This window comes from Kitasatospora sp. NPDC018058, assembly GCF_044327205.1.
GTDB lineage: Bacteria > Actinomycetota > Actinomycetes > Streptomycetales > Streptomycetaceae > Kitasatospora.
Map to the genome: position 1 here is coordinate 161,853 of NZ_JBIRFA010000004.1, position 115,343 is coordinate 277,195.

Genomic DNA, 115,343 nt, shown 5'->3' on the forward strand with positions numbered 1-115,343 from the left:
GGCTCTGGTCGAAGTACCCGGTCAGCGGGGTCTCCCCGGTGGACCTGAAGATGGGCTGGACCAGGGCGTTCCGGGCCGAGGTGGCCACACCGCAGGGCCCGGTCGCGGTGTACGTCGCGCACCTGCCGTCGGTCCGGCTCAAGGCCGAGAGCGGCTTCACCGTCCACCAGCGGGACGTCAGCGCCCAGGCGCTCGGCGACGCGATCCAGGGCGAGCAGCTGAAGAAGGTCCTGCTGCTCGGCGACCTCAACGGCACCATGAACGACCGCAGTCTGGCGCCGGTCACCTCGCAGATGCGCTCGGCCCAGGGCGCCGCCGGGGACGGCTTCGGCTTCAGCTGGCCGTCCGCCTTCCCGATGGCCCGGATCGACCAGATCATGAGCAAGGGCGGGCTGAAGCCGGTGGACTCCCGCACCCTGTCCCGGGACGGCAGCGACCACCTCGCGGTGGCCGCCACCTACCGGTACTCCTCGTAGGTCAGCCGCGCCGCCAGCGGTTGGTGATCGGCAGGCGGCGGTCCCGGCCGAAGTTCTTGACCGAGATCTTCGGGCCCGGCGGGTACTGCCGCCGCTTGTACTCGGCGGTGTCGACCAGCCGGACCACCCGGTCCACCACGGCCGGGTCGAAGCCGGCGGCGACGATCGCGTCCCGGCCCTCGTCGCCCTCGATGTAGCGGTCCAGCACGCTGTCCAGCAGGTCGTAGTCCGGCAGCGAGTCGGTGTCCACCTGGTCCGGCCGCAGCTCGGCGGACGGCGGCTTGCTGATCGTGTTCTCCGGGATCGGCGGCACCTCGCCGCGCCGCTCGGCCTCCTCGTTGCGCCAGCGCGCCAGGCGGAAGATCAGCGACTTGTAGACGTCCTTGATCGGCCCGAACGCGCCGACCGAGTCGCCGTACAGGGTCGAGTAGCCCACCGCCAGCTCGCTCTTGTTGCCCGGCGCGAGCACGATGTGCCCCTCCTGGTTGGAGATCGCCATCAGCAGGGTGCCGCGCAGCCGGGACTGCAGGTTCTCCTCGGCCAGGCCGGTCAGCTCGGTGGCGCCCAGGTAGGCGTCGAACATCGGGGCGATGGAGACGGTCCGGAAGTGCAGCCCGGTGCGGCGGGCCAGCTCGGCCGCGTCGTCCCGGGAGTGCTGCGAGGAGTAGCGGCTGGGCATCGAGACGCAGTACACGTTCGCAGGCCCGATCGCGTCCACCGCGATCGAGGCCACCAGCGCCGAGTCGATGCCGCCGGAGAGGCCGATCAGCACCGACTCGAAGCCGTTCTTGGCCACGTACGCCCGGGTGCCGGCGACCAGCGCGGCCCAGATCTCGGCCTCGTCGGACAGCCGCTCCGCGACGCCGGCGGCGAGCCTCTGCGCGGGCGCCGCGGCCGGCTCGCCGCTCAGCTCGGTGCGGACCAGGTGCAGCCCGTCGCTCAGCAGCAGGCCGTCGGTGTGGTCGCTGCTGGCGGCTGGCAGGTCGAGGTCCAGCACCAGCAGGTGCTCCTCGAACTGCGGGGAGCGGGCGAGGACCTCACCGTCCGCGCCGACCACGATCGAGTCGCCGTCGAAGACCAGCTCGTCCTGGCCGCCGACCATGTTGACGTACGCCAGGGTGCAGCCCGCCTCGGCCGCGCGCCGCTGGACCAGTTCCAGCCGCTGGTCGTCCTTGTTCCGCTCGTACGGCGAGCCGTTGACCACCAGCAGCAGCCCGGCCTCGGCCTCGCGGGCGGCGGTGACCCGGCCGCCGTCCTGCCAGATGTCCTCGCAGATCGCCAGCGCGACGTCCACCCCGCGCACCCGCAGCACCGGCAGCTGGTCGCCCGGGACGAACCAGCGGTACTCGTCGAAGACGCCGTAGTTGGGCAGGTGGTGCTTGGCGAAGCGGGTGACCACCTCGCCCCGGTGCAGTACCGCGGCGCAGTTCTGCGGCGACCCGGCCGGGCGGCCGAACCGCGGCGACGCGTGCTCGGAGCGCCCGAGGTAGCCGACCACCACCGGAACCTCGCCCAGCCCGTCGGCGGCCAGCCGCCCCGCCAGCTCGACCAGCGCACCGCGGGAGGCCTCGACGAACGAGCGGCGCAGGGCGAGGTCCTCGACCGGGTACCCGGTCAGGGCCATCTCGGGGAACGCGACCAGCTGGGCACCGGCCTCGACGGCCTGCCTGGTCCAGCGCACCACCTCATCGCTGTTGCGGGCGATGTCACCGACCCAGGGGTCGATCTGGCTCAGGGCGAGACGGAGATTGGGCATGCCCCCGAGTGTAATCGTCTAACTGACGCAATGTCCCGCGCGGGGGGTGCCGAACAGGGGGCGGCACTGCCGAGTCGCGCGATGATCGGCCATGATGGGGGCAGTCGCCACGCGAGGTCTCTCGGGGCCGTCCGGGCGTAACACGAGCGTAAAGAGCAGAGGTGAGACTGTCCCCATGGGCAAGCAGCAGCAGTTCGTGCTTCGGACGCTCGAAGAGCGTGACATCCGGTTCGTCCGGCTGTGGTTCACCGATGTGCTCGGGTTCCTGAAGTCGGTCGCGGTGGCGCCGGCCGAGTTGGAGCAGGCCTTCGAGGAGGGCATCGGCTTCGACGGCTCGGCGATCGAGGGCTTCGCCCGGGTCTACGAGTCCGACATGATCGCCAAGCCGGACCCGACCACCTTCCAGATCCTGCCGTGGCGCTCGGAGACCCCCGGGACCGCCCGGATGTTCTGCGACATCCTGATGCCGGACGGCTCGCCCTCCTACGCCGACCCCCGGTTCGTGCTCAAGCGCACCCTGGAGAAGGCCTCCGACCTGGGCTTCACCTTCTACACCCACCCCGAGATCGAGTTCTTCCTGCTGAAGAACCTGCCCGGCGACGGCACCCCGCCGATCCCCGCCGACCAGTCCGGCTACTTCGACCACACCCCGCGCGGGGTGGGCCACGACTTCCGCCGACAGGCGATCACCATGCTGGAGTCGATGGGCATCTCGGTCGAGTTCTCGCACCACGAGGGCGCCCCCGGCCAGCAGGAGATCGACCTGCGCTACGCCGACGCGCTGTCCACCGCCGACAACATCATGACCTTCCGGCTGGTCATGAAGGAGGTCGCGCTGGAGCAGGGCGTGCACGCGAGCTTCATGCCCAAGCCGTTCTCCGAGCACCCCGGCAGCGGCATGCACACCCACGTCTCGCTGTTCGAGGGCGACCGCAACGCCTTCCACGAGTCCGGCGCCGAGTACCAGCTCTCCAAGGTCGGCAGATCCTTCATCGCCGGCCTGCTGAAGCACGCCGCCGAGACCGCCGCCGTCACCAACCAGTGGGTGAACTCCTACAAGCGCATCTGGGGCGGCTCCCAGCGCACCGCCGGCGCCGGCGGCGAGGCCCCCTCGTACATCTGCTGGGGCCACAACAACCGCTCGGCGCTGATCCGGGTGCCGATGTACAAGCCGGGTAAGCAGGGCTCCACCCGGATCGAGGTCCGCTCCCTGGACACCGGCTGCAACCCGTACCTCGCCTACGCCGTCACCCTCGCGGCCGGCCTCAAGGGCATCGAGGAGGGCTACGAGCTCCCGCCCGGCGCCGACGACGACGTGTGGGCGCTGTCCGACTCCGAGCGCCGCGCCCTCGGCATCCAGCCGATGCCGCAGAACCTCGGCGAGGCGATCGACCTGATGCAGCGCAGCGAGCTGGTCGCCGAGACCCTGGGCGAGCACGTCTTCGATTTCTTCCTGCGCAACAAGCGCCAGGAGTGGGAGGAGTACCGCTCCGAGGTGACCCCGTTCGAGCTGCGGAAGAACCTCCAGGTGCTCTGAGCCCGACTCAAACCCCTTCGGGCCCGCCGTCGTCCTTCCGGGTGACGGCGGGCCCGTTGTGCGGTGGGGCGGGGGCGTGGAGAGGGCTCGGTCCACCCGCCGGTCACGCCCGGCGGGTCGGCGCCAGGGCGCGTAATCTGCTGGAGGCGGATGGAGGGGCTGATGGCGGTGGAGGAGCAGCGGGCCGGGAGCCGGGTCAGCCGGCCCGAGATCAGGCTGGTCCGGCGCGGGTTCAGCGACCCCGCGCAGGCGGTGCGGCTGCTGGAGGGCCCCGGACTGGAGGGCCTGGCCGACGACCCGGTGCTGCTGGACGCGCTCGGCGCGACCGCCGACCCCGATCTCGCGCTGCTGGGCCTGGCCCGGCTGCTGGAGGCCGCCGACGAGGCCGAGCGGCACACCCTGCGCGACACCCTCACCACCTCCAAGCCGCTGCGCGACCGGCTGCTCGGCGTGCTCGGCGTCTCCACCGCGCTCGGCGACCACCTGGCCCGGCACCCGCACGACTGGCACGTGCTGGTCACCTTCGAGCTGCGTGACATGCACCCCGGCCCGGAGGACTTCCGCCGGGCCCTCGCCGAGGGCGTCCGGGACGGCGCCCACAGCCCGGCGAACGCGCTGCGGGCCGCCTACCGCCGCTGCCTGCTGGCCATCGCCGCCCGCGACCTCACCGGCACCACCGACCTGGCCCAGACCGCCGCCGAACTCGCCGACCTGGCCGGTGCCACCCTGCAGACCGCCCTGGGCCTCGCCGTCGAGCAGGACCCGGAGGCCGCCGCGGCCTGCCGACTCGCGGTGATCGGCATGGGCAAGTGCGGCGGCCGCGAACTCAACTACGTCTCGGACGTGGACGTCATCTTCGTCGCCGAGCCGCGCGAGGGGGTGGAGGAGCACGAGGCGGTCAAGGCCGCCACCCGGCTGGCCGCGGCGCTCACCCGGCTCTGCTCGGACACCACCGGCGAGGGCACCATCTGGCCGGTGGACGCCAACCTGCGCCCCGAGGGCCGCAACGGCCCGCTGGTGCGCACCCTGGCCAGCCACCTCGCCTACTACCAGCGCTGGGCCAAGACCTGGGAGTTCCAGGCACTGCTCAAGGCCCGCCCGGTCGCCGGGGACGCCGAGCTCGGCGCCGCGTACGTCGAGGCGCTCGCCCCGATGGTCTGGCAGGCCGCCGCCCGGGACAACTTCGTCACCGACGTGCAGCAGATGCGCCGCCGGGTGATCGACTCCATCCCGGCCACCGAGCTGGACCGCCAGCTCAAGCTCGGCCCGGGCGGGCTGCGCGACGTCGAGTTCTCCGTCCAGCTGCTCCAGCTGGTGCACGGCCGCACCGACCCGGCGCTGCGCAGCGGCAACACCCTGGAGGCGCTGGCCGCGCTCTCCCGCGGCGGGTATGTCGGCCGGGCGGACGCCGCCTCGTTGGACGCCGCGTACCGCTTCCTGCGCTCGCTGGAGCACCGCATCCAGCTGTACCGGCTGCGCCGCACCCACCTGATGCCCACCGCCGAGGAGGACCTGCGCCGCCTCGCCCGCTCGCTCGCCGCGCTGATCAACGACGACACCCGCTCCGACCCGGTGGCCGCGCTGCAGCGCGAGTGGAAGCGGCACGCGGTGGAGGTCCGGCGGCTGCACGAGAAGCTGTTCTACCGCCCGCTGCTCGATGCCGTCGCCGAACTGCCGCCGGGAGCGGCCGGGTTGACCCCGGACGCGGCCCGGGCCCGGCTGGAGGCGCTCGGCTACGCGGACCCGGCCGCCGCACTGCGGCACATCAGCGCGCTGGCCTCCGGGGTGAGCCGCAAGGCGGCGATCCAGCGCACCCTGCTGCCGGTCCTGCTCGGTTGGTTCGCCGACTCGGCCGACCCGGACGCCGGGCTGCTCAACTTCCGCCAGGTCTCCGACGCGCTCGGCCGCACCCCCTGGTACCTGCGGCTGCTGCGGGACGAGAGCGCCGCCGCCGAGCAGCTGGCCCGGGTGCTGTCGGCCGGCCGGCTCGCCCCCGACCTGCTGCTGCGCGCCCCCGAGGCGGTGGCCATGCTGGGCGACCCGCAGGGCCTGGTGCCGCGCGGCCGGGCGGCGCTGCAGTCGGAGATACTGGCCGCCGTCGGTCGGGCCGGGTCCACCGCCGCCGCCGTGGCCGCCGCCCGCTCGGTGCGCCGCCGGGAGCTGTTCCGTACGGCCGCCGCGGACGTGCTCGGCCGGCTCGGGGAGGACCCCGCCGAGGCGCTGGACGCCGCGGGGGAGGCGCTGACCGCGCTCAACGCGGCCACCCTGGAGGGCGCGCTGCGCGCCTGCGTGGCCGGCTGGGAGGCCGAGCACGGGGACCTGCCGACCCGGATCGCGGTGATCGCGATGGGCCGCTTCGGCGGCCGCGAGCTGGGCTACGGCTCGGACGCCGACGTGCTCTTCGTCCACGAGCCGCTGCTCGGCTCGCTGGAGCAGGAGGCGGCGAAGGCGGCCCAGGCGGTCTGCAACGAGTTGCGCACCCTGCTGGGCGCGCCGTCCACCGAGCCGCCGCTGCTGGTCGACGCCGACCTACGGCCGGAGGGGCGCAGCGGACCCCTGGTGCGCACCCTGGCCTCGTACGCGGCGTACTACCGGCGCTGGTCGCACGCCTGGGAGAGCCAGGCCCTGCTGCGGGCCGAGCCGGTGGCCGGGGACGAGGAGCTGGGCGCGCGGTTCCGACGGCTGATCGACCCGCTGCGCTACCCGGGCACCGGGGTGCCGGAACGGGACCTGGTGGAGATCCGCCGGATCAAGGCGCGGGTCGAGGCCGAGCGGCTGCCGCGTGGCGCCGACCCGACCACCCACACCAAGATCGGCCGGGGCGGGCTGGCGGACGTGGAGTGGACGGTGCAGCTGCTCCAGCTCCAGCACGGGCACGAGCTGCCGGCCCTGCGCACCACCCGGACCAGGGACGCGCTGGCCGCCGCCGTGGCGGCCGGGCTGGTCGAGCCGGCGGACGCGGAGGTGCTGGACGCGGCCTGGGTGCTGGCCTCCCGGGTGCGCGCGGCGGTGATGCTGGTGCGCGGGCGGCCGGGGGACAGCTTCCCGGGGGAGGCCCGGGAGCTGGCCGGGGTGGCCCGCTACCTGGGCTACGGCGCCGGGCACAGCGGGGAGCTGGTGGACGACTACCGGCGCACGACCCGGCGGGCCCGGGCGGTGGTGGACCGGCTGTTCTACGGGTCGGCGGGCTGAGGTCCCGGGCGCCGAGGGACCCGGGCGCATATGAAAGGGGCCCCTGGTCGGGGCCCCTTGCCGTCTGCTCCGTTACCGCCGTGCGGTGCTGACCGCCGGCTCGCTCCACTGCTCCGGGACGGTGATCGGCTCCTCCGTCGACACCTTCTCCCGGGCGGGTACCCGAGGCAGCTTGTAGACCCACTCGTGGTACAGCCAGCGGGCGGCCAGGAAGCCCAGGGCGAGGCAGACCTCGCCGCCGACGGCGTCCATCCAGAAGTGGTTGGCGGTCGAGACGATGACCAGCAGGGTGGCGGCCGGGTACATCAGGCCGAGCGCCCTGACCCACGTCCGGCGGGCCAGGAAGAAGATCGCCAGGCCGCACCACATCGACCAGCCGATGTGCATCGAGGGCATCGCGGCGTACATGTTGGACACGTGGGCGGCGGGCCCGGAGGCGAACGAGCCCCAGGTGCCGTGGGTCTTCACGGTGTCGATGAAGCCGCCGTCGGTCATCAGCCGGGGCGGGGCCAGCGGGAAGGCGTAGAAGCCGACCAGGGCGATCAGGGTGGTGACGAACAGCACGGTACGGGCCGCGACGTAACGGCCGGGGTGGCTGCGGTAGAGCCACACCAGGACGCCGATCGTGATGATGAAGTGGAGCGTCGCGTAGTAGTAGTTCATCCCGGTGATGAGCCACCCGACGCTGTCCATCGCGTGGTTGATCGAGCGCTCGACCGCGATGCCGAGGTTCTGCTCCAGGTCCCAGATCCAGCGCGCGTGCTTCTGGGCTATCGCTTCCTGTTCCGGGACGGCGTTGCGGACGATCGAGTAGATCCAGTAGCTGATCCCGATCAGGGCCAGCTCGATCCAGATCCGCGGCCGGGCCGGTGAGCGACGCTGGTGGCGGATGCGGCTGCGCAGGGCGGCGGTACGGGACTGGGCGGCACGGGTGGCTCCGTCGGGCAGCCGGGCCGGGGCGGCCGTCGCTGCTTCGGAACCGCCACCGTGGGCCGCGTCGGCGCGCTCGGCGTCGCCTCGCTGGATCTCGGTCGGTTCCCCCATGGGGGGCAAGTCTGCCAGACCGCCCGTAGCCGTCTGCTCATCCTCTGGAAGTGGATTCTTCACCGGCTGTCCCCCCTGAGGGTTAGGGGGCGGATCCCACCGGGGTAGGGGGTGCGATCGGGTCTGGGGCTTACCGGCGGGACGGACATAGCTCCCATTGTCACGCCGACCGTCGTGAGCACGTAACCGGGGTGGCCGGGAGCGCCCGTGGCCTGGATTTTCCCGGCACGAAACGCTTTCTGCATCTTGCTGAAACATATTGCAGGCCGCTAGCTTCCTGGGACATCGATCGCCCTTCCCCTAAGGGAGCCCCTCAGTGGCCGATACGCCGCTCCGCCCCCGACGGAGCACCGCCCGAGAGAGCACCGGCCGACGCAGACCCGGCCGCACGGCCGTGCTGCTCGCCGTCGCGCTGACCGCCGCCACCCTCGGCAGCGCCCCCGCGGCCCTCGCCGCCGCTCCGTCGCCCCCGCCCTCGGACGCCGCGCTGGCGGCCACCGCCGGGCGGCACGACCTCACCCGCGAGCAGTTCTACTTCGTCCTGCCCGACCGCTTCGCCAACGGCGACACCGCCAACGACAGCGGCGGCATCACCGGCGGGCGGCTGGAGAACGGCTTCGACCCCACCGACAAGGGCTTCTACCACGGCGGCGACCTGGCCGGACTGATCCAGAAGCTCGACTACATCCAGAACCTCGGCACCACGGCGATCTGGATGGCCCCGATCTTCAAGAACAAGCCGGTGCAGGGCAGCGGCGCCGACGCCTCGGCCGGCTACCACGGGTACTGGATCACCGACTTCACCCAGGTCGACCCGCACTTCGGCACCAACGAGCAGCTGAAGGAGCTGATAGCCAAGGCGCACGCGCGCGGCATCAAGGTCTTCTTCGACGTCATCACCAACCACACCGCCGATGTCATCGACGACGCCGAGCAGCAGCACGGCTACCGCTCGGTCGGCGCGTACCCGACCCTCGACGCCGACGGCAACCCGGTCGACGAGACCGCGATCGCGGACGCCCCGGCAACCTGGCCGAAGATCACCAAGGACTCCTTCCCCTACACCCCGGTCTTCCGCAGCCCGGCCGACGCCAAGGCCAAGACCCCGTCCTGGCTCAACGACCCGGCGCTGTACCACAACCGGGGCGACTCGACCTTCGTCGGCGAGTCCGCCACCGAGGGCGACTTCAACGGCCTGGACGACCTGGACACCCAGAACCCCCGGGTGGTGAAGGGCTTCGAGCAGGTCTACCAGCAGTGGGTCAAGGACGCCGGTGTGGACGGCTTCCGGATCGACACCGTCAAGCACGTTGACATGGCGTTCTGGCAGCAGTGGGCGCCCGCGCTCAAGGACTTCGCCGCCAAACAGGGCAACAAGAAGTTCTTCATGTTCGGCGAGGTCTACTCCGGCGACCCGGCGGTCACCTCGCCCTACGTCACCAAGGGCAAGCTGCAGGCCACCCTCGACTTCCCGTTCCAGGGCGCGGCCCGCTCCTACGTCTCCCAGGGCGGCTCGGCCAGGAACCTGGCCGATGTCTACGCCCAGGACTACCGCTACACCAGCGCCGACACCGACGCGTACGAGCTGCCGACCTTCCTCGGCAACCACGACATGGGCCGCTTCGGCTCCTTCCTGCTCGCCGACAACCCGGGCGCCGACGACGCGACCCTGCTGAGGAAGGACCGGCTCGGCAACGAGCTGCAGTTCCTCACCCGCGGCCAGCCCGTCGTCTACTACGGCGACGAGCAGGGCTTCACCGGGGCGGGCGGCGACAAGGACGCCCGGCAGGACATGTTCGCCTCCAGGACGCCCTCCTACAACGGCGACCGGGTGCTCGGCGGCGCCTCCGGCCCGGCCGACCGGTACGGGCAGGGCGGCGAGCTCTACCAGGGCATCGCGGGGCTGGCCAAGCTGCGCCGCGACAACCCGGCGCTGGCCGACGGCGCCCAGATCGAGCGCTACGCCGCCGACGGCGCGGGCGTGTACGCCTTCTCCCGGATCGACGCGGGGCAGCAGGTCGAGTACCTGGTGGCGGTCAACAACGCCACCGAGGCGAAGACCGTCACCCTGGACACCTTCTCGGCGGGGATGGGCTTCGACCCGGTCTACCCCGCGGCCGGAGCGCGGATCACCAGCGGCGCGGACCGCAAGGTGACCGTGACCGTGCCCGCGTTGTCCTCCGTGGTGCTCAAGGCGGGCGCCAAGCTGGCCGCGGTGAACGCCGCGCCCCAGCTCTCGATGCGGCCGCCGGCGGACGGCTCCACCGGCCTGGTCACGGTCGGTGCCACGGCGGACGGCGGCGGCTTCAACCGGGTCGGCTTCGCCGCCCAGATCGGCAACGGGCCCTGGCAGACCCTGGGCACCGCCGACACGGGGAAGTCCGGCTCCGACGGCCAAAGACTCTTCGCCGTCACCCAGGATCTGAGCGCGGTCGCGCCCGGCACGGTGGTGCGGTACAAGGCCGTCGTGCAGGACTCCAGCGGCCATCTGCGCTCCGCCACCGCGAGCTTCACCACCGGCACCCCGGCGCCCAAGCCGGTGCCCACCGCCGGCGCCCGCCCGTACGCCGTCGTCCACTACAACCGGCCGGACGGCGACTACGACGGCTGGAACCTCTACGCCTGGGGCGACCTCGCCGACGGCGAGGGCACCCCGTGGCCGACCGGGCACCCGTTCATCGGCCGGGACGCGTACGGCGCCTTCGCGTACGTGCGGCTGAAGCCCGGCGCGTCCGACGTCGGCTTCATCGTCGAGAAGAACGGCGTCAAGGACGTGGACGCCGACCGGCACATCGACGTCGGCGCCACCGGCGAGGTGTGGGTCAAGCAGGGCGACCCGACCGTGCGCACCGCCGACCCCGGTCCCGCGAACAGTCAGCCCGCCGACACCGCCGTCATCCACTACAACCGGGCCGACGGCAACTACGACGGCTGGGGCCTGCACGACTGGACCGGCGCCGCCAACCCCACCGACTGGGGCAAGCCGCTGATGCCGGCGCGCCGGGACGCCTTCGGCGCCGTCTTCGAGGTGCCGCTGGCCCACGGGGCGACCAGCCTCAGCTACATCTTGCACAACGGCAACGACAAGGACCTGCCCGCCGACCAGTCGCTGGACTTCGCCGTCAACGGCAAGGAGGTGTGGATCCTCGGCGGCCGTGAGGGCTACCTGCTGCCGCAGAACCCGGCCGCCTCCTCGCAGTTGGACCTCACCGGCGCCAAGGCCCAGTGGATCGACGCCAGGACCGTCGTCGTCCCGGCGAACTACGGCGCCACCGACCAGGCCCTGGCCGGCGGCACCAGCGCCCAGCTGGTCTACGACCCCGAGGGCGGCATCCGCGCCGACAAGGGCGTGCTGACCAAGCCCGGCAAGTGGCTGCGGCTCAACCCCGTCGCCGGTGGGCTGACCGACGCCCAGAAGGCCAAGTACCCGCACCTGGCGGGCTACCGCGCCTTCACCGTGGACGCTCGGGACACCGCCCGCGTCCCCGCCGCGCTGCGCAGCCAGCTGCTGTTCACCGAACACCTGCCGAGCGGCGCGGTGTTGGCCGGGACGGGTGTCCAGACCCCGGGTGTGCTGGACGACTTGTACGCCCGCCGCACCGGCAAGGTGGACTTCGGCCCGGCGTACTACGACGGCAAGGTCGCCCTCTCGCTGTGGGCGCCCACCGCCCAGGAGGTCTCCGTCCAGGTCTTCGACAGCGCCACCGGGGGCACCCCGAGGACGCTGCCGATGAAGCTGGACGACGAGACCGGGGTATGGGAAGTCGTCCGCGACAAGCCGGAGTTGGACGGCAAGTACTACCTGTACCAGGTGAAGGTCTGGGCCCCCTCGGTGCAGCAGCTGGTGGTCAACACCGTCACCGACCCGTACTCGGTGGCACTGTCCACCGACTCCAAGCGCAGCCTGGTCGCCGACCTGGACGCCAAGGAGCTCAAGCCGCAGGGCTGGGACGACCACCCCCGCCCGCAGGCCGTCCCGCCCGCGCGACAGCAGATCCAGGAGCTGCACGTCCGGGACTTCTCGGTGGAGGACACCACCGTCCCGGCCGCCGAGCGCGGCACCTACCTGGCGTTCACCGAGTCCAACTCGGCCGGGATGCAGCACCTCCGGGACCTCGCCAAGGCCGGGGTGACGACCGTGCACCTGCTGCCGACCTTCGACATCGCCACCATCCACGAGAACCGTGCGGATCAGAAGCTGCCGGCCTGCGACCTCAAGTCCCTTCCGCCGGACAGCCCGAAGCAGCAGGAGTGCGTGGCGGCCGTCGCCGCCGACGACGCCTACAACTGGGGCTACGACCCGCTGCACTACAACGTGCCGGAGGGCTCGTACGCCACCGACCCGAACGGCACCGCCAGGACCGTGCAGTTCCGGCAGATGGTGCAGGCGATGCACGCGGCCGGGCTGCGGGTGGTGCTGGACGTGGTCTACAACCACACCGCCGCCAGTGGCCAGGCCGAGCACTCGGTGCTGGACAAGGTCGTCCCCGGCTACTACCAGCGGCTGGACGCCGACGGCAAGGTGACGGCGGACAGTTGCTGCGCCGACACCGCGCCCGAGCACGCCATGATGAACCGCCTGGTGGTCGACTCGGTGACGCTGTGGGCCCGGGAGTACCAGGTCGACGGCTTCCGTTTCGACCTGATGGGCCTGGACCCGAAGTCCACCATGCTGGACGTGCAGGCCGCGCTGCGGAAGATGACGCCCGAGTCGGACGGCGTCGACGGCAAGAACATCTTCCTCTACGGCGAGGGCTGGAACTTCGGTGTCGTCGCCGACAACGCCCGGTTCGAGCAGGCCACCCAGCGGAACATGGCCGGCACCGGCATCGCCACCTTCGACGACCGGATCCGCGACGCCGCCCGGGGCGGCAACTTCATGCTGAACTCCGCGCCGCGGCAGGGCTTCGCCTCGGGCCTGTACACCGACCCCAACGGCTCGCCCGCGAACGGCGGTCCGGAGGAGCAGAAGGCCAGGCTGCTGCACCAGATGGACCAGCTGAAGGTCGGGCTGACCGGCAACCTGGCCGGCTACTCCTTCACCGACAGCTCGGGGAAGACCGTCACCGGCGCCCAGGTCGACTACAACGGCTCCCCGACCGGATACGCGGCCAAGCCGGGCGAGGCGGTGGAGTACGTGGACGCCCACGACAACACCGACCTGTTCGACGCGCTCGCGTACAAGCTGCCGACCGGCACCGCACCCGCCGACCGGGCCCGGATGCAGGCGCTCGGGCTGTCGCTGACCGCGCTCACCCAGGGCGCGGGCTTCGCCCAGGCCGGCAGCGACCTGCTGCGCTCCAAGTCGCTGGACTCCAACGCCTACGACTCGGGCGACTGGTTCAACGCGATCCACTGGGACCCGGCCCAGGGCAACGGCTGGGGCCGCGGCCTGCCGATGGCGAAGGACAACCAGGAGATGTGGCCGACCGCCGGATCCCTGCTGGCCAACCCGAAGTTGACCGTGGGCGCGGCCGACATCCGGGCGACCTCCGCGCAGTTCCAGGACTTCCTGCGGATCAAGCAGTCCTCGCCGCTGTTCTCGCTGCCCACCCTGGCCGACGTCCAGCAGCGGCTGTCGTACCCGCTCTCCGGTACGTCCGGCGAGACGCCCGGGGTGATCACCCTGCACCTGGACGGCACCGGGCTGCCGGGCGCGGAGAAGGGCATCACCGTGGTCTTCAACGCCACGCCCACCGCGCAGACCCAGGCCGTGCCCGCGCTGAAGGGGACCGGCCAGGCGCTCCACCCCGTCCAGGCGGGCGGGGTGGACCAGGTGGTGAAGCAGTCCGGCTTCGACGCCGCGACCGGGACCTTCACCGTGCCGGGTCGTACCGTGGCGGTGTTCGTCCAGAACTGACCCGACTGATTCCGACTGTCCGGTAACTCCCGGGCCCCGCACCGCTGTTACGGCTGGTGCGGGGCCCGGTTCCGTTTCGGGCGGGGAATGGCCGGAATCCGGTGGTGGCACGGCCGGAACTGTGACGTGTCGCGCCCGTCCGGCGCTGCCGCCTGCCGCGCGGTAGGCGGTGGAGGCCTGAGTGCTGGTCAGTCACCTCCGGCAGTGATCGAACTTCACCGGGACCATGAAAACCGTGTTCAAGACTTGGTCAAGCCGTAACACAACTGACGAACCGTTGTGCATACGGTTTCGGTAATTAATCGGCCAATCAGTGGCATGCATCTGTCATTAACGGCGCGTTTGCTGCCACGATTCCTCCGGCTGCAGACGAGGGGGCCCCACCCCCCGGTGCGGCTGTCCCAGTTGAGGTGCAGCGCGTCCCGACCCTGCAACGAACTCCGCAACACCCGGTGAGCACCGCAACCGCACCCCCGTCGCACCCGCCGGGGGCCCCCACTGCGCCGCAACCCCGCGGCCCAGGTTCTCTCCACCGTGCGCGAACCGGCGCCGGTCGGAAAAGGAGTCCGCATGTCACGTTACGCTCACACCCGGAAGGCGGCAGTCGTCATGGCCGCCACCACGGCGCTGCTGGTCACCGGCATTCCGGTGATCGCGCAGGCGGCCCCGGACGCGCCGGCCGCCGTCGCCGCCCAGCAGACCACCCGGGCCGCGCTGATCACCTCCGCGAACCAGCAGACCGCCTCCCTCGCCCAGGCACTCGGCCTGGACGGCAAGGAGAAGCTGGTCACGAAGGACGTCGTCCAGGACGCCAACGGCGGTCGCCACCTGCGCTACGAGCGCACCTACGCCGGACTCCCGGTCCTCGGCGGCGACCTGATCGTCCACCAGGACGCGGCCGGCGCCACCAAGAGCGTGACCAAGGCCAGTGAGGCCAACCTCGCGGGCGTCGACACCACCCCGGCCCTGGCCGCGCCGAAGGCCCAGGAGGCCGCGCTCGCCGCCGAGCAGGGCTCGGTCGACTCCGCCCCGCGCCTGGTCGTCTGGGCCGCCGACGGCACCCCGAAGCTCGCCTGGGAGACGGTCGTCAACGGCCGCGAGTCCGACGGCACCCCGAGCAAGCTGCACGTCGTCACCGACGCCAAGACCGGCGCGGTGCTCAGCAAGGCCGACGGCATCAAGCGCGGCAGCGGCACCGGCGTCTTCGTCGGCAACGTGCCGCTGACCACCACCCAGAGCGGCTCGCAGTTCCAGCTCAAGGACGGCACCCGCGGTGGCCAGTACACCACGGACATGAACAACGGCACGTCCGGCAACGGCAACCTGTTCACCAACTCGACCGACACCTGGGGCAACGGCCAGGTCGGCAATCGTCAGTCCGCCGCCGTGGACGCCCAGTACGGCGCCGCCGCCACCTGGGACTTCTACAAGAACACCTTCGGTCGCAGCGGCATCAAGAACGACGGCGTCGGCGCCATGAGCCGGGTCCACTACGACACCGGCTACGTCAACGCGTTCTGGGACGACGGCTGCTTCTGCATGACCTACGGCGACGGCACGAGCGACACCCACCCGCTCACCGAACTCGACGTCTCAGGCCACGAGATGAGCCACGGCGTCACCTCGGCCACCGCCAACCTGAACTACTCGGGCGAGTCCGGCGGCCTCAACGAGGCAACCTCCGACATCATGGGCACCGGCGTCGAGTTCTACGCCAACCTGCCCGCCAACCCGCCGAACTACCTGATCGGCGAGCTGATCGACATCAACGGCAACGGCACGCCGCTGCGGTACATGGACAAGCCCTCCAAGGACGGCTCCTCGGCCGACTCCTGGTACTCGGGCGTCGGCAACCTGGACGTGCACTACTCGTCCGGTGTCGCCAACCACTTCTTCTACCTGCTGTCCGAGGGCAGCGGCGCGAAGACCATCAACGGCTTCAGCTACAACAGTCCGACGGTCAACAACATCACCGTCACCGGCATCGGCCGGGACAAGGCGCTGCAGGTCTGGTACAAGGCGCTGACCGCGTACATGACCTCCACCACCGACTACGCCGCCGCCCGCACCGCGACCCTGAACGCGGCCACCGACCTGTACGGCGCCAACAGCACCGAGTACAACCAGGTCGCCACCGCCTGGGCCGCCGTCAACGTCGGCTCGCTGCCCAACCCGGGCGGCGTCACCGTCACCAACCCGGGCAACCAGTCCACCGCGGTGGGCGGCTCGGTCAACCTGCAGATCAAGGCCTCGGGCGGCACCGCGCCGCTGTCCTACTCGGCCACCGGTCTTCCGGCCGGCCTGGCCATCAACGCCAACACCGGCGTGATCACCGGCACCGCGACCACCGCGGGCAACTCCAACGTGACGGTCACGGTGAAGGACTCGGCCGGCAAGACCGGGACCACCAGCTTCACCTGGGCGGTCACCGGTGGTGGCGGCGGTACCTGCACCCCGGCGCAGCTGCTGGGCAACCAGGGCTTCGAGACCGGTTCGGCGGCGCCGTGGACCGCTTCGAGCGGCGTGGTCGACAACAGCTCCTCGCAGGCGGCGCACGGCGGCAGCTGGAAGGCGTGGCTGAACGGCTACGGCAGCACCCACACCGACTCGCTGTCCCAGACGGTGACCATCCCGGCGGGCTGCAAGGCGACGCTGAGCTTCTGGCTGCACATCGACACCGCCGAGACCGGCTCGACCGCGTACGACAAGCTGACCGTGTCGGTCAACGGCACCACGCTGAAGACCTACTCCAACGTGGACGCCGCGGCCGGCTACCAGCAGCGCACCTTCGACCTCTCGTCCTACGCGGGCCAGACGGTCACCCTGAAGTTCAACGGCGTCGAGGACTCCTCGCTGCAGACGAGCTTCGTGATCGACGACACCTCCATCCAGACCGGCTGAGGCCGCACCGGCTCCTGAGGGACCGGTGAACCAGGACAGGTGAGGGGTCCGGCGGCTACGGCCGCCGGACCCTTGTCGTGTGCCCGGGGTGTGCCCGAGGTGTGCCCGGGGTGCGCCCGGGGGCCTTTTGAGTGGGCGTTGCAGAAACGTATCTCCTGGACCCTTGACGGTCCCTCCGGGCCGTCCTAGGTTCAGCGCTGCAAGTTTCCGGCAAGTTACAGAAACTTCCTGCAGGCTTCACCTGCGGCCGCCCCCCACCCGGCCGCAGGCCCCACCCCGGCTGCCACCCCAGCCACCCCCCAGGAGACGACGTGGTCACCACCGCCCCCACCCGCCGGCCCGCCCGCGCGGCCGGTGCGCTCGCCGCCTCGGCGGCGCTCGCGCTCTCGCTCGGCACCGCCCTCGGCACCCCCGCCGCCCAGGCCACCCCGCCCGCGAACAACGGCAAGGACGTCACCGCCACCCTCTTCGAGTGGCGCTTCGACTCGGTCGCCCAGGCCTGCACCTCCACCCTCGGCCCCAAGGGCTACGGCTTCGTCGAGGTCTCGCCGCCCCAGGAGCACATCCAGGGCCCGCAGTGGTGGACCTCGTACCAGCCGGTCAGCTACCAGATCGCCGGACGGCTCGGCGACCGCACCTCCTTCAAGAACATGGTCGCCACCTGCCACGCGGCCGGGGTCAAGGTGATCGCCGACGCGGTGGTCAACCACATGTCGGCCGGTTCCGGGACGGGCACCGGCGGCACGGCGTACACCAAGTACAACTACCCCGGCACCTACCAGGACCAGGACTTCCACACCTGCCGCCAGCCGATCACCGACTACCAGGACCGCACCAACGTGCAGGACTGCGAGCTGGTCAACCTGGCCGACCTGGACACCGGCAGCGCCTACGTCCAGACCACCATCGCGCACTACCTGGACGACCTGGGCTCGCTCGGCGTCGACGGCTACCGGATCGACGCCGCCAAGCACATCGCCGCCACCGACCTCGCCGCGATCAAGGCCAAGATGGCCAACCCCAACGCCTACTGGGTCCAAGAGGTCATCTACGGCGCCGGCGAGCCGATCCAGCCCACCGAGTACACCGGCAACGGCGACGTCGACGAGTTCCGGGTCGGCACCGACCTCAAGCGCATCTTCACCAGCGACAAGCTCGCCAACCTCAGCGGCTGGGGCGCCTCCTGGGGCTACCTGCCGAGCAACCAGGCCCGCAGCTTCATCGACAACTGGGACACCGAGCGCAACGGCTCCACCCTCAACTACACCTACGGCAACACCTACACCCTGGCCAACGTCTTCCTGCTGGCCTCCACCTACGGCTCGCCCAACATCTACTCGGGCTACGGCTTCACCAACAAGGACGACGGCCCGCCGAACGGGGGCACCGTGAACGCCTGCTACCAGGACGGCTGGAACTGCACCCACGCCTGGCGGCAGATCGCCAACATGGTGGGCTTCCGCAACGCGGTCGCGGGCACCGGGGTGACCGACTGGTGGTCCAACGGCAACAACGCGATCGCCTTCGGCCGCGGCAACCGGGGGTACGTCGCGATCAACCACGAGAGCGGCGCGATCACCCAGACCTTCCAGACCGGGCTGCCGGCCGGGACGTACTGCGACGTCCAGCACGGTGACCCCCAGCCGGGCGGCGGCTGCACCGGCCCGACGTACCAGGTGGGCGCCAACGGGCAGTTCACCGCGACGGTCGGCGCGGGCGACGCGGTCGCGCTGTACGTCCAGCCGGGGACGAACGTCTCCGGCGCCTCGTTCAACGTCAACGCGACCACCTCGTACGGTCAGAACATCTACGTGGTCGGCGACGTCCCGGCGCTCGGCGGCTGGGACCCGGCCAAGGCGCTGCCGCTCTCCTCGGCCGGCTACCCGGTCTGGTCGCTGGCGCTCTCGCTGCCGGGTGGCACGTCCTTCCAGTACAAGTACGTCCGCAAGGACGCGAGCGGCGCGGTGACCTGGGAGTCCGGCGCCAACCGGACGGCGACCGCGCCCGCCTCGGGGAACGTCACGCTGAACGACACCTGGCAGTCGTAGCCCCGGGATTCCTGAGGACCCCCGTCGGCCTGGACCGACGGGGGTCCCTCTTCGCGTGGGAGCTCCCGTTCCGACCCGGGATCTCCGGCCTGCGGATCGGGGAGCGCGTCAACGCCACTCGCCCCACGGGTGACGACGGGTGAGGGCGCCGGCCGACGTCCTCAACCCCGCCCGATGTACGGCATCGCCGTCGCCATGACGGTGGCGAACTGCACATTGGCCTCCAGTGGCAGCGCGGCCATGTGTCGGACGGTGCGCGCCACATCGGCCACGTCCATGGTCGGCTCGGGTGCGATCCGTCCGTCCGCCTGTCGCACACCCGCGCTCATCGCGGCCGTCATGTCGGTCGCCGCGTTGCCGATGTCGATCTGCCCGCAGGCGATCCGGTACGGACGGCCGTCCAGCGAGAGCGACTTGGTCAGGCCGGTGACCGCGTGCTTGGTCGCGGTGTAGGCGATCGAGTGCGGGCGCGGGACGTGCGCGGAGATCGAGCCGTTGTTGATGATCCGGCCGCCCTGCGGGTCCTGGGCCCTCATCCGCCGGAACGCGGCCCGGGCACAGAGGAAGGCGCCGGTCAGATTGAGGTCGACCACCGCCCGCCAGTCCTCGACCGCCAGCTCCTCCACCGGGGCGGCCGGGCCGAAGGTGCCGGCGTTGTTGAACAGCAGGTCCACCCGGCCGTGGCGTTCGGCGGCCGTCGCGAACAGCGCGTCCACCGCGACCGGGTCGGTGACGTCGGTCGGCACCACCTCGGCCGGGGTGACGCAGAGCGTGGCCGTCCCGTGCAGCGGCTCGGCCCGGCGCCCGGCCAGCACCACCCGCCAGCCGGCCGCGGCCAGCTCGACCGCGACCGCCCGGCCGATTCCGCTCCCGGCCCCGGTGACGACGGCGACTCCGGGGGCCGCGTCCGTTCCGGCGGTGGCGGTGCCGACGGTGATCTGCTCGGACATGCTGCTCTCCTCGGTGGACTGGTGCCGGTGCGGTCACTCTCCGGGCGTGCTGATGAGATCGTTCCGGATGTGTGGGCCGCCGTCACTGGTCAAAGCACCCAAAAACCGGACGGTCCGGCAGGTCGGCCGCTGTGGCCCCCGTCGTCCGGCCCCCGCCGACCGGCGGGAGCGCTGAAGGGCTTTACCTGATCGCGAACAAACATTGGATTTCCGGTGGCCACCTCGCAACCGGCCCACCCCGGCCCACGTCATAAGATCGCAGGAAGGTGCGCTTCCGTAAGGGACGGCGCGCCCACCACTCCGGGGGTCGCACCAGCGCCGCGCCCCCGGGCCTGTCCGGCCCCACCGGGGGGCCGCCGCCCGGTCAGAGGGACCGGGCGTGACATCGGTCGGAGAGTCCTCACCGTGCTTAGGCAGTCGTCCCGTTCCCGTGCCGTCCTGACCGGCGCCGCCGTCCTCACCCTGGCCGCCTCGCTCGCGGCCTGCGGGAGTTCCGGCGGCGGGAAGGGGAGCACCTCCGCGGACGGCACCCCGGCCGCGACCAGCGCGAGCAGCCCGACCGCCACCGCCTCGGCCGCGCCCATCGCCGAGCAACCCACCCCCGGCAACGGGAAGGTGCAGATGCCGACCGGCCCGGCGCCCAGCTTGAACAAGGTCCGGGACACCGCCGCCGGTCCGATCATGATGACCAAGGTGACCGGCGCCAAGTCCGGCGTCACCGGCCAGGTCTGGGTCTGGCTGCCGCCCGAGTACAACGACCCCAAGTACGCCAAGACCGGCTTCCCGGTGCTCACCCTCTACGCGGGCGGCCAGAGCAACGGCTACAACACCTGGACCGACAACCAGCTGCCGATCCAGGAGGCGGACGAGCAGCTGGTCAAGGAGGGCAAGGCCCACCCGTTCATCATGATCATGCCGGTGCAGAACTTCAACAGCGACGAGAAGAACGCGCTGGACTGCTCCGACATCCCGGGCCAGCCCAAGATGGGCACCTGGATGGCCGAGGACATCCCGGACTGGGTCCGCGCCAACTTCCGCACCCTGAAGGGCCGCGACAGCTGGGGCGTGATGGGCGCCTCCACCGGCGGCTTCTGCAGCGCCAAGATGGCCCTGCAGCACCCGGACGTCTACAAGGTCGCGGTGCCGATCGACGGCTACTTCATCCCGGACTCCGGGCTGTGGAAGGGTCACGACGCCGAGAAGGCGGCCAACAGCCCCAACCAGCTGATCACCCAGGGCAAGGCCGACGTGAAGATGTACGTCACCGCGGGCGGCGCCAACGGCTACGAGAAGGACGTCGTCAAGAGCTGGGTGGCCAAGGCCGTCCCGCCGGTGTCCATCGAGTACTACGAGCAGCCCGGCGGCAAGCACCTCACCTCGGACTTCAAGAAGATGATCCCGGACACCCTGCAGTGGCTCACCAAGAACCTGGCGGGCCCCGCCTCGGACTGAGTCCGGGGGGTGGCACGACGGGAGGGCCTCGGCCCGTGCGCAGGCCCGTGACCTGCGCGTCAATCGGACATTGATTCGCTTCTGATCGACTGCGAGCACCTTGGATGGGGCGGCCTTCACGGGCCGCCCCATCCGTCCTGCCACCCGTCGTGAAGAGAGTGCCATGCCGATCCACCTGCTGCCCCAGCCCGCTCCCTCCGTGCCCGCGCAGGCGGAGTCCGCCGCCGACTCCCGGCGGACGGACGCGTACGGCCGGGCCGCGGACGAGGAGCCGGTCACCGTCCGGTTCGCCGGGCTGCGGCTGGTGCACGCCGCACTGCGCCGGGATCTCGCCCGGCTGCCCAACGCGCTGCGACTGCTCCAGCCCGATGAGGATCACAAGGGCGAGGCGCTGCTGCGGCACTGGACCTTCATGACCGCGATGCTGACCTGCCACCACGAGCAGCAGGACGCCCGGATCTGGCCGATCGTGCGACGCTTCGCGCCCGAGCTGCGGCTGCTGCTCAACTGGCTGGAGGCCGACCACCACAACCTCGACCACTCCTTCACCCGGGTCACCACGCTGGTCCGGATCGCCAGCCGGGACACCGGCAGCGCCTGGCCGGTCGCGTACGCCATGGAGGACCTGGCGGCCCGGCTGGAGACCCATCTGCGGATCGAGGAGCGGCAGTTGCTGCCCCGGATGGAGCGGGTGGTCACCGGCAACTCCCGGCTCGGCGGCCTGGGCGAGCTGCTCGACCTGCTGCGTTCGGCGGACGGCCCGGGCACGGCGGACGCGCTGGCCTGGCTGCTGGACGGTGTGGAGCCGGCGACGGTGGAGCGGCTGCTGGCCGAGTGCGACGACGACGTGGCCCGCAACTGGCCGCACTGGCAGGCGACCTACCAGCGCTGCACGGCGCCGCTGTGGGGGCCGGCGGGCGACCTGGGCGGGGGAGCGGTCGGCGCAGGGCCGGTCGACGGGAACCTCAGCATCTTCGGCGAGGGCCTCGGCGGTGGCCTGGGGAGCGTCGTCGACTGACCCGCGGCTCTCTTCGCAGGCCGTCGATCTACGCGCGTGGCATGGGCCTCCGGCATATGCCGATACCGGTCTTCATGCCCAACTCCCTTTGCCCCCTTGGGGATTCGACCCACTCCTCTCGGTGGTGCGGCGGCTTCGGCCCCGGGGTTCGGACCAGGGGAGGCCTACCGCCGACGGCCGATGGCGGGGCGCTGCCCGCCCCCTACCGTCGAACCCATGACCACGGCCCGCAGCACACCCACCCCGTGCCGCACCCGGACCCGCCCGCTCCCCGCCGTCCGCGTGACGGTCGGTGACGCCGGGAAGACCGTCGACAAGGGCGGCGAGATCACCGTCGGCGAGGTCACGGTGACCCTGCGGAAGGCCGACAGGGGCGACCACTACGCCGAACTCCACGTCAACCGCTGAGTCCCGAAGCGCTCCCCGGCGCGTACTCCGGCGCCTACGGCGGTGCTGGTGCCGGCACCCTCCCCGGTGCCTACTCCGGCAGGCGGTTGAGCCACTCCAGCGGAGCGACCCGGATCGCCGTGTGCGGCGAACCGTCCCACTCCACCGGAAGGCGGACCCCCTCCAACGCGGCCACCACGGCCCGGCCGACCTCCACCGTCCGCCGCTCCGACACCTCCTTCGGCTCGTCCCCGGCGTGGAACCCGCCGTAGCGCAGCATCAGCCCGCGTCCGGCCGCGGCCGCCTCGGTGTCCTGCTGGTGGAAGAAGACGAAGCCGCGCGAATCCTCGTCGGCCTCGTCGCCGATCTCCGCGTAGCCGCAGCCGGCGCAGCAGGTGAAGTCCATCGCCGCGACGATGCCCTGCTCCTCCAGCGCGTCGAAGGCCTCCTCCAGCCGGTCCACGTCCGTGGTCTCCGGCCACTCGGCCTGCTCGGCCAGCCGCTCGGTCCACAGCGGAGCCACGATCCGCTCCGCCTCCTCCTGCGTCAGCCCCTGGTCGTCGAGGACCTCGACCAGGGACTCGGCTATCTCGTCCGGCTCCTGGAAGCCGCACCGGATCAACGCGCGAGCCCGCTCCCGGGCTTCGAGCAGCACATCGGGGGTGAGCGCCGTCTCCTGGGTCATGCCCGCATCCTCGCACCCGCCACTGACAATTCAGGCCCCCGACCCCCGCCGGTGCGCTACCGTCCGCCGATGACCTCTCTGCTCCAACCTCCGCTGATCACCCGACTGCTGGCCGCCGAGCGCATCCTCGTGGCCGGCGCCGGCGGCGGCTTCGACGTGTACGCCGGACTGCCGATCGCCCTCGCCCTGCGCGCCGCGGGCAAGGAGGTGCACCTGGCCAACCTCTCCTTCACCCACCTCTACGGCCTGCCCGGCGAGGTCTGGCAGGAGCCCGACGTGGCCAGGATCGGGCCGGACACCCCCGCACCCGAGGGCTACTTCCCCGAGCGCACCCTGGCCCGCTGGCTGCGCCTGCACGGGATGCCCGACACCGTGTGGGCCTTTCCGACGGTGGGCGTCCGACTCCTGCGCGAGGCCTACCGCAGACTCGTCGCCCACCTGGGCGTCGACGCGATCCTGCTGGTGGACGGCGGCACCGACATCCTGATGCGCGGCGACGAGGCCGGCCTCGGCACCCCGGAGGAGGACATGGCCAGCCTGGCCGCCGTGGCCGGCCTGCCGGAGGTGCCCGAGCGGCTGGTCGCCTGCCTGGGCTTCGGCATCGACGCCCACCACGGCGTCAACCACGCGCTGGTGCTGGAGAACCTCGCCGCGCTCGACCGGGCCGGCGGCTACCTCGGGGCCTTCTCCATCCCGCGCGGCAGTCGGGAGGGCGCGCTCTACCTGGACGCCGTCGAGCACGCCCGGGTCGCCTTCCCGCAGCACCCCAGCATCGTCAACGGCTCGGTGGCGGCGGCGTTGCGCGGCGAGTTCGGCAACGTCCAGTTCACCGAGCGGACGAAGGACGACGAGCTCTTCGTCAATCCGCTGATGACGCTCTACTTCGGTGTCACGGTCGAGGCGCTGGCCGCCGAGCACCGCTACCTGGACCGGCTGGAACACACGGTGCTGACCCGCCAGATCAGCACCGTGATCGAGGAGTTCCGGGACGAACTGCCCCGGCAGCGCCCGCCCCGGCAGTTCCCGCACTGACCGCCGGCGTGGGCGGCCCCGGCAGCCCCTTGAGTCCCACCGGCCGGGGCCTCACTGCGTGGCGAGCCGGAACTCCAGGTTGCCGAACCGCACCTGGTCGCCCGGCCGGACCGGCACCCCGCCCGCTATCCGCCGCCCGTTCACATGGGTGCCGTTGGTCGAGCCGAGGTCGTACAGCACCCAGCCGCCGTTCTCGCGCCGCAGCTCCGCGTGGTGCCGGGAGACCGAAGCGTCGTGCAACCGCAGCCCCGAGCCGGGGATGCGTCCGATCGTCAACTGCCCCGCCCCGGTCTGCGGCAGGCTCAGCCCGGGCAGCCGCTCGGTGCGCCAGGCCCGGTTCAGCCGGTCGCCGAAGGCGGAGACCCGGCCGACCGTCCGCAGCACGAAGCGCTCCACCGGCCCGCCGGTGGGCAGCCCGGCCACCGCCGCGTCCAACTCGGCGTGGCTGGTTGCCTGGAGGACGATCTCCATCCGGCCGAGGAAGGTGTCGTGCGACAGCCGGCCGCTGCCCGCGCCCTCGCGCAGCACCCCGAGTGCCGCTTCCCTCTCGGCGTCGGAGGGCCGGGCTTGGCCGGCGGGAAGCTCAGGCTGCGTCATGGCCTGATTGTCGGATCGACCGGCGCGGACTGTCCAGATCACGCCGTGGTCCGGCGCAGGGTTCGTACGTCACTGAGCGACAGACGCCGCCCCCACCTGCGCGGTTCCAGGGTGCCGAACGGACCGTCAGGCCTTCCGGGCGGCCGCGAGGATCTTCTCCGTGGTGTGCAGGAACCGGGAGGTGACCGACCCCCGGTAGCCCTTGCCGAACATGTCCTTGGTGACCCACTTGCCGTCCTGCAGGTGCACCACGATGTACGCGGCCCCCGGGTCGGCGCCGAGCACCTCGTAGTCGCCCTTCGCCGAGCGGTGCGGGAGGGCGAGTCCGGCCGGCAGCGGTTCGGAGAGGAAGGCGACCACCAGCCGGATGTCCGGCGTCACCTCGACCCCCCGGAACGGCTCGGCGGCGAGCAGCTCGGCCACCTCGTCGACCGTCCGCAGCAGCACCGGCACCGGGTAGCCGAGGGCCTGCTCCAGGTGCTCCTCGATCCGCCGGGTCAACGCGGCGCGGTCCGGTTCGGCGGTGCTGAAGAAGACGTTGCCGCTCTGGATGTACGAGCGGACGTTCCCCAGCCCCAGTTCGGCGAAGAGCGCCCGCAGCCGTTCCATCCTCACCGTCCGGCCGCCGACGTTGATGGCCCGCAGGAACGCGATGTAGTCGGTCGTGGTGGTCACCCCGCCAGTGTGGCACCGGCCGCCGACAACGCCCGGTCCGAACCGCCTGCCGCGCACGGCCGTTCGTGCCCGGCGGTCGTCGGTGTCGGGTGCCACACTGGCGCCATGGCTACCTGGCAGGATTTCGAGCACGAGGCACCCGAACTCGCGGCCCTGGTACGGGCCCGGTTCGACGCGAACAGGCACCACGTCCTGGCGACGCTGCGCAAGGACGGTTCACCCCGGGTGAGCGGGTCGGAGGTCGACTTCGTCGGCGCCGACGCCTGGCTGGGGTTGATGTACCAGGCGGTCAAGGCGCGCGACCTGCAGCGGGACGCCCGCTTCGCGCTGCACGCCCACCCGGGCGACGAGACCATGGCCGGCGGGGACTCCAAGATCTCCGGCCGTGCGGTGGAGGTCACCGACGAGGACGAGATCGCCGCCTTCTCGGCCGAGCTGCCCGAGCCGCCGCCCACCCCGTTCCACCTGTTCCGACTGGACCTCCAGCAGGTGGTGCACACCGCCCTGGAGGGCGACCGCCTGCTGGTCCACAACTGGCACCCGGGCCGGCCGGTACGGACGACCCAGCTCCACTGACCGGCCCCGGTGGGCGACCGGGCTAGGGCAGAACGGACTTGAGCGCCTCGGGAGTCCGGGCCACCACGGCGTGCCCGTCGTCCGCGGTGATGATCGGGCGCTGGATCAGCACGGGGTGCTCGGCCATCGCCGCGATCCAGCGCGTCCGCTCGCCCGCCTCCCGGGGCCACTCCTTCATCCCCAGGTCCTTCGCGACCTGCTCGTCGGTGCGGGTGATGTCCCACGGCTCCAGGCCCAGGCGCTCCAGCACCTGCTCCAGCTCGGCCGCCGTCGGCGGCTCCTCCAGGTAGCGCCGCACGGTGTACTCCACTCCGGCGGCGTTCAGCTCGCCGAGCGCCGTCCGGCACTTGCCGCAGCGCGGGTTGATCCAGATCTCCATACCGACAACCCTATCGAGGCCCGCGGCCGGACCACCCGCACCGGGAACTCCGCGGCGCCCGCCGGTGGTTCACGAACCAGGAATCATCGTCATCGGAGGGGAGCACCGGATGGACGGCGCGGCGATCGTCGAGCAGCTGATGACCACGCAGGTCAGGGCCGACCCGTACCCGCTGTACGCGAGGGCGCACGAGCTCGGCCCGGTCGTCCCGGCCGGGGACGGGATGTACCTGGTGAGCGGCTACGCGGCCGTCAACAAGGTGCTGCGCACCCCCGCCTTCGGCGTCGCGACCGCCGACATGATGGCCGGCCTGGCCCCGGAGTTCGCCGGGCACTCCTCGCTCGCCCTGTTCGGCCGCTCGATCCTCCAGCGCAACGCGCCCGACCAGCCCAGGGTCCGCTCGCTGATCGCCTCGGTGTTCACCGCCCGCCGGGTCGCCGCGCTGCGCCCGGCCGTGGAGGCGGCGGTCGACCGGCTGCTGGACGGGTTGGCCGAGCGGGGCGCCGACGGCTCGCCGGTGGACTTCATGGACGCCTTCGCCTTCCGGCTGCCGGTCGGGGTGATCTGCGAGCTGCTCGGCGTCCCCGAGCAGGACCGCTACCGGTTCCGCGGCCTCGCCTCCGACCTGACCGTCGCGTTGGAGATCATCCAGGACCTGGACGAGCTGGGCGACGCCGACCGGGCCGCCGACGAGCTGTCCCGGTACTTCACCGAACTGGCCGCCGAGCGCCTGGCCCGTCCGCAGGACGACCTGGTCAGCGACCTGGCGCGGATCGCCGCCGAGGACGGCGAGCGGCTCTCCGCCGAGGAACTGCTGGCCAACCTGGTGCTGCTGCTGGTGGCCGGGTTCGAGACCACCACCAACCTGCTCGGCAACGGCCTCGCCCTGCTGTTCCGCCACCCCGAGGTGGCCGCCGGGCTGCGCAGCGGCGTGATCACCCCGGCCGGCTTCACCGACGAGGTGCTGCGCTTCGACTCCCCGGTCCAGGCCACCGCGCGGGTCGCGCTGGAGGAGGGCCTGTCCATCGAGGGACTGCCCGTCCCGCCCGGCAGCACGGTGACCCTGCTGATCGGCGCGGCCCACCACGACCCGGACCGGTACGACCGCCCCGCGGTGTTCGACCCGTCCCGTACCGAGAGCCAGCCGCTGAGCTTCGGCGGCGGCCAGCACTTCTGCCTGGGCTACCAGCTGGCCCGGCTGGAGGCCGAGGTCGCGATGCCCGCCCTGCTGGACCGCTTCCCCCGGCTCGCCCCGGGCGGGGTCCCGACCCGGCGCGACCGGCTGGTGCTGCGCGGCTTCGAGACCCTGCCGGTGACGGTTCGCTGACCTGCACCGGCCCTCTGCTTCCGGGGTCGCCTCCGGGCCCCGTCGGCCCCGGCCCCGGCCCCGGAAGCCGGGGCGTTCGGCCGTTCGTGAGTGGGCCGTTCGTGGCTGGGCCGTTCGTGGGGGAGCATGGAGGGACGAACCGGTCATTCCAGGCCTTTCCTTCTCGGACCGGCCGGACCGGCCAGCCAGGAGGTCCCCGCCGTGTCGGCACCCCGCCCGCCGCAGCTCGCGGTCGCGCAACCGCGGGTGCCGCGCTGGGTGCTCTGGCTGCCGGTCCTGCTGCTGGTCCTCGACCTGATCGCCGAGGCCGTCGTCCCGGACGCGGTCGCCGCCGGCTTCCTGCTGACCGCCCTGCCCGTGGTGGCCGCGTTCAGCTACGGCCCGGTGCTGACCGCCGCCACCACGGGCGGCTCGCTGATGCTGCAAGTGCTGCTGGCCCTGCGCGCGGGCCACATCAACGAGCAGCACCACGTCTGGGTCTACATCGCCACCCTGCTCTCCGGGGCGATGGGCACCGCGCTGTCCTGGCAGCGCACCCGGCAGAACCGCAACCTGCTCCAGGCCCGTACGGTCGCCGAGACCCTCCAGCGCACCGTACTGCGACCGGTCCCCGAGCGGGCCGGCGGCCTGCGGGTGGCCGGGCTCTACCGCCCGGCCCAGGCCGGGGTGCTGGTCGGCGGCGACCTGTACGAGGTGTGCGACACCCGCTTCGGCGTCCGGGTGCTGCTCGGCGACGTCCGCGGCAAGGGCCTCGGCGCGGTCCGCACGGTGGCCGACGTGCTCGGCGCCTTCCGGGCGGCCGCCCACGACACCCCGGGCCTGGTCGAACTCGCCGACCAACTGGACCGGGCGGTCCTGCGGGACGCGGCCGAGCGCGGCGACGACGAGCTCTTCGTCACCGCCGTCCTGCTCCAGTACCGGTCGGGCACCGACTGCGTGGAGATCGTCAACCGCGGCCACACCACCCCGCTGCTGCTCGCCGACGGCACCATCGCCCCGGTGGCCTGCGCCGACGAGCTCCCGCTCGGTCTCGGCCACCTCGGACCCGACGACGAGTCCGTCAAGCCGACCACCGTCGCCCTGCCGCCGGGTCACACCGTCCTGCTCTACACCGACGGCGTCAGCGAGGCCCGCGACACCACCGGTGCCTTCTACCCGCTGGCCCCGCGCCTGGCCGCCCTGGACAGCACCGCCCCCGACCGGGTGGTCTCCTTCCTGGCCCAGGACGTCCACCGGTACGCCGGCCTGCTCGCCGACGACCTCGCCGTCCTCGCCCTCACCCCGCAACCGGGCCCGGCGGGGTAGCGCTCCCGGGGCCCGCCCACTCCCACAGGTTCGCGAACAGCACCGCCTGCTCCCGGGCGTCGTCGAGGGCGATGGGCCCCTCCTGCCCGATGGCGGGCAAGGAGGGAGGGGGTGCGGCAGGTCCGGGAGCAGCTCCGGCGGCATCGACCGCTTCCCGATCCCGGCGAACGGCACCCCCGCCCGCGCCGCGTACAGCCGCCTCCGGATCCGCCCGCCGGAACCCCTCCCCGTCATGCCACCCGGCCACCACCGCCCCGAAGCTCACCATCGAGTACGGCCCCGGGATCGGCCCGTCCGCCTCCACGCCCACCGACACGTACACCGTCGGCGTCACCTTGCCGTTTCTGCTCCCCGTGCCCCCGTCCAGCCCACCCCGGCAAGCGCATTCAGGAGGAGGCGACCAGGAAGGCGGCGATGCCGACGAACAGGACGGCGGACACCCCGGTCACCACGCTCTGGCTGCGGACGCCCAGTCGGCGGCCGGAGCGGGCGACGGCGTAGGCGAAGACGGCCTCCAGCCCGGAGGCGACCACGAACCAGGTGACGGTGAACAGGGCCAGGCCCGGCCATCCGGCCAGGTGCCGGGCCCGCATCATCGTGGGCGTGCCGGTGGCCAGCCAGAACGTCCAGGTGAGCGGGTTGGCCAGGTTGGCGGTGACGCCCTTCCAGAACGCCCAGGACTCGCTCACGGCGGGGACGGCGTCGCCGCGCCAGAGCCGGCGCGCGTCCCGGGCGGCGAGTGCGGCGAGGTAGAGGAAACAGACCGCTCCGGCCAGGCCGACCCAGAGGGACGCCCGGGCGACGGCGGTGATGACCCAGGCGAAGGCCAGGGCGGGTATCAGCAGGATCAGGTCGGCGGTGGCGGAGCCGAGGATGACCCGCAGGGCGGGGGCGAAGCCCCGGGTCGCGGCGGTCTGGAGGATGGTGACGAAGATCGGGCCGACGGACAGCGCGGCGCCGGCGCCGAGCATGAGGCCGAGCCAGAGCACCTGGATCACGACGGGTCCTCCTCCTTGGTCCCGGGCGGCTTGGGGGCGGCGAGGTGCCCGCTCGCGGTCGGTTCCTTGATGGTCTCCAGCGCGATGGACGTCACCGTGCGGCTGACGCCCGGGACGGCCCGGACGCGTGCCAGCAGCTTGCGCAGCGACTGCGGCGAGGCGGTGCGGATCTTCAGGACGTAGCTGTCCTCGCCGTCGACGTCGTGGCACTCCAGGATCTGGGGCTCGTCGCGGACGAAGCTCTCGAAGGGCTCCTGCTCGTCCACGTCGGCGTGGGTCCCCACGCGCATGTAGGCGACGAGGTCCTGCCGGAGCGCGCGGGGGTCGATGAGCGCGGTGTAGCCGCGGATGACGCCCTCGCGTTCCATCCGCCGGATCCGCGAGTACACCGAGGGGCCGGTCAGCCCGACGGTCTTGGCGATGGCGGCCTGGGTCGCCCGCCCGTCCTCCTGGAGGATCGTGAGGATCCGGAGGTCGACGTCGTCCAGCCCACGGGGCATGTCTTCGTTCAAGGTTTCCCACTCCAGCGAACGATGCTTAGAACGTCAGGCTATATCTCCGATTGATTCGTTCGCCAGGTGGTGGAGGTGGCGAAAAGGCGGTCGTGGGTGGAACGCCCCGCCCGAAGGCGTGCGCCCCACCTGCGACCGCCGGGCCGGGGGTTCAGCCCCAGACGTAGTCGATGTCCGTCGGGAACTGTTCGAAGACCGGGGCGAGTCGCTCGGCCGCCCGTCGGCCGGCGGTGAAGGACTCCGCCAGGCTGCCCGGGTCGCGGCGGCCGGCTCCCCACAGGGTCTCGTGCACCAGCCGGGCGTGGTCCGCCAGCACGTCCGCGCTCTTGGCCAGCCACGGGCCGCCGGTGGTGACCGCGTCGAGCCCCTCCTCGGTGAGCCGGCCCAGTTCGATCACGGCGGCCACGCTGTCGCCGAAGCACTGCGGATCCCGCGACAGGTAGCGCAGCAGCTCGGCGGAGTACGCCTCCTCCAGCGGCAGCGGGTCCGGCACCAGCGTGGAGGCCGTCAGCAGGCCGAGGCTGTCCGCGTAGGACTCCTCCAGCGCCATCCGCTCGAACGGCGGGGAGGACGGCTTCCGCCCGGCGGGCCGGGAGTCCTCGTCCAGCCGCCAGAAGTGCCCCAGGTCGTGGCAGCGGAACCAGACCAGCGACGCCTCCAGCAGGCGCTCGTCCGTGCTCTCGGGCTCCCGACCGGCCAGCCGTCGGAACAGCGGCAGCGAGCAGGCGTCGAACCGGGCCTGGTGGACGTTGGTGAAGACCACGGTGAAGTCCTCGCGCAGGACCTCGCCGTCGGGGACCTCCAGCGGGAAGAAGTGGGCGAAGTTCTTGTGCCCGAACGAGGTCTCGCCCCCGGCCAGCAGCAGCCGGACGGTGTTCATCGCGGGCGGTTCGGCGCAGTCGAGCCGGACCTCGCCCCCGAGGGCGTCGGCCGCCGCCCGGCGGACCGTGTCCAGGTGGGTGTCCACGGTGTCCACGTATGCCTGGCGCGCCGGGTCCGGCGCCGCGACCAGCAGGCTGACCGGCACCCGGGTCGCCCGTCGGCCCCAGGTGCCGAGCGGCCCGCAGTACAGCCAGGGCTCGTCGGGGGAGGGCCGGTGGATGGGCGAGGTCGGCCACCGGCCGGTCCGGGCGTAGGCGCCGAGCGTCTGCGCACCCTCGCGGGCGCACACCGCCAGCTCCGGCCGGGCGGCCTCCTCCCGGTCCGCGACCCGCGCCAGCACCTGGGCCGCCTTCCGGGCCAGCAGCTGCTGCGCGTCGTCACCCTCCCTGGCGAACGGGAAGGTCTCCAGCACGGCCATGCCGTCGAGCAGGGACTTCACGGTCAGCAGGCCCTCCCAGGTCTTCGGGAAAGCCTTCCGCAGCAGTTCGAACCCCGGGTCGATCTCCTTCGTCGCCACCCGGGGCTCGGGCCGGTGCCAGAACGGCCGGGAAACGACGTCGATCGGGGGCGTCAAGGACAGCAGGGACATGGAAATCCTCCGGTACGTGAATGCGTTTTCAAGAGCGCAGGGAGAAACCCCGCACCGGGCGCTGTGAATTTCCGGAACCAGTCATTTCGGCTGGCGGGCACTGAACGGTCCGTGAACGGCCGGAAGCCGAAAATCGAATCCGCGCAGCCGAAATTCCCCGAGCCGCGGCCGGCCGGTTTCGCACAGGGCGGGCCGGCCCGTCCGGTCGGAGTGTCGTGGATCGTGGGCGGCGGCGAAGGGCCGCCGGGTGAAGCGCAGGGCCGGTTCGGGCCGGGGTTCAGGTCGTCAAACGATGTCGACGTCCTCGACTGCGCGGAGAGTCGGCGGGCCGCAGCCCCGCCGAGTGAAGGTCGATCGTCCGGATCTCACCGGGGGTGCACGGAATGGCGCAAACGCCACCGTCGCGCACGACTTTCCGAGTGCGACTAACCGATTCGACCGTGCGGTGGATCAGCATCTGATCTGCATGGTGAACACACTAATCCACGGACAATACCGTTTGCAACAAGCTCCGTCCGGAGGTGGCCGCAGCGCTTATCGATCACGTATTCCCGCTGGTGGATCGGGTGGATCGCTTGCCAACGGATCCTTGAATGGCGCCCTGCGGAGCCGCGCACCCGCGGGGGAAACGCCGACGGGGGCGCGGACATGGTGTCCGCGCCCCCGCCGGGTGGGTCCTTCCTACAGGTCGTAGTACAGCTCGAACTCGTGCGGGTGGGGCCGGAGGGCGATCGGGGCGATCTCGTTGGTGCGCTTGAAGTCGATCCAGGTCTCGATCAGGTCCGGGGTGAAGACGTTGCCCGCGAGGAGGTACTCGTGGTCGGCCTCCAGGGCCTCCAGGACGGCCGGGAGGGAGGAGGGGACCTGCGGGACGTTGGCGTGCTCCTCGGGGGCGAGCTCGTAGAGGTCCTTGTCGACGGGCTCCAGCGGCTCGATCTTGTTGCGGATGCCGTCGAGGCCGGCCATCAGCATGGCGGAGAAGGCCAGGTACGGGTTGGAGGACGGGTCCGGCGCGCGGAACTCGATGCGCTTGGCCTTGGCGTTGGAGCCGGTGATCGGGATGCGGATCGCGGCCGAGCGGTTGCGCTGCGAGTAGACCAGGTTGACCGGCGCCTCGAAGCCCGGCACCAGGCGGTGGTAGGAGTTCACCGACGGGTTGGTGAAGGCCAGCAGCGAGGGGGCGTGCCGGAGCAGGCCGCCGATGTAGTAGCGGGCGGTGTCGGACAGGCCGGCGTAGCCCTGCTCGTCGTAGAAGAGCGGCGAGCCCTCGCTCCACAGCGACTGGTGGACGTGCATGCCCGAGCCGTTGTCGCCGAAGATCGGCTTCGGCATGAAGGTGGCGGTCTTGCCGTTCCGCCAGGCGACGTTCTTGATGATGTACTTGAACAGCATCAGGTCGTCGGCCGCGTGCAGCAGGGTGTTGAACTTGTAGTTGATCTCCGCCTGGCCGGCCGTGCCGACCTCGTGGTGCTGGCGCTCGACCTCCAGGCCCGCCTTGGCCAGCTCCAGCGACATCTCGGCGCGCAGGTCGGCGAAGTGGTCCACCGGCGGGACGGGGAAGTAGCCGCCCTTGTACTTGACCTTGTAGCCGCGTACGTCGCCCTCGGCGGCGCCGGTGTTCCAGGCGCCGGCCTCCGAGTCGATGTGGTAGAAGGACGCGTTGGCGCTGGTCTCGAACCGCACCGAGTCGAAGACGTAGAACTCGGCCTCGGGCCCGAAGAAGGCGGTGTCGGCGATGCCGGAGGAGGCGAGGTAGGCCTCGGCCTTCTTGGCGACGTTGCGGGGGTCACGGCTGTAGGCCTCGCCGGTGACCGGGTCCTGGATGAAGAAGTTGATGTTGAGGTGCTTCTCGGCCCGGAAGGGGTCGAGTCGGGCAGTGGCGAGATCCGGCACCAGGGCCATGTCGGACTCGTGGATGGCCTGGAAGCCGCGGATCGACGAACCGTCGAACATCAGGGTCTCGGACGGGTCGAAGGTCGCCGCAGGTACGGAGAAGTGCTGCAGTACGCCCGGCAGGTCGCAGAAGCGGACGTCGACGAACTTCACGTCGTTGTCCTGGATGAACTGCTTCACTTCGGCGGCGTTGTTGAACATCCATCCTCCTCGGCGTGCGAATTGGGTTCACCCTAGGAATGGGTCGTTTCCAGTCGGTGACCATCTCGTTTCCTAGATGTTAACCGCGGCCGCCGAACGGGCGGCAAAGGCGTACGGTACGGGGCAAATCACCCCGCCGACCAGGAGGCTCTTGGGGTAGTGGTCTGGACCACTTGGTAAGTCCGGCGATCGGGATTCACCCGGTCGTGGACGAGTCCGGCACGACGCCCCGCCCGGAGGGGAGCCGGTGCGGGCACTCGGGGTGAGCCCGGTTAGTGTGGATTCGTGGACACCAGAGAAGCGTTGGGATCGTGGATCGACGGCCCTAAGGCGGCCGCCGAGAAGATGGGCGCCGACTTCGGCTACCGCGGCGAGCGCCTCGGTCTGCCCCGGGAGGGCTCCGGATCGCTCGCCGGCCCCGGCCGACGGATCGGCTCCCTGTTCGTGGACGGTTGGCTGGTCGCCCTGGTCTCCTACGGCCTGATCGCCAAGGGCGACCAGGCCGAGGCCAACCTGTGGACCCTCCCGCTCTACTTCCTGGTCGCGGCCGTCCTGCTCGCCACCACCGGCACGACCGTCGGCAAGCGGCTGTTCGGCCTCCGGGTGGTCCGCCTGGACGGCGGCCGCGCGACCATCCCGCAGATCCTGCTGCGCACCGTCCTGCTCTGCCTGGTGGTGCCGGCGCTGGTCTGGGACCGCGACACCCGGGGCCTGCACGACAAGGCGGTCGGCACGGTCGAGGTCCGGATCTGAGGCGGGGTCCGGATCTCCGGATCCGACGAGCGCCGCACGACGGCTGAACGCCGAACGGCCCCGCTGAGGATCAGCGGGGCCGTTCTCGTGTCGTCGGGGGAGGGGGTCAGCGAGCCTGGCCGCCCTTGGGCATCCGGGCGCCCTTGGGCATCGGGCCCTTGGGGATCGGCGCCTTGGAGAGCAGGTCGCCCAGCGCGCGCAGGCGGTCGTTGGTCTCGGTGACCTGGGCGGGGGTGATGGCGCGGGGCAGGCGCATCAGGTGGATCTGCAGCTTCTTCAGCGGGATCTCGCCCTCGCCGTTGCCCACCACGATGTCGTGCACCGGCACGTCGCCGACCACCCGGGCCATCTTCTTCTTCTCGGAGGCCAGCAGCTGGCGCACCCGGTTCGGGTTGCCCTCGCCGATCAGCGCGATGCCCGCCCGGCCCACGGCGCGGTAGACCGCGTCCTGGTTACGGGTGACCGCGACCGGGGTCGAGCTGGAGCTCCAGCCGCGCCGGATGTTGTTCAACACCGCGGCCACAGCGCCCGGCTGTCCCTCCATCTGCCCGAACGCGGCGCGCTCGGCCCGGCGTCCGAAGACGATCGCCATGGCCAGCACGGCCACGATGAAGCCCAGGATGCCCAGGTAGATGGGGTGGTCGATCGCGAAGCCGATGGCGAGGAACACGCCGAAGGTCAGCAGGCCGACGCCGGCGATGATCAGGCCGATCTTGGTGTCGACCTTCTTGGTCATGGTGTACGCCAGGCGGATCTGCTTCAGTCGCCCGGGGTTCTCGGATGTTTCCCTCGCCATAACGCTCATGGTACGTGGCACGGGTACGGGATATCCAAGCCCGGGTACCCGTTCGCCCGAACCGTGACCCGGGTGCCCACGCGCTGTCGCGCACAGCGACGCCCGGCTTATCCGCCGATGAACCGTTTCGCCTGCGGCCGGGCCTCTCACCGCCGTGCGGAGCGCGCCCCCGCCGTGCCCGGCGCCGCGGCCGCCGGCGCGTCGTGCCGGCGGTCCGCCGCGTACCGGCGGTTCTCGCACACGGCGGCCCAGGCATTGAGCCGCGCGTGCCGTTGGCCGGGTGCCAGCAGGACACTCTCGGCGAACCGCAGCGCCGCCCCCACCGACCGGATCCGCATCCGCATCCCGAACAGCTCCTCTCGTGGCTGAGAAGAATCGAACGCTTGCCAGGCGTCCATCATCCCCACTCTGTGTTACCAGTCCGTGACCAGGCAGTCAAAGCGTGGTGAAACCCGGAAGGGCGGAGCCGCAGCTCCGCCCTTCCAATGGCCCAATGGCCGAAACCGTTCCCCGACGCGTCAGACCGCGGCCTGCGCGCGCCGCTCCAGCGCCTGCCGGTACAGGCGCCCGGCCCGGTACGACGAACGCACCAGCGGCCCCGACATGACACCCGCGAAGCCCAGCTCCTCGGCCTCCTGCTGGAGCTCGACGAACTCCTGCGGCTTCACCCAGCGCTCCACCGGGTGGTGGCGCAGCGAGGGGCGCAGGTACTGGGTGATGGTGATCAGCTCGCAGCCGGCCCCGACCAGGTCGGCCAGCGCCTGGCTGACCTCCTCACGGGTCTCGCCCATGCCCAGGATCAGGTTGGACTTGGTCACCAGCCCGGCCGCGCGGGCCTGCGTGATGACGTCCAGCGAGCGCTCGTACCGGAACGCGGGGCGGATCCGCTTGAAGATGCGCGGCACCGTCTCGACGTTGTGCGCGAGCACCTCGGGGCGGGAGGAGAAGACCTCGGCCAGCTGCTCGGGCACCGCGTTGAAGTCGGGGACCAGCAGCTCGACGCCGGTACGGCCGCCCGCGCGGTCGGCGGTCATCGCGTGCACCTGGCGGACGGTCTCGGCGTACAGCCAGGCGCCGCCGTCCTCCAGGTCGTCGCGGGCGACGCCGGTGATGGTGGCGTAGTTGAGGTCCATGGTGAGGATGGACTCGGCGACTCGTCGCGGCTCGTCGCGGTCGAACTCGGCGGGCTTGCCGGTGTCGATCTGGCAGAAGTCGCAGCGGCGGGTGCACTGGTCACCGCCGATGAGGAAGGTCGCCTCGCGGTCCTCCCAGCACTCGAAGATGTTGGGGCAGCCGGCCTCCTGGCAGACCGTGTGCAGCCCCTCCTTCTTCACCAGCGACTGGAGGGCGTTGTACTCCGGGCCCATCTTCGCGCGGGTCTTGATCCACTCGGGCTTCCGCTCGATGGGGGTCTCGCTGTTGCGGACCTCCAGGCGGAGCAGCTTCCTGCCGTCGGGCGCGACAGCGGACACGTGCGACTCCTAGAACTAGACGGGGTACCCCCAGGGTACGCCTGTGGTTGTACGGCCTGTGCCGGGCCTGCCGCCCTGCAATCGCAGGGCAACGCGGCTACCGGCCAGTAGATTCCCAGTGGGTGGGGGCAGCGGCCGGGCGTGGGACGCCGGCGACTGAATGCCGGGGGCTTCAGCGGCTGAGTGCAGGCTCCGGCAGCTCGGCGAAGACGTCCTTCAGGTGCCGCTCGACGGCCGGCAGCGCCTCGCCCACGCCGAAGTCGCGCCCCAGCTCGCCGGCCAGCGAGGCGACGCCCGCGTCCCGGATGCCGCAGGGCACGATCTTGTCGAAGTACGTCATGTCGGGGTCGCAGTTGAGCGCGAAGCCGTGCATGGTCACCCCGCGGGCGACCCGGACGCCGATCGCGGCGAGCTTGCGGTCGCCCCCGCGCTGGCCGGCGTTGGACGGCGCGTACTCGGGCCCGGCCAGCCGCGGGTCGATGCCCAGCGGCAGACCCATCCGCAGGGTCAGCTTGCCGATGTCCACCACCTCGGCCGGGTCCACCACGGCGTCCGGGAGGTTCTCGCCCAGCACCCAGACCCCGCTGCGGCCCTCGACCCGGGTGGTCCCGACGCCGAAGTCGGCGGCGGCGCGGATCAGCGCCTCCTCCAGCCGGCGGACGTACGCGATCACGTCGATCGGGTCGGGCAGCTTGATGATCGGGTAGCCGACCAGCTGGCCGGGGCCGTGCCAGGTGATCTCCCCGCCCCGGTTGACCTCGACCACCGGGGTGCCGTCCAGCGGCAGGTCGGCGGGATTGGTGCGCTTGCCCATGGTGTAGACGGGCGGGTGCTCCAGCAGCAGCACGGTGTCGGGGATCTCGTCCGCGACCCGCAGCGCGTGCAGACGCTGCTGCTCCTCCCACGCCTCCTCGTACGGGACGACGTGCTCGCCTATGCCCATCTGAACGAAACGTACGTTCTCGCTCACCGCTGCCGCTCCTTGCCAGGCGTTCGAGACCAACCTCGCCACTGTACGCCCACGCCCGTACAAGCCGTTCAGCCGCCCGAGAGCAGCTGCAGCCGCAGCGCCAACTGTAGTTCCAGGGAGCGCTCCGGCTGGTTCCAGTCCCGTCCGAGCAGCGCCTCGACCCGGTCCAGCCGCTGCACCACGGTGTTCACGTGGACGTGCAGTTCGTCCTTGGCCCGGGTCAGGCTGCCGCCGCAGTCGAAGTAGGCGCGCAGGGTGCGGACCAGCTCGGTGCCGCGCCGGGCGTCGTAGGCGAGCAGCGGGCCGAGCGTCGCGCCGACGAAGCCGTCCACGTCGTGGCCGTCGCCGAGCAGCACCCCGAGGAAGCCCAGCGCGCCGGCCGAGGCGCCCTCCCCGGCGCGGCCGAGCACCCGCAGGGCGCGCACGCAGCGCAGGCCCTCGGCGTACGAGGCGGCCAGCGCCGGGGGGCCGGCGGCGGGGCGGCCGGCGCCGACGGTGACCGGGAAGCCGGCCAGCCGGGCCAGCCGCTCGGCGGCCTGCCGGGCGGTCTCCTCGGGGTCCTCGGCCGGGCCCGGTTCGAGCGGCACCAGCAGCGCCACCGCCTCGCCGTGCTCGGCGCTGACGCCCCGGGAGCCGAACAGGTACCGCCGGGCGGCGCCCGCCAGCCGTCCCCGTTCGGCGCCGTGGCCGTCCGCCGGTTCCGCGACCAGCACCAGGTGCGGCCGCGCGAGGTCGACCCCGAGCCGGCGGCCGCGCGCGGTGAGCCCGGCCGGGTCGCGTCCGGGGGCGGTGAGCAGGTCGGTGATCAGCTCGCCGCGGATCCGGTTCTCGGTCTCCGCCACCGAGCGGCGCAGCAGCAGGAGCAGCGCGGTCACCACGCTGGCCCGCTCGAACAGCCGTCGGTCGGCGTCGTCGAGGTCGGGCCGTCCGCGCAGCACCATGGTGCCGAGCGCGTCCTGCCCGGCCAGCACCGCGCACACCCACAGCTCGCCGTGCCGGACGGACCGGCCCTCGGTCCGGGACGCGGCCACCGCCCCGGCCAGCTCGGCGGCGGGCGTCGGCCGTCCGGCCAGCGGCTCGCCCTCGGCGTCCAGGACCGCTATCTCCCCGTCCAGCAGGTGTGCGACGGCGGCGGCGACGTCCGGCACCTCGGCGCCGCGCAGGACGAGGTCGGTGAGCCGGTCGTGTGCCTGCTCGGCGCGCTGGACGGCCGCGGAGTGGGCCCGGACCAGCTCGTTGGCGGCGTTCAGCTCGGCGAGCGCGGCCCGGGTGTCGGCCAGCGACTTGGCGGTGTCCAGGGCGATCGCGGCGTGCGCGGCCAGGGAGCAGAGCAGCGCGACCTCGTCGGGGGAGAAGGTGCGCGGCGAGCGGTCGGCGGCGAACAGCACGCCGATGACCTGCCCGCCGAGCAGCAGCGGCACCCCGATGATCGCCACCAGCCCCTCGTCCAGCACGCCCGCGTCGATCGTGCCGGTGTGGTGGAAGCGTTCGTCGGTGCGGTAGTCGGGGGTGGCGTACGGGCGGGCGGTCTGGGCGACCAGCCCGCCCAGGCCGTCGCCGAGGCTGAGCCGCAGGGTCTGGAACAGTACGGAGACGGAGCCGTCGGTGACCCTCATGTAGGTGTCGCCCGCGGTCTCGTCCGGCAGGGTCAGGTACGCGGTGTCGGTGCCGAGCAGCATCCGGGCCCGGCGGACGATCGCCTGCAGCACGGTGTCCAGCTCCCGGGAGGCGGCGAGGTCCCCGGCGGTGTCGAACAGAGCGGTCAACTCGGTCTCGCGACGGCGGTGTTGACGCAGAGTGCGATGAACCCGCAGGGCCTGCCAGGTGGCGTCGTCGATCTCGGCGAGCACGGCCGACGACGCCCCGCGCCGACGGGCGTCGGCCAGCACCTCGGCGAAGTCCTCGGTGGCGGCGCCGGAGGCGAGCAGGTCGAGCAGCCGCCGCAGTGCGGGCGCGGAGCTCTCGTCGGGGTGGTTCATGGTGCGGGCCGCCAATCGGCGTCGGTTCCGACGGTTGCGAGAAGTCGCGATGCTATCGGCTCAACCCTCAGGCCACAGCGGGCCTTTTGGCCTCGGCGCCGTCCGCCGGCCGCTCCTCGACCTCGGTGAGGTCCTGCCCCCTGGTCTCCCGGGCGCACAGCACCGCCAGCACCGTGATCACCGCCGCGAGGGCCACGTACACCGAGACGGGGGTGGCGTCGCCGTAGTCCTTGAGCAGCGCGGTCGCGATCAGCGGGGCGGGCGCCCCGGCCGCCACCGACGCGAACTGGGCGCCGATCGAGGCCCCCGAGTACCGCAGCCGGGTCGCGAACAGCTCGGAGAAGAAGGCCGCCTGCGGTGCGTACATCGCGCTGTGGAACACCAGGCCGACGGTCACCGCGAGCACCAGCGCCCCGAACGACTCGGTGTCCACCATCCCGAAGAACACGAACGCCCAGACCCCGACCCCGGCCGCGCCCACCAGGTACACCGGCTTGCGCCCGACCCGGTCCGACAGCGCCCCGAACAGCGGGATCAGCGCGAACTGGATCGCCGAGGCGATCAGTACGGCGTTCAGCGCGCTCTGCTTGTCGAAGTGGGCGTGGCTGACGGCGTACGTGAGCACAAAGGTCGTCATCACGTAGTACGAGATGTTCTCCGCCATCCGCGCGCCCATGGCCACCAGCACTTCCCGCCAGTGGTTCTTCAACACCCCCACCAGCGGCGCCTGTTCGGCCTCCTTCCGGGCCTGCGCCGCCTTCAGCGCCTGCCGGAACAGCGGCGACTCGTCCACCGCGAGCCGGATCCACAGCCCGACCCCGACCAGCACCGCCGACAGCAGGAACGGCACCCGCCACCCCCACGCCAGGAACGAGCCGTCCGACTGCACCGCCGTCATCAACGACAGCACCCCGGCCGCCAACAGGTTCCCCGCCGGCGCCCCGCCCTGCGGCCACGACGCCCAGAACCCCCGCCGCCGCCGGTCCCCGTGCTCCGACACCAGCAGGACCGCTCCGCCCCACTCCCCGCCGAGCGCGAAGCCCTGCACCAGCCGCAACGCGGTCAACAGCACCGGCGCGGCCACCCCGATCGACCCGTACGTCGGCAGCAACCCGATCGCCGTGGTCGACCCGCCCATCAGCAGCAGGCTCACCACCAGCAGCTTCTTGCGCCCGACCCGGTCCCCGAAGTGCCCGAACACCAACGCCCCGAGCGGCCGTGCCGCGAACCCGATCGCATAGGTCAGGAACGACAGCAGCGTCCCCGTCAGCGGATCGCTGTTCGGGAAGAACACCTTCCCGAACACCAGGGCCGCCGCCGTCCCGTAGAGGAAGTAGTCGTACCACTCGATCGTCGTGCCGATCAGACTCGCGGCCACCACTCGCGGGAGTGAGCCGGTCGCCGCCGAACCACGTGCAGGGTCCTTCATGGGTCACCACTTCCAGGTCCAGGGGGAGCGGACGATGTCGCCACAACGTAGGAATTCCCGGGCCTGCGGCCCATGTCGGCAACCCACATACCTGAGACGGCGAGCATGGGCACCGGGACCACGTGCCTCAAAAGCGTGAGAGTCCTCCAGGCTGCCCTGGAGGACTCTCACGCGGTGCTTCTCCGTGTTACGTGCGGCGCCTGAGGCGCCAGCGTTCGGCGAAGGACGGGCGCTGGGGGGCGGTGGGATCGGGCGTGCGGTCCAGGGCGTCCTCAGGCAGGCCGAGTTGCTCGCGGATCTGCCGCCGGGCCGTGCGGATCCGGGGCACCGGGGAGTGCTCCTGGGCGCCGCGCCTCTGTGCGGGGTCGCGGTCGGGGCGGTCGTCGCCGCCCAGCAGGAGTTCCAGGGCCGCGGTGTAGTGGTCGACGGCCCGGTCGAGGTGGCCGGCGTCGGCCAGGTAGCCGGCGAGCTGCTCGTGGTCGTACGAGCCGCCGGCCGAGCGGATGTGCTCCTCGGCGGCCTCGACCATCGCCCAGGCCTCCTCGGCCCGGCCGACGGTGAACAGCTCGTAGGCGTAGAGCGGGAGCACCCAGTTCTGGTCCGGGTACTCGTGGCGGGCCGCCGCGACTTCGGCGAGGAGTTCCAGGGCCCGGACGTGGTTGCCGTCGTCGGACCAGCACAGGGCGGCCTGCCCGAGGTAGTACAGGCGCTGCTCGCTGCTCTCGGTGGCGGCGGCTTCCTCCAGATCGCGTGCGTCGCGCGCCGGTTCGTAGGTGGGCTTGTCGGACGTCATGTCTTCCTCGGTCTCCAAAAGAATGTCCGTGCTCAAGCGGACCGGGGCGGGGCGCTCGGCGCCCCGCCCCGGTCAGATACTGCTCAACTGTCATCCATGGCAGCGGGGGAGCTGGAGCACCCGCTCACCCCCGGGAATCTTGGTCCGCCTGCCGGACTTCCGCGCTATATGCGTTGAGATCCTCGTCTGAAGATCTCGGATTGCCTGGTCCTCTTGCGTTCATGCCGGAAGACTGCGGCCAGGGATCGGGCGGAAAGCCGCCCGATCCCTGGCCGCGGTATCGCTAGTTACCGGCCACTAGTACCGATATCGCCAGGAGAGGTCCTCCACCTCCTCGGGGATGGTGCTGAACAGAACCCGATAGAGCGGGCCGTCCACCGGCTCGGCGCCCGGGTCGGCAGCGAAGCGGACCGAGTACTCGGCGTCCGCCGCGGAGATCATCGTGAACCCTGCCTCCCGGACCAGCTCGACGATGGCCTGCTCGGTGCCCGCGGTCGGTTCCTCGACCACCTCGACGCTGAGGATGCGGAATCTCCGCGGCCAGCCCCTGGTCACGCGCGTGAGCATGGCGTACGGGCCGACCATGGACAGCTTCAGCTTCCACTCAGCACGGCGCTGGATCAGGCCGTAGTCGAAGCAAGTGTTGTCGTTCAGGTCGGTCATGTCCTCGACCTTGACGATCTCGGCGAGCTTCGCGACCAGATCACGGTAGGGCTGCTCGTTGAAGGCCCTGGCCGTGAAGCTGAAATCAGGGTCTTCCAGAGTGCCGTAGGTGAGGCGGGCACGGTCGAGATAGCCCTCGATGCGGGCCTCCTGGTTGCTATCCCCAGGGCGTGCCATGGATCTTCCCCTTCCCGATCGTCACTCGGACCCTGTGCTGCGGTCGGACCTGACCGAAGTGCGAGGAGCTTGGGTCGATGTTCTTGATCGTTCCCACGGTGAAGCGGCGGGGGAGCCGGAGCACCCGCTCACCTCCGTCGTTACCGGTCTTCCTACCGATCTTCCACGCTACATGCGTCAGGAATTCCGCGCGCTTGTTGCTGACGGTCCAGATCGATGTCGACTGGGGCCCCTTCTTGGAATTGGCGGGCGGATTGATCCGCCGGTTGTGCTCCTTTGTGCCCGCGTAGTGGGCAGCCTGCTCCTGCCGGCTGATCTGCGGCCAGTGCTTGTTCTTGAATTTGTTCTTCGCCTGCCTGATCTGCTTGTTGACCGCGATCTTGACCGGGCGGCCGTAGCGCGTCTTACCGAGCCAGTTCGCGCCGCGCTTGGCGCCAGGGCCGACGTGCTTGGCGAGCTTGCCGAGGACCATGTAGCCGGCGACGTCCTTGAAGGCCTGCTTGTAGTTGCCGTGGTAGACGTCGCTGGCGACGTGGGCTCCGTAGATGACGGTGTTGATGGCACGTGCGCCCTTGCCCACGGTGCTGACGACGCGAGCGGCCTTCGAGGCCATGGATGCTGCGCGCAGCGGGATCGCGGCCTCGCCGACCACCGGGACGTAGGAGGCGACGGCGAGTAGGGCCTGACCGCAGTTGCTCCAGCCGGGGTGGGTCGCGCAGCTGACCACGTCGGCCGCGCCGGACACCTGGTAGACGAAGTTGAGCCCCGTGTTCACGGCATCCATCGGGTGGTGGATGATCTCCGACCCGGCCGATTCGACCTTGTCGACGGCCTTGCCGACGACGTGGCAGGCCGACTTCAGCCACCGGGGGCAGTGCCCGTCGGGGTCGGTGAAGGCCAGCGGGTCACCGTCGGCGTAGGCGTAACGGTCCTGCCCGATGCTCGGGTTGGGGTCCGACCACCACGGGTCCATGCCCTCGGCCGCGTAGCGGTCGGGGAGGTCCGAGACGACGTGGTCGGGGTTGTAGGTGTCGCGCGAGACGAAGTTGCTGGTCGACGGGTCGTACCAGCGGGACAGCATGTTGACCTTGCCCGTGGTCGGGTCCGTGTAGCCGGACTGGAACCCGAGCAGGTGCTTGGCACCGCCGGTGGCGATGGTGTTGCCCAGCGGGTCGTACGCCGCCGAGTCGGCCAGCGCCGTGCCCGCCGCGGTGAAGTCGCCGACCAGGTCTTCGTGCTGGTCGGTCAGGGCGATGGTGTTGGTGCCTCCCTGGGAGATGCCGGTGATCGCGCCATGGGGGTCGCGCGAGTAGGTGGCGGTGCCGTCCGAGGCGACCTCGTTGCCGGTGCCCGAGTAGGCCAGGGTGGTCGTCCCGGTGGTCACCATCCGGTCGAGGGCGTCGTAGTCGTAGCTCTGCGTCCCGTCGGCCTTGAGCCGGTCGAACGCGTCGAACTGCATGACCTCGGTGGCCGTCGAACCGGTCGGGGTCTTGCCGGACATGGTGCCGCGGGCCGTGTAGGCGTAGCTCGCGGTGCCGTCCGAGATCAGCCGGTTGCGGGCGTCGTAGGTCTGTGCCCGCGAGCCGATCTGGGTGCGGTTACCGGACGCGTCGTAGGCGTACGCCGTGTTCGCGGTCCCGTTGTTCCACGAGGTCAGGCGCCCGGTCTGGTCGTAGGTGTAGGTGTTGGTGGCTGCGCCGGCGAAGCCCGTGGTGGTCTTCGACGTCATCTGGTCGTCGAGGTTGTAGGCGTACGCGATGGACGAGACGGTGGCACCACCGGCGGTGGTGACGCTGTCGCCGGTGAGGCGGTGCAGCGGGTCGAAGGAGAGGTTCCTGGTGTTGTTGCCGGCCCCGTAGTTGACGGTGGCGGGCTGGGAGTCCTTGTCGTAGCCGTAGGTGGCCGTGGTCGCGGTGACCGGGTCGGCCAGGGTGGCCAGTCGGCCGGCCTTGTCGTAGGTGTAGGTGGAGGTGCCGGAGGCGTCCGTCCTGGTGGTCGCCTTCCCCGCGCCGTCATAGGCGAAGGAGGAGGTCCCGGAGGGGCCCGCGGCGGACAGCAGCTGCCCGCGGTCGTTGTAGGCGAACGTGTCGTTCGTCGTGGGCGTGGCCGCGGAGGTGACCCGGCCCATCAGGTCGTAGCCGAAGGTGTGGTCCCGGGTGGCGCTCTCGGCGCCGGTGCCGGTCTCCTTGGTCAGCCGTCCGAGCTGGTCGTAGGTGCGGTTGCGGGTGACGTTGCCCGGCTCCGCCAGGGTGACGGGCTGTCCGTCCGCGTCGTAGCCGGTGGTGTAGCTGCGGTCGCCCGCGTTGGGGTAGGCCGTGGTGGCCGGTTCGATCTGGGACTCGGGCAGGTTCCAGCTGTTGTAGGTGGTCAGGAAGTTGTTGCCGCGCCCGTCGGTGTAGCGGGTGCGGTTGCCGGCCGCGTCGTAGCCGACGGAGGTGGTGATGGTCGCGCCGGGCGCGGTCGTCTCCGTCTCGGTCAGCTGGTGGTGGTCGGTGTCGTACGTGTAGGCGACCGTGTAGCCGAGCGCCGAGGTCGCCGAGGTGATGTTGCCTGCGGCGTCGTAGGCGAGGCTGCGCGAGCGCAGGGTCTTGCCGGTGGCGTCGAAGTCGCTCACCGACGTGATCCGGCCGGCCGGGTCCCAGACCGTGTTCTGGCCGGTGCCCGACGGGTCGGTGATCCTCACCTCGCGGCCGACGGCGTCGTACGCGTAGGTGGTGGTGTTGCCGAAGGCGTCGGTCTGGCTCGTCTTCTCGTGGGCCAGGTTGTAGCCGAAGGTGGTCACCACCCCGGTCGGAGAGGTCTCCGAGGTCAGGTCATCGGTGCTGCTGTACGCCAGCGTGGTGGTGTACGCCGCGGCCGACGGGGAGCGCTCGACCAGGGTCTCGGTCAGCTTGCGGCCCATGAAGTCGTACGTGGCCTGCTGCGCCGCACCAGTGGGGTCGGTCTGCGCGAGCTGCTCGCCCACGGCGTCGTAGCTGTAGTGCCACACGCCGCCGGTGGTCGCGCCGCCCACGGCCGGGTCGGTCTTGGTGACCTCGCGGCCCAGCTGGTCGTAGACGTAGCTCGTGGTGTTGCCGAGCGGGTCGGTGTGCGAGACCAGCTGGTCGAGCTTGTCGTAGGTGTTGCTGGTGGTCGGGGTGATCGCGGTCGTGGCGCCGGGTGCCGTGTAGGACGGCTCGATGGTGCCGGTGACCTTGCCCACCGCGTCGTAGGTGGTGTACCAGACGTTGCCCCGCTGGTCGGAGTGCGAGGTCTGCTCACCGAAGGTGTTGTAGCCGAAGGTGACGTACGGCGCGGCGGTCACGGCCGTGCCGCCCACCGCCTCGACCGACCGGGTCGGCTCGGAGGTGTAGGAGTGGCGGCCGACCTCGTCGTTGGCGAAGTCGGTCTCGTCCCCGTTGGGGTCGATCTCCGTCGTCACCAGACCGCGCTTGTCCCGCTTCCACGTGGTGGTCAGGTTGGCGGCGCCGTTGTGCACGACGCTGGTGAGCTCACGTCCCATCGGGTCGAAGGTGTAGTCGGTCTGCTCGGTCAGCGCGCCGGTCGAGTCGGTCCGGCTGACCGACGTCTCGTGGTCGTCCGCGTCGTACGTCATCGCGGTGGTGCGCCAGATCGGCTGGCTGGTCGTGTCCAGGCCGACCTTGACGGCCTCGGAGGTGACCCGGTGGGCGGCGTCGACCGTGTAGTTGGTCAGGGTCTCGCCGTCGGCGAGGTCCGAGAGACGGTCTCCCGCGCCGTCATAGGTGAAGGCGTGCAGCTGGAGCGAGGCACCCGTGGTGTCGGCGCGCTGCTCGGTCTTGATGAGGTTGTTGTCGTAGTAGGTGTAGGAGTTGGTCCGGCCCACCGCGTCGGTGTGCGAGGCGAGTCGGCCGGCCGGGTCGTACGCCTTGGACTCCAGCACCAGATCGGTGGCCGCGGACGGCGCGGTCGGGTCGCCGGTGAAGCCCTTGAGCGTGCTGGTCTGCAGCTCGCCGCGGGGCGAGTAGGCGTAGGCGATGGTGGTGCCGTTGGCGTCGGTCTTGGCGTTCCGGTTGCCGTAGGCGTCGTAGCCGAAGCTCTCGCTGTTGCCGGCCGCGTCGGTGGTGGTGACCACCTGGCCGAGGTTGTTGTAGGTGAACGTCTCGGTCCGCGAGGCGTCCTTGCCGGTGAGGTCGGCCTTGACCTCGGTCAGGACGCGCTCGTCGGCGTCGTAGGTGAAGGTGGTCTGTTCCGTGTGGACCGCGCCGGTGACGCGGTCGGTGACCGCCGGCTCGGTCTGGGTAAGGAACTTGCCGTCGCTGTCGTAGGTCGCCGTGCTGGTCAGGCCGTTCGGGTAGCTCACCGAGTCGTAGGCGGTGTGGCTGGTCATCCGGCCCAGCTGGTCGTAGGCGTACTTGGTCACCAGACCGGCCGGGTCGGTGACCTGGGCCAGGTCGCCGTTGTGGAAGTAGCTGTAGGTCGCCGTCGCACCGCCCGCGGTCGTCTTGCTGGCCAGCAGGCCCGGAGGCACGGTGCCGGAGTCGGCGGCCGCTTCCGTGCCGGCCGTGTAGGTGGTGGTGGACTTGCGGCCGGTGCCATTGGCGTACGGCGGGGTCGTGGTGGCGATCAGGCGTCCGGCTGCGTCCAGATCGTTGTGGGTCCAGTAGGTGTTGTCGGTCGCCGAGGCCGAGCGGCCGTCCCGGGTGTCGGTCACCGCGTCGTTGCGCGGGTCGAGCGGGTTGGCGGGGTTCAGGTAGTAGGTGTGGTAATCGGTCGAGCAGACCTGGTGGTTCTGGTCCTGGCAGGTGGTCTCGCTGACCACGTTGCCCCGGGCGTCGTGACCGTCGGTCTTGGTGTTGCCGTTCGGGTCGGTGACGGTGAGCAGGAAACCACCGGTGTCGTAGGCGTACTTGGTGGTCGCACCGAGCGCGTCGGTGGAGGAGACCATGCGGCCGTTGTTGGTGGGGTCGTAGGACGACGAGACGGTCTTGCCGGTCGGATCGGTCACGGTCGCCGTGGTGGTCAGCGCCGTGGTGCTGTTGGCGTGGGCCTGGAAGTGGCCGGTGACGTCCGCAGCGGTCAACTGGTGGTTGTAGAAGGCGAACTCACTGATGCTGCCCTTGAAGTGCCCGGCCTGGTCGGCCGGGTTGTCGGGCCAGTTGCCGTTGATCAGACCGGCGCCGAGGTAGACGTTGGTCATGCCCCAGCCGGTCTGGCTGACGGCGTTCGCCTTGGAACCGATCTGGTTGCCGTCCAGGTACAGCGCCTGGCTCGCACCGGTGGCGTCGGTGGACATCACCACGTGGTGCCACTTGCCGTCGGCCACCGAGCCGCTGGAGGACATCGCGGTGGCGTTGCCGTCCCAGAACTCGCCCTGCAGCCTGCCGTCCTGGCCCACGTACAGCGCCGGGGTGTAGGACCCCAGCGGACCGTTGGGGTCGTTCACCACCTGGGCGGAGTAGGAGAACAGCGCCCCACCCGGCGTCGAGGTGCTGAACCACAGCTCCAGCGCGGACGGACCGTGGTCCGGCACCAGCCCGGACGGCAGTGCCATCCAGGAGGACGAACCGTCGAAGGAGGCGGCGGTGACGTCACCCGCGGAGTACGGGCCCGGCACACCGAGCGTGGTGCGGTCGTAGCTGCCGTAGCCGGTGCCGTACACGTTGGCCGCGTCGGTGCCGGCGGTGTCGGCCAGCCGCCAGTAGCCCTGCGGGTTCGAGGCCTGCACCGCGGCGCGGTAGACGCCGGAGGAGCCGGTCACCGCGGGGGCGTTCGGCTTCCAGGTGCCGCCGTTGGCATCCGTGACCTGGTTGACCCGGTCGGCCGCGATGTCGTAGCCGACCTGGGCGTGCACGTTGCCGGACGGCAGCGTGACCTTGGTCAGCAGGGCCTGGGCGGCGTTGCGGCCGACCTGGTTGTGGGTCGCCGCGGTGGCCGCGCCGACCGGGTGGTTGTAGACCGCGACGTCGGAGATCTGACCGTTGAAGTACCGGTCGCCGCGTCCCTGGCCGTCCCAGTCCGCGCTGGAGTAGCCCGAACCGACGTAGGTGTAGGGCTGCTTGGAGTTGGAGATGGCGCCGGCCAGGGTGCCGACCTGCTGCCCGTCCAGGTACAGCGTCTGCGTGGTCTGGGCGCCCGAGAGCACCACGTGGTGCCAGTTGCCGTCGTTGACCGGGTTCGCCGAGGTGATCGGCGTCGCCGCGCCCTGCCAGAACTCACCGCGCAGCTTGCCGTCGGTGCCGAGGTACAGCGCCGGCGTCCAGTTGCTCGCCGTGTTGCCCAGCGGGACGTCCTGGTAGGCGACCAGGTTGCCGCCCGTCGTGCTGGTGGTCTTGAACCAGAGCTCGATCGCGAGGTTCGCCGTGGACGAGATCGTGTTGTCCGGCAGGCGGATCGAGGAGTTGGTGCCGTTGAACGACGCCGTGGTCGCCGGCGAGCCGGCGATCGAACCGGCCTGGCCCAGCGTGACGTTGCTGTACGTGGCGTTGTCGTTGCCCTCGTTGGCCGCCACGCTGCTGGCCGCCGCAGTGGCGCCGGCCGGCTCGTTCAGCCGCCAGTAGGACTGCGGGCCGGCGTCCAGGACCGAGGTCCTGTAGTGGGAGCCGGTGGTGTAGGCGTAGTTCGTGCAGGCGGTCGTCGAGGTCGGCGGGCAGACCTTGGTCAGGGTGTCGCCGGTGTAGTAGTAGAGGTAGGTGAGGTCGGTGTTCTGGTCGGTCCCGACGACCGGGTCGGTGAACACCCGGGCCACGTGCGGCGCGGTCGCGCCGGTCGGGGTGCTCCAGCCGAGGTGCAGGGCGCGGCCGCTGGTGCCGCTGGTGATGCTCTGCAGCAGCCCGGAGCCGTCGTAGGACAGGGAGTTGACGCGACCGTCGGAGTCCTTCACCTGCGCCAGCAGGAAGGTGGCCGGGTTCGCGGAGGAGACGTTGAAGGTGTAGGCGGTGCCACCCTTCTCGGTCAGCACGAACGAGGTGATCGCGTTGTTGGCGCCCGTCTGCGCGGTCAGGGTGGCATACATGCCCTGTGGCGGGACGTACGAGGTGCACGGAGCGCCGGCGGCGGTGTTCGGGTTGCAGCCGAAGCGGATCTGACGACCGTCGGCGTTGGTGATCAGGACGTTGTTCGAGCCGTCGTCGTCGATGGTCGCCCGCATGTCCAACGGGGAGATCCAGCTCGCACCGAACATGCCGTTGGTGCGCGGGTCGAGGCTGTTGTAGGTGCGGCGCACCTCCAGTGCCGGACCGGCGGTCGCCACGGTGGAGTCGGTCGACTCGATGCTGTAGTTGCCGCTCAGCGGGTCGAAGCCGCGCGCCGCCGGGTTCTCGGTCAGGTGCGAGGTGATCTGCGGCTGGGCGACCGTCGTGTTGAAGTAGCCCTGGACGAACGGTCCCGCGGTGGCGTTGCCGTCGGATATCCAGACCTGCCAGAAGTACGACTGGCCCCAGGCGAGTTTGCCCGTGGGCACCTGCCAGCTGGTCGAGCCGGCGAGGGCGCCGGAGTCGAAGCAGTTGACCGGCGCGGCCGGGGTGCCGGAGCAGACGCCGAACTTGTAGGTCAGCCCGGTGGCCGGCCAGTTGTCCGGGTCGTGGCCGGACGCGAACAGGGTCGGCGTCAGCGTCGGCGCGGAGGCGTTGTTCGGCGGGTAGGAGGTGTCGATCTGCGGCGCGATGTTGTTGATGGTGTACGACCAGCAGGCGTTGTGCCCGCCGACGTCACTGAACGCGTAGGAGCCGCGCTTCTCCATCTCCCAGCACAGCGTGTACGACCCGGGGGACAGCGCGGGGCTGACCGCCTCCAGCTTCACCGACTGGTTCGGGCCGACGTTGTTGGGCAGCGAGACCGCCGTGCCCCAGCCGACCAGCGAGCCGTCGCTGCGGTAGGTGCGCGAGCCCAGCGCGTACGAGCCGTTGCCGGACCCGGCCGTCCAGGTGTTGGACGAGGTGTTGGTGACGGTGACAGCGATCAGGCCCTGCTGGATGTGCGAGGGGTAGTAGTCCCAGGTGCTCGCGAAGTTGAAGCTCGCGTCGTCCGGGGCGTAGGTGACGTCCAGGAAGGGGATGTTGGAGGAGGCCGCGGCGGAGCTGAACTGCTTCCAGTGGTACACGTCGTTGGCCGACCCGTACAGCAGGAAGCCGTTGTTGGCGCCGCCGTGCGTCCAGGAGGTGACCTGGCTGGCGCCGTCGCTGTTCAGCGGGATCCGCTCCCACTGCGAGCCGCCGCAGCCGGTGCCGGTGCCGCCGGTGAAGGAGGCACGGCCCATGATGTTGCCGCTGTAGCCGACGCCCGGCCACGACTGCGAGCTGTTGAGGTTCCAGCCGCTGGTGATGGCCTTGACGTCGACCTCTTCGGCCGCGGTGCAGTAGCCGGACCAGACGGTGTAGAGGTTGACGCCGCCGCCGATCACCGAGGCGTTCGGGATGGAGGTCTGCACCGGGAACCGGACGTAGCCGGCCGCGGCGTGCGAGCCGTCGTAGTCGCCGACCTTCAGGTTCGCGTTGCTGGAGCTGCTGGGGATGTTGGTCATCCCGGCGACGAGGTTGTACTCGAAGAACGCCGAGGTGTCGGTGTTGGTGTTCGCCGAGGACGGGTCGACCTTCACGGGGAACACCCGCGCGGGGTCGTGGACCCAGGCCGCGTCCGCGGTGACCCGCAGAGCCTTGCCGCCGTGGTCGTCGACGATCGAGTACTTCACGCCGTTGGAGAACGCGCCCTCACCCGAGCGGGGGTCGATGTTGGCGTCCGTCATCGTTCCGGCCGGGACGGTCACCTTCACCGCCCCGGAGGCGTCGGTGAACACCGCATCGCCGTTGGCGGCGATCTTCGGCGTCAGGCCCGAGGACTTGATCGGGAACGTCCACTCCGTCGGCGCGTTGGCGTCGTGGAGGACGATGGTCTCCTTGAAGCCCTCGTTGACGCTCTTCAGCTCCAGGTCGGCGGACGGCCGGACACCGGGGAAGGTCACCTCGCTGCCGGAGACGTGTCCTTGTACGGCTGCGGCGTCCTCAAGGCCGAAGGAGACCCGGTTCTTCCCGTCCCCGCTGATCGACATCAGCTGCGGGTCGGTCGCGGTGGTGGCGAACTCCACGTCCTGGGAGTCGGCCTTCTTGGTCAGCTTCGGGCTGGCCTGCGGCGTGGCCCCGGTGGCGGAGGCCGCCCGGGCGGTGACCACGCTCGGGGCGGCGGCCAGGAACGAGGCGTGGGTCGCGCCCGGAGCGGGAGCCGCGGACGGAGCGGGGGCCGGTACCAGCGTGGGGTCGATGTCCGACCAACTGCCGTCCGGGTTGGGGTAGGAGACCCGGCCCGCGTAGGTCCGTACGGTCTGGGTGCCGTCCGGGTTCTTGAAGACCTTCTCGTGGTCGTTGCGCTTGCCGGTGTCCTCGGTGCTCTTCCCGGCGTCGAAGCCGGTCAGGGCCGGCTTGCCGGGGGCAGCCGTCGGCGAGGCCTTGACCTGGCCGGATCCGTCCACCTGGAACGGGTTGGCCAGGCGGTTCTTCGGGTCGAACGGCGGCAGTTGGCCGGGAGCCGCACCGGGACCGTGGCCGGCGGCCGGCCCCGTGTCGGCCCCGCGGGTGTCAGCCGTCGACGCCTGGTGCGGCCGGTTCGCCGCTGAACCCGAACCCTGCTGCGGCGTGGACACCTTGCCGCTGTCGATCCGCTTGCTCGCCACCGAGGCGACGGCCGTCGCCGGTAGCGGTACCGCACTGGCGGCGTCGGTCACGACACCGAAGCCGACCACCAGTGTCGTCAGTGACGACGTCCACCGCAGCAGACGCCTCCTGCCACCGGCAGGTGGTAGCAACCCTGAACGCGGGCGCACAATTCCCTCCCATTATGAAGATCACATTAAGCGGCGCGGTTCTATCAGCAATGTGATCAATGTGTCCATCTGTCGACATTCCGTCAGGGCGTGTGCGCGTCAACAGGCTGGTCGTGCGTGTGCGCCATGACTGGGCGTGATGGCGTTCGGTGGAGATGGGTGGGCTTTCGTGTGGCTCGCGTGACGAGTCTTGACCACCTCTCCGTGAGGTGAGGTCAGCTCAAATGCGGTCTAACCATGGAAGATTCGGGCAAATCCTGTGCCCGTTGGATGCCCTATGATCAACATCGATCAAGACGAGAACCAGGAGCCATCCGCCATGCGATCGCAGTCAGTCACCCGAGTCGCGGGCACCCTGCTCCTGGCGCTGCTGGCCGGCTGCTCCTCGGCGCACCCGGCCCCCAAGCCGACGGCGACCCAGCCGTTCATCGCCTTCAACGCCTGCCTGATCACCGACACCACCGGTCTCGCGCCCGGTTCGCCCGCCACCCAGGCCTGGGCCGGCACCCAGGCCGCCACCGGCCCGCTGCACGCGCGGGCAGGCTATGTGACCGCCGACCCCGGCAAGGCGGACGGCGCCATCGGCGGCCTGATCCTGAAGAACTGCTCACTCATCATCTCGGCCTCCACCGACGGGCGATTCGCACCGGCCGTCGAAGCCGCCGCCAAGGCCCATCCCGACCAGCACTTCCTGATCGTCGGGACAGCCGGCCCGGCGGCCAATGTGCGCAGCCTCCAGCCGGGGGACGATCTGCAGGAGCGGGTGCGGCAGGCCGTGACGGAAAGCGCCGCTGGGAGCTGAGCTTCGCCCGGGTGAACTCACCGGGCTCCACTCGGTATTCGACCTCTCCCACGGCTCGGTCTGTAGTGCGCCGACCCTCCTCGCCGGAGGAGGGGCGGCGCACTCTTCTCAGCCCCCGAGAAGTGGAGGGAGCTCAGTGCGCCGTCCAGCCGCCGTCGATCGGCAGGCTGGTGCCGGTGATGTAGGAGGCGGGCGGGGTGCAGAGGTAGAGGGCGAGGTGGGCGACCTCGGAGGGGTCGATGAGGCGCTTGACGGCGGTGCGGTCGAGCATGATCCGCTCGACGACCTCGTCCTCGGGGACGCCGTGGGCGAGCGCCTGGGCGGCGATCTGCTTCTCCACCAGGGGAGTTCGGACGTAGCCCGGGTTGAGGCAGTTACTGGTGACGCCGTGGGGGGCGCCTTCGAGGGCGACGGTCTTGCTCAGGCCCTCCAGGGCGTGCTTGGCGGTGACGTACGCGGACTTGAAGGCGCTGGCGCGCAGGCCGTGGACGGAGGAGATGTTGACGATCCGGCCCCACTCCTGTTCGTACATGTGGGGCAGGGTGCGGCGCAGGATGCGGAACGGGGCCTCGACCATGACGCGCTGGATGAGGGTGAAACGGTCGACCGGGAACTCGTGCACGGGCGCGACGTGTTGCAGGCCCGCGTTGTTGACCACGATGTCGGCGTCGTCCGGCAGGGCGTCCACGGCCTCGGGATCGGCGAGGTCGGCGACGATCGCGCGGCCGCCGATCCGCTCCGCGAGCTCCTGGGCCGGGCCGGCCGCGAGGTCGACGACGTAGACCCGGGCGCCGGCCCCGGCGAAGGCCTCGGCACAGGCCCGGCCGATGCCCGAGGCGGCTCCGGTCACCAGGGCCGTACGGCCGGCGAGCGGGCGGGCAGTAGAGGTGTCCATGGCCGAGAACGGTAGGAATCCGACGGCCCGGCTCCCATGTGGCGGTCCACTACAGCATCCGGTTTCCCCGTAGCGGAAACCAACATGACGATCGATCGGCGGTTCGACCCTAGACGGCCAAACCCATCCTGACCTCGCTTCCCCACAATGGGCGCGGATGCTTCACCCGTTCGGAGGATTGCTCGGTCAGATCCACCCATAGCGCCCGAATGCTCGCTACATTCACGCCGATTCCCGACAGGGGGCGCCGCCCCAGGCCGCCGAAGTGCTGGTGGAGCCCGGTGCGACGTCCGAGAGGTGTTGACTGACATGCCCCAACGGCCTGCAACCGACAGCCCGGCGTACGGACCGCTCGACCCGCTCGGCCAGCACCGAGGTCCGGTCGGTCGGACCCTTCCGGACGCCCCCGACGCCCTGGCCCCCAGCGCTCTGACCGGCGACACGCTGACCGCCGACGCCCCGACCGCCGACGAACTGCGGCTGCCCGTGCAGGCAACACCCGACCGGCACGAAGCCGCCGCCGCACCCGCCTCCGCGACCACCAGCGGCCACGGCAGCCACTCCGGCCACTCCGGCCCGACCCCGCAGAACGGCCAGCTCGCCGCGCTGATCGAGGAGGCCGGCTTCTCGCACGCCGGCCTGGCCCGCCGGGTCGACCAGCTCGGCCTGGAACACGGCCTCGACCTGCGCTACGACAAGACCTCGGTCACCCGTTGGCTGCGTGGCCAGCAGCCCCGCGGCGCCACCCCGGCGCTGATCGCCGAGGTCTTCACCCGCCGCCTCGGCCGCCGTCTCACCGCCCAGGACCTCGGCCTGGACGCCTGCGCCCCGGTCTACGCGGGCCTGGAGTTCGCCGAGACCCCGCAGGAGGCGGTGGACATCGTGGCGAGCATGTGGCGCAAGGACAACGGCCCGCAGTCCGAGCTGCGCCGGATCGCCTTCACCCCGGCCGGCCTGGTCGTCCCCAGCCGGGACTGGCTGATCGGCCGCACCGACGAGCGCGTCGCCCGCGACGGCTCCACCATGGTCCGCCCCGACACCGCCGCCGGGCCACCGAGCGCCGCCACCACCGCTCCGGCGCCGAGCATCCCGAGCGCGCCCGGCGCACCCACCACGAGCCCCGCGCGCGGCCCGGCCGTCGGTGCCCTCGGCTCCCGCAGCACCGCCGGAACCACCGGCACCGCCGCCACCATCGGCCGGGTACCCACCCAAAGCCGCCGCCCGCCGACCGCCGTCGAGCCGTCGTACACCGACTCGACCCGCGAGGCGCGCCCCGCCCTGCGCGTCGGCCGCGGCGACATCGCCGCCATCCGCGCCGTCGGCGACCTCTTCCGCGCGCTCGACCAGGCCTACGGCGGCGGCCACGCCCGCCAGGCACTGGTCCGCTACCTGGAGAGCGAGGCCGAGCCGATGCTGCGCGGCCGCTACGGCGAGCAGATCGGCCGGGCCCTGTTCGGCGCGGTCGCCGACCTGACCAGGCTGGCAGGCTGGACGTCCTTCGACATCGCCGCGCACGGCCTCGCCCAGCGCTACTTCGTCCAGGCGCTGCGCCTCTCCCAGGCCGCCGGGGACCGCGCGCTCGGCGGCTACGTCCTGGTGACGATGAGCCAGCAGGCCGTCCACCTCGGCCACGGCCGGGAGGCCGTCCAGCTCGCCCGGGTCGCCCAGCAGGGCGTGGGCACCGCCGTCCCGCCGGTGGTCCAGTCGCTGATGCACGCCGCCGAGGCGCGCGGGCACGGCCTGCTGGGCGACGTCCGCTCCTGCACCACCGCCCTGGTGCGGGCCGAGCGTTCGCTCGCGGCCTCCCGGACGGGCGACGAACTGCCCTCCTGGGCACGGTACTTCGACGAGGCCCAGCTCTCCGACGAGTTCGCCCACTGCTACCGCGACCTCCAGCAGTGGCGCACCTGCGCCCAGCACGCCGAGAAGTCGCTGCGACTGCGCTCACCCGCCTACGCGCGCAGCCGGATCTTCTGCCGGCTGGTGCTGGCCACCGCCCGGCTCGGCATGGGCGACCTCGACGAGGCCTGCACCATGGCCACCGACGCGCTGCGCGCGGCCGGGGAGATGCGCTCGGCCCGCTCGCTGGAGTACGTCCGGGACTTCCACCGCCGCCTCACCCCTTACCGGGGTAGCCCGGTGGCCCGTGCCTTCGAGGAGACGGCCCGCCAGGCGGGGGTGATCTGACCACCCGCACGGAAACGTACGAAAACCGGGCCGGGAACTCAGTGACTCTCGGCCCGGACCCTCGGCAGCCGCGGCCACCGGCCGCTGGGCGCCCCCGCGCACCCGCTGGGCCGCCGACCGGAACAGCGGCACCGACAGCATCCCGGCGCCGACCGGCGCCGCCGCCCTGAAGGACGGCAGGTGCCCGTCGTCCACTGGGCGCGAGCCCGGCGAAGGCGCCGTCCAGCGGGTCCCGGTCGACCGGCGCGTGCTCTCCGAGGGCCACCACGACGGAGACCGGCCACGCGGTGCCCGCCCGTTTCGGCGGGCCACCGCGCAGCTTGCCGAAATCGATCTCGTACCCGGCCAGGAACATCGGCACGGCCAGGCCGAACCGGGAGAGCGCGCCGAATCCCACCGGGCCACCGGGCCACCGGTCGAACGGTGGAAACCATCCGACCGATGTGAGGTCGGAGCAAGTAGAGCGGTGAGAACGGTCATGCCGGCGCCCTGGCACGCAGTCGGTCTGTCACCCCGGCAGACCGCCGGCGTGTCCGGACGCCTGGACAGCGCGGCTCGGGGCGACGGCCTCAGGCCGCCGCCTCGGCCTCCCGCGCGTCCGCCGGCAGCCCGAGGTCGCGCAGCACCGCCCGTGCCGCCCGTCGCCCGGAGACCAGCGCGCCCTGCACGGTGCTGGTGTCCCGATGGTCCCCGGCGACGTACAGCCCGGCCAGCACCCGCACCGGTCGGCGGGGGTTGTGCGGCGGCGGCATCGTGGGCAGCGCGTCCGGGACGTGCCGCACGCTGAGGAACTGCCAGCCCGTCGTCGAGGCGCCGTACAGCTCGGCGAGCCGGGCCCGGACGGCCGGTTCCAGCCCGGCCGGGCCGCCCGCGTCGAAGGAGCGCCGCCCGAGCACGGTGGTGGCGATCAGCGCCTGCCCGGCCGGGGCGAAGGACGGGTGCAGCTCGCTGACCACCAGCGAGTGCGAGACCAGCGGCGGGTGCCCGTCCGGCCGGTCACCGTCGAGCAGCAGCACGGCCTCGTTCAGCGGGGCGCGGTCGGCCGCGTGGAAGAAGGTGGTGACGGGGTGGAAGTCCGGAAGCCGCAGCCCGGGCAGCAGTTCGGCGGCGGAGCCGGCGTCGGTGGCGACCACGACGGCCTGGGCACCGATCCGCCCGTGGGCGAGGGTCTCCACGCCGTCGGCGGAGATCGAGGTGACCTGCACCCCGGTCCGGACGGTGCCGACGGGCAGCGCGGCGGCCAGCTGGGCCGGCACGGCCGCGATCCCGTCGGCGGGCAGGCAGAGCCGGCCGCGGGCGTAGGAGCGCAGCACCAGGTCGGCGATCCGACTGCTGGTACCGAGCGTCGGATCGCTGAGCAGCGCGCTGAGCAGCGGGCGCAGGAAGCCGTCCACGGTGCGCGGGGCGAGGCCGTGGCCGGCCAGTGCGCGGGCGGCGGTGGTCTCCGGGCGGGCCTGCAGCCGGGCGGCCGGGGTGGTGGCGATCCGGCCGAGCCAGCTGCCCAGGCGGGCCTTGTCCAGCGGGCTGCCGAGCGGCGCCCGGGTGGCGGCCTGCCGGGCGGTGGTGAGCTGCGGGTCCCCGGCGCGGTAGCGGCGGCCGGCGCTGTGCACCAGCACGCCGGGCGTGAGCTGGCGCAGGTCCAGGCGGTCGAGGTCGAGCGCCCGGCGTAGCTCGGGGAAGGCGGTGTTCAGCAGGTGGCTGCCGTCGTCGAGCCGGAATCCGTCCAGCTCGCGGGTGGCCATCCGGCCGCCGATCCGGTCGGTGGTCTCCAGGACCTGAACGGCGAGGCCGTGGCCGGCGAGTGCGCGGGCGGCGACCAGGCCCGCGAGTCCGGCGCCGACCACGACGACGTCCGGGTCGGACGGTCGACGGGCGCGGCGGGTGAAGTCGTACGTGGGCACTGGCGTGCTCCCTCCCTGGTCCCGGGGCTCCGGCCGACGCAGGCAGCGGGGTGCCGGGACACGGTCCGAGGAAGGTGATGCCCAGTCAGTGTGACCATCAGACAAGCGCGGCGGACCGGATGCGGGGGGTGGGAGGGGTTGCGCGGCGCCGGGCGGGGGCGCGGTCACGGACAGTGCGCCGTGGCGACCGGGTTACGGGGTCGGCGGGCGCGTACGGTCACCGGGGGAGTGCGACGCGCCCGCAGTGTGCTCCCGTGCGCCCCCTCCCGGAGCCCCGTCCGACCCCCGCCCGGCATATGCCCCTGGCCAGGGTGAATGCCGTAGGAGGCCTACGCGCGACGTGGGAGTCAGAGCGCCGCCCGCACCGCCGAGTCCACGTCCGGGTGCGCGAAGCGGAAGCCCGCGTCCAGCAGGCGCCGCGGCACCACCCGGTGGCTGCCGACCACCTCGACCGCCAGCTCGCCGAGCACCGCCTTGAGTACCGCCTCCGGGACCGGGAACGGCGTCGGCCGCCGCAGTGCCCGCCCGATCGCCCTGGTCAGCTCGCCGTTGGTCACCGGCTCCGGCGCGGTGAGGTTGAAGGCGCCGGAGAGGTCCTCCCGGTCGATCAGGAACCGCAGCGCGGCCACCTCGTCGGCCAGCGAGATGTAGCTCCAGTACTGCCGCCCGCTGCCCAGGCGTCCCCCCAGGCCCAGCTTGAACAGCGGGAACAGCCGTGCGCCCGCCCCGCCGGCGGTGGAGAGCACCATCCCCGTGCGCGGGTGCACGACCCGGATCCCGGCCCGCTCGGCCGGCCGTGCGGCCGCCTCCCACTCCAGGCACACCTCGGCCAGGAAGTCGTCCCCGGCGGGGGAGTCCTCGTCGATCACCCGGTCGCCGGTCTGCCCGTACCAGCCGACCGCGGAGGCGCTGACGAACACCCGCGGCGGCTCCTTGAGTTCGGCCAGCGCGACGGCGAGGGTCTCGGTGCCGTACACCCGGCTCTCCCGGATGTCCCGCTTGTACGCCTCCGTCCAACGGCGGTCGCCGACCCCGGCGCCGGCCAGGTGCACCACCGCCTCGACCCCGGCCAGCCCGTCCCGGTCGACCTGGCCGAGCAGCGGGTTCCAACCGATCGCCGTGCTGCCGTCGGGCTGCGGGCCGGTCCTGGACCGGCGCCGGACCAGCCGGACCACCTCATGGCCGTCCGCCAGCAGGGAGCGGACGAGCGCCGAACCGATCAATCCCGTGGAACCTGTGACAGCGATGCGCATGGGCCCATCCTCGCAGGACTTAACCCCGCCGACCTTCGCATGCGGCTCAGTAGCATGGCGCGTTATGTTCCGTGAGTCCCGCGACAATCTGATCATCCGCTCGGCCCGACCCGAGGACGAGCGCGAACTCGCCGTCCTCAGCCGCGCCTCCTGGTCCACCCTGTCCGACGTCTCCCCGGAGCCGCCCGCCGAGGAGACGGTCTTCGACGAGCGGCACACCCCCGAGCAGTTCCTGCTCGCCGTGCTGGACGGCCGGATCGTCGGCTACATCCGCCAGGTCCCGCCGACCCCGCTGGCCAGCAACCGGCACGTGCGGCAGATCCAGGGCCTCGCCGTGGACGACACGGCCCGGGGCCGGGGCGTCGGGCGGCACCTGGTCGAGGCGGCCTGCGCGGCGGCCCGGGCCGAGGGCGCCCGCAAGATGACCCTGCGGGTGCTCGGCTGGAACGCCCCGGCCCGGCGGCTGTACGAGAGCTGCGGCTTCGTCGTGGAGGGCTCGCTGGCCGAGGAGTTCCTGATCGACGGCCGGTACGTGGACGACATCTGGATGGCCCGCCGCCTGACCGGCTGAGGTCCGCGACCTGACGTCACGTCAGAAGGCAAGGTGCTGCAGAGTCGTGACGTATCCGCCCTGTCTGGAGCGGCGCCCCGCCGGGTACCGTACGGCCGTGAGCAACTCGACGCCTCCCGGGTGGTACCCGGTCCCCGGTGCGGACGGCACCCCCGGTCACGAGCGCTGGTGGGACGGCAACGCATGGACCAGCGAGGTCCGGCCGCTCCAGGGCGGCACCGGGCAGCTCGCCGACGCCCCGACCCAGGTCGGGCAGTCCCCCGCCCCGCAGCCCGGCTACGGCTACCCGGCGCAGGGCGGCTCGCCCGCCGCCGGCTACGGTCGTCCGGTCCAGGACGCCGGCCAGGCCCCGGGCTACGGCGCGCCGACCCCCGGGTACGGCTACCCCGGCCAGGAGGCCCACCAGGGCGGGGGCTACGGCTACCCGGGCCCGGGCTACCCGCCGCCGGGTCCCACGAAGACCAAGCCCGGTGTGATCATCGGCATCGCGGTCGCCGTGCTGGCCGTGGGCGGGATCATCGCCGGGATCGCGCTCAGCCAGGGCGGCGACCCGAAGGCGGGCCCCACCCCGAACCCCACCGTGTCGGTCAGCCGGAGCGACGGTCCCGAGCCGACCCCCAGCCCGACCCCGAGCACGCCCACCGTCGCGACGCCCAAGCCCCTCCCGGTCGTGAAGAGCACCGTCCCGGACCCGCAGCACGCGATCACCGTCCCGGTGTTCGACGGCTGGGACGTGTCGCCCAACCCCGCGCACTCCACGGTCTACCTCGGCAGCGGCCGCTACACCTGCGCGGACGGCAACGCCTGCATCCGCGGCCAGTTCTCGATCGAGAAGGACACCATCCAGGGCGACTCGCCCAAGGCGGCCGCCGACGCGGCGATGCCGGCCTACGCCGGGGGGATCTTCACCGGGATCACCGCGCACACCGACTCCGGCTCCGGCTTCGTCAGCGTCGCCGGCGTGCTCGGCTACGCCGTCCGCTGGCACGTCCGCACCTCGGACGGCACCCAGGGCTACGTCCTGCTGGCCGCCGTCCCGGCCAAGGGCGGCGGCTACGTGGTCTTCGAGGGTGGCGTGGACGACGACCCGGCCGCGCCGGACTCCTCGGTGCTGGACCAGATCCTCAAGGGCATCGAGCAGGACAGCTCCTCGGGCAGCTCGACCTGAGGCCCGGGCCCGTCCCCCGGGCCCCTGCCGGGTCCGACGAAACCCACGGGACAGGCCCTACTCCCCGTACCGCTCCCAGAGCTTGGGGAAGCGCTTCGCCATGACGTCCGGGTCGTCGAAGTCCAGTGCCGCCCCGGCCGGCCGCCCGGCCTGCCGACCGCCCACCTCGGGCAACGGCAGGCCGGTCAGCCGCTCGTACGCTTCGTCGGCCGCGAAGCCGAGGTCCTCGGCCTCGCCGTCCTCCTCCTCGTCGAACTCGGGCAGCAGGTCCGCCAGGTCGTCCGGCTCGGCCAGCCCGCCCTCGAAGACGTCCCGGCCCTGGCCGATCAGCCAGCAGCGGAAGTAGTCGAAGGTGTCCTCGGAGGCGCCGTCCAGCAGCAGGTAGGCCGCGCCCCACAGGTCGTAGCGGAAGGCGCGCTGGAACCGGGCCTCGAACAGCCGGGCGAAGTCGATCACGTCGTCCGGGGTCAGCCGGACGAGGTGCTCCACCAGCCGGTCGGCCTGTTCGTCGGGATCGCCGTCGGCGGCCTCCCGGGTCTCGTCGATGATCTGCCAGAAGTCGGTCTCGTCCATCACCGCTCCAGCATCCCCGCTCGGCCGCCTCCGCGCATGCCACGACGGGCGGAAACACGGCCCGGAAACGGCGGAACCCCGCGCCGTCCGGGGACGACGCGGGGTTCCGTACGACCGGGGTGCCTTACAGGCCGAGCTCGACCTCGAACTCGCCGGCCTCCAGGATCTCCTTGACCGCGACCAGGTAGCGGGCGGCGTCGGCGCCGTCCACCAGACGGTGGTCGTAGGAGAGCGACAGGTAGGTCATGTCACGGATACCGATGGCGGTGCCGCCGTCGGCCTCGATGACCACCGGGCGCTTGACGGTGGCGCCGATGCCCAGGATGGCGACCTGGTTCGGCGGCACGATCACGGTGTCGAACAGCGCACCGCGCGAGCCGGTGTTGCTGATGGTGAAGGTGGCGCCGGACAGCTCGTCCGGGGTGATCTTGCTGTCGCGGACCTTGGCGGCCAGCTCGGCGGTCTTCTTCGAGATGCCGGCGATGTTGAGGTCGCCCGCACCCTTGATGACCGGGGTCATCAGACCCTTCTCGGAGTCCACCGCGATACCGATGTTCTCGGTGTCGAAGTAGGTGACGGTGCCCTCGGCGTCGTTGATCCGGGCGTTGACGACCGCGTGGACCTTCAGCGCCTGGGCGGCGGCCTTGACGAAGAACGGCATCGGGGAGAGCTTGACGCCCTCGCGGGCGAGGAAGCCGTCCTTGGCCTTGGCGCGCAGCGACATGATCTTGGTGACGTCCACCTCGACCACGCTGGTCAGCTGGGCCTGCTCGTGCAGGGCCTTCATCATGTTGTCGCCGATGACCTTGCGCATGCGGGTCATCTTGACCGTCTGGCCGCGCAGGGCGGACGGAGCGGCGGCGGCCTTCGGCGCGACGGCCGGGGCGGCGGCGACCGGGGCCGGGGCGGCCTTGGCGGCCTCCGCGGCGGCGATGACGTCCTGCTTGCGGATGCGGCCGCCGACGCCGGTGCCGGCGACGGAGGACAGCGCCACGCCGTGCTCGGCGGCGAGCTTGCGCACCAGCGGGGTGACGTAGGCGTCACCGGCGTCGGCAGCCGGGGCAGCCGGGGCGGCCGGGGCGGCGACCGGAGCCGGGGCGGCCGGGGCCGGAGCAGCGGCAACCGGAGCCGGGGCGACCGGAGCGGCGACCGGGGCCGGGGCGGCGACCGGAGCCGGGGCGACCGGAGCGGCGACCGGGGCCGGGGCGGCGACCGGAGCCGGGGCGGCGACCGGGGCCGGGGCAGCGGCCGGGGCCGGGGCGGCAGCGACGGCACCCGGGGTGCCGATCAGCGCGAGCTGGGCGCCGACCTCGGCGGTCTCGTCCTCGCCGACCAGGATCTTGACGACGACGCCGGCGACCGGCGACGGGATCTCGGTGTCGACCTTGTCGGTCGACACCTCCAGCAGCGGCTCGTCGATCTCGACCGTCTCACCCTCGGCCTTCAGCCAGCGGGTGACGGTGCCCTCGGTGACCGACTCGCCCAGCGCGGGCAGCAGCACCGGAGTGGCGTCGCCGGCCGGGGCGGCCGGAGCAGCGGCGGGGGCGGCAGCCGGGGCCTCGGCGACCGGGGCCGGGGCGGCGACCGGGGCCGGGGCGGCCGGAGCGGCAGCCTCGGCGACCGGGGCGGCGGCCGCGACCGGGGCGCCGGAACCGTCGTCGATGATCGCCAGCTCGGCGCCGACCTCGACGGTCTCGTCCTCGGCGACCTTGATCGAGGCCAGGATGCCGGCGGCGGGAGCCGGGATCTCGGTGTCGACCTTGTCGGTCGACACCTCCAGCAGCGGCTCGTCGACCTCGACACGCTCACCCTCGGCCTTCAGCCAACGGGTGACGGTGCCCTCGGAAACGCTCTCGCCCAGCGCGGGCAGTGTTACTGAGACCGCCATGGTTTCAGCGACTCCTATCAAGTCTTGCGTACGGGAAGTACTGGAAACGGGGGGTGGTGGGCGCGATCAGTCGTGCGCGTGCAGCGGCTTGCCGGCCAGCGCCAGGTGCGCCTCGCCCAGGGCCTCGGACTGGGTCGGGTGCGCGTGGATCAGCTGCGCGACCTCGGCCGGCAGGGCCTCCCAGTTGTAGATCAGCTGGGCTTCGCCGACCTGCTCGCCCATGCGGGCGCCGACCATGTGGACGCCGACCACGGCGCCGTCCTTGACCTGGACGAGCTTGATCTCGCCGGCGGTCTTCAGGATCTTGCTCTTGCCGTTGCCGGCCAGGTTGTACTTCAGGGTGACGACCTTCTCCTTGCCGTACAGCTCGACGGCCTTGGCCTCGGAGATGCCGACGGAGGCCACCTCGGGGTTGGAGTAGGTGACCCGCGGGACGCCGTCGTAGTCGATCGGCATCGGCTTGAGGCCGGCCAGGCGCTCGGCGACCAGGATGCCCTCGGCGAAGCCGACGTGGGCGAGCTGCAGGGTCGGGGCGAGGTCGCCGACGGCCGAGATGGTGGGCACGTTGGTGCGCATGTACTCGTCGACCAGGACGTAGCCGCGGTCCATCGCGACGCCGTTCTCCTCGTAGCCGAGGCCGGCCGAGACCGGGCCGCGGCCGATGGCGACGAGCAGCAGGTCGGCGTCGATCTGCTTGCCGTTCTCGGTGGAGACGCGGACACCGGTCTCGGTGTACTCCACGCCCGAGAAGCGGGCCTTCAGCTCGAACTTGATGCCGCGCTTGCGGAACGCGCGCTCCAGCAGCTTGGAGGAGTTCTCGTCCTCCAGCGGGACGAGGTGCGGCAGCGCCTCGACGATGGTGACCTCGACGCCGAAGGACTTCCAGACCGAGGCGAACTCGACGCCGATGACGCCACCGCCCAGGATGACGGCCGACTTCGGGATGCGGTCGAGCTTGAGGGCGTGGTCGGAGGAGATCACGCGGTTGCCGTCGATCTCCAGGCCCGGGATCGAGCGCGGCACCGAACCGGTGGCCAGGACGATGTGACGGCCTTCGATGCGCTGGCCGTTGACGTCCACCGAGGTCTGCGAGGAGAGCTTGCCCTCGCCCTGGATGAAGGTCACCTTGCGGGACGCCACCAGGCCCTGCAGACCCTTGTACAGGCCGGCGATGACGTCGTCCTTGTACTTGTGGACGCCGTTGATGTCGATGCCCTGGAAGGTGGCCAGCACGCCGAACTCGGCGGCCTCCTTCGTCTCGTCCGCGATCTCGGCGGCGTGCAGCAGCGCCTTGGTCGGGATGCAGCCGCGGTGCAGGCAGGTGCCGCCCAGCTCACCCTTCTCGACCAGGGCAACGCTCAGACCCAGCTGAGCGGCGCGGAGCGCCGCGGCGTAACCGCCGCTTCCGCCTCCGAGAATGACTACGTCGAAAACGGTGCTGGCGTCGTTCGCCACGTCACGTCCTCCATGCAATGGGGTGGGTCGCCGGGCCGGTCGCGGTCCGGTGGGTCGGAAGCCTTTGTGGGGCGCCCAGTCGTGCCGGAAATACATCTTCGCACTTGTTCGCGGTGGCTGATGTCCGGGTCCACCCCAGGGGTGTCCCACGGAGTGGTCATCAGGGCGGGAACACCCCCGACAGAAGGGCATCATCGCAGCTCAGCGTGGTATTGGCGGCCGCCGGACGGGCGCCTTCCGGGCCGTTCGCCGTCACCGCTTCCGCACTGCGGAACAAAGTTTCGCCCTTGGCGAACAGAGGTGCGCCGGAATGGCGCGGCCTACTCGCAGGTAACCCGCGCGGGGACGCCGACGGGGGCCCGGCGCGTGTGCGCCGGACCCCCGTGGAGGCTCAGGTCGGAAGGATCAGGCCTTGCCGTTGGCCGCGGTCTGCTCGGCGAAGCGGACCAGGGTGCGCACCGCGCTCGCGGTGCCGCCCTTCGGGGTGTAGCCGAACGGCGCGCCCTCGTGGAACGCCGGTCCGGCGATGTCCAGGTGCGCCCAGTCGATGCCCTCGGCCACGAACTCCTTCAGGAACAGACCGGCCACCAGGCCGCCGCCCATCCGCTCGCCCATGTTGGCCAGGTCGGCGATGGTCGACTCGGTGAAGCCCTTGCGCAGCTCGGCCGGCAGCGGCATCGGCCACGACTGCTCGCCGACCTCGCCCGCGACGGCGTGCAGGTTCTCGCGCAGCTCGTCGTTGTTGGACATCACGCCGAAGGTGCGGGTGCCCAGGGCCAGCACCATGGCGCCGGTCAGGGTCGCCACGTCGACGATGACGTCCGGGTTCTCCTCGCCGGCCCGCACGAGCGCGTCGGCCAGCACCAGACGGCCCTCGGCGTCGGTGTTCAGCACCTCGACCGTCTTGCCGCCGTACATGCGCAGCACGTCGCCCGGGCGGGTGGCGGAGCCGGACGGCATGTTCTCGGCCAGCGCCAGCCAGGCGGTGACGTTGACGACCAGGCCCAGGCGCTTGGCGGCCACCACGGCGGCGAACACGGCGGCGGCGCCGGCCATGTCGCACTTCATGGTCTCGTTGTGGCCGGCCGGCTTCAGCGAGATGCCGCCCGAGTCGTAGGTGATGCCCTTGCCGACGAAGGCCAGCGTGGCCTTCGCCTTCGGGTGGGTGTAGGCCAGCTTCACCAGCCGCGGCGGGTTGGCCGAGCCGCCGCCGACGCCCAGCAGGCCGCCGTAGCCGCCCTTGGTCAGCGCCTTCTCGTCCAGCACCTCGACCTTGAGGCCGTGCTCCTTGCCGGCCGCCTGGGCGATCGCGGCGAAGCTCTTCGGGTTCAGGTCGTTCGGCGCGGCGTTGACCAGGTCGCGGGCCCGGTTCATCTCCTCGCCGATCGCGGCGGCGCGCTCCACGGCGGCCTTGGCGTCCTTGCTGCCCTTGCGGGCGGCCAGCACGACCAGCTCGCCGACCGGCTCCTTGCCGTTGCCGTCGCCCTTGTAGGTGCTGAAGGCGTACGAGCCGAGCAGACCGCCCAGCGCGAGCGCCTCGACGTCGTCCGCGGACTCGGTCGGCAGGGCCAGCGCGGCCTTCTTGGTGCCGGCCAGGGCGCGGGCGGCGACACCGGCGGCGCGACGCAGCGCCTCCGACGCGTAACCGTCCTCGGCGGCCTCGCCGAGGCCGACCGCGAGCACGAGCGGGGCCTTCAGGCCGGCGGGGGAGGGCACCTTGACGGTCTCGCCCTCGGCGCCGGTCGCGCCCAGGGTGCCGAGGACCTCGGCCAGCTTGCCGTCGAACGCCTCGTTCACGGCCTCGGCGCCGGGGGCGAGCACAATGCCCTTCGGGCCCTTCGCGGCGCCGACCACCAGGGCGTCCGCGCGCAGCGAGGCGGCGGAGGAGGTGCTCACAGACAATGCAGTCACGTAATGCGTCCTGTTCTTTCGCGGTCCACGGCCGGTCGCGGCGTGGCTGCCGAACCGGCGCAGCCCGTCGTGGCAGGCCGTCCGCCCGCGGGTACGCGGATCCGGGCCCCCTGGTGTGCGCGGCCGCGACCGGCGGACGCGCACACCAGAGGTCCCGGCTCCTCGCATACGCGCCGGCGAGCAGGACCTGCCACGGTGCAGGGCTGCGGTGCTTCACGCATGGTAGTCCGCATGCTGGGATCACGCGCCGCCCGGTGTCAGCCGAGCAGCGCCAGGGCGAACAGCGTGCCGGTGGCCGCGGTCTCGGCCATCGCGCCGAGCACGTCCCCGGTGATTCCGCCGAACCGTCGGACGCAGCGCCCCAGCAGCAGTCGGGCGCAACCGACGCCGAGCGCAACGGCCAGTGGGAGGCGGAGGGCTGACCATCCGTCGAACAGTCCGGTCGCGGCGAGGGCGAGCGCCCCGAGGGCCGTCCCGGCGGCGGCCCCGGCGGGCGTCACGGTGCTCGCCACCATCGCCCCGAGCCCGCCCGGGCGGGCGGCCGGCACCGACCGCAGACAGCCCCAGCCGAGCGCGCACCGGGCGGCCACCGCCGAGGCGAGCACCGCCAGCGCGCCGCGCGGTACGGAATGTCCGAACTGTCCGGCCAGTGCGGCGACCTGGGCCAGCAGCACGAGAACCAGGGTCAGCACGCCGAACGGGCCGATGTCGGACTGCTTCATGATCCGTAGCGCGTCCTCGGCCGGTCTGCCGCTGCCCAGCCCGTCGGCGACGTCCGCCAGACCGTCCAGGTGCAGCCCCCGGGTCAGCGCGGCGAGCACCCCCACCGCCGCCACCGCCCCGAGCAGCCCGCCCGCGCGCCAGGCGACCAGCGCCCCGGCCCCGGCCGCGAGGGCGCCCAGCACCGCCCCGACCACCGGAGCCACCGTCATCGCCCGCGCCCCCGCAGCCCGGTCCCAGCGCTCCACCCGCACCCGCAGCACCGACAGTGTCCCGAACGCGAACCGCAGCCCCTCGCCCCAGCCGGCCCGGTCACCGCTGTCCGCCATCGCTCCCTCTCCTCACCGCACGGCACCGTACAAGCAAAATCCCCGCGCCCCGAGTGGGACGCGGGGAACCGCGTGAAGCGGAAGGCCGGGGCCCACCGCCCGAGTGCTGACGCCCGGTCGCCGGGCCCTACAGCCGCCGCAACAGGTCCGCCGCCGACGGCAGCTTCGGCTGCTCCTTCGGCGCCGCCGGCACGAACGGCCTCGGCGCCTCGTCCGCGAGCGCGTCGCCCGCCGCCTGGAGCAGCGGCAGCGCCAGCACCGCGCCGACGCCCTCGCCCATGGTGATCCCCTGGTCCTGCAGCGGCGTCAGGGTCAGCCGGTCGTACGCCTTCGCCTGGGCCGGCTCGCCGCTGGACTGTCCGGCCCGCCACCACTCCGGCGCCCGGAAGGCGATCCGCTGGGCGACCAACGCGCAGGCCGCCGAGACCACACCGTCCAGCACCACCGGCAGCCGTCGGACCGCGGCCTGCAGCAGGAAGCCGGTGACCGCCGCGAAGTCGGCCCCGCCGGTCGCGCCGAGCAGGGCGATCTGGTCGCCGAGCACCGGCCGGGCCCGCCGCAGCGAGTCCCGGATGGTGGCGCACTTGACCATCCACACCCGGTCGTCGATGCCGGAGCCGCGCCCGCAGACCGCGGCGGCGTCCGTCCCGCACAGCGCGCCGACCAGCACGGCGGCCACCGTGGTGGCGCCGACCCCGAGGTCGCCGAGCAGCACCAGGTCGGTGCCGGAGTCGGCCTCCTCGTCGGCCACGGCCATGCCGGCCCGGAAGGCCCGTACGGTCTCCTCCGGGGTGAGCGCGTCCTCGATGTCGATCCGGCCGGAGCCGCGCCGGATCCGGTGGGTGACCACCTCGTCGGGGAAGTCCGCGGCGTCGGTGTCCACACCGACGTCGACCACCCGCACCTCGGCGCCGTAGCGCGCGGCCAGCCGGGACACCGGCGCGGTGCCGTCGAGCACGGCCCGCACCCGCGCCGCGGTGCCGCCCTGGGCGGGCAGCCGGGAGACCCCGAGCGCGGCCACACCGTGGTCGGCGGCGAACAGCAGCACCTTGGGCGCCGACACCGGCCGCACCGGGGAGTGCCCCTGCACGGACGACAGCCAGCTGCCCAGTTCCTCCAGCCTGCCGAGCCCGCCACGCGGCCGGCCGGCCTCCTGCCAGCGCTCCTCGGCGGCCCGCCGGGCGCTGTCGTCGGGGCGCTCGACGAGCGAGGAGAACGTATCGAGATCCACGGTCGTGTCCATCGTCCGGAAGGCTACACGCCAAAGGTCTTCAGGCTGCGGCTGGCTTGATAGTTACCACCTGTCCCGCCACGACCAGCAGCACACGCTCCGAGGCGTCGGCCACGGCCATGTTGAGCCGGCCCAGGGTGTCGCGGAAGCGTCGGCCCGCGGCGGTGGCCGGGACGACACCCATGCCGACCTCGTTGCTCACCGCGACGACCGTCCGCGAGGTTGCCGCCCAGGCCGAGGCCAGCGCCTCGCAGCGGCGCTGCACCGCGGCCTCGCCGCCGTTCGCCCAGGCCTCGTCGTCCCAGGCGTCGCACTCGTCCATCACCGCGGTCAGCCACAGCGCCAGGCAGTCGATCAGCACCGGAGCCGGGTCGTCGGCGTCGCCGAGCACGGCCGCCAGGTCGCAGGTCTCGGCGGTGCGCCAGCTCGCCGGCCGGCGCTCGCGGTGCAGCTCGATCCGCTGGGCCCACTCGGCGTCGCCGTCCCGGGTGCCGCCGGTGGCCACGTACAGGACGTCCGGCCGGTCGGCGAGCAGCTGCTCGGCGCGGGTGGACTTGCCGGAGCGCGCGCCGCCGAGCAGCAGCGTGCGGGGGAGCGGGAGGTGGGTCGCCATGCCGCTCATCCTGCCCGACCAGGCATACGGAAGATCAGGCCGGGCAGGCTATGGTGCGCACCACAGAGGAAGCGGGCAGCGGGAAGCGGGAGGAGCCGGGCATGGTCTGGACGTGGCGGTACGAGAAGGCGGACGGCAGCGCGGTGACGCCCAGCGGCGGCCAGGAGGAGTTCGCCGGCCAGGGGGACGCCGAGACCTGGATCGGGGAGACCTGGAAGCAGCTCGTCGAGGACGGCGTGGACACCGCGGTCCTGCTGGAGGACGGTCAGCAGGTCTACACGATGAGCCTGCACGAGGAGTAGCCCCGGCCGGTCGGGGCGGGCTACTTCGCCCCGACCACGTGCAGCAGTGCCGCGACCTGCCGGTACGGGTCGGTGCGGCCGGCCCGGTACTCGGCTTCCAGCAGCTGGGCCAGCTGCCGCCCGTCCACCGGCGGGGTCGCGTCGTCGGGCGCGTTGTCGGTGAAGACCCGCACGCCGTACCAGTGCCGGAGCGGCACCGACACCTCGGAGAGGGTGACGGACAGGTCGGCGAGCCGGTCGGCGCGGGCGGCCAGTCCGAGCCGGTTGTAGTACCGGTCGCTCTCGAAGGCGTGCAGGGCGGCTCGCCAGTCCCCGGCGGCGGCGGGCCGCAGCGCGAGCGCGTCGCGGTTGCGGACCAGGAGCGAGAGCAGGCCGCCGGGCGCCAGGAGCCGGGCCAGCGAGGCGATCATCGGGTCCGGGTCGGGCAGGTACATCAGGACGCCGTGGCAGAGCACCACGTCGAAGCTGCGCGGGCCGAACCAGCGCCCGCACTGGTGGCCGTCACCGCTGAGCAGCTGCAGCCGGCCGCGCACCTCGGGCGGCTCCTCGGCCAGCGCCCCCTGGGCGACGCCGAGCGCGACCGGATCGGAGTCGATCCCGGTGACGTAGTGGCCGGCCCTGGCCAGTCGCAAGGCCTGGGTGCCCTGGCCGCAGCCGATGTCGAGGACACGCTGCGCGGTCCGGCCGGTCAGCTGCTCGGCGAGCTGGCGGGAGACGAGCTCCTGGCGGACGAAGTTGCGCAGTCCGCCGAGCCGGTCCAGCCAGGCGCCGGTCCCGCCGGCGAAGGAGCCGCTGCGCGAGGGCAGTCGGCGCTCCTGGCCGAGTCGGTCGTGGCCGCCGTCCCCCTGTCCGGGTAGCGCGTACAGGCCGGGCCCCTCCCAGGACGGCGGGGCCCAGCCGGAGTCCACCGGTTCGGCGGTCAGGGCTTCTCCCCGCGCCGCACCTGCGGCTTGGGCAGGCGCAGCCGGCGCATCTGCAGGGTGCGCATGATCCCGTAGGCGACCGCGCCGCGGGTGTTCTCGCCGGTGAAGCGCTCGCCCAGCTGCTTGCGCAGGCCGAGGCCGAGGCGGATGAAGTCCAGGATCACCAGGATGAAGAAGAGCAGGAACAGCAGCGTGGACAGCAGCTGCAGGGCCTGCACCTTGACGATGCTCAGCACCAGGATGACCACGGCGGCCGGCAGGAAGAACTCGGCCAGCGACCAGCGGGCGTCCACGTAGTCGCGGGCGAACTTGCGCACTGGGCCCTTGTCGCGGGCCGGCAGGTGGCGCTCGTCGCCGTCCATCAGGGCCCGGCGCTGCTTCTCGCGCTCGACGCGCATCCGGTCGCGCGCCTGGCGGGAGGCCTCCTTGCGGTCCTTGGGCACCGTCACCCGGGTGCGCCGGTTGGCCTCGGCCTCACTGCGCTTGGGGGTGGGGCGGCCCTTCTTGGCCTGCGGGTGGCGGGCCTGGGTCGTCTCGTCCTGCTTCTCCAGCACGGTGGCGGAGGCGGCGGCATCATCTGAACGGCGTCGGAACACACCACCAGCGTACGGGGTGCGCGGCGGCGACCACGGGTCCCCTCGGACCCAAACGCATATCGATCCTCCGGTCCGGGCTCCGATCCGGGTTTCCCGGACTCTTCCCGTAGGGGATCAATCGGATGGAGTATGGGCAGGATGAGAGGCGGATCCACCCGGGGGATGAGGAACCGCCGCTGGTCGCTGTAGCAGTCTTGTTGCAGGCAGGTGCACTGCGGCGGAGGGCTCGCTGCACATACACTCGTCGTGTCTGGTAACGAGATATACACCGCAGGCCGGAGAAGGGGGCACCCGAGGCCCATGAGCGACGGAATCATGAAGCGTATGGGGCTGATCTTCCGCTCCAAGGCGAACAAGGCCTTGGACCGGGCGGAGGATCCGCGTGAGACGCTCGACTACTCCTACCAGAAGCAGCTCGAGTTGCTGCAGAAGGTACGGCGTGGTGTCGCGGACGTCGCGACCTCGCGCAAGCGCCTGGAACTCCAGCTGACCCAGCTCCAGCAGCAGTCCGCGAAGTACGAGGACCAGGGCCGCAAGGCGCTGTCCCTCGGCCGCGAGGACCTCGCGCGCGAGGCGCTGACCCGCAAGGCCAACATGCAGTCCCAGATCAACGACCTGGAGACGCAGTACCAGGCCCTGCAGGCCGAGGAGGAGAAGCTCACGCTGGCCTCCCAGCGGCTGCAGGCCAAGGTGGACGCCTTCCGCACCAAGAAGGAGACCATCAAGGCCACCTACACCGCGGCCCAGGCGCAGACCCGCATCGCCGAGTCCTTCTCCGGCATCTCGGAGGAGATGGGCGACGTCGGCCTGGCCATCCAGCGGGCCGAGGACAAGACCGCGCAGATGCAGGCCCGGGCCGGCGCGATCGACGAGCTGCTGGCCTCCGGCGCGCTCGACGACGCCAGCGGTCTCGGCCGCAAGGACGACATCGAGGCCGAGCTGGAGCGGGTGGCCGGCGGCTCCGACGTCGAGCTGGAGCTCGCCCGGATGAAGGCCGAGCTGGCCGGCGGCCCCGCCTCCGGTCCGGCCGCGATCGAGCAGGGCAAGCCGGCCCAGCAGCCGCAGGACGCGCACCCGCAGGACACCCCGCGCATCAACTACAACAAGTGATCTGAGCTCGACCCCACGAACCAGGGAGACGCACGGCATGATCATGAGGGTCATGGGTGAGGGGCAGTTCGAGGTGGGCGAGGACCACCTGAACCTGCTCAACCAGCTCGACGACGAGCTGCTCACCGCAGTGGAGTCGGGCGACGAGGAGAACTTCCGCCAGGCCTACGGCAAGCTGCTCGACGCGGTGATGCGGTACGGCACCCGGCTGCCCGACGACGCGCTGGAGCCGTCCGACCTGATCCTGCCGAGTTCCGAGGCGACGATCAGCGAGGTCCGCGCACTGCTGCTGTCCGAGGGCGAGGGCGTGATCCCGGGGTTCCCCGAGTACGAGTAGCTCTTCGGCTGCTGCCAGACGAAAGGGCGGGCCCCCTCCGGTAGGAGGGGGCCCGCCCTTCGCTGCTATTCGCCCGCTCGCCTCCGGGGCGCTCGGACCCGGTGCCGACGGTCGGCGCTCCGGCGCTCTCACCCAGCCTTCGGCCGGGGGACCCCCATCTCGCTTGTCGCTTCTCCCTTTCGGCACCGGCGCGCCCCTTCGGCTCGGGGCGGGGACGCGCCCGCTCACCTCCGGGCGAGCGGGCGGGTCCCGGGGCCGGACTACGGCAGGGCCAGCATCCGGTCCAGCGCCGCCTTGGCGTACTTCTCGGTCTCCGGGTCGACCGTGATCACGTTCGGGACCCGGCCGTCGACCAGCGACTCCAGCGCCCAGACCAGGTGCGGCAGGTCGATCCGGTTCATGGTCGAGCAGAAGCAGACCGCGCGGTCCAGGAAGACGATCTCCTTGTCCGGGTGCGCCTTGGCCAGGCGGCGGACGAGGTTCAGCTCGGTGCCGATGGCCCACTTGGAGCCGGGCTCGGCGGCGTCCAGGGCCTTGATGATGTACTCGGTCGAGCCCACCATGTCGGCGGCCGCGACGACCTCGTGCTTGCACTCGGGGTGCACCAGGACGTTCACGCCGGGGATCCGCTCGCGGACGTCGTTCACCGAGTCCAGGCTGAAGCGGCCGTGCACCGAGCAGTGGCCGCGCCAGAGGATCATCTTCGCGTCCCGCAGCTGCTCGGCGGTCAGGCCGCCGTTCGGCTTGTGCGGGTTGTAGACGACGCAGTCGTCCAGCGAGAAGCCCATGTCCCGCACCGCGGTGTTGCGGCCGAGGTGCTGGTCGGGCAGGAAGAGCACCTTCTCGCCCTGCTCGAAGGCCCACTCCAGGGCGCGCTTGGCGTTGGAGGAGGTGCAGATGAGGCCGCCGTGCTTGCCGGTGAAGGCCTTGATGTCGGCGGAGGAGTTCATGTACGAGACCGGGACGGTCACGTCGGCTATGCCGGCGTCGGTCAGCACGTCCCAGCACTCGGCGACCTGCTCGGCGGTGGCCATGTCGGCCATCGAGCAGCCGGCCGCGAGGTCGGGGAGGACGACCTGCTGCCTGTCGCTGGTGAGGATGTCCGCCGACTCGGCCATGAAGTGCACGCCGCAGAAGACGATGTACTCGGCCTCGGGGCGGGCCGCCGCGTCGCGCGCCAGCTTGAAGGAGTCGCCGGTGACGTCGGCGAACTCGATCACCTCGTCACGCTGGTAGTGGTGCCCGAGGATGAAGACGCGCTCGCCGAGCGCGGCCTTGGCCGCGCGGGCGCGCTCGACGAGGTCCGGGTCGGAGGCCGGGGGGAGGTCACCGGGGCACTCGACGCCGCGCTCGCTGTTCGGGTCGGCCTCCCGGCCGAGCAGCAGCAGAGCGAGCGGCGTCGGAGTGGGGTCGACGCCGTAGGTCTCGGTGATGGTGGTGGTCACGGGCGGGTGCCCTTCTGTGCGGCCGATCAAGCGGTGAAGCCTTTTCGTCTATCTGACGCTATCTATTCTAACCGGTTAGCGTCAGAGTGACGATGTCCATCCTGTCGATGTGACGAGAACCGCTCGCCAAGAAGGAAGCCCGGCGGAGCCGGATACCCCGATTCGGGGCAGTCCGGCGTGGCCGAATCGATATTTCGAAGCCGCCGGGTATGGCTGAGCCCATGAAGGCAATCGCGATCAACCGCTACGGCGGCCCCGAGGTGGTCGAGTACACCGACCTGCCCGATCCCAAGGTCGGGCCCGACTCGGTCCTGGTGCAGGTGCGGGCGGCCGGGGTGAACCCGGTGGACTGGAAGGTCCGGGACGGCGCCCTGGACGGCGTGCTGGACGTCCACTTCCCGTTGGTCATGGGCTGGGACGCGGCGGGCGTGGTCCGTGCCGTCGGCGGCGGGGTGACGGAGTTCGCCCCCGGCGACGAGGTCTACGGCTACGTCCGCAAGGACGCCGTCGAGCACGGCACCTACGCCGAACTGGTCTCCGCCCCGGTCCGCACCCTCGCCCGCCGGCCCGCCGCGCTGGACTGGGCGCAGTGCGGCGGCCTGCCGCTGGCCGGGCTCACCGCGCTGCAGAGCCTGCGGGCGTTGGAGCTCCGCGAGGGGGAGACCCTGCTGGTGCACGCGGCGGCCGGCGGGGTGGGCCACCTGGCCGTCCAGATCGCCCGCGCCCGCGGCGCCCGGGTGATCGGTACGGCGGGCGAGCGCAACCACGACTACCTGCGCGGCCTGGGCGCCGAACCGGTCACCTACGGCGAGGGCCTGGCCGAGCGGGTCCGCGAGCTCGCCCCCGACGGTGTGGACGCGGCGCTCGACCTGGTCGGCCGCGGCGCCGTCCAGGTCTCGGCCGGGCTGGTGGCCGATCCCGGCCGGATCGCCTCGATCATCGACTTCGGGGTGAAGGCCCTCGGCGGCCACTACGTCTGGGTCCGCCCGGACGCCGCCGACCTGGCCGAACTGGCCGCGCTCGCGGACGACGGCCGGCTGACCGTCACCGTCGCCTCCACCTTCCCGCTGGCCCAGGCAGCCTCGGCGCAGGCGCTCAGTGCCGAGGGCCGGACCAGGGGAAAGATCGTCCTCCTCGTGGACTGACGTCCTCCTCCGCGTCATCCGCCGGCGATGAACTCGTTCAGGTCATCCGCCAGAATGGGTGGCGAACCGTTTCGGCAGCGATGGTGGCCGAGCACCAGCCGCCGCCGGGACGCACCGTCGAACCCCGCACGACCCGTGGAGCCCCGCACCGATGACCAACAGCCGAGCGCACGAGGTGATCGGGGCGGACCTGGACGAGACCGACCGGCAGCTCCTCGCCCGGCTCGGCAGCGACGGCCGCGCCTCCTACGCCGAGATCGGCCTCCAGGTGAACCTCTCCGCCACCGCCGTGCGCCGCCGGATCGACCGGCTCCGGGCGCGCGGCGTGGTGCGGGGCTTCACCGTGGTGCTCGACCCGGCCGTGCTCGGCTGGCAGACCGAGGCCTTCGTCGAGGTCTACTGCCGCGAGCGCACCGCCCCCGAGGAGATCCTCGCCAGCCTGCGCCAGTTCCCCGAGGTGATCGCCGCCTGGACGGTCACCGGCGACCCGGACGCCCTGGTCCACCTCCGGGCCGCCGACATGCGCCATCTGGAGGCCGTCATCGAGCGCATCCGGCGCGAGCCCGGTGTCCAGCGCAGCCGCTCCTCGGTGGTCCTCTCCCAGCTGATCGGCTAGGGCCCGCCCCAGGCCCGTCGGCGCCCGGGAAGCGGGTACGCAGGAATCCTGCGCGGACCCGTCCGAAGACGCTCGAAACCTGCCTGACCAGCCGCGTTCCGACGCGCGGCGAAGCACCCCCACTGCCTACGCTGATCACGTCCGGTCAGCGCGGTGAGGCGTCCCGCGGGCCGGATCCCCCCGACACCCCACAGCCGAGAGGGACAGCCGTGTCCGCAGCACCCGACCGCATGCACCGGCCCGACAACGAACTGGTCGACCTGGTTTTCGACTACATGCGGGAGCGGCTGCAGTACGACCCGGTCCCGCTCGACCACCCCGGTGACGGCGAGCACCTGCGCGCCCAGCTGGCCGGCCTGCTCAACCAGGACGGCAACAACCCGGCCGACGTGCTCAAGCTCTACGACCACGAGCTGTCCCGCGCGGTGATCTCCGCCGACAGCCCGCGCTACCTGTCCTTCATCCCGTGCGCCCCGACCAAGGCCGCGCTGCTGTTCGACATGGTGGTCTCCTGCGCCTCGCTGCAGGGCATCTCCTGGCTGGAGGCGGCCGGCGCGATCGCCGCCGAGAACCAGGTGCTGCGCCTGATAGCCGACCGCGCGGGCCTGCCCCAGACGGCCGGCGGCTGCTTCGTCTCCGGCGGCTCGGCGGGCAACCTGTCCGCCCTGGTCGTCGCCCGCGACACCGCCCGCCGTCGGCTCGCCGATGACGGTCGTCACAGCGGTCCGGAGACGCGGCTGCGGATAGCCGTCGCCGACCAGGTCCACTCCTCGGTCAAGAACACCTTCAACATCATCGGCGTCGAGGCCTTCAAGGTCCCGACCGTGAACCGGCGGTTCACCGGCGAAGCGCTGCGCGCCGCCCTGGCCGCCGACCCGAACCCGGAAACGGTGATCGCCGTCGTCGGCACCGCCGGCACCACCAATGAGGGCATCGTCGACGACCTCAAGGGCCTGGCCGAGGTCGCCCGCGAGCGGGACCTGTGGTTCCACGTGGACGGCGCCTACGGCGGCGCGGGCCTGTTCGCCCCCTCGGTGCGCGAGCGCTACGACGGCATCGAGCACGCCGACTCCTTCGTGGTCGACCCGCACAAGTGGCTGTTCGCCCCCTTCGACTGCGCCGCGCTGATCTACCGCAACCCGCAGCTGGCCCGCGCCGTGCACACCCAGGACGCCTCCTACCTGGACGTCCTGCACACCGAGGGCGACGAGTGGAACCCCACCGACTACGCCTACCACCTGACCCGGCGCGCCCGCGGTCTGCCGCTCTGGTTCTCGCTGGCCGTCCACGGCGTCCAGGCCTACACCGACGCCATCGAGACCGGTCTCGAGCTCGCCCGGGACACCGCCCAGCTGATCCGCGAGACCGAGCACCTGGAGCTGTTGTTCGACCCCCAGCTCTCGGCCGTCTGCTTCAAGCGCAAGGGCTGGACCAACGACGACTACTACCGCTGGTCGCAGCAGCTGCTCGCGGACCAGATCGGCTTCGTCACCCCGACCGGTTGGGACGGCGAGACGGTCGCCCGTTTCGCCTTCCTGCACCCGGGCACGACCATGGAGATGGTCCGGGAGATCCTGGACACCATGGCCTGACCGATGCTCCGCCCGTACGGCCCCACCGGCTCGCCCGGTGGGGCCGTACGCGTGCGCCGGCCCCGGGGCCCGGCTACAGGAACGCCCCGTTCGGCAGGTACGGGCTCGGCGGCCGCATCCCGCGCACCCCGACGAATCCCCTGGTCCGCGGCGTCAGTCCGACCTCCAGCCCGACGTCCAGGGCCCACTCCTGCTCGGCGGTCAGGTAGTCCACCCGCGCCTCGACCCCGTCCGGCACCCGGGCCAGCGCCTCACGCAGCAGCCGGGCGGCGATCCGCTTGCTGGTGGCGGCCAGCAGTCGCACCGTGCCGCCGTCGCGGTAGCAGTAGCCGCTGCCGGCCAGGGCGTCGGCGATCAGCAGCTCCTCGAAGTGCCCGAGCATCAGCTCGTGGTCCGGGCCGTGCGCGGACCCGCGCAGCCGCCGGTCCACCGAGTCCAGCAGGTGCAGGTGGGTGATGTTGCCGCGGTGCACCGGGATGTCCCCCGGGTCGATCAGCCCCTGCCGGTCCACCCGCCCGGTCAGCCGCATCGCCGGGTGCAGGGTGAACCCGGCCAGCCGGTAGCGGCGGGCCGCCGCGGGGGAGGAGGAGGCACAGACCATCCCGCGCAGGCAGCCCCGCGCGTGCGCCGTCGCCCGTTCCAGCAGCAGCCGCCCGACCCCCTTGCCCCGGGCGGACGGGCGGACCGCGAACAGCGAGGGCGTCCACAGGCCCTCGCGGCGCATCGACAGCACCACCCCGACCGCCTGCCCGTCGCTCTCCGCCAGCCAGCAGCCCCCGGGATCGGTGCTCGCCAGGTGCCGGGTCCGGGCCAACTGCAGCGGTGTCGGCTCGGGCGGCGCCGGAGCGGCGGTCGGCTCGGCGAAAGCGGCGGAGGACAGTTCCTGAACGACCTCCGCGTCCTCTGCGGTGTCCCTGACCTGGCGAATGATCATGCCGATCATCCTGGCGTCCGACGGGCGGCCGCGGGGCCGGTTCACCCGGATCCATGACATGGGCGGTGACCTGCGCTCCCCGGTTGTGCGAGCATGGGGAGTGCAGGGGACACGGGTGCAGACCCGGCCCACGGAAGATCTGCCGTCGAAACAGGCCGAGGAAATCCATCGCCGTCCGGGAAATGAAACCGGACGGCCGTTGGTTGGCACTGGCGGTAGACCGTCGTCAAGACCGGGAGAAAGCAGATGACCGTCCAGGACGAGACCACCGTCGAGAGTGGCATCCTCCTCACCGATGCCGCCGCGGCTAAGGTCAAGGCCCTGTTGGAGCAGGAAGGCCGCGACGACCTCGCGCTGCGCGTCGCCGTCCAGCCCGGTGGCTGCTCCGGCCTGCGTTACCAGCTGTTCTTCGACGAGCGCTCGCTCGACGGCGACGTGGTGAAGGACTTCAACGGCGTCAAGGTCGTCACCGACCGCATGAGCGCCCCGTACCTGGGCGGCGCCACCGTCGACTTCGTCGACACCATCGAGAAGCAGGGCTTCACGATCGACAACCCGAACGCCACCGGCTCCTGCGCCTGCGGCGACTCCTTCAGCTAAGCCTGAAGCGCGGCCAAGCCCGCAAGCAGTGAGGCGGCCCCGGGGATCTCCCCGGGGCCGCCTCACGCGTTTCCACGGCGGGGGCCTGTCGCGTGGGTCCGTGCCGGCTCCGCCGAAACCCGAGAGACGGGCTCTACTGGGCCGCGCCGTCCGGGGTCACCGGGTCCGGGCCGGCGTGCGGGTCGCCCTCCAGCGGCACCTCCTGGCCGCTGGTCCTGTCGACCACCGTCCGCCCGGTCAGCGGCGAGCGCAGATCGGCGGAGACCGCCTGGCGCTTGGCCAGCGCGGTGCAGACATGGCCCGGCTGGACGGTCGGCGGGCCGGGCACGACCTCGACGGCCACCGTGCCCGCCTGCGACTCGTCCGCCTTCAGCGCGTACTGGGTGCAGACCCCGCCGAAGAAGTAGACGGTCAGCTTGTTGCCACCGTCCGCCCGGTAGGCGATCGGCGGACGCACCGCCGGACCGGCCCCGGTGCCGGCCGGGTTGGGCTCGCCCGGGGCGATCGCGTTGCCCGGGGGAGTGGCCGCGCCCGACGGCTGCCCCGGGGCGGGCGAGGCCGGGGTGGCGGCCCCGCCGGTCGGCGGCACCTGGCTCGGCTGGCCCGGTGTGCCGGACGCCGTCGCGGCCGGGGTGCCGGAGGGCGTCGGGGCCTGCGGGGCGGCGCTCGCCGAGGCCGAGGCGCTCGCGGTGGCGGACGCGCCGGCCGAGTCCGCCGAGCTCTTGCCGTCCCCGTTGCACCCGGCCACCGTCACCATCGCCGCCAGCGCCACGGCCGCCAGGGCCGCCACGCGCCGACCGCGCCGGGGCATCGTCTCCAGATCCATCTGCACATCCTCCCGAGGGCTCAGCGGCGCCGCCTCCTCGGCCGCTCCGCGCGGATGTGACGTGCCCCGGTCGGATCCGGTTCCGGGACGGATCAGATTCCGTACTCGGCCATTCCGGCGACCAGGCGCTGCGCCCCGGACGGGACCCGGACGCCGACGGGGGCGGGGACGGCCGGCTCCGGGGCCGCCGCCGGCAGCGGCCAGAACCGGCGCAGCCGCCGGGAGGAGCTCACCAGCGCGTCGAGGGTCTCGCCGTCGGTGTCGGCCCGGCGGGTGGACGGCGGGGAGTGCTTGGGCATCATCGGGCATCGCTCCGATCAGGAGCCGCGGCGGCACTGCCACGGTCGACGGGCCCGCCCGGTCCGGCCGGGCCCCTGAGTCCGACCCTAGGCCCGGTCTCCGCACACCCACCAGTGCTACCCGGAGGTAGTACACGTTCGAGGGCAAGGGGTGCCACCATGGCCGGTGGGGGACGGCTTGAGCGGAGCTCTTGCTGCCGCAGGGTGCGGGCCCGGTACCGTGGGTGGGTTCATCCGACCCCGCCCGCTGGCATTGTTGCCATCTTGAGGAGACCCCCGTGCGTATCGCCGTCGCCGGCTCGATCGCCACCGACCACCTGATGACGTTCCCCGGTCGGTTCGCCGACCAGCTCGTCGCCGAGCAGCTGCACACCGTGTCGCTGTCGTTCCTGGTCGACGCCCTGGACATCCGCCGCGGGGGGGTCGCGCCGAACATCGCCTTCGGCATGGGCGTCCTCGGGCTGCGGCCGATCCTGGTCGGCGCCGCCGGTGCGGACTTCGCCGAGTACCGCAGCTGGCTGGAGCGCAACAACGTGGACTGCGAGTCCGTCCACATCTCCGAGACCCGGCACACGGCCCGCTTCATGTGCACCACGGACGAGGACCACAACCAGATCGCCTCGTTCTACACCGGCGCCATGGCCGAGGCCCGCAACATCGAGCTCAAGCCGATCGCCGACCGCGTCGGCGGCCTCGACCTCGTCCTGATCGGCGCCGACGACCCGCAGGGCATGGTCCGCCACACCCAGGAGTGCCGCACCCGCGACTACGCCTTCGCCGCCGACCCGTCCCAGCAGCTGGCCCGCCTGGACGGCGACGACATCCGCGAGCTGGTGGACGGCGCCGCGTACCTGTTCACCAACGAGTACGAGGCCGCGCTGATCGAGAACAAGACCGGCTGGGGCGCCGAGGAGCTGCTCACCCGCGTCGGCACCCGGATCACCACCCTGGGCAGCAAGGGCGTCCGGATCGACCGCAAGGGCGAGGCCCCGATCCTGGTCGGCTGCGCCCAGGAGGAGGCCAAGGTCGACCCGACCGGCGTCGGCGACGCCTTCCGGGCCGGCTTCCTGACCGGCCTGTCCTGGCAGCTGGACCTGGAGCGCGCCGCCCAGGTCGGCTGCATGCTCGCCACCCTGGTGATCGAGACCGTCGGCACCCAGGAGTACGAGCTGCGCCCGAGCGCCTTCCTGCAGCGCTTCGAGGAGAACTACGGTGCCGAGGCCGCCGCGGAGGTCCGCGCGCACCTGGTCAAGTAGTCCCGCTCCCTCAGGAGCGACGCAGGACGAGATAGGCCGAGCCCCGGTCACCGCCGAAGTCGGCGGCCGGGGCCTCACCCGCGTACTCGTGCCCGCGCATCTCGCACCAGGCCGGAATGTCCAGCCGGGCCGCCTCGTCGTCCGCCAGTACGGCGACGGTGCCGCCCACGGGCACCTCGCCGATCCGCTTCGCCAGCTCGATCACCGGCAGCGGGCACCGCTTGCCCAGCGCGTCGACGACCGTGATCCGCCCGCCCGCCCCCGGGCGCTCCGGCCCGGTGCCGACGCTCTTCGCTCCGGCACTGCCTCCTTCGTCGGTCGCTCGTCGCTCATCGCTCTCGGCACCGGCGCGTCCTTCGGCTCGGGGCGCAGCCCCGGTCACCGGCTTCGGCGCGGGCAGGTCCAGCCCGAGCGGGGCCCGGACGCCCGCCACCAGGTCCGGCAGCACGGTGAGGAAGCGCTCCACGTCCGCCTCGGCCGTCCCGTACGGCAGCGAGACCCGGACGTTGCCCTCGGTGAGCACCCCCATCGCGACCAGCACATGGCTCGGCGTCAGGGTGGAGGAGGTGCAGGAGGAGCCGGAGGAGACCGCGAAGCCCGCCCGGTCCAGCTCGGTGAGCAGCACCTCGCCGTCCACGTACATGCAGGAGAAGGTGACGATGTGCGGCAGTCGCCGCACCGGGTCGCCGACCACCTCGACCTCGGGGACCAGCTGCGGTACCCGGGCCCGGATCCGCTCCACCAGCTCGTGCAGCCGGGCGTTCTCCCGCTCGGCCTCGGCCCGTACGGCGCGCAGCGAGGCGGCCGCGGCCACGATCGCCGGGACGTTGACGTAGCCGGGCACCCGGCCGCCCTCGCGTTCGTCGGCCGGCAGCGGCGAGGAGTACCGGACCCCCTTGCGCACGGCAAGGATCCCGACACCGGGCGGCCCGCCCCACTTGTGCGCGCTCGCGGTCAGCAGCGACCAGCCCGCCGGGACGTCCACCCGCCCGACGCTCTGCGCCGCGTCCACCAGCAGCGGGACCCCGGCCTCGGCGCACAGCGCGGCGACCTCGCCGACCGGCTGGACGGTGCCCACCTCGTGGTTGGCGCTCTGCAGCGCGGCCAGTGCGGTGTCCGGGCGCAGCAGGGCGCCGAAGGCCTGCGGGTCGACCCGGCCGGCGCGGTCCACCGGGACCACCGAGACCTCGCCCCCGCCCGCCGATCCCCCAGCCTCCGGCCGGGGGTACCCCCATCGCTCGGCGACGTGCAGCACGCTGGAGTGCTCCACCGCGGAGTGCACCAGGTGCCCGCCGCGCCGCCGGTTCCCGGTCAGGGCGCCCAGCAGGCCGAGTTGGACGGCCTGCGTCCCGCTCGCGGTGAAGGCGATCTCGTCCGGCCGCGCGCCCAGGACGGCGGCCACCGTCTCGCGGGCGGCGTCCAGCAGCATCCGGGCCTGCCGGCCGGAGCGGTACAGCCGGGCCGGATCGGCCCAGCCCTCGTCCAGGGCGGCGGTCAGGGCCTGCCGCGCGACGGGGTGCAGAGGGGCCGTCGAAGCCACGTCGAAGTACACGGTCACATTTAACGACACACCTGGGAGTGTCCCTGCGTCGTTCGCATGGCTCACCGGCCGTCAGTCGATCACCCCGAATGTCCGCTTCGTCCGCGACCGACGGGCCGTCACTCACGTTGTTCGAGGTCATCCCCCGATCGGGGGTAAGGACCTCGAATGCCTACGATGACCTGCGATGCAGCCGCTGCCGGGCCTGATCGGGCGACCGGGCGGCGCGTTACCGGGGGCTGCCCGTCAGGAGCGCATAAGGCTGGAGTAGGGTTTGGCCCGCATAAGCATTCAAACCGTGCCCGTGGACGGGTCGCCGGGGAGGCTCACAATCCGCCTTCGGTGCGACGCGAAGGCGGGCGAGACTTCGGGAAGGCGCTACGTGAGTCCCAACGGCTCCGACCGCTCGCCGCGGCGCACGATGCGGCGGAAGCTGCCTCAGGCGCTGGCACTGGGCCTCGTCATCGCGACCGCCACCGGCTGCTCGGCCAACGACCTCCCCAGGCTTGGCCTCCCGAGCCCGGTCACGAAGGAAGGACCCATGGTCCTCCAGATGTGGCAGGGCTCCTGGATCGCGGCGCTGGTGGTCGGCGTACTGATGTGGGGTCTGATCATCTGGAGCGTGATCTTCCACCGGCGCAAGCGCACCGGTGTGGAGATCCCTCCGCAGACCCGGTACAACGTGCCCATCGAGGCGCTCTACACCGCGGTCCCCATCATCATCGTCTCGGTCCTCTTCTACTTCGTCGCCCGCGACGAGGCGAAGCTGACGTCGGTCTCCGCGAAGCCGCAGCACTACGTCAACGTGGTGGGCTTCCAGTGGAGCTGGGCGTTCAACTACGAGAACACCGAGACCCCCGACCCGGCCAACAAGGACGCCGCGTACGAGGTCGGTACGCCCAAGGACGCTCCGACGCTCTGGCTTCCGGTCAACGAGACGGTGCAGTTCCGGCTCACCTCTCGTGACGTCATCCACGACTTCTGGCCCGTCAACTTCATGATGAAGATGGACGTCGTGCCGGGCGTGGTGAACAAGTTCGAGGTCACTCCGACCGTCAAGGGCGAGTACATGGGCAAGTGTGCCGAGCTCTGCGGCGTCGACCACTCGCGCATGCTGTTCAACGTCAAGGTCGTCGACCGCGCCGACTACGACAAGCACCTGGCCGAGCTTCGCGCCAAGGGCCAGAACGGTGCTGTGCCTTCCGGCCTCATCACCATGGGAAGTGAAGAGAAGTGACCATCCTCAACGAGCCCGCCGCGGCCGGCGGGGGCGCCGAGGCCGTCACGGTCGGGGCGCAGCGGACCCGGAAGCCGGGTTCGACCATCATTAAGTGGTTGACCACCACTGACCACAAGACGATCGGCACCCTGTACCTGGGCACGTCGTTCGCCTTCTTCCTGATCGGTGGCATCCTCGCCCTGGTCATGCGTGCCGAGCTGGCTCGTCCCGGGACCCAGATCCTGTCGAACGAGCAGTTCAACCAGGCGTTCACGATGCACGGCACGATCATGCTGCTGATGTTCGCGACGCCGCTGTTCGCGGGTTTCGCGAACTGGATCATGCCGCTGCAGATCGGCGCCCCGGACGTGGCCTTCCCGCGTCTGAACATGTTCGCCTACTGGCTGTACCTCTTCGGTTCGACCATCGCGGTGGCGGGCTTCGTGACCCCGAACGGCGCCGCCGACTTCGGTTGGTTCGCCTACTCCCCGCTGTCGGACGCGGTGCACTCGCCCGGCGTCGGCGGTGACATGTGGATCATGGGTCTGGCCTTCTCCGGCTTCGGCACGATCCTCGGTGCGGTCAACTTCATCACCACGATCATCTGCATGCGCGCTCCGGGCATGACGATGTTCCGGATGTCGATCTTCGTCTGGAACGTCCTGCTGACCTCGGTGCTGGTCCTGCTTGCCTTCCCGGTGCTGGCCGCCGCGCTGTTCGCCCTGGAGGCCGACCGCAAGTTCGGCGCCCACGTCTTCGACCCGGCCAACGGCGGGGCGATGCTGTGGCAGCACCTGTTCTGGTTCTTCGGCCACCCCGAGGTGTACATCATCGCGCTGCCGTTCTTCGGCATCGTGTCGGAGATCATCCCGGTCTTCAGCCGCAAGCCGATGTTCGGTTACTCCGGTCTGATCGCGGCCACCATCGCGATCGCCGGTCTGTCCGTGACGGTGTGGGCGCACCACATGTACGTCACCGGACAGGTACTGCTGCCGTTCTTCTCGTTCATGACCTTCCTGATCGCGGTCCCGACCGGTGTGAAGTTCTTCAACTGGGTCGGCACCATGTGGAAGGGCTCGCTGAGCTTCGAGACGCCGATGCTGTGGACGGTCGGCTTCCTGGTCACCTTCCTCTTCGGTGGTCTGACCGGTGTCCTGCTGGCCTCGCCGCCGATCGACTTCCACGTCTCGGACTCGTACTTCGTCGTCGCCCACTTCCACTACGTGGTCTTCGGCACCGTCGTCTTCGCGATGTTCGCCGGCTTCCACTTCTGGTGGCCGAAGATGACCGGCAAGATGCTGGACGAGCGCCTCGGCAAGATCACCTTCTGGACGCTGTTCTTCGGCTTCCACACCACCTTCCTGGTGCAGCACTGGCTCGGCGCGGAGGGCATGCCCCGCCGCTACGCCGACTACCTGGCCTCGGACGGCTTCACCACCCTGAACACCGTCTCGACCATCGGCTCCTTCGTGCTCGGCCTGTCGATCCTGCCGTTCCTCTACAACGTCTGGAAGACCGCCAAGTACGGCGAGAAGGTCACCACGGACGACCCGTGGGGCTTCGGCCGCTCGCTGGAGTGGGCGACCTCCTGCCCGCCGCCGCGGCACAACTTCCTCACCCTGCCCCGGATCCGCTCCGAATCCCCGGCCTTCGACCTCCACCACCCGGAGATCGCCGCGCTGGACTACCTGGAGAACCACGGTGAGCCGGCCAAGCACCTCGCCGGTGTGACCCCGGCGAAGTACGACGCCCCGCAGCTGGGCAAGGGCAAGAAGGAGGGCGACGCCTGATGAAGGAACAGGGAAAGATCTTCCTCGGCCTGTCGGTCTTCGTGCTGGCCATGGCCATCACCTACGGCCTGTGGACGAACAACTCGGGCCCGGGTCTGGAGGCCGCCGGTACCACGGCGCTGTTCCTGGCCTTCGCCCTCTGCGCCTTCATCGGGTACTACCTCGCCTTCACCGCCCGCCGGGTGGACAGCGGCGCGGGTGACAACCCCGAGGCCGAGGTCGCGGACGACGCCGGCGAGCTGGGCTTCTTCGCCCCGCACAGCTGGCAGCCGCTCTCGCTGGCGCTCGGTGGCGCGCTCGCCTTCCTGGGCGTGATCTTCGGCTGGTGGCTGATGTTCTGGGCCGCCCCGATCATCCTGATCGGCATCTTCGGATGGGTCTTCGAGTTCTACCGCGGTGAGAACCAGAACCAGTAAGGTTCCGATTCTGCCGACAGGGCCGGTCCCCCGCACGGGGGACCGGCCCTGCTGCGTCGCGGGAGTGACCGCCTCACTCACCCGGGTGAACGGAGGGGCGCTCGGATGTCGTTCGATCCGGGTCGTTCCTACGATCTGATCAATCGTGCGAATTGTGCGAAACCTCGGAGGCGGTCATGGCCGACAGGCGTGGAATCGTGGGTATCGGCGGCATCTCACTGACCCTGGCAGTACTGGCCCCACTGGCCGCCTGCTCGTCCGGCGAGGACGAGTCCAGACCCCACCGGATCGACGCGGCGCGGCTCGTCCACCTCTCGGCCAAGGGCAAGGTCGACCCGTCCCAGCCGGTCACCGTGACGGCCGTGGAGGGCAGCCGGCTGACCGATGTCACCGTGGTCGGCCCGGACGGCCGGGTGGTGGCCGGCAAGCTCGCCGACGACCAGCGCAGCTGGCAGACCACCGGCCGGCTGAAGGCCGACACCGCGTACACCGTCCGGATCTCCGCCGACAACGGCAGGAACGGCCGCGGCGACACCACCGCCGACTTCAGAACCCTGACCGCCCAGCGGGTGCTCACCGCGAAGCTCGGCCCGGACTCCTCCGGCAGCGGCGTCTACGGCGTAGGCCAGCCGCTCACCGTCCAGCTCTCCGAGGCGGTGAAGGACCCGCAGGCCCGCCAGGAGGTCGAACGGGCCCTGACGGTGACCTCCCAGCCCGCCGTCACGGGCGCCTGGTACTGGGTGGACGACAAGAACCTGCACTTCCGCCCGGAGGAGTACTGGCCGGCCGGGACGGCCGTCACCCTGGCCTTCGACGACACCGGCAGCCGGATAGCGGACGGCCTCTACGGCGGCGACCGCAGCTCGCTGCGGCTGCGGATCGGCGCGCGGGTCGAGACGGTGGTCGACGCCGCCGCCCACGAGCTCACCCTCAAGCGCGACGGCGAGGCGATCCGGACCATCCCGGTCACCACCGGCAAGCCCGGCTTCGACACCCGCAACGGCATCAAGGTGGTGCTCAGCCAGGAGCGCTCGGTCCGGATGAACGGCGAGACGATCGGCATCGCGGCCGGCGGCTCGGATTCCTACGACCTGAACGTCCAGTGGGCCACCCGGGTGACCTGGAGCGGCGAGTACGTCCACGCGGCGCCCTGGTCGGTCAGCTCCCAGGGCATCGAGAACGTCAGCCACGGGTGCACCGGCATGAGCACCGAGAACGCCCACTGGTTCTACGACAACACCCGGGTGGGGGACCTGGTGACGGTGGTCAACAGCCGCGGCTCCAGGATGGAGCCCTTCGGCAACGGCTTCGGTGACTGGAACGTCTCCTGGGCGGACTGGGTCAAGCACAGCGCCCTCGGGCAGCCCCTCAGCACCACCGCACCGGACTCCCAGGCCCATGCCTCGGGGATGGTACGGCCGGAGGTCTGAGGCTGTTGCTCCCCCGCTCGCCGCCAGGCGCTCCGACCCGCTGCCGACGTTCTCCCCCAGCCCGGCGGCTGGGAGGTGCCCCCAGGCTCCGGCGCTCTCCCCCGGCCTTCGGCCAGGGGGACCCCCATCTCGCTCGTCGCTCCTCGCCTTCGGCAGCGGCGCGCCCTTCGGCTCGGGGGCGGCTCCGGCTCCGGGCCCCGCTCAGGCCTCGGGGTAGGCCAGCCCCAGCGCGGTGACCACGGCCGCCAGGGCGTCCTGGCGGGACAGGCCCAGGCGGCTCGCCCGCTCGGCGTACTCGCCCGCGGCCACGGCGGCGAGCCGGTGGGCGGTGTCCCCGGTGGCGGCGATCAGGGTGCCGCGGCGGCCGTGGGTCTCCACCACGCCGTCCGCCTCCAGTTCCCGGTACGCCCGGGCCACCGTCCCGGTGGCCAGTCCCAGCTCCTCGGCCAGCGCCCGCACGGTCGGCAGCCGCAGCCCGGTCGGCAGCTCGCCGGTGCGGGCCTGCTCGGCGATCTGGGCGCGGATCTGCTCGTACGGGGGGGTGGCGGCGGCGGGGTCGACGGACAGCTGCACGGGGGCTCCTGGAAGCGGTGCGGGTACGGGAAAGCCCGAGGGCCGCCGACCAGACGAACTCTGGTCAGCGGCCCTCGGGGTGACGCGGGGGTGCGTACGGGATCAGTGGTGGCCGTGGCCGCTGGTGATCTCGTGGTGCTCCTCGGCGGTCGGCTTGGGGATCTGGCTGCCCTCGCCGTAGAAGCCGCGGGAGAGCTTGGCCCGGGTGCGGGTGAGGGCGCCGGCCTTGCGGGCCACACCGTTCTCGTCCGTCTGGGCCGGCAGCTCGACCGGCTGGATCTGCTCGTGCGCCGTGAGCCTGTGCAGGTCCTTCTGCGGCAGCTGGGCGTGGACCTCGACGAACTCACCGTGCGGCAGGCGCTTGATGACACCCGTCTCGCGGCCGTGCAGCACCTTCTCCTTGTCACGGCGCTGCAGGCCGAGGCACCAGCGCTTGGTGACGATGAAGGTGATGACCGGGACCACGAAGAAGCCGACGCGGACGAAGTAGGTGATCGAGTTGATCGACAGGTGCAGGTGGGTGGCGAACAGGTCGTTGCCACCACCGACCAGCAGCACCAGGTACAGGCTGATCCAGGCGGCACCCAGCGCGGTGCGGACCGGGGCGTTGCGCGGGCGGTCCAGGATGTGGTGCTCGCGCTTGTCGCCGGTGATCCAGCCCTCGATGAACGGGTAGACCGCGATCGCGACCAGGACCAGCGGGAAGATCACCATCACCGGGAGGAACACACCCAGGTTCAGGGTGTGGCCCCAGAGGTTGATCTCCCAGCCCGGCATGACGCGGACCAGACCCTCGGAGAAGCCCATGTACCAGTCGGGCTGGGCGTCGGTGGACACCTGGTCCGGACGGTACGGGCCGTAGGCCCAGATCGGGTTGATCGAGGCGACCGCCGAGATGGCGGCGATGATGCCGAACACCAGGAAGAAGAAGCCACCGGCCTTGGCCATGTAGACCGGCATCAGCGGCATGCCGACGACGTTCTTCTCGGTCTTGCCCGGGCCGCCCCACTGGGTGTGCTTGTGGTAGAAGACCAGGATCAGGTGCGCCACCAGCAGGCCGAGCATGATGCCCGGGATCAGCAGCACGTGGATGGTGAAGAACCGCGGCACGATGTCGTGGCCGGGGAACTCGCCCCCGAACAGGAACATCTGGAGGTAGCTGCCGACCAGCGGCGTGGCGAGGATCGCGCCTTCCATGAAGCGGATACCGGTACCCGACAGCAGGTCGTCCGGCAGCGAGTAGCCGAAGAAGCCGTCGAACATGCCCAGGACCAGCAGCAGGAAGCCGAAGACCCAGTTGATCTCACGCGGCTTGCGGAACGCGCCGGTGAAGAACACGCGCATCATGTGCACGAGCATCGCGGCCACGAAGACCAGGGCGGCCCAGTGGTGGATCTGACGGATCAGCAGACCGCCGCGGACCTCGAAGCTGATGTCGAGGGTCGACGCGTACGCCTCGGACATCGAGATGCCCTTGAGCGGGACGTACGAGCCGTTGTAGATGACCTCGCCCATCGAGGGCTTGAAGAACAGCGTCAGGTAGACGCCGGTCAGGATGATGATGACGAACGAGTAGAGGCAGATCTCGCCCAGCATGAAGGACCAGTGGTCCGGGAAGATCTTCCGCAGGTTGGCCTTGGCGAGGGAGTAGATCCCCAGCCGACCGTCCGTCCAGTCAGCCGCGGCTTCCCACTTGTTGGCGGGATTGGCACGCGTGCTGGAGGGCTTGGCGGCACCGGTCGTGGTGCTGCTCGCGCTACTCATCGAGCACGCTCCCAGTAGCTCGGGCCGACAGGCTTCTCGAAGTCGCCGGTGGCGACCAGGTTGCCCTTTTCGTCAGTGGTGATCTTCAGCTGCGGCAGCGGGTGGCCGGCCGGGCCGAAGATGACGCGCGCGCCGTCCGCCAGGTCGAAGGTCGACTGGTGGCAGGGGCAGAGCGCGTGGTGGGTCTGCTGCTCGTAGAGGCTGATCGGGCAGCCGACGTGGGTGCAGATCTTGGAGTAGGCGAGGATGCCCTCGAAGCCCAGCTCCTTGGACTTGTCGTCCTTGATGTCCTCCGGCGCGATGCGCACCAGCATCAGGGCGTCCTTGGCGATCTGCTGCTGGAAGTCCTCGCTGTGGGTGGTCAGACCCTCCGGCATGGCGAAGGTCAGCGAGCCGACGGCGATGTCCTCGGGCCTCATCGGCTGGTTGGTGTTCATGTTGATGAGTGCCAGCGGCTTGGCCGGGGTCGCCTCCTTCCAGCCCGTCTCCTGCAGCTTCTTCTCGGGCAGCGGGCCGAGGTCGCGGAGCAGGACCACACCGGAGAGCGGGACCAGCGCCATCGAGCCGATGAGGGTGTTGCGGAGCATCTTGCGGCGACCGAAACCGGACTCGGCGGCACCGGTCTTGAACTGCTCGATGACGTCCGCGCGAACCTCGTCGGAGGCCTCGATCGGGTGGCGCTCGGACGGCATCTCGACGTCCGACATCAGGGTGCGGGCCCAGTGGACCGCGCCCGCGCCGATCATGAACAGGGCGACGCCCAGGGTCATACCGAGCGCGAAGTTCAGCGCGCTGACCTTCCCGAGCGGGAAGATGTAGACGATCTTGTCCGGGTCGATGGCCACGTACGAGGCGATGAAGCCGACGGTGGCGATCATCGAGACCACGAACATCAGCGAGACCTGGCGCTCGGCGCGCTTGGCGGCCCGCTCGTCGATGTCGGTGCGACGGGGCTCGTGGGCCGGCAGGCCCGGGTCGGCGAAGGGGTTGCCGTGGTCGGCGACCTCGCCGGCGGAGCCGTGCGACTCCGGGAGCTTCTCTTCTGACATGTCGTGGCTCATGACTTCTTGGCCTTGGTGGTGTGGGCGGCGACCCAGATCGCGACCGCGATGAGCGTGCCGAGCCCGAAGATCCAGCCGAACAGACCCTCGGTCACCGGACCGAGGCTGCCCAGCGTGAGACCACCGGGGTTGGGCTCTTCGCTAGTGGTGTGGCGGACGAAGGCCACGATCTGCTTCTTCTGCTCCTCGGGCATGGTGGTGTCCGGGAACGACGGCATGTTCTGCGGGCCGGTCTGCATGGCCTCGTAGATGTGCTTGGCGTCCACGCCCTCCAGCGACGGGGCGTACTTGCCCTTGGTCAGGGCACCGCCCTGGCCGGCGAAGTTGTGGCACTGGGCGCAGTTGGTGCGGAACAGCTCGCCACCCTTGGAGATGTCCTCGGGGTCGGTCGAGGTGTACTGCTTCGGGTCCGGCGTGACCGGGCCGGGGCCGAGGGAGGCGACGAAGGCGGCGAGCTGGTCGATCTCGGCCTGCGAGTAGATGTCCTTCTTGCGCGGGACCTGCGCGCCGGGCTGCTGGGCCGGCATGCGGCCGGTGCCGACCTGGAAGTCGACAGCGGCGGAGCCCACGCCGACCAGGCTCGGACCGTCGCTGCCGCCCTGGCCGTTCAGGCCGTGGCAGGAGGAGCAGCCCACGGCGAAGAGCTTCTTGCCCTCATCGATCGCGAGCGACTGCGCGGCGACGTCGGCCTGCGCCTTGTCGGCGGGCGCGAACGCGGCGTACAGCCCCCCGGTTGCCGCCAGGGCGAGAAGTAGGACGACCAGCGCCGCCAATGGGTGGCGCCGTCGTGCGGAGAGCTTTTTCACGGAATAACCCCGGTGTCAGGATCTGGTCGACTGGTGGGTGCACCCGGCGGCCGGTCTGGCCGGCACGAGGCTGCCTGTTCCAAGGCTGCGCGCGCGGTCGGTCGGTGGGAGCGTCGGCACCGGCAGAAGCGGCCCGTCGCCGATGAGGGCGGGGGCCGCAGCCGGTGGCCAGCGACCTGATCAGCTGGTTACTTGATCAGGTAGATGGTCGCGAACAGGCCGATCCACACGACGTCGACGAAGTGCCAGTAGTACGACACGACGATCGCGGCGGTGGCCTGCTCGTGCGTGAAGCGCTTGGCTGCGTACGTCCGTCCCAGGACCAGCAGGAAGGCGATCAGACCACCCGTCACGTGCAGCCCGTGGAAGCCGGTGGTCAGGTAGAACACCGTGCCGTACGGGTCGGAGGACAGCGAGAGGCCGTCCTTCTTGACCAGCTCGGTGTACTCGTAGACCTGGCCGCCGATGAAGATCGCGCCCATCATGAACGTGATGATGAACCACATGCGGAGCTTCTTCACGTCCCCGCGCTCGGCGGCGAACACACCGAGCTGGCAGGTCAGCGAGGAGAGCACCAGGATGGTCGTGTTGACCGAGGAGAAGCCCACGTTCAGGGCGTGCGCCTTCTCGGTCCAGAACTCGGCTCCCTTGACGGAGCGGAGCGTGAAGTACATCGCGAAGAGGGCCGCGAAGAACATCAACTCGGAACTGAGCCAGACGATCGTTCCGACGCTGACCATGTTCGGTCGGTTGACCGACCCGTGCGCGTGCCCGGTTTCTACTGCTGTTGCTGTCGCCACGACGGACATTATGTCGGTCCCTTATTCCGTCTTCACGCCGGGGGGTGTCCCTCGGAGTGTCCGGTGCGTGCGGTATGCCCGCTTGGCGGCCGACGGGGTGTCCGGACGGGGACTGAGCAGCGGCGTGTCCCTTTTCTGACGGTTCCTCGGAGGGGCCCGCGACCCCGTTGCCCGGCGCGTCGTTGCACGGTCGGCGCAGCGTCCGGTTGTAGGGGACGGGGTGCCCGGTCGGCCGTCCGGGTGGTCCGGGCGGGTCCGGGTGACGGGTTGTCCTCCGGGCGGGTGAGCCGTGGGCGCGGCGACTTGAGGGGGAACGTGCGCGATGGGGGCCCGGGACCGGGGGAAACGGGAGTAGCATCCGGATCAGGTGAACGTGGTCCGGATCACACTTGAGGGAGCAGGGCCCATGGCGTACACGACCGACGAGACGCTCACCGTCCTCGTCTACAGCGACGACCGCAACACCCGCGAGCAGCTGCTGACGGCGCTCGGCCGTCGGCCCGCCGAGGATCTTCCGGAGCTGTCCTACCTGGAGTGCGCGACCACCCCCGCGGTGCTCAAGGCGCTGGAGAAGGGCGGCGTCGACCTCTGCGTCCTGGACGGCGAGGCGGTGCCGGCCGGCGGGCTCGGCCTCGGGCGCCAGCTCAAGGACGAGATCTACGGCTGCCCGCCGGTGCTGGTGCTGATCGGCCGGCCGCAGGACTCCTGGCTCGCCGCCTGGAGCCGGGCCGATGCCGCGATCTCCCGCCCGGTGGACCCGGTCGCGCTGGCCGGGGCGGTGGCCACCCTGCTGCGGGCCCGACTGGCCAAGCGGACCCCGGCCACGCGTTGAGCGGTGTCGTCTCAGCACTAGAGAAGACACCGCCGTAGGAACCCCGCCGCTGGATAGGCTGGCTCCATCCGTACGGACGTCCCCGGTGTAGGGGAACCGACAACAGCTGGAGTCAGCCATGGTGAACGTGAACCCTGCGAACGGTGGTACCGACCCCGCGCAGGTGGTCCGCACCTGGCCGGACCTCCTGGCGGCGCTGTTGAAGGGGGAGGACCTCGACCGCTCGTCCACCGCGTGGGCGATGGACCGGATCATGAGCGGCGAGGCGTCCCCCGTTCAGGTGGCCGGGTTCATGGTGGCGCTGCGGGCCAAGGGCGAGTCGGTCGACGAGATCTCCGGGCTGGTCGACGCGATGTACGAGCACGCCGAGCCGCTGGACATCCCCGGCCCGGCGGTGGACATCGTCGGCACCGGTGGCGACCGGGCGAAGACCGTCAACATCTCCACCATGTCGGCGATCGTCGCGGCGGCCGCCGGGGCCAAGGTGGTCAAGCACGGCAACCGGTCGGCCTCCTCCGCCAGCGGCTCCTCGGACGTGCTGGAGAAGCTCGGGGTGGCGCTCAACCTGTCGGCCCGCCGGGTGGCCGAAGTGGCCGAGGAGGTCGGGCTCACCTTCTGCTTCGCGGCGAAGTTCCACCCCTCGATGCGGCACGCCGCCACCGCGCGGCGCGACCTCGGGGTGCCCACCGCCTTCAACATCCTCGGCCCGCTGACCAACCCGGCCAAGGTCACCTCGCACGCGATCGGCTGCTTCGACACCCGGCTCGCCGGCCTGATCGCCGGGGTGCTCGCCCGGCGCGGGGCGACCGCGCTGGTGTTCCGTGGCGACGACGGGCTGGACGAGCTGACCATCACCACCACCTCGCGGGTGTGGCTGGTGCGCGACGGGGTGGTCACCGAGACCACCTTCGACCCGCGGGACGTCGGCATCGAGCTGGTCGGCATCGAGGCGCTGCGCGGGGCGGACGCCGCGTACAACGCCGAGGTCGCGCGCCGGCTGCTGGCCGGGGAGCGCGGGCCGGTGCGGGACGCCGTGCTGCTGAACACCGCGGCGGCGCTGGTGGCGCTCGACCTGGGCGACACGCCGCTGACCGAGCAGCTCGCGGCGGGCATGGCGCGGGCGGCGGAGGCGATCGACTCGGGCGCGGCGCAGGATCTGCTGCGGCGCTGGGCGGACGTCACCAGCCGTAGCTGAGGCGGCGGTTGAGGGCCCGCGCCGGTTCGCGGTGCGGGCCCTTCGCACACGCCCGAGCCGAAGGGGGCGCCGGGTCCGAGCGCCCCGGAGGCGAGCGGGCGAGGACACCGTCCGGATGGTGGATTCCTGTTTGACCACTCGACGGACCCGACCTAGAGTCCTGGCCAGGTCATGAGTGACAGCGTCAAGCCCCAGCTTGCTGTCCGGCAACCCTCCGTCCGTGGCGGGGTGCCCTGGGTGAGGACCGGGTCGCCCGGCAAGCCGTCCGTGCGACAAGCGCGGACGCCCGACGACTAGCACTCCCGGGGTCCCCACCTCCGAAGGAGTGCATCCTCATGTCCGTCTCCCACCCGTCGCCCGCCGCCACCCTTCTTCCGGGGCTCCCCCGGACTCCGTCCGGGGGGACCCCCATCGCGCGGCCCCTCCCATGCGCCCCGCTCGCCGTCCTCGGCCACGACGTCCAGGTCCCGCTGGCCAGCGGGGAGAAGGTCGGCTACGCGGCGCTCGACTACGCGGCCAGCTCGCCGGCGCTCCAACGGGTGTGGGACGACGTCGCCGCCTACGCGCCCTACTACGGCAGCGTGCACCGGGGTGCCGGGTACCTCTCCCAGCTGTCCACCGACCTGTTCGAGCAGAGCCGCCGCACCGTCGCCGAGTTCCTCGACCTGCGCGAGGGCGACCAGGTGGTCTTCACCCGCGCCACCACCGACTCGCTCAACCTGCTGGCCTCCGCCGTTCCGGCCGGCACCCGGGTGTTCGCCTTCGAGACCGAGCACCACGCCTCGCTGCTGCCCTGGGCGCACGCCGGGCTGGAGGTCGACTACCTGCGGGCGCCGCGCTCGCGGGCCGAGGCGGTGGCCGCGCTGGACGCCGCACTCGCGGGGGCGCCCGAGGGGCCGAAGCTGCTGTGCGTCACCGGGGCCTCCAATGTGACCGGCGAGCTGTGGCCGGTCGCCGAACTGACCGCGACCGCGCACCGGCACGGCGCCCGGGTGGTGCTGGACGCCGCCCAGCTGGCCCCGCACCACCGGGTCTCGGTGCGCGAGCTGGACGTCGACTGGATCGCCTTCTCCGGTCACAAGCTGTACGCGCCGTTCGGCGCCGGGGTGCTGGCCGGGCGGACGGACTGGCTGGACGCGGCCGACCCGTACCTGGCCGGCGGCGGGGCGACCCGGACGGTGGCGCGGGAGGTGGACGGCTCGGTGGCCGTCCAGTGGCACACCGGCCCGGCCCGGCACGAGGCCGGCTCGCCGAACGTCATCGGCGCCTACGCGATCGCCTCGGCCTGTCGGGCGCTGACCGAGGCCGGCTTCGACGCGCTGGAGGCCCGGGAGCGGCAGCTGGTCGAGCGGCTGACGGCGGGGCTGGCGGAGATCCCGCAGGTCAGGGTGCTCAGCCTGTTCGGCGCGACCGGTGACATTCAGAGCGCCGCCCGGGTGGGCGTGCTCTCCTTCGTCGTCCAGGGCTGGAACAGCTCGCACTTCTCGGCCGCGCTGTCCGCCGAGTACGGCATCGGGGTTCGCGACGGACTGTTCTGCGCCCACCCGCTGGTGCGCACCCTGCTCGGGGAGGAGTCCGGGGCCGCGCCCGGTCCGGTCTCCGAGTGCGGGGCGCCCGAGCCCTCGCTGCCGGGCGAGCGCAGCCTGAACGCGATCCGGGTGAGCTTCGGCGCCGGGACGCCGGACGAGCACATCGAGCGCTTCCTGACCGCCGTCCGCGAGCTGGTCACGGACGGCGCGGCCTGGAACTACCGCAACGAGGGTGGCCGTTGCGTCGCCACTGTGCAGATCGACAGGGGCCGTCGCGAGGGGTGAGTCCTACTCGTCCAGGCCGAGGGCGAAAGCCGCTTCCAGGTCGTGCTGGGAGTAGGTGCGGAAGGCGATCTGGGTCTCGGTGTGGGCCACGCCCGGGACCTTGTTGAGCCGGCCCGGGATGACCTCGGCCAGGTCGTCGTGGCGGCGGACCCGGACCATCGCCACCAGGTCGTAGCCGCCGGTCACCGAGTACACCTCGCTGACGCCCTCGATGGCAGCGATGGCCTCGGCGATCTCCGGGATGCGGTCGACACTGGTCTTGATCAGGACGATGGCGGTGATCACTGTTCGGGCTCCTTTGTGGGGTGCGGCCAGGGTATCGGGCCTCAGCCGGGGCGTCTCGGGGGGCGGCCGACGACGGTGCAGGCGTAGAGGAAGCCGGCCGAGAAGCCGATCACGTGGACCAGGTAGGCCACCCCGGGCCCGGCCGAGTGCACCGACCACCACTGCAGGGCGAACCAGAGGCCGAGCACCAGCCAGGCCGGGAAGCGCAGCGGGAGGAAGAGGAGCAGCGGGACCAGGGTGGTCACCCGGGCGCGGGGGTGGAAGCGCAGATAGGCGCCGAGCACGCCGGAGATCGCGCCCGAGGCGCCGATCAGGACCCGGGTGGAGCCCGCCGAGTGCGCCTCGGCGAGCGCGAAGCCGTACGAGGCCAGGCTGCCGGCCGCCAGATAGAAGAGGAGGAACCTGGCCCGGCCGAGTCGACGCTCGACGGTGGGGCCGAAGACATAGAGGAAGAGCAGGTTGCCCAGCAGGTGCAGCCAGCCGGCGTGCAGGAAGAGCCCGGTGAGGGCGGACACCGCCGGGTGCTTGCCGGGGGTGGGGGCGGCCGGGCAGCCGGGGACCGGGTCGGGGGCCTCGGCCAGCTGTTCGGCGGTCAGCGGGTGTCCGGCCAGCAGTTCGGCCGGGACGGCCCCCCAGCGCTGCTCGTACCGCTGTTCGGCACAGAGGCGGGCCTGACCCCTGCTGTACAGCGGGTTGAGCCCGGCTGCCGGGCCGAGCAGGAAGACCAGGGTGTTGACCGCGATCAGGGCGTAGGTGACCGCCGGGGCGGGCACCGTCGGGCGGCCGTCCCGCGCGTCGGTGTGGTCGGGGGCCGCGAGTGCCATGCGGCCAAGCATCCCTCCGGACGCCGCAGGTGACACGGCGGTTTACGGCAGGTGGACTAGCCCTCGGGTTCCGGTAACCGGTGGTCGTGGTGGTTGCCCCAGGCAATAGGCTTGGGGCGGGCATTCCCGCCTCCCGCCGCCGACGCCGGGGCTCCGGGGGGAGCGCCTAGCCCACCCAGGGACCAGCCGAGAGGATCCCCGATGACCGTCCCCGCTCTGACCGCCGAGACGCGCTGGCGCTGCACGCTGTGCGGCAACCTCACCCGCTTCGACGTGACCCGCACCGCGCGGGTGACCGAGTTCCTGCACTTCGACCTGGCCGGCGAGTCCAAGGTCGAGGAGACCGAGGTGCACAGCGAGACGATCGAGTCGGTGCGCTGCCGCTGGTGCAACGCGGTGGACCAGGTCGAGCTGGTGGCCCGTCCGGGCGCCGAGGGCGCGGAGGCCCACGCCGAGCAGGGCTGACCCCCGTCGGTGCGGTGGGCGGTGCGCGACGCGCCCGTCCGCCGCACGGGACAATACAGACAAGACGCACGGAGCGTGACGACAGGGGCGGCCGCGGCCGCACCCGCTGGACCAGGATCGGAGCCGAGGACGTGGTGGACGCAGCGAAGGAGCCCGCCGAAGCGCAGGGGCTTCAGCCCGCTGCGCCGACACCGGAGCCGGGTGCCGAGGCGGCCCCGTCCGAGGCCCCCCTCCCGGAGGGCGTTGACCCGGAGACCGCCGAGTCCGGTGAGTCCGGTGAGTCCGGAGCCCCGGACGCCGTTTCGGAGCGTGTGGTCGAGAAGCTCGACCGGCCGCTGCCCGAGGGGGTGCGTCGGCGCGTGGTCGGGCTGGCCTCGGACGCGCTGGGCGGGCTGCCGTCGACGGAGCTGCCGCAGAGCCTGCGTCAGTACGTCAAGTTCACCCCCGCGCGCCGGGCCAAGTACGCGGCCACGGCGCTGGCGGCGGCGCTGGAGTCCGAGCCGGCCTTCCGGGTGCGCATAGCGGAGCGGCTGCGGCTGGGCCAGCCGGATCTGGTGAAGGCGCTGGAGTCGGGCACCGTTCCCGGCGCCGCCGATCCGATGGACGTCGCAGCCGCCGCCTACCTGGTGCGCTCGGCCGGCTGGAGCCGACTGGTCACCGAGGCCGGCGAGGAGGCCGAGCGGGTCGGCGCCGAGGACGCGGCCGCGGAGGCCGGCCGGCTGGTGGAGAAGCTGCAGGCCGAGCTGGCCGAGGTGCGGGCGGCCGCGCGGGCCGACCTGGACCGGCAGCGCGCGGAGTTCGAGGGCGTCCGGCGGGAGGCCGAGTCGCTGCGCAAGAAGGTGCGCTCGCTGGAGAGCGACACCCGGCGGGCACAGGCCGAGACCCGGCGGGTGGCCCGGGAGCTGGAGGCCGCGAGGGCGCACGCGGCGAGCGAGCGCGGCGCGGCCGAGAGCGAGGCACGCCGGCTGCGGCACCGGGTGTCCGAGCTGGAGAACGTCGCCGAGCAGGGCCGCCGTTCGGCGCGCGAGGGGCGCAGCGTCGAGGACATGCGGCTGCGGCTGCTGCTGGACACCGTGCTGCAGTCGGCGCAGGGGCTGCAGCGGGAGTTGGCGCTGCCGGTCTCCCAGATCCGCCCGGCGGACCTGGTCGAGGCGGTGGTGCCGGGGGCGGCCTCACCGCACGACGTGGCCCGGCGCGGCCTGGCGGAGGACGACCCGGCACTGCTGGACCAGCTGCTGGCGATCCCGCAGGTGCACCTGGTGGTGGACGGCTACAACGTGACCAAGACCGGCTATCCGACGCTGCCGTTGGAGCAGCAGCGGATCCGGCTGCTGGGCGGGTTGGCGATGCTGGCCCAGCGCACCCAGGCGGAGGTCACCTGTGTGTTCGACGGGCAGGACCTGGACGTTCCGGTCATCATGGCGCCGCCGCGCGGGGTTCGGGTACGGTTCAGCCGGACCGGTGAGACTGCGGACGAGCTGATCCGTCGTCTGGTGCGTGCCGAGCCGCAGGGCCGTCCGGTGGTGGTGGTGTCCACCGACCGGGAGGTGGCGGAGGGCGTGCGCAAGGCGGGCGCGCGCCCGGTGGCCTCGGTGCTGCTGCTGAACCGGCTGGCCCGGCCCTGACCTCGGTCCGGGCGGATCGACCCCTGGTCATCGCCCGTTCTGCGAGGCTGTGCGGATCCCGTGAAGTCAGCGTGGGAACCGGACTTCACGCCTTCGGGGGAGTGGCAAAACGGGTAGATCTTCACTAGGGTCTGGCGTCAAACCTATTTTCCGGAATCTCACCCGAACAGGTGAGTCCGTTGGAAGAAGGAGCCGGTCCCTTGGCCTCCCACCGCCGTCCCAAGCAGCCGAGCCGCGCGCGGGTCTCCGTGCTCACCGCTGCCGCTGCGACCGCGGTCGCCCTTTCCGCCCAGGTGGCCGCGCACGCCGCGCCGCAGCCGAGCAAGGCTGACGTCAAGGCTCAGATCGACCAGCTCCAGGAGGAGCAGGAGCAGGCGGCGGAGAAGTACAACGGTGCCAAGGAGCGCGCCGACCAGCTCCGCAAGCAGGCCGACCAGCTGCAGGACCAGGTCGCCCGCAGTCAGGACCAGATGAGCCAGCTGCAGACCGGCCTGGCCCAGGTGGCGGGCGAGCAGTACCGCACCGGCGGCGTCGACCCGTCCGTCCAGCTGATGCTCTCCTCCGACCCGTCCGGCTACCTGGAGAAGGCCTCCAGCGTCCAGCAGGCCAGCGCCAGCCAGACCGAGGCGCTCAAGGGCCTGCTCGACCAGCAGCGCCGGCTGGACCAGGAGAAGGCCGAGGCCGCCGCCGTGCTGGCCTCGCTGGACTCCACCACCAAGGACCTGAACCAGGCCAAGGCGGACGTCAACGCGAAGCTGAAGACCGCCCAGGACCTGCTGAACTCGCTCAGCGCCGCGGACCGCGCCGCGCTGAAGGCCCAGCAGCAGCAGGACGACCGCGCCTCGCGCGGCAGCGCCCGGGTCGACCTCAGCAGCCTGCCGCCGGCCAGCGGCTACGCGGCCGTGGCCGTCGCCAAGGCGATGAGCAAGCAGGGCTCGCCGTACGTCTGGGGCTCCACCGGGCCGAACACCTTCGACTGCTCGGGTCTGATGGTCTGGTCGTACTCCCAGGCCGGCGTCTCGCTGCCGCGGACCTCGCAGGAGCAGGGCGACGTCGGCACCCGGGTGCCCTCGCTGGACCAGGCTCAGCCGGGCGACCTGGTCATCTACGGCAGCGACCGGCACCACGTCGGGATGTACATCGGCAACGGCATGGTGGTCCACGCGCCGCACACCGGGGACGTGGTGAAGGTGATGAAGGCCGACGCGATGCCGATCAACACGATTCGCCGGGTCTGACGACCCGACACGCCCGAGGGGCCGACTCCGGCCCTGTGATCCGCGCCACCCTCCTATCGGGGGTGGCGCTTCGGGTTTGCGGGTGCAGTGTCCGACTGGTGAGAACCGATCAGCTTTGTGTGCAGCAGTGATCACCATCAGTCATTTTCACAAAAGAACATGGGTAATCTTCCGTCTTTTTTCTGACAAGGATTTGAACGGATCACGGTTCAGTTACTAGGGTCGTGCCCCGAACCACCGCAGTGTCGATCACCCAGCCGGGGTGGCGGCGGTGGTTTCCGTCGAGTTCGCGAAACAGCGGGGCAGGTCGAAGCGACTGTCCGACAGGGGAGCCCAGTGGTCGGGGGCGCTGCGGAGCGGAGCCGGGGAACCACGTTCCTCCGGGGTGAATCGGCGCCAGGTCGGCCGGTGGAACGGCCGTGAGGCGTCGTAGGGCATGCTTCCGGCCCGAACCCGTCAGCTCACCCGGTAGGCGGCCGTAGGAAGAAGGAGTCCGCCTTCGTGGCGTCCCATCGTCGTCCCAAGCCCGCCAGCCGCGCCCGTGTCTCGATCCTGACCGGTGTCGCCGCGGCAGCCGTCGCCCTCTCCGCGCAGTCCGGCGCGCACGCCGACCCGCAGCCGACCAAGGAGCAGGTCAAGGAGCAGGTCGACCAGCTCAACGAGCAGGCCGAGCAGGCGACCGAGAAGTACAACGCCGCCCAGGAGAAGCAGCAGGCGCTGGAGAAGCAGGTCTCCGGCCTGCAGGACCAGGTGGCCCGGCAGCAGTCCCAGGTGACCGACCTGCAGGGCGGGCTCGCCGAGATCGCCGGGGAGCAGTACCGCAACGGCGGCATATCCCCGACCGTCCAGCTGATGCTCTCGTCCAAGCCGGACAACTTCCTCAACCAGGCCGGTGCGCTGAACCAGGCCGGTGACACCCAGAAGAACCAGCTGAAGCAGCTCCAGGAGCAGCAGCGCAAGCTCGACCAGGACCGCACCGAGGCCCAGGGCAAGCTCGCCGAACTGGAGTCCACCACCCAGCAGCTGAAGGCCTCCAAGGAGGAGGTCCAGAACAAGCTGAAGGCCGCCCAGGACCTGCTCAACACCCTGACCGAGCAGGAGCGCCAGGCGATCCGCCAGGCCGAGGAGAAGGCCGCCGCCGACGCCAAGGCCCAGGCCGACGCCGCCGCGAAGGCCGCCCAGCAGCAGGCCGCCTCCGACCGCGCCTCGCGCGACAGCGGCCGCACCGACATCGGCTCGGGCTCCTCGTCCTCGCCGGTCGTCAAGCCGGCCGCGCCCGGCAGCTCGCACGGTGCCGCCGCACTGGCCGCCGCCGCCGGCAAGGTCGGCAGCCCGTACGTCTGGGGCGCCACCGGCCCCAGCTCCTTCGACTGCTCCGGCCTGATGGTCTGGGCGTTCAACCAGGTCGGCGTGTCGCTGCCGCGCACCTCGCAGGAGCAGGCCGGCGCCGGCACCCGGATCGGCTCGGACATCTCCCAGGCCCAGCCCGGCGACCTGCTGATCTTCTACAGCGACGCCCACCACGTCGGCATCTACGCGGGCAACGGCCAGGTGCTGCACGCGCCCAAGCCGGGTGCGTCGGTCCGCTACGAGGCGGTCTCCAACATGCCGCTGTCCTCCATCGTGCGGGTCTGATTCCCGCCCAGGCCGTTCCGGGCCCGGTCCTCCGTCACGGAGGGCCGGGCCTGCGGCTTTTCCGGCGGCTCGGGCGAATGTCCGATTAGTGGTCAAATATTCGGGTCGGGAGGGGTTTGGACTCGCTTGCCCGGACTCGCTAACGTCTGCCACCGGACTCCCGCTCGACGGCCGCCCGCTGGGGCGCGGCCGCGGGCCGCGCCGCAGGATTGGAGCCGCTGCCGCCATGCCCGTGCATCGCCGTTCCCGACTGCTCGCCCGTGCGCTGGTACTGACCGCAGCCGCCACCACGGCCCTGGGCGTGGCGACCTGCGGCAGTGCCCAAGCCGCTCCGGGTGGGCCGGACACCCCCGACCGCAAGGACGTCAAGGCACAGGTCGAGCAGCTGTACGACGAGGCTGAGCAGGCGTCCGAGAGGTACAACGCCGCGCAGGAGGCGCAGAAGCGGCTCCAGGGCGAGACCACCACCCTGCAGGGCGAGGTGGCCGCCGCCCAGGACCAGCTCAACCAGTTGCGGGGGGACCTCGCGACCGTGGCGGGGTCCGAGTACCGCGGCGGCGGGATGACCCAGACCGCCCAGCTGATGCTCTCCAGCGACCCCGAGTCCTACCTCGCCCGGGCCCGCACCTTCGGCCAGGCCGCCGAGCGGCAGCAGGAGACCCTGCGCGAGCTGGTCGGCCGTCAGCGCCGGCTCGACCAGCGCCGCACCGAGACCGCGGGCAAGCTCGCCGAGCTGGACCAGGCCCGGCGCTCGCTGGCCGAGAACAAGCAGCAGATCCGGCAGCGGCTGGCCACGGCACAGAAGCTGCTCGACAGCCTGGGCGCGGCCGAGCGGGCCCGGATGGCCGTCCAGGACGCCAAGGACGCCGAACAGCGTGCCACCCGCGGCACCGACCGGCTGGACCTCGGCACCACCCCGCCCGCCTCCGAGCGCGGGGCGGCCGCGCTGGCCGCCGCGGTCCGGATGATCGGCTCGCCGTACGTCTACGGATCAGCCGGGCCCCGCGCCTTCGACTGCTCCGGTCTGATGTACTACAGCTGGCGGCAGGCCGGAGTGACCCTGCCGCGCACCTCGCAGGCCCAGGCGTACGCCGGGCAGCGGGTCAGCCTCTCCGAAGCGCGGCCGGGAGACCTGGTGATCTTCTACCGGGACATGCACCACGTCGGGATGTACGCCGGCGGCGGGGTGATGGTGCACGCCCCCTACCCGGGCGCCAAGGTGCGGTACGAGAGCGTCAACGCGATGCCGGTGTCAGGGGTGGTCCGGCTCTGAGCGCGATGCCCTCCGGCCCGGCCGAGCCCCACCTGATAGACCCGGCCGGCTGCGTGCTGTCCCGGCGCGGTGCGCTGCTGCTGGCGGCCGGCGGGCTGGCCCAGCTGTCGCTGCCCCCGGCCGCCCCGCCGGCACCCGCCGGGCGGGCGGCGGACCAGCGCGCCGAGGTGACGCAGCTGCTGGCGGCGCGGGCGCGCTCACTGCCCGCGTGGTCCGGGCTCACGGGGGCCGAGGCGCTCTACCGCAACCTGGTGCTGTCGTCCGATCAGGGGTCTTCGGCGGTCGACGGGCCGGACCGGCTGACCGCCTCCGCCGAGCTGGCGGTGCGGATCGTCGGGTACGACGAGTACCCGGTGGTGTACCCGCGCCGGATCGCGCTGGTCCGGGACGCGGGCGGCTGGCGGGTCGAGCGGGAGGAGGCCGCGAGCGGGCCCCCGGCGCTGTGGGACCTCGGCCCCGCCCGTACCGCCCCCGGAGAGCACTGCCTGGTGCAAGGCCTGGCCGAAGGGCCCGACCCGGCCGGTCTGGTGGCGGTCGGGGACAAGGCGGTGCCGGCCGTCAGCGCGGTCTGGGGCGGTGGCTGGCCCGGTCGGCTGCTGCTCGAACTGCCCGCCGACGAGACCCAGTTCGCCCGGCTGCTGGAGGCCGACCCAGCAGGCTGGACGGGCATGGCGGCGGTCACCGTGGCCGCCCCCGGCGCGCCCTGGCACACCCCGGCGGACCGGGTGGTGGTCAACCCCGACGCGTTCGGGCGGCTCAGCGACTTCGGCCGGCAGGTGGTGGTCACCCACGAGGCCACCCACGTCGCGACCAGGGCCGACACCCGGGCCTGGACCCCGCTGTGGCTCTCCGAGGGCGTCGCCGACTGGACGGCCTACCGGGACTCCGGCCGCCGCCCCCAGCAGATCGCCCCCGAGCTGACCCGGGACGTCACGGCCGGGAAGCCGCCCACCGCGCTGCCCGCCGACCGGGACTTCACCGCCGGCGCCAGCGGCATCGCCCAGGCCTACGAACAGTCCTGGCTCGCCTGTGACCTGATCGCCCGCCGCTGGGGGCCCGACCGGCTGGTCGCCTTCTACCGGGCGGTCGGCGCGGGCGACGGGCAGGGCGAGGACCGGGACCACCGGATCGACCGGCTGCTGCGTGGTGAGCTGGGCGTCGGGTCGGCCGAGTTCACCGCGCTCTGGCTGACCGAGGTGTCGGCGCTGAAGGGCTAGCGTCCGGGAGACGGGCCCTCGGCGCCCGACCGGGCCCGAGGGTCAACGGCCGGCCGGGTGGTCGATGCCGTCCAGCAGGTCCTGCTCGTACGCGATGCCGGGGCGGACCGGGTAGGAGGAGGCGGGCGGCAGCGCCGGGGTCTCCTCCAGCACCACGGTGGGCGGCAGGGCCGAGGCGCGGGTGGAGCGCCAGAGCCGGATGCCGGAGAGCACGGCGGCGGTCAGCAGCAGCAGGTTGCGCAGGCTCAGCACCGTGATCGCCCAGGGGTCGCTGGCGAGGATCTGGGTGAACATGGTCGGGAACTCGACCAGGGTCAGCGGACAGGCGATCAGGATCAGCAGGGCCACCGGCCGCTGGCTGGTGCCGCGTACGGTCAGGCAGACCGCGGCGACGCCGATCAGCCAGACCAGGTACTGCGGGCTGATCACCCGGCTGGTCACCACGAAGATCAGCAGCGCGCACAGCGCGGCGTCGTACATGGTGGCCGCGTTGCGGCGGTGGGCGGTGAAGCGCCACAGCAGCAGCCAGAGGAAGCCCAGCACGGTGCCGGCCATCATCACCTTGCTGATCACGCTGACCCACGGCCCGAGCATCTCGGGGGAGCCGTAGTTCATGGTGACCCTGCCGTCCCAGGCCCCGGCGATCCGGGCGAAGTGCAGCGGCAGCGCGCCGACGGACTCGACCTCGATGCCGCGGTCCGCCTGGAAGGTCAGGAAGTCGAAGGCGCCGTTCATCCCGGCGGCGAGCAGGAAGCCCACCGAGACGGCGGTGGCGGCGGCCAGCGTCCAGGAGCGGCGGGTGCGGCGGCCGGAGGGGGTGCCGATCAGGCCGATCAGCGGCCAGATCTTGACGATGCCGCCCAGACCCAGCAGCAGCCCGCCGACGGCCGGGCGGCGGACCAGCGCCAGCAGCCCGGCCAGGGCGAGCGCGGTGACCAGGATGTCGAAGCGGTTGTAGATCATCGGGCCGAGCAGCGGCACGCCGACCACCCACATCCAGGCGCCGGTCAGCGCCCGGCCCTTGCGCAGGCCGGTGCGGATCAGCAGCGCGGCCGCGGCGGCGTCGGCGATCCCGCAGATCACCCAGAAGGAGACCAGGTACGACCAGGGCAGCAGGCCCGGCAGCAGGATGATCAGGGCGGCGCCCGGCGGGTACTGCCAGGTCACGTCGTCGAAGGGGAAGGTGCCGGTCTGCAGCACCCCGTACCAGGCGTGGTAGATCATCCACACGTCGGCGGTGACGTCGCCGCCGGGCGCCTTCAGCACGCCGGTCATCAGCAGCACCAGCAGGGTGCGGGTGGCCACCCAGGTCGCCCCGAGGGCGGCGAGCGCCCCGATCGGGCGGCCGAGGCGGCCGCGCGGAGAACCGGGCTCGGTGGCCGGGGCCAATTCCACTGCGCTCCCTCGTTCGTCTCGGACGTCCTCACCGGAGGCGTCGTACTGACGGACGCCCGGGCCGCCGCGTCGCGGCCTAGGTACTAGGACTGACCCGGGGGTCAAACGGTTGCCGTGTGCGGTTCCGTTCCCGGCGGGTCATGGTGTTGACCTATCGTACGGATCACCCAGAGGTACACCGAGCACCCCCCGACCGAGCGAGCCGTGGCCTGATGCACAGAACCTTGATCGTCACCAATGACTTCCCACCCCGCCCGGGCGGCATCCAGGCCTTCGTGCACAACATGGCTGTCCGTCAGCCCGCCGGGAGCGTCGTGGTGTACGCCTCGACCTGGCGGGACGGCAGCGAGGTGCGGCGCTTCGACGCCGAGCAGCCGTTCCCGGTGATCCGGGACCGCACGAAGGTGATGGTTCCCACACCCCGCGTCACCCGGCGGGCCGCCGAGATCCTGCGCGCCGAGAAGTGCGACTCGGTCTGGTTCGGCGCCGCCGCCCCGCTCGGCCTGATGGCGCCCACGCTGCGCCGGGCCGGGGCCGGGCGGCTGCTGGGCATGACCCACGGGCACGAGGCCGCCTGGGCCCAGCTGCCGGTCTCCAGGCAGCTGCTGCGGCGGATCGGCGCGGGCACCGACGTGCTCACCTACCTCGGCGAGTACACCCGCTCGCGGATCGCCGCCGCGGTCGGGCCGCAGGCCGCCGCCCGGATGGTGCAGCTGCCGCCGGGCGTGGACGAGACGACCTTCAACCCCGGGTCCGGGGGGGCGGAGGTGCGCCGCCGGCTCGGGCTGGCGGACCGGCCGGTGGTGGTCTGCGTCTCCCGGCTGGTGCCGCGCAAGGGCCAGGACACCCTGATCGAGGCGATGCCGCAGATCCTGGCGGACGTGCCGGACGCGGTGCTGCTGATCGTCGGCGGCGGCCCGTACCGGGCGGACCTGGAGAAGCTGGCGGACGCCAAGGGCGTACGAACCTCGGTGCGGTTCACCGGCTCGGTGCCGTGGGAGGAGCTGCCCGCCCACTACGGGGCCGGGGACGTCTTCGCGATGCCCTGCCGGACCAGGCGCGGCGGGCTGGACGTGGAGGGCCTGGGGATCGTCTACCTGGAGGCCTCGGCGACCGGCCTGCCGGTGGTCGCGGGGGACTCCGGCGGCGCGCCCGACGCGGTGCTGGAGGGCGAGACCGGGTACGTGGTGCCGGGCGGCTCGGCCGCGGCGGCCGCGGAGCGGATCGTCCGGCTGCTGCGGGACGAGGAGCTGCGGCGGCGGATGGGCGAGGCCGGGCGGCGCTGGGTGGAGCGCTCCTGGCGCTGGGACCTGCTGGCCGGGCGGCTGACCTCGCTGCTGGCGGGCTAGGGCGTGTCGACACGGCGAAGGCACCGCCTCCTGCTCGGGGAGGCGGTGCCTTCGCGCGTTACCGCTGCTTCTCGCTGTGCCTGCTTCTCGCTGTGCTCACTTCTTGTAGAGGGCCTCGACCTCGGCGGCGAAGTCCTTCAGCACCACGTTGCGCTTGAGCTTGAGCGAGGGCGTCAGGTGGCCGCTCTCCTCGGAGAACTCGGTGTCCAGCAGGCGGAACTTCTTGACCGCCTCGGCGTGCGAGACGGCCGCGTTGCCGTCGTCCACCGCGGACTGCAGGGCGGCCAGCAGGTCCGGGTCGTCGGCGAGTCCGGCGACGGTGGCGGCGGCGGGCTTGCCGTTGAGCTCCTTCCACTTGGGGAAGAAGTCCGGGTCGACGGTGATCAGGCAGGCGATGAACGGCTTGCGGTCGCCGACCACCATGACCTCGCCGACCAGGGCGTGGGCCCGGATCCGGTCCTCGATCACGGCCGGGGCGACGTTCTTGCCGCCCGCGGTGACGATGATCTCCTTCTTGCGGCCGGTGATGGTCAGGTAGCCCTCGGAGTCCAGCGAGCCGAGGTCGCCGGTGGCGATCCAGCCGTCCTTGAGGGTGTCGGCGGTGGCCTGCGGGTTGTTCCAGTAGCCGGTGAAGACGTGCGGGCCCTTGAAGAAGACCTCGCCGTCCTCGCCGATCCGGACCGAGGCGCCGGGGACCGGTTGGCCGACCGTACCGATCTTCGGCTTGTCCCACGGGTTGAAGGCGGTGGCCGCGCAGGTCTCGGTCAGGCCGTAGCCCTCCAGGACGGTGAAGCCGATACCCCGGTAGAAGTGGCCCAGCCGCTCGCCGAGCGGGGCGCCGCCGGAGATGGCGTGGGTGGCCCGGCCGCCCAGGGCGGCACGCAGCTTGCTGTAGACCAGCTTGTCGAAGACCGCGTGCTTGATCCGCAGGCCCAGGCCCGCGCCGCCGGCGTCCAGCGCCCGGCTGTAGGCGATCGCCGTCTCGGCGGCCTTGTCGAAGATCTTGCCCTTGCCGTCGGCCTGGGCCTTGGCACGGGCGGTGTTGTAGACCTTCTCGAACACCCTGGGCACGCCCAGGATCAGGGTCGGCCGGAAGGCGGCCAGCTCGGCGGTGACGTCCCTGATGTCGGAGACGTGGCCCAGCTTGATCGGGGCCATCGCCGGGGCGATCTCGGCGATCCGGCCGAGCACGTGGGCCAGCGGCAGGAAGAGCAGGACGGAGCTCTCGCCGGTGCGGAACAGCGGGGTCAGCCGCTCGACGATGTTGCCGCACTCGGAGAGGAAGTTGCCGTGCGTCAGCTGACAGCCCTTCGGGCGGCCGGTGGTGCCCGAGGTGTAGACGATGGTGGCGATCGAGTCGGGGCCGGCGATCGAGCGGCGCTCCTGGACCGTCGCGTCCGGGACGTCCTTGCCGGCCTCGGCCAGCGCGGCGATCGCGCCGCCCTCGATCTGCCAGAGGTGCTTCAGCCCCGGCAGCCGGTCGCGGACCTCCTCGACCACCTCGCGGTGCTGGTCGGTCTCGGCGAGGACGCCCACCGCGCCCGAGTCGCCGAGGATCCACTCGACCTGCTCGGCGGAGGAGGTCTCGTACACCGGCACGGTGATCGCGCCGGCCGTCCAGATCGCGAAGTCCAGCAGCGTCCACTCGTACCGGGTGCGGGACATGATGCCCACCCGGTCGCCCGGCGCGATGCCCGAGGCGATCAGGCCCTTCGCGGCGGCGTGCACCTCGGCGAGGAACTGGACCGCGGTCAACTCCTGCCAGTGGCCGTCCACCTTCCGGCTGAGCACCGCGACATCCGGGTGCTCCTCGGCGTTCCGGTGCACAGGGTCGGAGAGGTTACCGCCGCTCGGTACCTGGTAGAGGGCCGGAAGGCTGAAGTCGAGCAAGACTGCTCCTCGTTCGCGACGCTGCGGGACGGCAGGACGTTACTGCCCGGTAGGCAGCTTCGACCAGAGGGGTCGGCCCCGGTGTTCGAAGTGTCACACCCGGCCGGTCGGACCAGGCGGTGACCGGGTCGTTCGACTGGCACCCTACGGCAGCGCCCCGGTGACCGACCGGTAGCATGCTCCGCCGCCCGGCTCGTCCGGTCCGTGGCCGGTGCCCGTGCGGCCGAGTCGATCGCCGGTCGCGATAGCCTGCTCCGGGCGGATCGGGTCGAGCGCGCCTCGACCGGACCGGCAGGCAGAGGGACGAGGCGGAGGGCCATTCCATGGCGGAGCACACCAGGTCGAGCATCACCATCGACGCGACCCCGGCCACGGTCATGGCCGTGATCGCCGACTTCGCCGCCTACCCGGCCTGGACCGGCGAGGTGAAGGAGATCGAGGTCCTGGAGACGGGTGAGGACGGCCGCGCCGCCCAGGTCCGGCTGCTGCTGGACGCCGGCGCGATCCGCGACGAGCACGTCCTCGCCTACACCTGGGAAGGCGACCGCGAGGTCAGCTGGACCCTCGTCCGCAGCCAGATGCTCCGCTCGCTGGACGGCTCCTACACCCTCGCCCCGCTGGCCGGCGGCCGCACCGAGGTCACCTACCAGCTCGCCGTCGACGTCAAGATCCCGATGCTCGGGATGATCAAGCGCAAGGCCGAGAAGGTCATCATCGACCGCGCCCTGGCCGGTCTGAAGAAGCGCGTCGAGGGCTGACACCACAGAACGGGGGCTGGACGGCATGACGGCGACACGCACCATCCTGGTCAGCGGCGACGCGGGTGCGCCCACCGTGGCCGCCGCCACCGCCCTGCACGCCGCCCGGCGCGGCCAGCGCACCTGGCTGCTGGCCGCCGACGACCCGCACCGCGCCCTGGACTCCGCCCTCGGCACCCGCCTGGAACCCGAACCGCTCCGCTACGCACCGGGCCTGACCGTCTCCCGGATCGACGAGCAGGCCGCCTTCCGCTACGCCGTCGGCGAGCTGACCGGCCGACTCAAGCCCGCCCTCGACCTGCTCGGCGCCGAGCAGCTCGATCCCGAGGAGCTGACCGCCCTCCCCGGCATCGCCCGGCTCGCCCTGCTGCGCGCCCTGCCCGCTGCCGACCAGGACGTCCTGGTGGTGCTCGCCCCGCCGCCCGCCGAGCTGATCGCCACCCTCGCCCTGCCCGAGCAGCTGACCCGCTACCTGGACCGGCTGGTCCCCGAGCAGCGGCAGGCCGCCCGGGCGCTGCGCCCGCTGCTGGCCGGCCTGGCCGGCGTCCCGATGCCCGCCGAGTGGCTGTACGAGGGGCGCACCAAGGCCGCCGCGGTGCTCGCCGAGTCCCGCGCCGCGATCAGCGACCCCGGCACCAGCGTGCGCCTGGTCGTCCCGGCCGACGGCCACCCGTACGAGGGGCTGCGCCGGATCCGGGCCGGGCTCGCGCTGTACGGCCACCGGCCGGACGCGGTCGTGGTGCACGGCGCGCTGCCGCCCGCCGCCCTCGCCTCGCCCGACCCCTGGCTGGCCGAGCTGGCCCGCCGCCGTCGGGAGGAGCTGGACCGGCTCGCCGCCGACACCGACGCCCCGGTGCTGGTCTCCGGCCTGGCCGAGGGCACCCTGGAGGCGGTCGCCGACCACCTGTACGGGGACGGACCAGGCCCCGAGCGGCTCGCCCCCGCGCCCTGGACGGTCGAGGACCGGCTCGCCGAGGAGGGCCTGCTGGTCTGGCACCTCGACCTGCCCGGCGCCGACCGCGCCGAGCTGGACCTGGTCCGCCGGGGCGACGACCTGGTGGTCGGCCTCGGCGCCCACCGCCGGGTGCTCGCCCTGCCGGCCGCGCTGCGCCGCTGCACGGTGGCCGGGGCGGGGCTGCACGAGGGAGCGCTCTCGGTGCGGTTCGCCCCCGACCCTTCGCTCTGGCCGCAGGGCTGACGGACCTTCCGCTCTTTTCGGGCCGCCGGGCCGGTCGGGTAGCGTCGGGCCGGAGGGCCGCGGGGTGCGGCCACGGCTGAGGAGGCGCCCGCGATGACCAGCACCGACGACCGCACCGAGCCCGGCAGCGACCGCACCGAGCCCGGCAATGACCGCACCGAGCCCGGCGCCGACCGCAGCGGGTCGGACGGCGGGCAGTCCCACCCGTTCGGGCCGGAGCTGGGCCCGCTGGTGGACGAGGTGCGCCGGTTCGCCACCGCCCTCGGGGAGAAGGCGCAGGAGACCAGCGCCACCACCCTGATCACCCTCTCCGGGCTGGCCGATCGCCTGCGCACCCAGCAGCCGGAGATCTACTCCCACCTCGCCGCGGCCGGCTCCGGGCTGGCCGCCGCGGGCGCCGAGCTGCTGGCCGCCTACCGCGCCGCCGTGGCCGGGCACGAGCAGCGCTGGACGGCGGGGGAGGGGGCGTCGGTGGAGAAGATCGACCTCGATGCGCCGGGCGGGGCTGAGGGGACCGACGAGGCTGACGGGCGGTCCGCCAAGCAGTGAATCCGTGAATTCCGCAGCGTGATCACGCTGTTCTCGTACGTCACGAAGAAGGAGATTAGATACGACTTTTGAAGCGTCCGGGCCTGCTTCTCCCAAAAATGTCTTCGGATAATGTATGCGAGGTTGTGTACGGGGGGAGGGTTGGGCGGTACCGTTCCGTCCAGCGGGAACGAGTGAATAGCTGAGGGACACATGGCTCTGACCATCGGCGTCGATGTCGGCGGGACCAAGATCGCGGCAGGCGTGGTCGACGATGAGGGTGCGATCCTGGCCCGGACCCGGGTGCCCACCCCGGCCGACCCCCAGTGGGCGGTCGACGCCATCGCGCAGGCCGTGCGCGAGCTCAAGGAGCAGCACCCCGACGTCACCGCGGTCGGCGTCGGCGCCCCGGGCTTCGTCGACAGCAACCGGTCCACGGTGATCTTCGCGCCCAACATCGACTGGGAGAACGAGCCGCTGCGCGGCCGGATCGAGGAGCTCACCGGTCTGTCCACGGTGGTCGAGAACGACGCCAACTGCGCCGCCTGGGCCGAGTTCCGCTTCGGCGCGGCCGCCGACCACCACGACATGGTGCTGATCACCGTCGGCACCGGCATCGGCGGCGGCATCGTCCTGGACGGCCGGCTGCACCGCGGCCGCTTCGGCGTGGCCGGCGAGATCGGCCACCTCAACATGGTCCCGGACGGCCTGCAGTGCGGCTGCGGCGGCAAGGGCTGCTGGGAGCAGTACGGCTCCGGGCGGGCGCTGCGCCGCTACGGCCGGGAGAAGGCGGCGGCCGACCCGGTGCGCGGCCGGCGGATGCTGGAGCTCAACGACGGTGTCGCCGAGACCATCCGCGGCATCCACATCACCGAGGCGGCCGAGCAGGGCGACCCGCTCGCCCTGGAGTGCTACGCCGAGCTGGCGGACTGGCTGGGCCGCGGCATGGCCGACCTCGCCGCGCTGTTCGACCCGGGCGTCTTCGTCCTCGGCGGCGGTGTCTCCGACTCCGGCCGCCTGCTGCTCGACCCGGTCGCCAAGGCCTTCCAACACTACCTGACCGGCGGGGTGCACCGCCCGCGCGCCGAGGTCGTGCTCGCCTCGATGGGCTCCGCGGCCGGCATCGTCGGCGCGGCGGACCTCGCCCGTACCGCCTAGCCGTTACACCCCCTTCGCCGCCGGGGCGCTCGTACCCGATGCCGACGGTCGTCGGGCGCTGCGCTCCCTCCTGCGCCGGGAGCCCGCCCCTCCTCCCCCACGGCACCGGCGCGCCCCTTCGGCTCAGGGGGAGCCTTCGCGCCCGCCGGCGGCGGTGCGACCGGGCCCCGACCAATCCCGGACGCGCCGTCGCCGTCGCACTACCGTCCTCCCCAGTGACATCGCACAGGGGAGGACCATGACCGCCGCACCCGTCGTACCGCCGCCGCCCGGCCCGCGCCGACTGCGCCTGCTCAGCTACAACATCCGCTCACTGCGCGACGACCGCCGGGCGCTGGTGCGGGTGATCCGGGCCTGCGCGCCCGACCTGGTCTGCGTCCAGGAGTCGCCGCGCTACTGGCGGCCCGAGGGCCAGGCCGCCTGGCTGGCCCGGAGCACCGGGACGGTGGTGCTGGCCGGCGGCGGACGCACCGCCGCCGGGCCGCTGCTGCTCGGCCGACCCGGCGCGGTCGAGGTGCTGGGTGTGCACGACCGGCTGCTGCCCAAGACCCGCGGCCTGCACGCGCGCGGCTTCGCCAGCGCTCTGCTGCGGCTTCCCGGCACCGCGCCGTTCACCGTCACCAGCTGCCACCTCAGCCTGGACGCCGGGGAGCGCCACGGGCAGTTCGAGCTGCTGCTCGACCAGCTCGCCATCGCCGAACAGGGCATCGT

General features: G+C 71.9%; 90 protein-coding genes, 1 pseudogene and 2 riboswitches (2 of these 93 cut by a window edge). Of the genes and pseudogenes, 45 read left to right on the forward strand and 46 right to left on the reverse strand.

Annotated elements, in window-relative coordinates; translation table 11 throughout:
• Positions 1-476: the final stretch of an endonuclease/exonuclease/phosphatase family protein gene (locus tag ACH4E7_RS07590; protein ID WP_396248068.1), read on the forward strand. The gene continues 574 nt to the left of window position 1, outside the view; the window shows 476 of its 1,050 coding nt (coding positions 575-1,050); its start codon lies beyond the left edge, outside the window; its stop codon occupies positions 474-476.
• Position 477: 1 nt separating this feature from the next.
• On the opposite strand, the gene ACH4E7_RS07595 is transcribed toward ACH4E7_RS07590, so the two are convergent.
• Positions 478-2,232 carry an NAD+ synthase gene (locus ACH4E7_RS07595; RefSeq protein ID WP_396248069.1) on the reverse strand — a complete coding sequence of 585 codons (1,755 nt, stop codon included), beginning with the start codon at positions 2,230-2,232 and terminating at the stop codon, positions 478-480.
• A gap of 175 nt (positions 2,233-2,407) precedes the next feature.
• Here ACH4E7_RS07595 and glnA (ACH4E7_RS07600) point away from each other — a divergent pair, with 175 nt between their 5' ends.
• Positions 2,408-3,769, forward strand: a complete 1,362-nt coding sequence (gene glnA / locus ACH4E7_RS07600; RefSeq protein ID WP_355675016.1) for a type I glutamate--ammonia ligase — start codon at positions 2,408-2,410, stop codon at positions 3,767-3,769.
• 162 nt (positions 3,770-3,931) lie between these two features.
• Positions 3,932-6,961: a bifunctional [glutamine synthetase] adenylyltransferase/[glutamine synthetase]-adenylyl-L-tyrosine phosphorylase gene (locus ACH4E7_RS07605; RefSeq protein ID WP_396248070.1), complete on the forward strand. Its 3,030-nt coding sequence runs from the start codon at positions 3,932-3,934 to the stop codon at positions 6,959-6,961.
• A gap of 72 nt (positions 6,962-7,033) precedes the next feature.
• Here ACH4E7_RS07605 and ACH4E7_RS07610 read toward each other — a convergent pair whose 3' ends face one another.
• On the reverse strand, positions 7,034-8,005 hold the full coding sequence (locus ACH4E7_RS07610) for a phosphatase PAP2 family protein (protein WP_396248071.1): 972 nt from the start codon (positions 8,003-8,005) through the stop codon (positions 7,034-7,036).
• Positions 8,006-8,321: 316 nt separating this feature from the next.
• Here ACH4E7_RS07610 and pulA point away from each other — a divergent pair, with 316 nt between their 5' ends.
• From pulA to ACH4E7_RS07625, 3 genes are all read left to right on the forward strand, one after another.
• Positions 8,322-13,865, forward strand: coding sequence for a pullulanase-type alpha-1,6-glucosidase (gene pulA / locus ACH4E7_RS07615; protein WP_396248072.1), 5,544 nt, complete (start codon positions 8,322-8,324; stop codon positions 13,863-13,865).
• Between the two features lie 570 nt (positions 13,866-14,435).
• Positions 14,436-16,766 carry a M4 family metallopeptidase gene (locus ACH4E7_RS07620; protein ID WP_396248073.1) on the forward strand — a complete coding sequence of 777 codons (2,331 nt, stop codon included), beginning with the start codon at positions 14,436-14,438 and terminating at the stop codon, positions 16,764-16,766.
• A 311-nt stretch (positions 16,767-17,077) separates the two neighbouring features.
• Complete coding sequence (locus ACH4E7_RS07625) at positions 17,078-18,814, forward strand: carbohydrate-binding module family 20 domain-containing protein (RefSeq protein ID WP_396248074.1); 1,737 nt, start codon at positions 17,078-17,080, stop codon at positions 18,812-18,814.
• Between the two features lie 161 nt (positions 18,815-18,975).
• Here ACH4E7_RS07625 and ACH4E7_RS07630 read toward each other — a convergent pair whose 3' ends face one another.
• The gene (locus tag ACH4E7_RS07630; protein WP_396248075.1) at positions 18,976-19,764 is read right to left on the reverse strand and encodes an SDR family oxidoreductase; all 789 of its coding nucleotides are present in this window, start codon (positions 19,762-19,764) and stop codon (positions 18,976-18,978) included.
• A gap of 405 nt (positions 19,765-20,169) precedes the next feature.
• On the opposite strand from ACH4E7_RS07630, the gene ACH4E7_RS07635 reads away from it, so the two are divergent.
• The 3 genes from ACH4E7_RS07635 to ACH4E7_RS07645 all read left to right on the forward strand — a co-directional run bounded on the left by ACH4E7_RS07635 (position 20,170) and on the right by ACH4E7_RS07645 (position 22,642).
• Entirely contained in the window at positions 20,170-21,216 is a 1,047-nt protein-coding gene (locus ACH4E7_RS07635) for an alpha/beta hydrolase (protein ID WP_396248076.1), read from the forward strand.
• 163 nt (positions 21,217-21,379) lie between these two features.
• The gene (locus tag ACH4E7_RS07640) at positions 21,380-22,234 is read left to right on the forward strand and encodes a hemerythrin domain-containing protein (protein ID WP_396248077.1); all 855 of its coding nucleotides are present in this window, start codon (positions 21,380-21,382) and stop codon (positions 22,232-22,234) included.
• Positions 22,235-22,450: 216 nt separating this feature from the next.
• Positions 22,451-22,642: a hypothetical protein gene (locus tag ACH4E7_RS07645; RefSeq protein WP_396248078.1), complete on the forward strand. Its 192-nt coding sequence runs from the start codon at positions 22,451-22,453 to the stop codon at positions 22,640-22,642.
• A gap of 70 nt (positions 22,643-22,712) precedes the next feature.
• Here the strand turns inward: ACH4E7_RS07645 and ACH4E7_RS07650 are convergent, their stop codons facing one another.
• On the reverse strand, positions 22,713-23,306 hold the full coding sequence (locus ACH4E7_RS07650; RefSeq protein ID WP_396248079.1) for a DUF6891 domain-containing protein: 594 nt from the start codon (positions 23,304-23,306) through the stop codon (positions 22,713-22,715).
• Between the two features lie 69 nt (positions 23,307-23,375).
• Between ACH4E7_RS07650 and ACH4E7_RS07655 the strand changes: the two genes are divergently transcribed.
• Complete coding sequence (locus ACH4E7_RS07655) at positions 23,376-24,338, forward strand: DUF1152 domain-containing protein (RefSeq protein ID WP_396248080.1); 963 nt, start codon at positions 23,376-23,378, stop codon at positions 24,336-24,338.
• Between the two features lie 51 nt (positions 24,339-24,389).
• Here the strand turns inward: ACH4E7_RS07655 and ACH4E7_RS07660 are convergent, their stop codons facing one another.
• Both ACH4E7_RS07660 and ACH4E7_RS07665 read right to left on the reverse strand, forming a co-directional pair.
• A complete protein-coding gene (locus tag ACH4E7_RS07660) occupies positions 24,390-24,935 on the reverse strand; it encodes an FHA domain-containing protein (RefSeq protein ID WP_396248081.1) in 546 nt (181 codons plus the stop codon).
• 126 nt (positions 24,936-25,061) lie between these two features.
• Positions 25,062-25,610 carry a DUF1697 domain-containing protein gene (locus tag ACH4E7_RS07665; protein WP_396248082.1) on the reverse strand — a complete coding sequence of 183 codons (549 nt, stop codon included), beginning with the start codon at positions 25,608-25,610 and terminating at the stop codon, positions 25,062-25,064.
• Positions 25,611-25,715: 105 nt separating this feature from the next.
• Here ACH4E7_RS07665 and ACH4E7_RS07670 point away from each other — a divergent pair, with 105 nt between their 5' ends.
• Positions 25,716-26,186 carry a pyridoxamine 5'-phosphate oxidase family protein gene (locus ACH4E7_RS07670; protein ID WP_396248083.1) on the forward strand — a complete coding sequence of 157 codons (471 nt, stop codon included), beginning with the start codon at positions 25,716-25,718 and terminating at the stop codon, positions 26,184-26,186.
• Positions 26,187-26,208: 22 nt separating this feature from the next.
• On the opposite strand, the gene ACH4E7_RS07675 is transcribed toward ACH4E7_RS07670, so the two are convergent.
• Positions 26,209-26,565 carry an arsenate reductase family protein gene (locus tag ACH4E7_RS07675; protein ID WP_396248084.1) on the reverse strand — a complete coding sequence of 119 codons (357 nt, stop codon included), beginning with the start codon at positions 26,563-26,565 and terminating at the stop codon, positions 26,209-26,211.
• Positions 26,566-26,674: 109 nt separating this feature from the next.
• Between ACH4E7_RS07675 and ACH4E7_RS07680 the strand changes: the two genes are divergently transcribed.
• Both ACH4E7_RS07680 and ACH4E7_RS07685 read left to right on the forward strand, forming a co-directional pair.
• The gene (locus ACH4E7_RS07680; RefSeq protein WP_396248085.1) at positions 26,675-27,892 is read left to right on the forward strand and encodes a cytochrome P450; all 1,218 of its coding nucleotides are present in this window, start codon (positions 26,675-26,677) and stop codon (positions 27,890-27,892) included.
• Positions 27,893-28,093: 201 nt separating this feature from the next.
• Entirely contained in the window at positions 28,094-29,197 is a 1,104-nt protein-coding gene (locus tag ACH4E7_RS07685; protein ID WP_396248086.1) for a PP2C family protein-serine/threonine phosphatase, read from the forward strand.
• A 386-nt stretch (positions 29,198-29,583) separates the two neighbouring features.
• On the opposite strand, the gene ACH4E7_RS07690 is transcribed toward ACH4E7_RS07685, so the two are convergent.
• The 4 genes from ACH4E7_RS07690 to glnA (ACH4E7_RS07705) all read right to left on the reverse strand — a co-directional run bounded on the left by ACH4E7_RS07690 (position 29,584) and on the right by glnA (ACH4E7_RS07705) (position 34,272).
• Positions 29,584-30,195 (reverse strand): LysE family translocator, encoded by a 612-nt coding sequence (locus ACH4E7_RS07690; RefSeq protein ID WP_396248087.1) that lies wholly within the window; start codon positions 30,193-30,195, stop codon positions 29,584-29,586.
• The gene (locus tag ACH4E7_RS07695; protein ID WP_396248088.1) at positions 30,192-30,707 is read right to left on the reverse strand and encodes an Lrp/AsnC family transcriptional regulator; all 516 of its coding nucleotides are present in this window, start codon (positions 30,705-30,707) and stop codon (positions 30,192-30,194) included. Before ACH4E7_RS07695 ends, ACH4E7_RS07690 begins: the two co-directional genes overlap by 4 nt.
• 151 nt (positions 30,708-30,858) lie before the next feature.
• A complete protein-coding gene (locus ACH4E7_RS07700) occupies positions 30,859-32,178 on the reverse strand; it encodes a hypothetical protein (protein WP_396248089.1) in 1,320 nt (439 codons plus the stop codon).
• A 681-nt stretch (positions 32,179-32,859) separates the two neighbouring features.
• On the reverse strand, positions 32,860-34,272 hold the full coding sequence (gene glnA / locus ACH4E7_RS07705; protein ID WP_355675031.1) for a type I glutamate--ammonia ligase: 1,413 nt from the start codon (positions 34,270-34,272) through the stop codon (positions 32,860-32,862).
• 285 nt (positions 34,273-34,557) lie between these two features.
• Here glnA (ACH4E7_RS07705) and ACH4E7_RS07710 point away from each other — a divergent pair, with 285 nt between their 5' ends.
• Positions 34,558-35,025 (forward strand): RDD family protein, encoded by a 468-nt coding sequence (locus ACH4E7_RS07710; protein ID WP_396248090.1) that lies wholly within the window; start codon positions 34,558-34,560, stop codon positions 35,023-35,025.
• Between the two features lie 106 nt (positions 35,026-35,131).
• On the opposite strand, the gene ACH4E7_RS07715 is transcribed toward ACH4E7_RS07710, so the two are convergent.
• From ACH4E7_RS07715 to ACH4E7_RS07755, 9 genes are all read right to left on the reverse strand, one after another.
• A complete protein-coding gene (locus ACH4E7_RS07715) occupies positions 35,132-35,830 on the reverse strand; it encodes a DUF4191 domain-containing protein (protein WP_396248229.1) in 699 nt (232 codons plus the stop codon).
• Between the two features lie 137 nt (positions 35,831-35,967).
• Complete coding sequence (locus ACH4E7_RS07720) at positions 35,968-36,165, reverse strand: hypothetical protein (RefSeq protein ID WP_396248091.1); 198 nt, start codon at positions 36,163-36,165, stop codon at positions 35,968-35,970.
• Between the two features lie 174 nt (positions 36,166-36,339).
• Positions 36,340-37,293: a lipoyl synthase gene (gene lipA, locus ACH4E7_RS07725; protein ID WP_396248092.1), complete on the reverse strand. Its 954-nt coding sequence runs from the start codon at positions 37,291-37,293 to the stop codon at positions 36,340-36,342.
• 172 nt (positions 37,294-37,465) lie between these two features.
• The gene (gene lipB, locus ACH4E7_RS07730) at positions 37,466-38,236 is read right to left on the reverse strand and encodes a lipoyl(octanoyl) transferase LipB (protein ID WP_396248230.1); all 771 of its coding nucleotides are present in this window, start codon (positions 38,234-38,236) and stop codon (positions 37,466-37,468) included.
• Positions 38,237-38,331: 95 nt separating this feature from the next.
• Positions 38,332-40,242 carry a helix-turn-helix domain-containing protein gene (locus ACH4E7_RS07735; protein WP_396248093.1) on the reverse strand — a complete coding sequence of 637 codons (1,911 nt, stop codon included), beginning with the start codon at positions 40,240-40,242 and terminating at the stop codon, positions 38,332-38,334.
• 67 nt (positions 40,243-40,309) lie between these two features.
• Positions 40,310-41,671: an MFS transporter gene (locus tag ACH4E7_RS07740; protein ID WP_396248094.1), complete on the reverse strand. Its 1,362-nt coding sequence runs from the start codon at positions 41,669-41,671 to the stop codon at positions 40,310-40,312.
• A gap of 187 nt (positions 41,672-41,858) precedes the next feature.
• Positions 41,859-42,464 (reverse strand): hypothetical protein, encoded by a 606-nt coding sequence (locus tag ACH4E7_RS07745; protein ID WP_396248095.1) that lies wholly within the window; start codon positions 42,462-42,464, stop codon positions 41,859-41,861.
• 297 nt (positions 42,465-42,761) lie between these two features.
• Positions 42,762-43,304 (reverse strand): hypothetical protein, encoded by a 543-nt coding sequence (locus ACH4E7_RS07750; RefSeq protein ID WP_396248096.1) that lies wholly within the window; start codon positions 43,302-43,304, stop codon positions 42,762-42,764.
• Positions 43,285-52,977, reverse strand: a complete 9,693-nt coding sequence (locus tag ACH4E7_RS07755) for a LamG-like jellyroll fold domain-containing protein (RefSeq protein WP_396248097.1) — start codon at positions 52,975-52,977, stop codon at positions 43,285-43,287. Before ACH4E7_RS07755 ends, ACH4E7_RS07750 begins: the two co-directional genes overlap by 20 nt.
• Positions 52,978-53,395: 418 nt before the next feature.
• Between ACH4E7_RS07755 and ACH4E7_RS07760 the strand changes: the two genes are divergently transcribed.
• Positions 53,396-53,878, forward strand: coding sequence for a hypothetical protein (locus ACH4E7_RS07760; protein WP_396248098.1), 483 nt, complete (start codon positions 53,396-53,398; stop codon positions 53,876-53,878).
• A gap of 133 nt (positions 53,879-54,011) precedes the next feature.
• Here the strand turns inward: ACH4E7_RS07760 and ACH4E7_RS07765 are convergent, their stop codons facing one another.
• On the reverse strand, positions 54,012-54,773 hold the full coding sequence (locus ACH4E7_RS07765; protein WP_396248099.1) for a 3-hydroxybutyrate dehydrogenase: 762 nt from the start codon (positions 54,771-54,773) through the stop codon (positions 54,012-54,014).
• Positions 54,774-55,082: 309 nt separating this feature from the next.
• Here ACH4E7_RS07765 and ACH4E7_RS07770 point away from each other — a divergent pair, with 309 nt between their 5' ends.
• Positions 55,083-56,960 carry a regulator gene (locus tag ACH4E7_RS07770; RefSeq protein ID WP_396248100.1) on the forward strand — a complete coding sequence of 626 codons (1,878 nt, stop codon included), beginning with the start codon at positions 55,083-55,085 and terminating at the stop codon, positions 56,958-56,960.
• A 569-nt stretch (positions 56,961-57,529) separates the two neighbouring features.
• Here ACH4E7_RS07770 and ACH4E7_RS07775 read toward each other — a convergent pair.
• Positions 57,530-58,861, reverse strand: a complete 1,332-nt coding sequence (locus tag ACH4E7_RS07775) for an NAD(P)/FAD-dependent oxidoreductase (RefSeq protein ID WP_396248101.1) — start codon at positions 58,859-58,861, stop codon at positions 57,530-57,532.
• Positions 58,862-59,208: 347 nt separating this feature from the next.
• Complete coding sequence (locus ACH4E7_RS07780) at positions 59,209-60,114, reverse strand: TIGR01777 family oxidoreductase (protein WP_396248102.1); 906 nt, start codon at positions 60,112-60,114, stop codon at positions 59,209-59,211.
• Between the two features lie 64 nt (positions 60,115-60,178).
• On the opposite strand from ACH4E7_RS07780, the gene ACH4E7_RS07785 reads away from it, so the two are divergent.
• Together ACH4E7_RS07785 and ACH4E7_RS07790 are read left to right on the forward strand one after the other, a co-directional pair.
• Entirely contained in the window at positions 60,179-60,685 is a 507-nt protein-coding gene (locus tag ACH4E7_RS07785; RefSeq protein WP_396248103.1) for a GNAT family N-acetyltransferase, read from the forward strand.
• A 97-nt stretch (positions 60,686-60,782) separates the two neighbouring features.
• Complete coding sequence (locus ACH4E7_RS07790; protein WP_396248104.1) at positions 60,783-61,853, forward strand: DUF2510 domain-containing protein; 1,071 nt, start codon at positions 60,783-60,785, stop codon at positions 61,851-61,853.
• A gap of 57 nt (positions 61,854-61,910) precedes the next feature.
• Here ACH4E7_RS07790 and ACH4E7_RS07795 read toward each other — a convergent pair whose 3' ends face one another.
• From ACH4E7_RS07795 to cobU, 7 genes and pseudogenes are all read right to left on the reverse strand, one after another.
• Positions 61,911-62,426 (reverse strand): DUF4240 domain-containing protein, encoded by a 516-nt coding sequence (locus tag ACH4E7_RS07795; RefSeq protein ID WP_396248105.1) that lies wholly within the window; start codon positions 62,424-62,426, stop codon positions 61,911-61,913.
• 124 nt (positions 62,427-62,550) lie between these two features.
• Positions 62,551-64,314 (reverse strand): 2-oxoglutarate dehydrogenase, E2 component, dihydrolipoamide succinyltransferase, encoded by a 1,764-nt coding sequence (gene sucB, locus ACH4E7_RS07800; RefSeq protein WP_396248106.1) that lies wholly within the window; start codon positions 64,312-64,314, stop codon positions 62,551-62,553.
• A 66-nt stretch (positions 64,315-64,380) separates the two neighbouring features.
• The gene (gene lpdA, locus ACH4E7_RS07805) at positions 64,381-65,769 is read right to left on the reverse strand and encodes a dihydrolipoyl dehydrogenase (RefSeq protein ID WP_224284763.1); all 1,389 of its coding nucleotides are present in this window, start codon (positions 65,767-65,769) and stop codon (positions 64,381-64,383) included.
• A 405-nt stretch (positions 65,770-66,174) separates the two neighbouring features.
• The gene (locus ACH4E7_RS07810) at positions 66,175-67,680 is read right to left on the reverse strand and encodes a leucyl aminopeptidase (RefSeq protein WP_396248107.1); all 1,506 of its coding nucleotides are present in this window, start codon (positions 67,678-67,680) and stop codon (positions 66,175-66,177) included.
• Positions 67,681-67,937: 257 nt separating this feature from the next.
• The gene (locus ACH4E7_RS07815; protein WP_396248108.1) at positions 67,938-68,729 is read right to left on the reverse strand and encodes an adenosylcobinamide-GDP ribazoletransferase; all 792 of its coding nucleotides are present in this window, start codon (positions 68,727-68,729) and stop codon (positions 67,938-67,940) included.
• Positions 68,730-68,856: 127 nt separating this feature from the next.
• Positions 68,857-69,972: a nicotinate-nucleotide--dimethylbenzimidazole phosphoribosyltransferase gene (locus tag ACH4E7_RS07820; protein WP_396248109.1), complete on the reverse strand. Its 1,116-nt coding sequence runs from the start codon at positions 69,970-69,972 to the stop codon at positions 68,857-68,859.
• Positions 69,973-70,000: 28 nt separating this feature from the next.
• Positions 70,001-70,549, reverse strand: a pseudogene (gene cobU, locus ACH4E7_RS07825) (bifunctional adenosylcobinamide kinase/adenosylcobinamide-phosphate guanylyltransferase); the annotation flags it as partial.
• A gap of 125 nt (positions 70,550-70,674) precedes the next feature.
• Here cobU and ACH4E7_RS07830 point away from each other — a divergent pair.
• Positions 70,675-70,875: a hypothetical protein gene (locus tag ACH4E7_RS07830; RefSeq protein ID WP_396248110.1), complete on the forward strand. Its 201-nt coding sequence runs from the start codon at positions 70,675-70,677 to the stop codon at positions 70,873-70,875.
• A gap of 20 nt (positions 70,876-70,895) precedes the next feature.
• Here the strand turns inward: ACH4E7_RS07830 and ACH4E7_RS07835 are convergent, their stop codons facing one another.
• Both ACH4E7_RS07835 and ACH4E7_RS07840 read right to left on the reverse strand, forming a co-directional pair.
• On the reverse strand, positions 70,896-71,636 hold the full coding sequence (locus ACH4E7_RS07835) for a class I SAM-dependent methyltransferase (RefSeq protein WP_396248231.1): 741 nt from the start codon (positions 71,634-71,636) through the stop codon (positions 70,896-70,898).
• Between the two features lie 158 nt (positions 71,637-71,794).
• On the reverse strand, positions 71,795-72,394 hold the full coding sequence (locus ACH4E7_RS07840) for a DUF3043 domain-containing protein (RefSeq protein ID WP_396248111.1): 600 nt from the start codon (positions 72,392-72,394) through the stop codon (positions 71,795-71,797).
• A gap of 300 nt (positions 72,395-72,694) precedes the next feature.
• On the opposite strand from ACH4E7_RS07840, the gene ACH4E7_RS07845 reads away from it, so the two are divergent.
• Together ACH4E7_RS07845 and ACH4E7_RS07850 are read left to right on the forward strand one after the other, a co-directional pair.
• Positions 72,695-73,504 (forward strand): PspA/IM30 family protein, encoded by an 810-nt coding sequence (locus ACH4E7_RS07845; protein WP_355673316.1) that lies wholly within the window; start codon positions 72,695-72,697, stop codon positions 73,502-73,504.
• 37 nt (positions 73,505-73,541) lie between these two features.
• The gene (locus ACH4E7_RS07850; RefSeq protein ID WP_355673317.1) at positions 73,542-73,841 is read left to right on the forward strand and encodes a hypothetical protein; all 300 of its coding nucleotides are present in this window, start codon (positions 73,542-73,544) and stop codon (positions 73,839-73,841) included.
• A gap of 260 nt (positions 73,842-74,101) precedes the next feature.
• Here the strand turns inward: ACH4E7_RS07850 and nadA are convergent, their stop codons facing one another.
• A complete protein-coding gene (gene nadA / locus ACH4E7_RS07855) occupies positions 74,102-75,286 on the reverse strand; it encodes a quinolinate synthase NadA (RefSeq protein WP_396248112.1) in 1,185 nt (394 codons plus the stop codon).
• Positions 75,287-75,507: 221 nt separating this feature from the next.
• Between nadA and ACH4E7_RS07860 the strand changes: the two genes are divergently transcribed.
• The 3 genes from ACH4E7_RS07860 (at position 75,508) to ACH4E7_RS07870 (ending at position 78,639) form a co-directional block, all read left to right on the forward strand.
• A complete protein-coding gene (locus ACH4E7_RS07860) occupies positions 75,508-76,431 on the forward strand; it encodes an NADP-dependent oxidoreductase (protein WP_396248113.1) in 924 nt (307 codons plus the stop codon).
• Positions 76,432-76,582: 151 nt separating this feature from the next.
• Positions 76,583-77,047 carry an Lrp/AsnC family transcriptional regulator gene (locus tag ACH4E7_RS07865; protein WP_355673320.1) on the forward strand — a complete coding sequence of 155 codons (465 nt, stop codon included), beginning with the start codon at positions 76,583-76,585 and terminating at the stop codon, positions 77,045-77,047.
• Positions 77,048-77,256: 209 nt separating this feature from the next.
• Positions 77,257-78,639 carry a pyridoxal phosphate-dependent decarboxylase family protein gene (locus tag ACH4E7_RS07870; RefSeq protein ID WP_396248114.1) on the forward strand — a complete coding sequence of 461 codons (1,383 nt, stop codon included), beginning with the start codon at positions 77,257-77,259 and terminating at the stop codon, positions 78,637-78,639.
• 73 nt (positions 78,640-78,712) lie between these two features.
• Here ACH4E7_RS07870 and ACH4E7_RS07875 read toward each other — a convergent pair whose 3' ends face one another.
• Complete coding sequence (locus tag ACH4E7_RS07875) at positions 78,713-79,573, reverse strand: GNAT family N-acetyltransferase (protein WP_396248115.1); 861 nt, start codon at positions 79,571-79,573, stop codon at positions 78,713-78,715.
• 246 nt (positions 79,574-79,819) lie between these two features.
• Between ACH4E7_RS07875 and erpA the strand changes: the two genes are divergently transcribed.
• Positions 79,820-80,173: an iron-sulfur cluster insertion protein ErpA gene (erpA, locus tag ACH4E7_RS07880; RefSeq protein ID WP_355673323.1), complete on the forward strand. Its 354-nt coding sequence runs from the start codon at positions 79,820-79,822 to the stop codon at positions 80,171-80,173.
• A 133-nt stretch (positions 80,174-80,306) separates the two neighbouring features.
• Here the strand turns inward: erpA and ACH4E7_RS07885 are convergent, their stop codons facing one another.
• Positions 80,307-80,999: a hypothetical protein gene (locus ACH4E7_RS07885; protein ID WP_396248116.1), complete on the reverse strand. Its 693-nt coding sequence runs from the start codon at positions 80,997-80,999 to the stop codon at positions 80,307-80,309.
• A 92-nt stretch (positions 81,000-81,091) separates the two neighbouring features.
• A complete protein-coding gene (locus tag ACH4E7_RS07890) occupies positions 81,092-81,301 on the reverse strand; it encodes a hypothetical protein (RefSeq protein ID WP_396248117.1) in 210 nt (69 codons plus the stop codon).
• A 275-nt stretch (positions 81,302-81,576) separates the two neighbouring features.
• Between ACH4E7_RS07890 and ACH4E7_RS07895 the strand changes: the two genes are divergently transcribed.
• Positions 81,577-82,554, forward strand: coding sequence for a carbohydrate kinase family protein (locus ACH4E7_RS07895; protein ID WP_396248118.1), 978 nt, complete (start codon positions 81,577-81,579; stop codon positions 82,552-82,554).
• Positions 82,555-82,564: 10 nt separating this feature from the next.
• Here the strand turns inward: ACH4E7_RS07895 and ACH4E7_RS07900 are convergent, their stop codons facing one another.
• Positions 82,565-84,124 carry a cysteine desulfurase/sulfurtransferase TusA family protein gene (locus ACH4E7_RS07900; protein ID WP_396248119.1) on the reverse strand — a complete coding sequence of 520 codons (1,560 nt, stop codon included), beginning with the start codon at positions 84,122-84,124 and terminating at the stop codon, positions 82,565-82,567.
• A 352-nt stretch (positions 84,125-84,476) separates the two neighbouring features.
• Here ACH4E7_RS07900 and coxB point away from each other — a divergent pair, with 352 nt between their 5' ends.
• From coxB to ACH4E7_RS07920, 4 genes are all read left to right on the forward strand, one after another.
• Entirely contained in the window at positions 84,477-85,331 is an 855-nt protein-coding gene (coxB, locus tag ACH4E7_RS07905; protein ID WP_355673328.1) for a cytochrome c oxidase subunit II, read from the forward strand.
• Positions 85,328-87,103 carry a cytochrome c oxidase subunit I gene (gene ctaD, locus ACH4E7_RS07910; protein WP_396248120.1) on the forward strand — a complete coding sequence of 592 codons (1,776 nt, stop codon included), beginning with the start codon at positions 85,328-85,330 and terminating at the stop codon, positions 87,101-87,103. The genes coxB and ctaD overlap by 4 nt, the downstream gene beginning before the upstream one ends.
• Positions 87,103-87,519, forward strand: a complete 417-nt coding sequence (locus ACH4E7_RS07915; protein ID WP_355673330.1) for a cytochrome c oxidase subunit 4 — start codon at positions 87,103-87,105, stop codon at positions 87,517-87,519. Before ctaD ends, ACH4E7_RS07915 begins: the two co-directional genes overlap by 1 nt.
• 176 nt (positions 87,520-87,695) lie before the next feature.
• Complete coding sequence (locus tag ACH4E7_RS07920; RefSeq protein WP_396248121.1) at positions 87,696-88,949, forward strand: Ig-like domain-containing protein; 1,254 nt, start codon at positions 87,696-87,698, stop codon at positions 88,947-88,949.
• 201 nt (positions 88,950-89,150) lie between these two features.
• Here the strand turns inward: ACH4E7_RS07920 and ACH4E7_RS07925 are convergent, their stop codons facing one another.
• The 5 genes from ACH4E7_RS07925 to ACH4E7_RS07945 all read right to left on the reverse strand — a co-directional run bounded on the left by ACH4E7_RS07925 (position 89,151) and on the right by ACH4E7_RS07945 (position 93,962).
• Positions 89,151-89,522, reverse strand: coding sequence for a GntR family transcriptional regulator (locus ACH4E7_RS07925; RefSeq protein ID WP_396248122.1), 372 nt, complete (start codon positions 89,520-89,522; stop codon positions 89,151-89,153).
• A gap of 102 nt (positions 89,523-89,624) precedes the next feature.
• A complete protein-coding gene (locus tag ACH4E7_RS07930) occupies positions 89,625-91,286 on the reverse strand; it encodes a cytochrome bc complex cytochrome b subunit (RefSeq protein WP_396248123.1) in 1,662 nt (553 codons plus the stop codon).
• On the reverse strand, positions 91,283-92,335 hold the full coding sequence (locus ACH4E7_RS07935; protein ID WP_396248124.1) for a Rieske 2Fe-2S domain-containing protein: 1,053 nt from the start codon (positions 92,333-92,335) through the stop codon (positions 91,283-91,285). The genes ACH4E7_RS07930 and ACH4E7_RS07935 overlap by 4 nt, the downstream gene beginning before the upstream one ends.
• A gap of 8 nt (positions 92,336-92,343) precedes the next feature.
• A complete protein-coding gene (locus ACH4E7_RS07940) occupies positions 92,344-93,153 on the reverse strand; it encodes a c-type cytochrome (protein WP_396248125.1) in 810 nt (269 codons plus the stop codon).
• A gap of 188 nt (positions 93,154-93,341) precedes the next feature.
• Complete coding sequence (locus tag ACH4E7_RS07945; RefSeq protein WP_355673336.1) at positions 93,342-93,962, reverse strand: heme-copper oxidase subunit III; 621 nt, start codon at positions 93,960-93,962, stop codon at positions 93,342-93,344.
• A 397-nt stretch (positions 93,963-94,359) separates the two neighbouring features.
• On the opposite strand from ACH4E7_RS07945, the gene ACH4E7_RS07950 reads away from it, so the two are divergent.
• From ACH4E7_RS07950 to ACH4E7_RS07960, 3 genes are all read left to right on the forward strand, one after another.
• Positions 94,360-94,785, forward strand: coding sequence for a hypothetical protein (locus ACH4E7_RS07950; RefSeq protein ID WP_396248126.1), 426 nt, complete (start codon positions 94,360-94,362; stop codon positions 94,783-94,785).
• Between the two features lie 118 nt (positions 94,786-94,903).
• Positions 94,904-95,980 carry an anthranilate phosphoribosyltransferase gene (gene trpD, locus ACH4E7_RS07955; protein WP_396248127.1) on the forward strand — a complete coding sequence of 359 codons (1,077 nt, stop codon included), beginning with the start codon at positions 94,904-94,906 and terminating at the stop codon, positions 95,978-95,980.
• 167 nt (positions 95,981-96,147) lie between these two features.
• A riboswitch (SAM riboswitch) is annotated at positions 96,148-96,265 on the forward strand.
• Positions 96,266-96,315: 50 nt separating this feature from the next.
• Positions 96,316-97,794: an aminotransferase class V-fold PLP-dependent enzyme gene (locus ACH4E7_RS07960; RefSeq protein ID WP_396248128.1), complete on the forward strand. Its 1,479-nt coding sequence runs from the start codon at positions 96,316-96,318 to the stop codon at positions 97,792-97,794.
• A 3-nt stretch (positions 97,795-97,797) separates the two neighbouring features.
• Here ACH4E7_RS07960 and ACH4E7_RS07965 read toward each other — a convergent pair whose 3' ends face one another.
• A complete protein-coding gene (locus ACH4E7_RS07965) occupies positions 97,798-98,079 on the reverse strand; it encodes an Lrp/AsnC ligand binding domain-containing protein (protein ID WP_030240061.1) in 282 nt (93 codons plus the stop codon).
• Positions 98,080-98,120: 41 nt separating this feature from the next.
• Positions 98,121-98,903, reverse strand: coding sequence for a rhomboid family intramembrane serine protease (locus ACH4E7_RS07970; protein WP_396248129.1), 783 nt, complete (start codon positions 98,901-98,903; stop codon positions 98,121-98,123).
• A gap of 201 nt (positions 98,904-99,104) precedes the next feature.
• Here ACH4E7_RS07970 and ACH4E7_RS07975 point away from each other — a divergent pair, with 201 nt between their 5' ends.
• The 6 genes from ACH4E7_RS07975 (at position 99,105) to ACH4E7_RS08000 (ending at position 106,356) form a co-directional block, all read left to right on the forward strand.
• Positions 99,105-99,368, forward strand: coding sequence for a hypothetical protein (locus tag ACH4E7_RS07975; protein WP_396248130.1), 264 nt, complete (start codon positions 99,105-99,107; stop codon positions 99,366-99,368).
• Between the two features lie 311 nt (positions 99,369-99,679).
• Entirely contained in the window at positions 99,680-100,993 is a 1,314-nt protein-coding gene (locus ACH4E7_RS07980) for an NYN domain-containing protein (RefSeq protein WP_396248232.1), read from the forward strand.
• 200 nt (positions 100,994-101,193) lie between these two features.
• On the forward strand, positions 101,194-102,231 hold the full coding sequence (locus ACH4E7_RS07985) for an NlpC/P60 family protein (protein WP_396248131.1): 1,038 nt from the start codon (positions 101,194-101,196) through the stop codon (positions 102,229-102,231).
• A 337-nt stretch (positions 102,232-102,568) separates the two neighbouring features.
• Positions 102,569-102,722: riboswitch (cyclic di-AMP (ydaO/yuaA leader) on the forward strand.
• Positions 102,723-102,732: 10 nt separating this feature from the next.
• Entirely contained in the window at positions 102,733-103,866 is a 1,134-nt protein-coding gene (locus ACH4E7_RS07990; RefSeq protein WP_396248132.1) for an NlpC/P60 family protein, read from the forward strand.
• 226 nt (positions 103,867-104,092) lie between these two features.
• Positions 104,093-105,139, forward strand: a complete 1,047-nt coding sequence (locus ACH4E7_RS07995; protein ID WP_396248133.1) for an NlpC/P60 family protein — start codon at positions 104,093-104,095, stop codon at positions 105,137-105,139.
• Positions 105,140-105,144: 5 nt separating this feature from the next.
• The gene (locus ACH4E7_RS08000; RefSeq protein WP_396248134.1) at positions 105,145-106,356 is read left to right on the forward strand and encodes a hypothetical protein; all 1,212 of its coding nucleotides are present in this window, start codon (positions 105,145-105,147) and stop codon (positions 106,354-106,356) included.
• 42 nt (positions 106,357-106,398) lie between these two features.
• Here ACH4E7_RS08000 and ACH4E7_RS08005 read toward each other — a convergent pair whose 3' ends face one another.
• The gene (locus tag ACH4E7_RS08005) at positions 106,399-107,751 is read right to left on the reverse strand and encodes a glycosyltransferase 87 family protein (protein WP_396248135.1); all 1,353 of its coding nucleotides are present in this window, start codon (positions 107,749-107,751) and stop codon (positions 106,399-106,401) included.
• A 212-nt stretch (positions 107,752-107,963) separates the two neighbouring features.
• Between ACH4E7_RS08005 and ACH4E7_RS08010 the strand changes: the two genes are divergently transcribed.
• A complete protein-coding gene (locus tag ACH4E7_RS08010; protein WP_396248136.1) occupies positions 107,964-109,100 on the forward strand; it encodes a glycosyltransferase family 4 protein in 1,137 nt (378 codons plus the stop codon).
• A gap of 96 nt (positions 109,101-109,196) precedes the next feature.
• Here ACH4E7_RS08010 and ACH4E7_RS08015 read toward each other — a convergent pair whose 3' ends face one another.
• Complete coding sequence (locus ACH4E7_RS08015; protein ID WP_396248137.1) at positions 109,197-110,990, reverse strand: AMP-dependent synthetase/ligase; 1,794 nt, start codon at positions 110,988-110,990, stop codon at positions 109,197-109,199.
• 323 nt (positions 110,991-111,313) lie between these two features.
• On the opposite strand from ACH4E7_RS08015, the gene ACH4E7_RS08020 reads away from it, so the two are divergent.
• The 5 genes from ACH4E7_RS08020 to ACH4E7_RS08040 all read left to right on the forward strand — a co-directional run.
• Positions 111,314-111,748 carry an SRPBCC family protein gene (locus tag ACH4E7_RS08020; protein WP_396248138.1) on the forward strand — a complete coding sequence of 145 codons (435 nt, stop codon included), beginning with the start codon at positions 111,314-111,316 and terminating at the stop codon, positions 111,746-111,748.
• 25 nt (positions 111,749-111,773) lie between these two features.
• Positions 111,774-112,946, forward strand: coding sequence for an ArsA-related P-loop ATPase (locus tag ACH4E7_RS08025; RefSeq protein WP_396248139.1), 1,173 nt, complete (start codon positions 111,774-111,776; stop codon positions 112,944-112,946).
• Positions 112,947-113,039: 93 nt separating this feature from the next.
• Positions 113,040-113,495 (forward strand): DUF5304 family protein, encoded by a 456-nt coding sequence (locus tag ACH4E7_RS08030; RefSeq protein ID WP_396248140.1) that lies wholly within the window; start codon positions 113,040-113,042, stop codon positions 113,493-113,495.
• 192 nt (positions 113,496-113,687) lie between these two features.
• Positions 113,688-114,632, forward strand: coding sequence for an ROK family glucokinase (locus tag ACH4E7_RS08035; RefSeq protein WP_396248141.1), 945 nt, complete (start codon positions 113,688-113,690; stop codon positions 114,630-114,632).
• Positions 114,633-114,870: 238 nt separating this feature from the next.
• Positions 114,871-115,343 carry the 5' portion of an endonuclease/exonuclease/phosphatase family protein gene (locus ACH4E7_RS08040; protein ID WP_396248142.1) on the forward strand. 274 nt of this gene lie beyond the right edge of the window, so only the first 473 of its 747 coding nucleotides appear in the window; its start codon is at positions 114,871-114,873; its stop codon lies off the right edge, out of view.

Coding starts and splice junctions, on each gene's coding strand:
- ACH4E7_RS07935 (WP_396248124.1), bottom strand. CDS start 92,335: ATGTCAGAAGAGAAGCTCCCGGAGTCGCACGGCTCCGCCGGCGAGGTC.
- ACH4E7_RS08020 (WP_396248138.1), top strand. CDS start 111,314: ATGGCGGAGCACACCAGGTCGAGCATCACCATCGACGCGACCCCGGCC.
- ACH4E7_RS07995 (WP_396248133.1), top strand. CDS start 104,093: ATGCCCGTGCATCGCCGTTCCCGACTGCTCGCCCGTGCGCTGGTACTG.
- ACH4E7_RS07795 (WP_396248105.1), bottom strand. CDS start 62,426: ATGGACGAGACCGACTTCTGGCAGATCATCGACGAGACCCGGGAGGCC.
- lipB (WP_396248230.1), bottom strand. CDS start 38,236: ATGGGCATAGGCGAGCACGTCGTCCCGTACGAGGAGGCGTGGGAGGAG.
- ACH4E7_RS07680 (WP_396248085.1), top strand. CDS start 26,675: ATGGACGGCGCGGCGATCGTCGAGCAGCTGATGACCACGCAGGTCAGG.
- ACH4E7_RS07890 (WP_396248117.1), bottom strand. CDS start 81,301: ATGATGCCCAAGCACTCCCCGCCGTCCACCCGCCGGGCCGACACCGAC.
- ACH4E7_RS07765 (WP_396248099.1), bottom strand. CDS start 54,773: ATGGACACCTCTACTGCCCGCCCGCTCGCCGGCCGTACGGCCCTGGTG.
- ACH4E7_RS07650 (WP_396248079.1), bottom strand. CDS start 23,306: ATGACCCAGGAGACGGCGCTCACCCCCGATGTGCTGCTCGAAGCCCGG.
- ACH4E7_RS07610 (WP_396248071.1), bottom strand. CDS start 8,005: ATGGGGGAACCGACCGAGATCCAGCGAGGCGACGCCGAGCGCGCCGAC.
- ACH4E7_RS07605 (WP_396248070.1), top strand. CDS start 3,932: ATGGCGGTGGAGGAGCAGCGGGCCGGGAGCCGGGTCAGCCGGCCCGAG.
- ACH4E7_RS07720 (WP_396248091.1), bottom strand. CDS start 36,165: ATGCGGATGCGGATCCGGTCGGTGGGGGCGGCGCTGCGGTTCGCCGAG.
- sucB (WP_396248106.1), bottom strand. CDS start 64,314: ATGGCGGTCTCAGTAACACTGCCCGCGCTGGGCGAGAGCGTTTCCGAG.
- ACH4E7_RS07845 (WP_355673316.1), top strand. CDS start 72,695: ATGAGCGACGGAATCATGAAGCGTATGGGGCTGATCTTCCGCTCCAAG.
- ACH4E7_RS07945 (WP_355673336.1), bottom strand. CDS start 93,962: ATGTCCGTCGTGGCGACAGCAACAGCAGTAGAAACCGGGCACGCGCAC.
- ACH4E7_RS08035 (WP_396248141.1), top strand. CDS start 113,688: ATGGCTCTGACCATCGGCGTCGATGTCGGCGGGACCAAGATCGCGGCA.
- ACH4E7_RS07595 (WP_396248069.1), bottom strand. CDS start 2,232: ATGCCCAATCTCCGTCTCGCCCTGAGCCAGATCGACCCCTGGGTCGGT.
- ACH4E7_RS07760 (WP_396248098.1), top strand. CDS start 53,396: ATGCGATCGCAGTCAGTCACCCGAGTCGCGGGCACCCTGCTCCTGGCG.
- ACH4E7_RS07785 (WP_396248103.1), top strand. CDS start 60,179: ATGTTCCGTGAGTCCCGCGACAATCTGATCATCCGCTCGGCCCGACCC.
- ACH4E7_RS07770 (WP_396248100.1), top strand. CDS start 55,083: ATGCCCCAACGGCCTGCAACCGACAGCCCGGCGTACGGACCGCTCGAC.
- ACH4E7_RS08030 (WP_396248140.1), top strand. CDS start 113,040: ATGACCAGCACCGACGACCGCACCGAGCCCGGCAGCGACCGCACCGAG.
- ACH4E7_RS07740 (WP_396248094.1), bottom strand. CDS start 41,671: ATGAAGGACCCTGCACGTGGTTCGGCGGCGACCGGCTCACTCCCGCGA.
- ACH4E7_RS07750 (WP_396248096.1), bottom strand. CDS start 43,304: ATGGCACGCCCTGGGGATAGCAACCAGGAGGCCCGCATCGAGGGCTAT.
- ACH4E7_RS07640 (WP_396248077.1), top strand. CDS start 21,380: ATGCCGATCCACCTGCTGCCCCAGCCCGCTCCCTCCGTGCCCGCGCAG.
- ACH4E7_RS07735 (WP_396248093.1), bottom strand. CDS start 40,242: ATGAACCACCCCGACGAGAGCTCCGCGCCCGCACTGCGGCGGCTGCTC.
- erpA (WP_355673323.1), top strand. CDS start 79,820: ATGACCGTCCAGGACGAGACCACCGTCGAGAGTGGCATCCTCCTCACC.
- ACH4E7_RS08025 (WP_396248139.1), top strand. CDS start 111,774: ATGACGGCGACACGCACCATCCTGGTCAGCGGCGACGCGGGTGCGCCC.
- ACH4E7_RS07875 (WP_396248115.1), bottom strand. CDS start 79,573: ATGATCATTCGCCAGGTCAGGGACACCGCAGAGGACGCGGAGGTCGTT.
- trpD (WP_396248127.1), top strand. CDS start 94,904: ATGGTGAACGTGAACCCTGCGAACGGTGGTACCGACCCCGCGCAGGTG.
- ACH4E7_RS08010 (WP_396248136.1), top strand. CDS start 107,964: ATGCACAGAACCTTGATCGTCACCAATGACTTCCCACCCCGCCCGGGC.
- ACH4E7_RS07670 (WP_396248083.1), top strand. CDS start 25,716: ATGGCTACCTGGCAGGATTTCGAGCACGAGGCACCCGAACTCGCGGCC.
- ACH4E7_RS07850 (WP_355673317.1), top strand. CDS start 73,542: ATGATCATGAGGGTCATGGGTGAGGGGCAGTTCGAGGTGGGCGAGGAC.
- ACH4E7_RS07660 (WP_396248081.1), bottom strand. CDS start 24,935: ATGACGCAGCCTGAGCTTCCCGCCGGCCAAGCCCGGCCCTCCGACGCC.
- ACH4E7_RS07865 (WP_355673320.1), top strand. CDS start 76,583: ATGACCAACAGCCGAGCGCACGAGGTGATCGGGGCGGACCTGGACGAG.
- ACH4E7_RS07820 (WP_396248109.1), bottom strand. CDS start 69,972: ATGGACACGACCGTGGATCTCGATACGTTCTCCTCGCTCGTCGAGCGC.
- ACH4E7_RS07930 (WP_396248123.1), bottom strand. CDS start 91,286: ATGAGTAGCGCGAGCAGCACCACGACCGGTGCCGCCAAGCCCTCCAGC.
- ACH4E7_RS07950 (WP_396248126.1), top strand. CDS start 94,360: ATGGCGTACACGACCGACGAGACGCTCACCGTCCTCGTCTACAGCGAC.
- ACH4E7_RS07620 (WP_396248073.1), top strand. CDS start 14,436: ATGTCACGTTACGCTCACACCCGGAAGGCGGCAGTCGTCATGGCCGCC.
- ACH4E7_RS07860 (WP_396248113.1), top strand. CDS start 75,508: ATGAAGGCAATCGCGATCAACCGCTACGGCGGCCCCGAGGTGGTCGAG.
- ACH4E7_RS07815 (WP_396248108.1), bottom strand. CDS start 68,729: ATGGCGGACAGCGGTGACCGGGCCGGCTGGGGCGAGGGGCTGCGGTTC.
- ACH4E7_RS07970 (WP_396248129.1), bottom strand. CDS start 98,903: ATGGCACTCGCGGCCCCCGACCACACCGACGCGCGGGACGGCCGCCCG.
- ACH4E7_RS07915 (WP_355673330.1), top strand. CDS start 87,103: ATGAAGGAACAGGGAAAGATCTTCCTCGGCCTGTCGGTCTTCGTGCTG.
- ACH4E7_RS07630 (WP_396248075.1), bottom strand. CDS start 19,764: ATGTCCGAGCAGATCACCGTCGGCACCGCCACCGCCGGAACGGACGCG.
- glnA (WP_355675031.1), bottom strand. CDS start 34,272: ATGTTCAACAACGCCGCCGAAGTGAAGCAGTTCATCCAGGACAACGAC.
- ACH4E7_RS07675 (WP_396248084.1), bottom strand. CDS start 26,565: ATGGAGATCTGGATCAACCCGCGCTGCGGCAAGTGCCGGACGGCGCTC.
- ACH4E7_RS07885 (WP_396248116.1), bottom strand. CDS start 80,999: ATGGATCTGGAGACGATGCCCCGGCGCGGTCGGCGCGTGGCGGCCCTG.
- ACH4E7_RS07975 (WP_396248130.1), top strand. CDS start 99,105: ATGACCGTCCCCGCTCTGACCGCCGAGACGCGCTGGCGCTGCACGCTG.
- ACH4E7_RS07830 (WP_396248110.1), top strand. CDS start 70,675: ATGGTCTGGACGTGGCGGTACGAGAAGGCGGACGGCAGCGCGGTGACG.
- ACH4E7_RS07645 (WP_396248078.1), top strand. CDS start 22,451: ATGACCACGGCCCGCAGCACACCCACCCCGTGCCGCACCCGGACCCGC.
- ACH4E7_RS07700 (WP_396248089.1), bottom strand. CDS start 32,178: ATGTCCCTGCTGTCCTTGACGCCCCCGATCGACGTCGTTTCCCGGCCG.
- glnA (WP_355675016.1), top strand. CDS start 2,408: ATGGGCAAGCAGCAGCAGTTCGTGCTTCGGACGCTCGAAGAGCGTGAC.
- ACH4E7_RS07745 (WP_396248095.1), bottom strand. CDS start 42,464: ATGACGTCCGACAAGCCCACCTACGAACCGGCGCGCGACGCACGCGAT.
- ACH4E7_RS07715 (WP_396248229.1), bottom strand. CDS start 35,830: ATGAGCGTTATGGCGAGGGAAACATCCGAGAACCCCGGGCGACTGAAG.
- ACH4E7_RS07920 (WP_396248121.1), top strand. CDS start 87,696: ATGGCCGACAGGCGTGGAATCGTGGGTATCGGCGGCATCTCACTGACC.
- ACH4E7_RS08000 (WP_396248134.1), top strand. CDS start 105,145: ATGCCCTCCGGCCCGGCCGAGCCCCACCTGATAGACCCGGCCGGCTGC.
- ACH4E7_RS07780 (WP_396248102.1), bottom strand. CDS start 60,114: ATGCGCATCGCTGTCACAGGTTCCACGGGATTGATCGGTTCGGCGCTC.
- ACH4E7_RS07655 (WP_396248080.1), top strand. CDS start 23,376: ATGACCTCTCTGCTCCAACCTCCGCTGATCACCCGACTGCTGGCCGCC.
- ACH4E7_RS07960 (WP_396248128.1), top strand. CDS start 96,316: ATGTCCGTCTCCCACCCGTCGCCCGCCGCCACCCTTCTTCCGGGGCTC.